This is a genomic window from Paenibacillus azoreducens (genome assembly GCF_021654775.1).
In the GTDB taxonomy this organism is placed as follows: domain Bacteria; phylum Bacillota; class Bacilli; order Paenibacillales; family Paenibacillaceae; genus Paenibacillus_AQ; species Paenibacillus_AQ azoreducens.
Map to the genome: position 1 here is coordinate 1,860,942 of NZ_AP025343.1, position 115,343 is coordinate 1,976,284.

Consider the following 115,343-nt stretch of genomic DNA (forward strand, 5'->3'; position numbering starts at 1 on the left):
GGCATCGGTTCAATATACGGTGTATCCGGATGGCCAAATCCGCGTAGAAGCTGAATACACAGGCGCTGACGGGCTTCCCGATCTGCCGGTTTTCGCTGTCAGCTTCAAGATGCCTGCGGGGTATGGCGAGCTGAAATGGTACGGGATGGGACCGGAAGAGAACTATATTGACCGCTGCCACGGGGCCAGACTCGGATGCTTTGAGACCCTGGCTGCCGACAGCGATTCGGATTATCTTGTGCCTCAGGAATCCGGTAACCGGACTGGAGTCAGAAGTTTGCGCGTGCTGGATGATTCGCAAGCGGGACTCCTTATTCAGGCGCCCGATGGCCAGCCGCTTGAATGCCGCGTGTCGCCATATACGGCATTCGAACTGGAACATGCGCGGCACCGGTATGAGCTGCCGCCGGTTCATTACACGGTCGTAACCGTTGCAGGACGGCAGATGGGCGTTGGCGGGGACGACAGCTGGGGAGCGCCTGTGCATGAAGAATACCGAATTCCGGCAGACCGGAATATGAAATTCGAGTTCTGGCTGAGAGCGGAAGGACTAAGCTGAATAAAGATGGAAATCCCCCGGCCGCTAACCGCTCGGGGGATTTGTTTGTTAAGATATAAGAAAGTATAAACTTCGGAGATCTCGCATCCTTATATCGCAAGAAAAATTACCGCTAAACGCGGTCTGTCTTCTATGAGAGTACGTCGATAGATGTTTTTCTTATAAGTTTTCAGCGGCCTATAGCCTCTATGAATCGCTAGAAAAACATCCGCTAAACGATGCCCCGCTTCTTGGATACATCGATAGACGTTTTCATATACAAAGTTTCTTAGTACGCCGCTGTTAGAGCGGCAGCATGATCCGTTCCCTGTTTTTGAAAACGGCCCATTCCCGGAAACCAATATCCAACAGATGCTTCCGGATGTCGGAAAAATGCTCGCCGACGCGTTCCGGCTCATGCGCATCAGAGCCAAATGTTACTTTGACGCCGTAATGAAGCGCCCGCTCCAGCAGCCAATGGTCCGGAACCCACAAGTCGTCGGAGGAGTTGATCTCCATCGCGATCCCGTGTTCGGCAATCGTCTTCAGCATATTTTCCGCCGTTTCCGGGTGCAGATCGGCATATCCGGGAAAATAACGGTTCAACGCATCCACGTGTCCCAAAATATCGTATAACCCGGCTGCGGCCGATTGCGCAACATGGTTGTAATAGCTGTTTTTTACCTCCAGCTTTGCTTCACGTGTCAGCTGGTCCCAATAGTCGCTGTCGTAAAGGCTGATCCCCGCGAACTCGTGAACAGACCCGATGATATAATCGAAAGGATAAGATTGTAAAATACCGCGGTACAAATCCAGACAATCCGGAATAAAATCCGCTTCCACCCCAAGCAGAACGTCGATTTGTCCGGCAAACTCCTGTTTTAGCGCAAGCACTTCGCGAATATATGCTGGAAAATCGCTTTTGGCCATGCAGGCACCGGGATCCGGATGGTCTTCCGGCTCCGCGAAAAATGGCGTATGGTCCGAAATGCCGATATATGCCAAGTTTTTATCCAAGGCAGCCGAAATGTAATCGCGAACCGAACCTTGCGCATGTCCGCATCGCTGATGATGTGTATGCAAGTCAAAGATCATGAGTATCCCTCCGCAGTTTTGTCTCCATTTTTATCTTGCCATCCACTATACCGCATGATAAGATCACTATCACCACATATAGCATCGTTTTTTTCTTTTTTCTACATATCTTCTCTTATATCTGATCAATTTTGTTTTGAGGGGGAAGGAAATGGAGACGGATTTTTATGAAGCTTCGATGTTTTACATCGACAGGGAACGAAAACTTCAGTCCAGCATGCCTGCGCATCACTACCATGACGGATATGAGATTTTTTATTTGGTTTCCGGCGATATTTGTTATTTTATCGATGGAAAAGCATATCAGGCAGTCAGCGGAGCGTTGTTTATCATCAACATGAACGAAATCCATAAGCTGGTGAATTCCAGCGGGGCTACCTTCGAGCGGGTGACGCTTGAATTCAAAAAAGAGTTTTTGGAGGATCTGTTTGCCGGCGGGCTGCCGGTTGATGTGATGTCGGGTTTCCGGCAGGGCAGGCCTTTTATCAAATTATCCGCTTTGGAACAGAGCTTTGCGGAAAGGTTATTCGAACAAATGATCCATGAATTCGTGAACAGGCCGGAAGGATACGAACCGAATCTCAAAACCTTGCTGTTTCAACTGCTTTTGTTCATCCACCGCAAAATGGGGGCCGCTCCGGCTGCGGAACAGACCGTAGTCAACTCGATCCATAAGAAAACATTTGAAATTGTGGATTATATCAATCGCCATTATGACCAGAAATTGACCATCGAGCGGATATCCCGGCGCTTTTATATCAGTCCCTCTTATTTTTGCAAAACGTTCCGAAAAAGCACCGGTTTCACTTTTACCGAATATGTAAACAACGTGCGCATCAAGGAGGCCAAAGTACAGCTGGCCGAAGGAAGTGATAAGGTGGCGGAAATTGCGGAGCGGGTCGGTTTCGAAAGCCTGACGCATTTCGGACGGATTTTTAAGGAATTCACCGGCTTGTCCCCTTTAAAATACAGGCAGCAATCGAATAAGCGATTTTAATTTTTTGAATTTTTGAAATTGAAAAGGGATCAGAAAGGATTGTCCTACAGACTGTCGTAATAAGAAGAGAATGCGATTAAACAAAAGGAGGTTTCGAGATGCTGAAAGGAATTTCCTCTCTTCTGTCGCCGGAACTGCTGAAAATCCTCTGCGAAATGGGGCACGGGGATGAGATTGTGTTTGCAGATGCGAATTTTCAATAAAAATATCTGCCCGTTCTGCAAAGAACGGGCTTTTTGGTAGCGATAATCTAAAATTAGTTTATTTAATAGTGACATGGTAAGTTTTAAGCCAGTTGTTGACTTGAGCGAGATAGGCGAATAATTGCGGGCCGGACATCAGCTGGCCAAACCAAGGCAGATTGGAGGACGCTTCGGGCGAGGCTGCGATCTCACGGATTTTTTCCTGGTTAATAAGCGGAAGGATCGGTGAAGCTGGATCATCCAATATATCAAACATTTGTTTTTTGACGGCGGCAAGAAAATCGGGATTATGCGTTTTGGGATACGGGCTTTTTTTGCGATACAGGACATCATCAGGCAATACGCCTTCCAAAGCCTTGCGCAAAATGCCTTTTTCTCGGCCCCCGGCCATTTTCATTTCCCAGGGGATATTCCATACATACTGTACGAGCCGGTGGTCACAATAAGGAACGCGGACCTCCAGGCCGACGCCCATGCTCATGCGGTCCTTGCGGTCAAGCAGCGTAGGCATGAAGCGGGTAATGTTCAAATACGACATGATGCGCATTTTCGCTTGTATTCCGTTTTCGCCGCGGAGTTTCGGCACCTCCCGCACAGCTTCGGCGTATCGGTCCTCAAGGTATTCAAGCGGCCGTACCCACTCGCGGATTTCAGGCGAAAGCAAACTTTCCCGCATCTCCGAGGCTACTGCCCAAGGGAACGTGCCCGAATTCAGCATCTCTTCCCGGTGAAACCATGGATAACCCCCGAAGATTTCGTCCGCGGCTTCCCCGGATACGGCTACGGTAGCGCCTTTTTTAATTTCCCGGCAAAAGAGGTAAAGGGAGCCGTCAACATCCGCCATACCCGGCAAGTCGCGTGTCAGGGTGGAGTTGCTCAACGACTCGATCAGCTCCGGAGTATCGAATTCGATGTAATGATGATTTGTCCCGAGCTCCTCGACCATTCGCTGAATCCAAGGAGCATCCGCTCCCGGCTGAAAAGCATGGGATTTGAAATGTTTGTCGTTGCCAACATAGTCGACCGAATAGGTATCCATCTTTCCCTGTCCGGTCCGGTTGTAATATTGCACGGCAAGCGCCGTCAGCGCGCTTGAATCCAGTCCCCCGGAAAGCAGCGTGCATACGGGAACATCGGAAACGAGCTGGCGCTCGAGCGTATCCTGAAGCAGCTCGCGCAAATGCGAGGCGGTCGCTTCTGTATCTTCCTCATGCTGATGGCTGTCAAGTTTCCAATACTGATAATGATTCAAACCTCTGCGGCTAAAGATCATGGCATAACCCGCGCGCAGTTCCTTCATGTCGCGGTAAACGCCTTGGCCCGGCGTGCGTGCCGGTCCGATGATAAAAATTTCCGCCAAACCTTCGGCGCCTACGGAGGGTTCGACTTTGGGGTGCTGAAGCAGTGCTTTTGGTTCGGAACCGAAGATCAGCATACCTCCGATCAAGCTGTAGAAAAATGGTTTTACGCCAAGCCTGTCACGGGCCATAAAGACCTGCTGGCGCACGCTGTCCCAAATGGCGAAAGCAAAAATGCCGTTGAATTTATCGACGCAGGCTGGCCCCCATTCGATGTAAGAGACCAAAAGAACTTCCGTATCGCAATTCGTCCGGAAGTGATGTCCTCTTTTCAGCAGCTCCCGCTTGAGTTCTGCCGCATTATACAATTCCCCGTTATATACTATGGTGTATAAGTCCTCATCATCGTATACAAGCATGGGCTGCGCCCCATTTTCCGGATCGATGACGCTGAGCCTGCGGTGGCCGAAGGCACAAGGGCCTGAAATCCATGTTCCGTATGCATCCGGGCCTCTTGGAGTCAAGGTTTCCGTCATTTTTACGAGCGTCTGCAGATGCTGCGTCAAATCGCCGTTCCACTCGACAAAACCGGTAATTCCGCACATGACGGTTCATCCTTTCTATTGTTGTTCGTCTCTTTGCTATCTTTTTGCTATTTTTTTGCATGATCAGGATTGCGGTTCAGGTTTAAATAATTTCGCTAGCTTTTTCCCGGTTTTTATTCCCGGGGCCCCCGAAATGTATTCGGTGTTGCTTCAAATTTTCACGGCACTCTTTGGGGTTGCACCAGTTCCCTATTTTGTCAAAGTGATACAGTTATATGCCGAAGAAAGGAATAAAATGTCTGTCCGCTTGCGTTAGGCCGAAGGAAACTTGTCACAAGCAGCGAGATGGTATCGGGCAAATGGAACTTTGCACCTTGTTTGAAATCGGGCTATAAATGTAGCCATTTATTGAGGGACATATCCACCCTTCGCGTTTCCCATACTATAATTCAGGGGGGTGAGCGAAAGTGGCGTTCACGTATAAAAAAACGAAAGGCAACAAGTATGCCCACCAGACTGAATTCGCCGAAGAGGTCCTGAGCAAGAACGACAGAAATTTGGCTGTTCCGCAAAGCCCGAGACGTTTTGGCAATAAGTAACCCCTAAAGTGAAAAACCTCCGAAACCGATCGGAGGTTTTTCATCCTTAATGCAGCTGAGATTCATTACATATAATGGAAGGAAGAGGTCACTCATATTCGCGCAAAACCTGAATTCCTTTTACGATATTGTAGATGAACGTCCCCAAATAAATAATGATGAACAGAATGATATAACCGAGCACCGACCCCGGATTATCTGCACCAAAAGTAAGAATGAGCAGCGGAACAGCCGAAGCGAAAGGCAAGATATGGGATATCAACGCTCGTCTTGAATGCATGATGACATACGAATCAGTGGAAGCGATCCAGACGATCAGGGGGAAAATAAACGGCGCGAAAAAAATGCTGAAATACGATAAGGATGACAGCAATTGACGCATTGCCAAAACTCCTTTAACATGGTTTGCTGTTATCATATTACCCCTTCAAACTAACGATGATTCATTTTTGAAAATTTCTCTTTGAATTTTCCCGAAAATGCGTTATAATAATTAACGCACCGTTTTTATACATATTAAGTCCCAGTAGCTCAGCTGGATAGAGCAACGGCCTTCTAAGCCGTCGGTCGGGGGTTCGAATCCCTCCTGGGACGTAAAGCAAGCCACTCATTGGAGTGGCTTTTTTTCATTAGAGGGATTCGAACCGGGTTCGTCGGAGCAAAGGCATCGTTAGGGTAACTTCGCAGTCAGCCCGAAGGGGTGTACCCCGACCTGGGACGTAGTCAAGCCACTCATTGGAGTGGCTTTTTTCATTAGAGGGATTCGAACCGGGTTCGTCGGAGCCTAGGCATCGTTAGGGTACCATCGCAGTCAGCCCGAAGGGGTGTATCCCGACCTGGGACGTGGTATTCACTCATTGGAGTGGCTTTTTCATTAGAGGGATTCGAACCGGGTTCGTCGGAGCATAGGCATCGTTAGGGTACCATCGCAGTCAGCCCGAAGGGGTGACTCCTGAGCAGGGACGCCAGGCCACCGGTATTTTTACGATTGGTCTTCGCATGCCTTGAGGTATATTTCTCCATATGCTAAGATAACAATAAGTAAGGAGCAGCCGGCCCAGGCTGCCCCTCGTACAAACATCTTGAGCGGGATTCCCCTCCGAGATCATGTATATGAACGCGAAGTAACCCACTTAGGCGCGAACCTTAGGAGTGGGTTACTTTCGTTTGTCGATGTAAGTCAGCAAAGCCAACAGGAACAACCCGAAGGTAAGAACCTCACCGAACGAAATGTTCATCGCACCACCCCCTTTCGGGAGGGTGCGCCCACTCAAGGTGTGTATGTACATTCCATATTATACCATGTTGCCTCTTGGATAAGAGGCTTTTTAATATAAATTTTCAATGTCGGTAAGCATTAAGTAAAATGAAAGTGGTAGATCAAATTCAGTGCGGAACGATAACATTTAAACAACGAATTCCTGAAATTGTAAGAAAGCCTCTGCAAAAACATATACTTTCTGAACAAGTGCTCCAATATACATTTTGCAAAAGGGCGAAGTTTGCTCTTACCACACTTTGGTTTATCTGGATTCAGCTAACGAAACTGGGTAGCGTTATTTCGAGGAAACCGAAGCCGATTTAGATTTAACGAAACTACAGAACGTTATTTGGACGAAATATGCCCGAATGAGCCTCATTTGAGCTGAATAGCGTTTCATAGTTTCGTTATAAATTTTAGAAGCTTATTTTTGTCCAAATAACGATTGTAGGTTTCGTTAGCTTATGGCAGGATTACATCCAAAGGGGATTCGAACACGGGTTAAGTCTGAGCATAGACATCGGTAGGACAAAATGGCAGTCAGCCCGAAGGGATGTACCAAGGCCTGGGACGTACCCCGCAAAGCTCCCAACGCGGTATACCGGGGGTCCATCACTATGGAAAAAACCGCTCATGTTAAGAAACTCTGACTACTATTGAAGTGCACCCCTTAGAATAGACATTGGAAAAACCCCTAGGTTGCATCCTAGGTGTTTTTTTCAATGTCCACTAAATGGGTCTTGACCAATAATGGACAGGGATTTTTTTTTCATGTGAGTTCATTCCATCAACCCTAATGCTTCGTAGATCTTTTCGGAAACAACTCCATTTCGCGGCAATTGCTGATCCCGCTGGAAATTCATCAGGGCACGGGTGGTAAGGGGTCCAAATTTACCGTTGGTTGCCCCCGTAAAATATCCGGCACTCTTCAGCCGGGATTGAATAAGCTGTACATCTGCTCCGACATCCCCTTCGGCGAGCCGCTTCGGATGGTGATTCAGATCCCCTAAAACATGACCGTAGATCGTAACTTTTGTCCCCAGAGGAATCATCTCGTATAAATCCATGACATCCCTGTTGAACATGCGTATACAGCCATGACTCTGGTGTTGGCCGATGGAATAGGGTCTGTTTGTTCCGTGAATTCCATAACTTCCCCAAGGCACGTTTAATCCGAGCCATCGTGGACCAAAGGAAGGCCCCCAATTTTTCCCCTTGTACGTGATGATGTATTCTCCAACGGGAGTTGGTGTGGATGGGTTGCCGACCGCAACGTGGTAGGTTTTGATTTTCTTCCCTTGTTTCCACACAACCAGTTTGTGTTGAACCGGATAAACATCAATAGAGTAAACCGATTCATAGTTAACGATGGGGAGCGATGGATCGGCATGGGCAGAAGTAAACGAGCCGGCGAAAAATAAAACCAGGATGGACATATTAACGTTTTTTAAGAAACGATGGAACGTTTTCCTAGTCATCATCATATTCAACCTTGTCTTGGATAACGGATTTAAAGGGGTTTAGTTATTATCTCCTAAGGAAATTTGAATATTCGGTTTCTCGCCGCTCCATTCCCAAATGCCGTTGCCTCAGCTTATCATCAATTTTATTTCCATGGGACAACGTATAGTTAAAAAGAAAAAAACTCTATCCTCAAGCCTGAGGATAGAGTTTTTCTAACTCCGTGCGATTCAAGTTCCAACAATCCGGTGAACCTTCGCGCTTGCATCGCCGCACTGTACGCTGGTAGCTGTGCACGGTGCAGGTAAAAAAAGGAATATCCGTTACCCACTATTATTTCGCATTCATACTGGACAACGATTTCAAAAACTTATAATAATGGCAAAATCTCATCCCAAACTGCATCAAGTATCGCCTGCATATTTTCTTCATGGCTGTTGATCGCAACTACTGCGTTTTTGCCAGGAATGACAACACAGAATTGGCCGAACATTCCATCAGCGCGATAGGCATCATGCTGACACATCCAGAACTGGCAGCCGTAACCTTGACTCCAATCCGGACCGCCTTCGTTGTCAATCTGTCTGCGGGTCGCAAACTCGATCCAGTCTGCTGGCACAAGCTGCTTGCCGTTCCACTTTCCCTTTTGCAGCAGCATTTGTCCGAAGCGGCTCAGCTCTTCATTGTTGATATAGAGTCCGGTACAGCCAAGTGTAACGCCAAGCGGGGAGGTATCCCAGCTTATATTCTGAATGTCTAGCGGCTCAAACAGGCGAGGCGTTAAATAATCTTTTACGGTTTGGCCTACCGCAGCTTGAACCAATGCGGAAATCATGAAAGTGTCGCCGCTGCTGTAAGTGAAAGTCTCTCCCTGGGGTCTATCCAAAGGCAGGGACATATAATATTTAACCCAATCCTTTTCCTGCAGACTGGCTCTTTCTTCGGCCCACAGCGGGGGCGAGTCATGGCCTGAGGACATGCGCAGCAGGTTGTAAAGCGTTAATTCCCCCGGATGAAGGGAGGGAGCTAGTGTCGGATCCTGTTCGGCATATTGGGGGAAGAAATCCTTTAACTTCGTATCGAGGGTCAGCTTTCCTTCCGCGATCGCCAATCCCACGGCCATGCAGGTGAAAGATTTGCTGACCGAATGCTGAAGACGGCGCTCATCCCGGTTTAAGTCCCATTGTGCGGCAGGGGTTCCGTTTTGCAGTATGCGGACGGAAAGAACGTTTAATTGTTGATGGTTCACGCTGTTCAAAAACCCGGTTAATGATACGGACATAACAGGCCTTCTTTCTCTTTGATTGAAACGTTTCCACAACATTCCATTAACCTTGAATTTATTATATTTTCATACCATTGTCAACCGAATGAAGTAAACGTTTTCCCCGTGTGTTACGGGTAATTAAAAGCTGTTTTTTCACCAAAAAAACATATAAACGCCGAACAGAAAACAAGTTTTAAAAAAGATAGTTGACATGATTTGGGGATGAGGATTATGATGTTATCGAAACGATTCGAAAAAATCGCTTTCAAACACAATCAAAACCAAACTTCACAATCTTTAATGAAAAATGTGGAAAAGCCGCAAAGCTGCACAATCATGCGGATATTCGGTGTTTTGGTGCTGATGTCCATGTTTCTTAGAGTCGTCGAAAATAAAATGAAACGTTTCGTTTCAATGCCGCATGTGGAAGGTATATATAAATACCGTTAGCGAGTGTCGGCGGAATTTGTATCGATGAAAGGGGTTACGCATGGCGCATTTAGCGATAGAAACAGGATCGCCTACTTTGCGAATGACAACAAGCATTCATGTCGTCTCTCCAGTGGATGCCGGGATTCCGGCAAGCAGCACGCTGTATTTATTGCATGGCGCGGGCGACAATGCGAGTACATGGCATCGTCTGACTACCGTTGAGCTCTACGCCGCCAAGTACGGATGCACGGTCATCATGCCGGAAGTGAATCGCAGTTATTACACGGACATGGAATACGGTCTCGATTATTTCCAGTATGTGACCCGGGAGCTTCCGGAAATCTGCGGGCGTATGCTCCGGTTGAACGACGACCCCGGCCGTACTTTTGTGGCCGGCCTTTCCATGGGGGGATACGGCGCTTTGAAATGCGCGCTGACTTATCCTGACCATTATGCTAAAGCCGTTTCATTGTCCGGTGTCACCGACATTCGAAAACGTCTCCGCGATCCGGGCATGGAGCCCGGGATGGTCAAGGAAATGCAGGCGGCATTTGGTCCGGAGCTTGCGGTTAAGCCGGATCAGGATTTGTACGCATTGGCCAGGAGACGAATCGAAGAGGGCGGCAAACTTCCTTCGGTGTTGTGCTGTTGCGGAACCGAGGATCCTTTTATCGGGATGAACCGCGAATTTGCCGATACCATGCAGCAAACCCCGTTTGAATTCAAGTATGTGGAGGGGCCGGGAACGCATGACTGGCTATTCTGGGAAAAACATCTGAAAACAGCCTTTGACTTTTTGTTCCACGAAAAGAATTAACGTAGAGTGAGGCGATGCAAATTGAAACCCGCAGCCTTAGGGCCTGACAAAAAATTAAGAGAACGTTCGGGTTCCGGATCCTGGTACAAGGAAATCTGGAAGCACCGGATGACCTACACGCTGCTGATACCCGGACTCATTTGGCTTATCCTGTTCGCCTACCTGCCGATGGGCGGATTATCGCTTGCGTTTAAGCATTACAAGGCCAACGAGGGAATTTGGGGCAGCCCTTGGGTAGGCTTTGAAAACTTCAAATATGTATTCCGCGATCCAACCTTTATGCAAGCCGTGTGGAGAACGTTATACATCAATATTATTAAACTCGTCATTACATTCCCGTTCCCAATCTTGCTGGCGCTGCTGCTGAATGAGCTGCGGATGCGGAAGATGAAAAAGCTGTATCAAACCGTGTTTACGTTTCCGCAGTTTTTATCCTGGATCATCGTTTCCGGGATTGTCATCAACGTTCTTTCCTATGACGGTCTGCTCAACAGCGCGCTGGCGATGCTTGGACTGCCGACGATTAACTTCCTGGGCTCGGAAAAAATGTTCCTGCCGATGCTCATAATTACCGATATTTGGAAATCGACGGGATGGGGCGCAATCATATTTTTGGCCGCGATCTCGGGCATTGACCAGGACCAATATGAATCGGCGCAGATCGACGGCGCTTCGCGGATGCAGCAGATTTTCAAAATCACGCTGCCGAACATTATCCCAACTGTAACCGTAATGTTCATCCTGAACGTGGGCGGTTTGATGTCAGCCGGTTTTGACCAGATCTTCAATTTGGCGAATGCGGCGACGCAAAATGTATCCCAAGTGCTCGATGTCTATATTTACCGGATTACATTCCAGTCTTCGACGGACTTCTCGTTCTCGACGGCTGTCAGCTTGTTCCGTTCGCTTGTGAATATGATCCTGCTGCTGGCTGCCGACAGAGTGGCCAAAATGATGGGCGGAGACGGTTTGTTCCGCTAGGAAAGGAGTGCAAACAGATGAGTGTCAAAGCTGTGAAACAGCATAAATACCGGGTCGGAAAAATGACTTTCCTGGATTATTTCCTGATGGCCGTGCTGGCGGTCTTAGCATTAATGATCATTATTCCATTTCTGAACGTTATTGCGATTTCGCTTTCCCCGCAAAAAGATTATGCGGACAATCCGATGATGCTGTTCCCGAGACATCCGACGCTGGATGCGTACAAAGCGCTTTTAAATGATGGAAGAATCGTGACGGGTTTTTTGAATACGCTCAAAATCCTTGTTGTAGGCCTTCCGCTCAGCTTGTTTTTGACGAGCACCATGGCTTACGCCCTGAGCCGGAATAAATTTCCGGGCAAGAAGGGTATCTTCTTCCTGGTCCTGTTCACGATGATTTTTAACGGCGGGATCGTACCGCTTTACCTGGTAATGAAGTCGCTGCATTTGACCGGCAGCCTGTGGTCCGTCATTCTGGTGGGCAGCTTCAGTGCTTTTAATATGATTCTGATGATGAATTACTTCCAGGGTTTGCCGGAATCTTTGATGGAATCCGCAAGGCTGGACGGGGCGGGAGAGTGGAAAATCCTCTTCTCCATCGTTCTCCCGCTGGCTGCGCCGATTATGGCTACCATTACGCTGTTCTACGGCGTCGGATTCTGGAATGGATGGTATGACGCCATGATCTTCCTCCGAAAGGCGGATATGCTGCCGTTGCAAAACGTTCTGCGAACGATCATTGTCGAATCGTCGACAAACGTATCGAATGCATCAAGCGTTGACGCATTGAACAAATCCGGTTTCTCTACGGGAATGAAAATGGCTTCGGTTTTCGTTTCGATGGTGCCGATCATGTGTTTCTTCCCGATGCTGCAAAAGCATTTCGCTAAAGGGGTGTTAACAGGGGCTATCAAGACCTGATTAATACAAATAGATTTTTAAAGGTAGTTGAACACGCATTTTAAAGGTAGTTCAAAAATCTATTCAAACATGGGGGATTAAACATGAAAACGAAGAAAAAGCTGTCATTCAAACCTCTTCTGGCTGTTGCATTGTCAGCGGTTATGCTGACGGCGACGGCATGTTCCAAGGAAGCGGCATCGGGCGGCAACGAAAAAGACCAGGACGGAGGCTACAAAGACAAGCTCAAAATTTCCGTAGCGCAAACTACAGAAGTAAAGGACGGCCAACTGGACAACGAGTTCCATAAGTACTGGATGGACAAATTCAATATCGAGTGGGACTACAACTATATTCAGTGGGACTCCTGGCCGGAAAAGCTTCGTCTGTGGATCAACTCCGGAGATCTTCCTGACGTGGCGAGCTGGAACTATGTGCATGGCGATTTCATGAATTACGTAGACCAAGGGCTGCTTTATAAATTCCCGGATGACTGGAAAGAGCGCTGGCCGAACATAGCTGCGGCCTATAAGCAGACAGGACTCGGCGACAAGCTGGAAGAGCTGACCGGCGGAACGTACATCCTGCCCAAACCTGTTTATTACGAAAATAAACCTGCAGATCCGCTAGTGAACCAAATCGGCGTTATCGCGCTGCGCAAAGACTGGGCGAAAGCGGTTGGATTTGAACTGAAAGATGAATACACAACAAGCGAATTGATGAAATACGCCGAACTTGTCAAAGAAAAAGATCCCGGCAAACTCGGTTCGAAGCTTGTTCCGATTTCCTATAATGCGGATGACGCCTTGACCAATATCATTATGGCTAACAGTGAGCATTCCCGCGTGGAATCTGCATTCTATAAAGGCGAAGACGGCAAATTCCATTGGGGTCCAGCCGATCCTGAGACGCTCACCGGTTTGAAACTGATGCAAAAAGCATACAAAGAAGGGCTTTTGAATCCTGAGTTCTATACCTGGAAAAACAGCGAAGGCAGCGACAACTTCAAAGTCAAGGGTGTTGCAGCTATTACAAGTCTTGGCGGCCTGGCATCGTACAGACAAGACATGGATAAAGCCATGAAGAAAAATCTTGGCGTAGATAGCGACGAACTCGTTCATACAGCGATCGTGCTTGGCGATGACGGTAAATACCGCAACCTGGAGCAGCCAAATTTCTGGTCGTCCCTGATCTTTTCGCCAAACATCAGCAAAGAGAAATTCGAACGCATCATGGACTTGATCGACTACTCCACAAGCAAAGAAGGACAACTGCTCGTGAACATGGGCTTTGAAGGCAAGGATTGGAAATACGACGACAATAAAGAACTGGTAAGCCTCCTTCCTGAAGGAACATCTCTGGAAGACAAATATCCGGCCCGTTTTGAAGGCCTGTACGTTCTCGGCGATGATTTCAGCATCATCAATCCTGCCATCAAAAAAGAATACCGCGATACAGCCGTAAAACATTACAAAAACAAAGCGAAATTCGGTTCCGAAGGCGGCAAGCTGGCAACGTATGACTGGGATGTGCAATTGTATGACTCCAAAGCGAAAAGCCAGGCATCTTTCGAATATCAAAACGAATATGCCAACCTGATTCTCCAAAGCGGGGATTTGGAAGCGAACTGGAAGAAATGGGTGGAAAGCAAGCAATCGCTCGTGAAACCGGTTCTGGACGAATTGAACAGCAAATTTGCCAAGTAAAGGTTTTGCAAAATCCTAAAGTAATGAATACCGATGCAAATGATCCCGTCCTGAAGCTTTTGCCTTCGGGCCGGCATTCCTGGAACCCGGTGTGCATCATGTAAAGCGCCGCCGGGTTTCATCTCTTCCGGGCCAGGTTGCGGGAACGATTCATTTTTAAAAGCGATCTTTTCCGTAACCTGCAAAGAAGAAGAAATACATGTCTTCTGAATGAGGAATGTGCATAAACATGGGGAACCGAAAGCTTCCATCTTGTCTTCCTGCAAGGGGATAACGGTTTTGTGCAGGTTCCTGAGAAAGGAGAAAGAATTGAAGAAGTCGGCATAGGCTTCGTTGATTCTATATAAATTGGATCTTTTCGGCAAAAGAGCCGTGAACAGCATCAATTAAAAATGAATTCATTACCTTAGCAGGTAGTTGGAGGGGACTTTATGGATATCCAGCAATTAAAAGGACTTATAGAACAAATGACGCTTGACGAAAAAATTGCCCAATTGCTGCAGCTTACCGCCCATTTTCATGAAGGGACAGACAATGAAGGCCAGGTTACGGGGCCGATGGAAGAAATGGGGATTACCGAATCTATGGTTCGGGCCAGCGGTTCCGTGCTTGGGCTCTCCGGAGCGCAGGCCGTCATCGATGTGCAAAACGCTTATTTGCAAAAAAACCGCCTGGGAATTCCGCTCATGTTTATGGCGGACGTGGTGCATGGATTCAAAACCATCTTCCCGATTCCGCTGGCAATCGGCTGCTCCTGGGATACGGACCTGGCCGAGAAGAGCGCGGAAATCGCCGCCAAAGAATCCGCCGTATCCGGCATTCATGTAACGTTCGCGCCGATGGTTGATCTGGTGCGCGATCCGCGTTGGGGACGGGTGATGGAGACGACGGGCGAAGACCCATATTTGAACAGCCTGTTCGCCAAAGCTTTTGTCCGCGGTTATCAGGGAGACCGGCTCAAGGAAAATCCGGACCGGCTAGCGGCTTGCGTGAAGCATTTTGCGGCGTACGGCGCCCCTGAAGGCGGCCGAGATTATAATACGGTCAACATGTCCGAACGCCAGCTGCGCGAATATTACTTGCCGGCTTACAAAGCGGCGCTGGATGAAGGCTGCGAAATGGTGATGACATCCTTCAACACGGTGGACGGCATACCGGCTACGGGCAACGAGAAGCTGATGCGCGGCATTCTCCGCGACGAATGGAATTTTGACGGTGTGCTTATTTCCGATTGGGCTTCAATCCGGGAAATGATCGCGCATGGCGCGGCGGAAGATGACCGCGAAGCGGCTTACCGGGCCATCCGGGCGGGCGTGGACATTGAAATGATGACTCCGTGTTATGTCCGCCATCTGCCGGAGCTGATCGAAAGCGGCCGGGTGGATGAAGCTTTGATCGATGAAGCTGTGCTGCGTATTTTACGTCTGAAAGATAAACTTGGACTTTTTGAAAATCCGCTGCGGGCAGCTGATCCTGACAGGGAACGCGAGGTCGTATTCTGCGCGGAACACCGCCAAGCTGCTTACGAACTTGCCGCCAAATCCAGCGTGCTGCTCAAAAATAACGGCGTGCTGCCGCTGCGAGCGGATGCGAACGTTGCCTTGATCGGACCGTTTGCGCAAAGCAATGACATTTTAGGGTGGTGGTCCTGCGTAGGTTCCAAGGAAGATGCGGCTTCACTCGGACTTTCACTGAAGGAACGTTTGGCCGAAGGGAAACTTCGTTCGGCCGAAGGCTGCGGAATCGACAGCATGACGCAGGAGCAGCTAAATGAGGCGCTGGAAACGGCGCAAAACGCGGATATCATTGTCCTCGCTTTGGGCGAAGAATCGGCGATGAGCGGCGAAGGCGGCTCCAGAACGAATATCCGTCTTCCAGAAGCCCAGCTTGAGCTGGTGAAACAGCTGAAAACCTTGGGTAGACCGCTGGCAGCCGTGATCTTCAACGGACGTCCGCTGGATCTTCATGGCATCTTCGAGGAAACGGACGCTGTGCTCGAAGCTTGGTTCCCAGGCAGCGAAGGCGGAGCAGCCATCGCGGATATCTTGGTTGGCCGCGTAAATCCATCCGCGCGATTGACCATGTCCTTCCCGCAGTCGGCAGGGCAGATTCCAGTATATTACAACCATTTCAACACGGGCCGTCCAATGGATCCGCAGAAGACGGAGGAGCGTTATGTTTCCAAATATATCGATAGTCCGAATGAACCGCTGCTTCCGTTTGGATTCGGCCTTTCTTATACCACCTTTGAATACAGCGATTTGAAGATTTCGGGCCATGAGATGAAGGCTGGCGAATCGCTGACGGTTCAGGTTAAGGTGACAAATACGGGAGAACGGGATGGCGTGGAAACCGTTCAGCTGTATATCCGCGATGTAGCGGCAGAAGTCGTGCGTCCGCTGCGCGAGCTCAAAGGTTTTGAGAAGCTGGCTCTTGCGCCGGGAGAAAGCGGCATTGCCTCCTTTACTTTGACGGAGGAGCAGCTCAGGTACCATCATTCCGATCTCAGCTTTACCAGCGACCCTGGCACGTTCCAAGTGTTCGTTGGATCAAACTGCCGGGATACGCTGTCGGGATCCTTTAAACTGATCTGATCCATGTAAGCCATACGAGGGATGACGCTGCCTTCTTTCGGTTCCGGCATCCCCACCATGCTGAAATCGTAGAGCTGCCTGGACTACAACCGATATTTGCGGCTTTTGCGCTGTGAACAGGATAGGAGGAATAAATATAGATATGACAGCCACAATTGCGAACTCAAAGCTCAACATCCAAGCTGGCGACCTGCGCTTTACCTTTTGGGAGAGCGGCGATTTGTTTCAGGCCGCGAGCGGACAGACCATGATCAATCAACTGATGACAAGCCCTGTAGAGGGATCTTTAAATAATATATACCTGCGGATTCATCGCGCGTCTGGGATTTCCTTTTACCCGCTGCTTGGAATTCATTCCAATAGCACAGTCAGTGCCGGCGGCAATCGTATGGTATGGGAAGGCAGCGAGGAAAGCGTGAATTATCGCGTCACTTTTGCATTGTCTAAGCAGGGCGTTTGGTTCTGGGATGTCGTAACTCGCGGCGAAGGCGTGATGATCGATGTCGTATACGGCCAGGACATAGGAAATGCCGATATCGGGGCCGTACGCAGCAATGAAGCTTATTTGTCGCAGTATATCGACCATTCCGTATTCGAAGATAAACATTACGGCTATGTGGTTTGCTCAAGACAAAATCAACCGCAAAGCAGCGGATTCCCATACATCCAGCAAGGTTCGCTTACCCGGGCTGCCGGTTATTCGACGGATGGTTTCCAATTTTTCGGGCTCTCTTATAAAGAAACAAATTTGCCATCCTGTTTAAGTCAAGCCAAACTGGCCAATGAAATTTACCAATACGAATTTGCGTATACGGCGCTGCAGTCGGAATTGGTTGCCTTGAATGGTGAAGCCCGGTTTGTATTTTATGGCCTCTTCAAAGCAAACCATGCAGATTCTGTACAAAAGCTGGAATTCAAGGAAGAGGTTGCGAAAGCGTGGGCGGAATATGAGGAAGAGCAAACCGTTCAGCTGCAAAAGCTGCCTCCGGTATGCCTTAAGGCTGCAATCGGCAAACCGCTTGAGATTCTCTCCATGAAGGAAGCGGAAATAAGCGAGCGTTTTCCTTCTCATAAAAGACATGAGGAAGAACGCCAGGATGGACAACTGCTGGCATTCTTTACCGACTCCTACGAGCACATCGTAAGTAAAGAAAAGGAGCTGCTGGTAGAACGTCCGCACGGGCATATTCTGATGAGCGGAAATAACGTGAAGCTCGGAGCGAAGGTCATCACGACCACTTCTTATATGTATGGCATTTTCAATTCACATCTTGTGGTGGGGAATACCAATTTCAATAAAATGATGAGCAATACGCGCAATGCGCTGAATGTGCCGAAAACGGCGGGACAGCGGATTTATGTTGAAGTAGATGGCGAGTACCGTATGCTGACCATGCCTTCCTTGTTTGAGATCGGCTTTAATTACGCGCGCTGGTATTACAAAACCGCAGACGATATGCTGATCATCACGAATTTTACGACCGTTGATACGCCAGAAGTCCGCCTGAACGTCCGTTCCGAGAGCGGCAAGGCATACCGGTTCCTGGTGACCAATCAAGTTACGATGAATGTTAATGAATATGAGACGAAAGTCCGGATGACAAATGATAACGGGATCATTACCTTTTACGGCGGTGAGGATGCAATCCGCAAGGAGGCCTATCCAAATCTGCAATACCGTATGTGGATTGACGGCGCTGACGTGGAGTATGGCGATGAGACGATGTTTGCTGAAGGCATTCAAGCCGGATGCGCATCGCTAGTAACGATGCAAATCGATTCGGCCCGGGAGTGGACGCTTACCGTTCAAGGATTGCTCTATGGAGAGGAACTTCAGGCATCAAGGAAGAATATAGAAGAAGAGATTGTAAAATACCGAGATTTCTACAAGCAGGTCATGAACGGTTTCCGCCTTAGCGGCGCGGATGGAGCGGAAGGGGAAGATTTCTTTAAAGTCAATGCCTTGGCTTGGTGGTATACGCATAACATGCTTGTCCACTACTCCGTACCGCATGGTCTCGAACAATACGGCGGAGCGGCTTGGGGGACGCGTGATGTATGCCAGGGGCCTGTCGAGTACTTTTTGGCGACGCAAAAATTCGCTCAAGTCCGTGACATCCTTCTGATGGTGTACACTCACCAATATGAAGATGATGGGAACTGGCCGCAGTGGTTCATGTTCGACCGTTATGCACAGGTCCAGCAGGAAGAAAGCCATGGCGATATCATTGTTTGGCCGCTGAAAGTGCTCAGTGATTATTTGACGGCTACCCAAGATTACAGTATTTTGAAAGAAAAGGTTCCTTATACCATCAAGGGAAGTTTCCGGTTTACGGAACAGACCTATACGGTTTTAGAGCATGTTAACAAAGAAATCGGTTATATTCGCAGTCATTTTCTGCATGATACTTATCTATCTTCTTATGGCGACGGGGATTGGGACGATACGCTCCAGCCAGCGAATGCGCAGCTGAAGAAGTATATGGTCAGCAGCTGGACGGTTGCTCTGACTTACCAGACCTTAACGCGGCTGTCCGCAGTGCTGCTTCCCGAAGAACCTGCTCTTGCGGCAGATCTTCAGGAGATGGCTTCCGGCATTAAGCGGGATTACAAACGCTACATGCTGCAAACGAATGTCATTCCTGGATTCCTCTATATGGAGGATCCGGCTGAGACGAAGCTGATGCTGCATCCGACGGATACCGAAACAGGCATTCAATACCGTTTGCTGCCGATGACGCGCGGGATGATCGCTGAGCTTCTTGACCCGGAATGCGCAAGATCGCATTATGAACTGATCAAGGAAAAGCTGTTTTTCCCGGACGGCGTGCGCCTGATGAACCTTCCAGCCCAATATGCGGGCGGAGTCAGCACGCATTTCAAACGGGCGGAGCAGGCTGCGAATTTTGGGCGCGAGGTCGGACTTCAATACGTGCACGCGCATATCCGGTTCATCGAAGCGATGGCCAAGCTGGGACATGCGGACGATGTATGGAACGGATTGAATGTGATTAACCCGGTCGGGATCCGGAATGTGGTTCCAAATGCGGAAATCCGCCAGAGCAATGCTTACTTTAGCAGCTCTGACGGCAAGTTTAATACACGTTATGAAGCGCAAACGGATTTTGATGAGCTTCGCAGCGGCAAGATTCAGGTCAAGGGCGGCTGGCGAATTTACTCCAGTGGACCAGGGATATACATGAACCAACTGATTTCGAATGCGCTCGGCATCCGCCAGGACCATGAAGGGCTTGTGGTAGATCCCGTACTGCCTGCATCTTTGGACGGAATGCATTTCGACTTCCAATATGACGGAGTCAATGTAACCTTCCGTTATCACATGACAGGCGCTCCTGTCAGCCGGATTGTCATGAATGGCAAGGATCTGGCTGCCGAAAGGTTGTCCAACCCGTATCGTAAAGGCGGACTGCGTGTGTCCAAACAGATTTTTGAAGCAGCAATGAACTTAAATAATAATATAATTGACATTTTTATGTAATTTTTAGGCGATCTTAACAGATCGCCATTTTCCATAGGGATTGCAAACTGCCATCATTCCACGATTCAATAAGGGGTTATGGTTGCAGAAAATATGCAGCAGCCCTTAGCAGCATGATATATAGAGATAGATAAGGAGCGAGGATAAATTGGTAAGTATTAAGGATATCGCTAAAAAAGCCGGGGTTTCCATTTCAACGGTATCTTATGCCCTTAATGGCAGCAATAAAGTGACGGATGAGACAAGTTCCAAAATACTGGCGATCGCCAGAGAGCTGAATTATGTGCCTAATGCGGCCGCAAGAACCTTAAAGAAAAGAGAATCGAAAATTTTGGGCGTGTTTCTGACGGATTTTAAAGGGGATGTATACGGTGAATTGCTGGACGGGATGAAGGAAGTCTGCAACTCCCAGGGATATGACCTGATCGTATGCAGCGGCAAACAATCCCACCGGATGCTTCCGGAGCGCATGATCGATGGCGCGGTCATCCTGGACCATACGTTTTCGAGCGAAGAATTGCTTAAATATGCGGAACGCAATCATAAAATCGTCGTTCTGGACCGCGAGATTGAACATCCGAACATCAATCAGGTATTGCTCGATAATAAAGCCGGAGCAACCTTGGCCACGGAATATTTGCTGGAGCAGGGACATCGAAAAGTGTACATCGTTACAGGCCCTGAAGATTCTTTTGACTCCATTCAGCGGATGAAAGCCGTGAAGATGATTGCGGACAGGCATGACGAAGTCGAATGGATTGAAATTCAAGGGGATTTCAAAAAAAGCGGCGGTGAAAAAGCAGCAGAGCAAATCATGCGGGAATATACGGATCCGGTTGCCGTTTTTTGTCTTAATGACGAGATGGCGATCGGACTATGCAACCGGCTTGCCGATACAGAGTTTAAGATCGGCGAGCAGATTCATTTGATCGGTTTTGACAATATCGAGCTGACCCGGTACATGCAGCCGCGGCTGGCGACGATTGATTATTCGAAACGCAAATGGGGGGCGCTCGCATCCGAGCAGCTCATTAAAATTATTTCCGGAGAAAAAGTGGAGCATGAACGTATTTACGTAACCCTAGTAAAGGGAGAGTCCGTTGGAAAAGGGCCAAAATGAAACATATTCCGCTTGAATCGATAAATGACCCGAAGAGAGACACCGCAGCTTGCGCGTCCTCACTTCGGGTCGTTTGCGTTTGAATAACTTCATAAGCGTACGATATTGCCTGCCCATCAATGAACTCGACGTCCCGCAAAAAAACTTGTACGCAGTAACATTGATAAAAATCCCAGTTTTTTTTGCTCTCAAATGTACAAGATATTACACGGGAGGTTGAGTAAATTGCACATTATGCACATTATGCACATTTTTCTTTGGCTGCTCATCATGTTAATAAGCGGATGCGAACGAAAAGCGGATCCTCCCAACCAATCACCGATAGAGATAAAACAATCTGTGCCAAAAACTCATTTAGAGATAAAACAAGCTGCCCCAAAAACTCATATGATCTCACGAGCCTGCCCAGATTCTATTCCTATCTTGATGTACCATTCCGTTGGCCGCAGTCAACCTGGAGCACTTTTTGTGCCTCCCATGGTATTTCGTAAACAAATGGAACATTTAAAGAACACAGGATATAATACCATAACGTTCAAGGATTTAATGAATTGGAAGGAAAATGGATCGATCCCGGATAAAGCGATTATGATTACTTTTGACGATGGATATTTGGATAATTTTACGGTTGCTTATCCCATTTTAAAAAAGCTTCAAATGAAAGCAACGATATTCGCCACGAGCGATTATATTGGTTCGCCCCATCACTTGAATTGGAGCCAAATAAAAGAAATGGAACAATCCGGGTTCATCGAAATCGGTGGGCATACCCGGCATCATGTAGAACTGACAAAAAGCAACCGTTTACAACTTGTGGACGAGGTTTGGGGGGCTAAACAGAGGTTGGAGAAGGAATTGGGACACCCCATCATTGCGTTTGCTTATCCATCCGGCAAATTCAATCCAAATGCAATACAGGTGGTTAAGGATGCCGGTTTCGAGTTTGCCGTCACGACGAAACCTGGTTACGCCGTAAAAGAACAAGGATTTTTAACCCTTCATCGCATACGAATACCCGGCGAACAGCCAATGGCTGCTTTTATTCGCAAATTCCCCTGATCCCTAATCAAACAGTTGTCTTTATAAAAAAAGTGATCAAAAAAACAATTTCAAATAAAACAAACGGGCTGTCCCCAAAGTAGGTTAGTAGTTTGCTGATCAGACAGCTCACTTGGAATTAGAAACGGTTGGGTAACCCAAAAGTGACGAGCAGAGCTAAGTTCTGCATCGACGCATTGAAAAGTCACACAACACTCTAACGGACACAGTTGACGCTAATGTAGGCAATTTCGACCATTGTGATTTCTAACGGACACAGCTGCAGTTATTTAGTGAAAAAACTCGCTTTTGATGGTGTTTATGAGCAGTTAAGCGCTGTGGTGTCCGTTACATTTTTAAAATAGCTGTTTTTAGCCATTTAACGGTCGTGGTGTCCGTTAGAATCGGAAGCGTAGGCGGAGGTCGCAGTTCATACCGTCCCAAAATGATCCTTTACGTTTACCCGCAAATGGTTTACTTTTGCCGTGGCATCGAAAAGCTGCTGTCAAGAAAACCTCCTAGGGCAACAGGTTGTTCCGTCGGTTCTCCTTGCGAGTGCTAGAGAAGGTCCACGCCGAGTTTGGGCTTGTGGCTTTGGCCCACAATCTACCGAAGGTGGCGGGCTTCCGCTCCACTGCTTTCCTGCAAAAGCGACAGAACAAAAAAAGTTGGACGGAAAACATGACGTTTTCCCGACCAACTTTTTAATTGGGGGACTTATTGGACAGCCCTATGCGAGTAGAAACCTTTGAGGCAGCTTCGCCCGCAAAGATTATGAGGAGGTGCTTAAAAGCATCAGGATAATGGATGACAGCGACAGGCAGGCGCTGATCAAATAAATGAACAATACGGCCTGCTTCGGACTGAGCCCCCATGAAAGCAAGCGGTAATGGATTTGGCTGCGGTCCGCTTTATAAACGGGTTGTCCATTCAGATAACGTTTGATGACGACGTAGATATTATCGAAGATCGGAACGCCAAGCGCCAAGACCGGAACCAGAATCGAAATGACGGTTACCTGCTTAAACGCGCCATCCAGCGCGATAATCCCCAACATAAATCCGATAAATGTCGCTCCGGCATCGCCCATGTAAATTTTGGCCGGAGGTTTGTTGTACTTTAAATAACCAAGCGCAACGCCAACCAGAATGATGGCCATGATCGCCGACTGGGTTTGCCCCTTGGCAATCGCCACGACAAACAGCGTAAGCGCCGAAATGCCGGCCACTCCGCCGGACAAGCCGTCAAGCCCATCCATGAAATTGATGACCGTGGTGACGCCGAAGATCCATAAAATAGTCAGGATGAACTGCAGCCAGTCGGGAAACACGACCATATGCCCGGCAAACGGGATGGTCACGCCGACAAAAGAGATACCGGAGAAATAAACAATCACGGCAGCGCCGACTTGAACGATCGTTTTCGGCAGAGCCGGAAAGTCTTTCCCGCGGGTTTTGTACCAGTCATCCACCATCCCGATTCCAAGAATCAGGAGCGAACCGGCAATAATTCCGGCCATTTCAAGATCCCAATGATTGCTCAGGATCAGATAAGGAATCATAAAGCCCAGGAAAATGGCGATGCTCGCCAGATGGGGAACAGGCTCTTTATGGATTTTCCGGCTGGTAGGTCTGTCGACGAAGTCGACCCGAATCGCCAGCTTGCGCAAAGGTGGGATGAGTGCTAGTACGATTACAAGCGATAAAATAAATCCAATTACATACACGATTTTCGGCCTCCATAATTTCAGATAACAATGGTATAAAACAATTAATGCCATTATTTGCCATTTTTCTCGGATAAGCTCTTTTTCTAACTAGGATAATACCTATTTTTACAAAAGACAACGGTAAATATTTAATGTTTCCATAACACACCTATCGAATGGTTTTAACAATTCTATATGAAAATGGACCTATATCCATTATGTGATTAGAAAAGGGTGAGCCATTTGAGAAACAATAAAATGTACCAAATGATCGCGGCAGCCGCACTTGTTACGGCAGCTTTGTCCACAGGGACCGCGGATGCGGCAGCGGCAAAGGAAACAGTTAAAAGCTCTGAAACCAAAGTCGCATCTTCCAAACTTGCCGTAACCAAAGAGCAGATTCTGATCAATGGCCAAAGCACTGCGGTGTCAATGATCCAAGCGGGAAGCGACAAGCTGATTGCCGCCGCAGAATTGGCTAAGAACTTCGGCACGGCAGTGACGTCTTCTAAAGGCGTAATCACGCTAAGCGGAGGAAAAAACAGTCACAGCATTCAGATCCAACCCGGTTCCAAAGCATTCAAGGTAGATGGAGAGGAGCGTTCCTTTACTACAGCTCCAGTTATGCAGGATGGCCGATTGTATGTCGAATTGAAGGCAGCTGTGGGAGCATTGGGCGGCGAAATCCTGAATGACGGACAATCCGTGCAAATTTTGACGAAAGAGAGAATCGCCGGAAGTTTTGATTCCGTCATTGTAGACGACAAAGGCCAAGTGATTGCCGTCAAAGATGACGCTGAACAAACGCAATTGCTTCGTCTTCATGCGGATTACAGTTCATCCTTATTATCTTCGGATAATAACGTGCCGAATATGGTAATTTCTCCAAGCGGAGATACAGCTGCTTACACGGATGAAACAGGTCAGCTTTATTTGATCGGTTTATTCGGAGGACAGCCTTACAAACTCGGTTCCGATACATCGGTTAAAATGGATCTGGTTTGGTCCGCAGACGGCAAAAAGATTTACTTCGTGCAAGGCGACAAACAGGAAAAAATCTCTTACATATCGATCGATACAGGCAAAATCACCGAGCTTGTGGCAGACAAAGTGGAAAACAAGTCTGAAGTCCGCATTTCGGCCGACGAGAAAAAAATCGCCTACATCGTCAATGTTACCGGCGTTGCGCAAAGCGACAAGGACAGCACGGAAGAATCGCTTAAAATCGATTACTCCGGTGCGGGCGAGCAGATCTATACCCTTGATCTTGGCGTAAAAGACGCCAAACCTGCGGCTTTGACAACTTCCGGCGACAATAAGCTGTATCCGGCTTTCCTGAGCGATGGCAGCGTCGCTTATCTGAGTGCCGATTCCAACGACAATGCCAAAGGCGCTATCAAAGCGGTTGGCGCTGACGGGAAAATCCGCGATGTGATCGCAGATGTGGATGTGACCTTAAGCGCGGCGGTTAACGGAAACGTGGTTGCTACCGGAATTGCCGCCGACGGCAGCAATAAAGTTTACAGTGTTGTGGCAGGCGCGAAAACCGAGCTTTACAGCACGAAATCCGATATTACGGATCTGGCTATTTCGGCAGACGGCAGCTATGTGGCCATTGTTGCAGACGGCAAAATCATCTTGATTCAAAACGGAAAAGCAATTGAAATTACCAAATAATAACGGGTTCAAAAATGAGAGGAGATTATTCAGATGAAAATATTTAAGAAAGTATCCCTTTTGGCTGCAGCTTCTTTGGTAGCCGTAACTACCTTGGTTGGTTCCGTATCCGCCGCATCCAATCTTTCCGGCAAAATCACGGTTAACGGATCCACAGCCCTGCTTCCATTGACGCTGCAAGCGGCGAAAGAATTCCAAAAACTCAACCCAAAGGTTAAAATCGCAGCTTCAGGCAAAGGTTCCGTTACCGGACCGCAGGCCGTGAAAAAAGGCATCGCCGATATCGGCGCATGCGACTGGGACGCCAGCGTGGACGTTCCCGGCTTCAAAGCTTTTGACGGACAGGTGGCAAACAAAGTTGCAGTCATTCCTTTCGCTACGATTGTCAATAAAAACGTCAAAGTAGGCAACCTGACGACTGAGCAGCTTAAAGGTATTTATTCCGGAAAAATCACCAACTGGAAAGAAGTAGGCGGCGACAATGCCGATATCGTGGTTATTACCCGTGCTTTCGGTTCCGGAACACGCGTTAACTACCAAGCTAAAGCGCTGGCAGGCGGCGACATCGTGAAAAAGGACAAAAACTATAAAGAAGTTGGATCCAGCGGCGATATGAAAACGGCTGTAGCAACGACGCCAAACGCCATTGGATACATCGACCTGGTATACGTAAACAGCGATGTAAAAGCAGTCAGCTTCAACGGCGTGGAGCCAACGACTGAAAATGTCATCAACGGATCATATAAAATTTGGGCGTATGGATACTACATGACCAAAGGTCAACCTACAGGGGCGACAAAAGCTTTCATCGATTATGTGCAAAGCCAAAAATTCCAACAAGGCTCCCTGAAAAAGCTGAAATTCATCCCGATTTCTGCAATGAAATAATTCATTAAAAACTCATCTGATTGTACTTTGATGATGTATACTACGGCCAGCCCTGAATGAATATGGGGCTGGCTGCTTTATAGGAGGAAAACCAGTGAGCACGTCCACCCGGCAATATGTTCCCGAAGATTCTTCATTATTGATGCAGCCGTCACGCAAAAATAGATTCAGCCGCTATATGCGCGCCCGATTGGCAAACCGATTGTCAGCGTATTATTTCCTGCTCAGCATTCTGGCATTGTGTTTTGTCCTGGGCCTGGTCATTTTTTTCATCGGAAAAACCGCGATGCTGACTTTTAAACATATCTCCTTGGCGGACTTTTTCCTTTCCTTTAACTGGACGCCGGAAGAGGATCATTACGGAGCGGCGGCGATAATCATCAACACTTTATCCTTAACGGCATTGACCTTGATCATGGCGGTTCCGATAGCTGTAGGTCTGGCCATATTGATCGCGGAAATTGCGCCGAAATGGATAAAAAACATGATGCGTCCGATTCTGGACCTTCTGGTGGGAGTGCCGTCCATCGTTTACGGATACCTTGGTTTGACCGTTTTGATTCCTTTTTTGCGCAGACTCAGCGGAGAGAACTTAGGCGACGGCCTGCTGGCTGCGGCGTTAGTGCTTGCGCTCATGGTGCTGCCGACCATTTGCCGGATCAGCGACGAAGCGATTTCCATGGTACCGAAGAAATACCGCGAAGCCGCATATGCGCTGGGGTCGACGCGCCTTCAGGTTATGCTGCGGGTCGTTATTCCTGCTGCGGGCCGGGGAATTATCGCAGCTATCATCATGGGTATGACGCGGGCGATCGGGGAAACGATGGCGGTGGTGATGGTCATCGGGAACACGGCCCAACTGGCAAAAACGCTGTTCACGCCGGCTTCCGTGCTTACAAGCAATATCGTCATGCAAATATCGAATGTGGAGTTTGACTCCACCTGGAATTATGCGCTGCATATGATGGCATTCCTGCTCTTGGCCATTTCGTTTATTTTGATCCTGTTCATCCGCTATCTCGGCCGCAAAGGGAGTGATAAAGCATGACTACTTTGTCGCGCAGCCGTAAAATGCAAAGATCGCTTGTTTATAACAAGCTGGCAACATGGGCCTTCTATACGCTGGGGGCGCTGGTGCTGCTTCTTATCTTTTGGCTTTTGTTCTCGATTCTCAGCAAAGGGCTTCCGGGTTTGTCGCTCGAATTTTTGACCAAAATTCCTGAGGACATGGATGCGGGCGGCGGGATTGGACCGGTTCTTTTCAATTCTTTTTACATTTTGTTTCTTTCTCTTGTCATTTCGATCCCGATCGGTCTGGGTGCGGGTATTTACATGGCGGAATATGCGCCTGAAAATAAGTTTACCGAGGTATTGCGCATCTGCGTGGAAAGCCTCTCTTCCGTGCCTTCCATCGTATTCGGCATGCTGGGTTTGGCTATTTTCGCGGAATATTTCCAAATCGGTTTGACGATTCTCGGCGGTGCTGTCAGCTTGGCTTTCCTCAACCTGCCGATGCTGGCCCGGGTGACGGAGGAAGCGGTTCGGGCGGTGCCGACGGACGTGAAAAACGCCTCTTACGCGCTTGGAATGACCAAGTTTCAATGTATCCGCACGGTGGTCCTGCCGATGGCGCTGCAGGGGATTATTACCGGCATCTGTCTTGTAGCGGGTCGGGCTTTCGGTGAATCGGCCGTTATTTTGCTGACCGCAGGTCTCAGCACGTCAGGGGAAATGTGGGATTTCAATCTGTTTTCGCCTGGCGAAACATTAGCCGTTCATCTCTGGTATGTTCAGTCGGAGGCGATCGTCGAAGATGCTGCACAGATTGCCGACAGATCGGCGGCGGTGCTGGTCGTGGTTGTTCTGCTCATTAATCTGCTGTTCCGGATCCCGCTGTGGATCAATAACCGCAAGTTGAAGCGTTAGCTGCCAAAACGAAGGAGCCATCCTATCCGGTCTGATTCGACCGGAGGAGGCTCCTTTTTTGAAGATTATAGAATTTATAAATTTTAAGCGGAGCTTAAGAAATCCTATAATCGCAAGAAAAACATCCGCTAAATGCGGTCTGTCTTCCTAGAAAGTACGTCGATAGACGTTTTTCTTACATTTTCCGGGGTCCCTGCAAAGTAATCGGAATAAGCTACGCCTTGATTCCATTCATCGCAATGCCTTCAATAAAATAACGCTGCAGGAATATAAACAAAATGATGATCGGCAGCGTCGCCATGACCGCACCGGCCATCAGCAGCGGATAGTCGGTGGAATGCTGGCCTTGAAACGTCGAAATGCCGATGGATAGCACCCGCATATCCTCAGAACTGGTCATGATGAGCGGCCACAGCAGTTCATTCCATGAGGCCAAGATAGTAAAAATGGCCAGGGAAACGAGCGCCGATTTGGACAGAGGCAGATAAATGTTCCAATAAATCCGGAAGTAGCTGCAGCCGTCTATTTTGGCCGCCTCCTCCAGATCTTTGGGCAGCGTCATAAAGAACTGCCGCAGCAGGAAGGTACCGAAGGCGCTAAAGATTCCGGGAATGATCAGCACGTAAAATGTATCCAGCCAGTCCAGCTCACGCATGATGACAAAGCTTGGAATCATGACCACCTGGGACGGAACCATGAGGACGGCCAGCATTGCGAGAAAAATGATGTTTTTGCCCGGGAACTTCAGACTAGCAAAGGAATAGGCGGCTAGCGAACAGAGCAGAAGCTGACCAGCCGTTCGGCTGACCGTAATGAGCAGTGTATTTCCGTAATATCTTGCAAAATCGATGGTTTCCAAAACCTTGGAATAGTTCTCGAAATGCCATTCCGCAGGGAAAAGCGCGGGCGGCACCTTCATGGAGTCGGCAAAAGATTTAAAGGATGTGGACAGCATCCATAGAAAGGGCATGATCATGAGCACGGCTCCTGCGATGAGCAAAATGTGAACCGCGATCCTGCTTGCTTTGTTGCTGGCGCTGCTTGTCATCGGGCGCGCCTCCTTCCTTTATTGATAATGGACCCAGCGCTTCTGGAAGTACATCTGAAAGGCCGTGATGACGAGGATGATGATAAACAGAATGAAAGCTTGGGCGGAAGCGTAACCCATATTAAAATACTTGAAGCCATCCTCCCAAATGTTGTAGACGACGGTCCGCGTCGAATCGAGCAGGGAGGACTGCTGGCCCATCATGATAAAGACAAGATCGAATACCTGAAAAGAGTTGATGAAAGACATAACAAGCACAAAAAACAGGCTGGGCGTAAGCAACGGCAGCGTAATCCGAAAAAAACGGTACAGCGTACCGGCGCCGTCCAATGAGGCTGCTTCATAGTAGCTGGCGGAAATGCCCTGCAGGCCGGAGAGAAGAATGACGGCGTTATATCCGATGCTGGTCCACACGCTGACGATTACGATCGAGAACAGAGCGAATTTCTCATCGAAGAGCCAGTTCGGCTGCGGCAGATGGAGAGTTCCAAGCACGAAATTAATTAGCCCGAACTCCGAGTTGTACAGCCACTTCCAGACCATTCCGACGGCAATGGGCATCGTGATCACCGGAATAAAATAAAGGGTTCTGTAGAGAACCATGCCTTTGATCTTCTGGTTCAACAGCACGGCTAATATGACGGCAAAAGCAATGGAAAGCGGTACTGTAGCTATAGTGTAGAGCAGCGTGTTCAACAGCGAGCGGGTGAACTTCCCGTCCGCTGCAAGCTGCGCAAAGTTGTCGATTCCGTTAAAGACGGGGGAGGACATGCCGTCCCAAGCCGTAAAGGACAGGAACAAGGAAGCGGCGGAGGGGACCATATAAAATATGGCAAGCCCGAGCACAACCGGGAGAATGAAAAGATATCCCCAGGCCGCTTCACGGATCGAAAGCTTGGAAGGATTGCGCCTTTGCTTTATCGGCGCTTGGGGCTGTTGTTTGGCGGAAGCCGTGGATGCGTTCACGGACAGCACCTTCCTTTCATTTCTGTTTGGTTAACTCTTTTGCCCTGAAAGGATAACCGGGTCATCCAAGGGATTAATGTTTGCCTTCGGTGGCGAGGATCCCGTTCATCTTCTCGGCAATCGTTTTTAAAGCGTCATCAAACGTTTTTTTGCCAAGGAAGGCATCCTGTATTTCCTTCGATTCGATATCCTGCCATTCCGCTGTTTTTTCGGATACCGGATAAGGGACCGCAAACTTCAAGCTGTCCACAAATACCTGCAGGTTTAAAGACGGAATGGATTTGAGCCAACCCTTTTCCGTTCCCTTATAGGCGGGAATGCTGAACCCGGAATCGGCAAGCAGCTGCTCGCCTTCTTTGCCTGACAGCACTTGAATCAGTTCCCATGCTTCCTTTTCATGTTTGGTTTTTCCGTTCATGGCCCAGCTGAGGCCGTGAACGATCGTTGCTTTTTGTTTTCCGGCCGGCAGCGGGGCTACGCCAAGTTTGTCGCCGAGAAGTTTATACAGCTCGGGAGCGCTGACGGAGATGGCCGGGAACATGGCGACTTTGCCGGATCCGAAAAGCTGCAGCGGTTTGGTCTCCAGCTGCTGTTGGGCGCTCGGGGAGATTCCTTTTTCCATCAGGCTTTGCTCCCATTTGAAGGCGGATAAAGTTTCAGGGGAATCGAAACCGGAGCTTTTTTTATCCTCTGAAATGATGTAGCCTCCAGCCTGATGAATGAGATCATAATAACCCGACTGGCTGTCAATCAATGCGGCGTAGCCGTAGACGCCATTCTCTTTATTCGTCAATTTGGCAGCATTTTCTTCAATGGAGTTCCATGTCCAGCTATCGTCCGGGTAGGGGATGCCGGCTTTGTCGAATAATTCTTTATTATAGTAAAGTCCTACGGCGTCGAGGAAATAGGGAAGGCCGTAAAGATGATCCTTGTAAGAGTAAAGGTTGATAAGCGCGTCCGTGTATACGGAAGCATCGAGCTTGCTTTCGTCAACGAGGGGTTGAAGATCCTTGATCCAACCGTTGGAGGCATATGCATAGAAGTTCGGACCGTTCATCCAAAAAACATCCGGGCCGCTGTTGCCGGCAAGGCTTGTCTTGAGCTTCGTCCAATAGTCGGCCCAAGGCGTGTAAGTCACTTTGACTTCGACATCCGGATGGTTTTGATTGTACAGCTGAATGGTTTTGGTGAGAGGTTCTTTCACGTTTTCATCCCATAAAGCGACATTTAACACCTTTTTGCCGCTCGACTCACCCGTGGAACCGCCGCAACCGGCCAAAACCGCCGCAAACAGGAATATGATCGTTAAGAGTCCACAAAAGCTTTTTCTCATCGATACCGCCTCCTCATTTTGGATATAGAACGGATTTAGTTTGAACCGCGATCTTGTATGCAAAATTACCCCCTTTCCTGACTTATCGGGCCATAGTTTTTCCAGTTATCAAAAAAAGTGGATTCAAGTAAATGAGCTTCTTCGCATTAACATCTTAGGAAGACTATGGCTTCTGTTGCGTAAGATTATAACGGTGTCATGCATCTTTTTCAAGTAAGCGTTTACAATTAATTTTTTAATTTAATTCTGTTTTCTTGAAATCAAGAAGAGAAGTGTATTTTCACCTGTACATATTTTTCTCGGTGGAATAAGTGTTGCGGAGTATGTGAGTCAGCCTATATTTTACGCAGTACATGGAATAAGATGGGATTTATAGACGTGTTTTGGTGAAGAAAGGAGAATGTTGTTGAAACGGATGAGGAAAGGCGATTTGAAGCTGGTTCAAGAGCTTAACCGTTCGTTAATATTAGATCAGATCCGCAGCAAAGGCCCGATTTCCAGAATCGATATCGCCAAAGAATGTCATATGAGCCCATCAACCGTCGCTGCGGCCGTTCAGGATTTGATAAAGGAAGGTTATGTTTCCGAGCTTGGCACAGGTGATTCCAGCGGCGGACGAAAGCCGATTTTGCTGCGGTTTGCGCCTGAGAACCATTTGATCGTCGCCGTTGATATCACAAATGAAGCGATTCTAATCGCGGAACTGAATCTGGAGGCCGAAGTAAAACGCAAGGTTAGCAGCCCGCTTGAAGGCCGGAAAGGGAATGAAGCCATCCGATTTATGATGGAAGAACTGGATGGATTCATGCAGACCTGCGAGCGCCTTGACCACTGCGCAGGCATTTCGGTTACTGTTCCAGGCGTAGTAAACGAAAAGGAAGGGACCGTATATTATAATTCAAGGCTTGGCCTTGACCATGTGCCGTTAAAAAAAATGATCGAAGACCGCTACGGGCTGCGGGCATGGGTTGAAAACGATGCAAACGCCGTTGTGCTGGCCGAGCGGAGGTTCGGTAGGTGCCGCGAATGTCCGGATTTGATTTATATTGTCGTCGGAGACGGAGTAGGCGCGGGTATTCTTGTCAATGACCATATTTTGCGCGGCACCCGCGGGGGCGCAGGCGAATTTGGCCATTTCAGCGTAACCGGAAGCGGCTTAAGATGCGGCTGCGGGAATGTGGGATGTCTTGAAAACGCCATTAGTTGGCCTGCGGTTTTTTCGAGAATAGTGGCAGGGATAGCTTTGGGAAGACCAACGGTATTCAATGAGCTGTGCGGGAAGGACTTCGCGGCGATTCAACCGTCTGTTTATAAAAAAGCGGTTCACCTTGGCGATGCACTCGCAAACGAGATAAATGAAGACATTGCCGAGCATTTAAGCACAGGTATCGTTAACTTGGTGAATCTGTTTAATCCCGGAACGATTATTCTTGGCGGCTGTCTGGCGCTTGATAATCCGGCGCTGCTTGAGCGGGTGCGGAATCATGTCGACAAACGCGGGCTGCGAGTATTAAAAGATGACATTCGAATCGAACAGACATCGCTTGATCCGGATGCCAATCTGATTGGCGGAGCTGCGGTTGTGCTTCAGGATATGTTCCGGTTTTCGCTGGTTGATGATTGAAAAATTCACCGAATCTACACCATACGGGTGTTGAATGATGTTGAACCACGGGGTACAATGGTTCACAAGGTTTTGTTAGTTGAATCCGGAAAGGTACTGATCGTTTATGTCATGGCTAAAAAATAAGATTCCTGAGCGGATGATGCGCTGGACCCCCCTTTTGCTGATGCTTGTTTTTCCTGTACTTGGCAGCCTTTATCAATTGGTGAATAAACCCAGAAGCCGGGTATATTCCTTAGTCACGCCCCTGGATGAGGCGACGCCTTTCATTAAATATTTTGCGCTTCCGTATGGGGTTTGGATTTTCTTCATTTATGTATGTATTGTTTATTTTTTCTTCCATGATCGGAGTTCGTATTACCAGTCTCTGCTGCTGTATACCGTGTGCGCACTGACATGTTATATCATTTATCTGGTATTTCAGACGACTGTGCCGCGGCCGGAAGTGGTCGGAAATGATCCGTTTTCAAAGTTGATGCAGTATATTTATAACCGTGACAAGCCGTTTAACTGTTTTCCGAGTATCCACTGTTTCTCGAGTTATATGGTGATGAGGTTGATTTGGAAGAGTCCGGCGCGGAATTGGGTAAACATCATTTTGATCAGCGGAATGTCGCTTTTGATCATTGCATCGACGTTGTTTGTCAAGCAGCATGTGATCATGGACGTGGTTGGCGCGATTGCACTTGTTGAGATTTATTACTTTATATTCTTCAAGCTTCTGACGAAATACCGCCATAAAATGGCTTCCGAGCGCCATCAGGAATTTCATGCATAATAAATATGAATCAGTATAATTTCTTCTGTAATTCTATATGGATTTATGAACTGCCCTAAGGGGCAGTTTTTTTTAGATATAAGACTTCCATGCCGCTTCGCGGCACCACTGATAGATGAAAATTTTGTCACTTCGGAGATCTCGCATCCTTATATCGCAAGAAAAATTACCGTCAAATGCGGTCTGTCTTCTATGAGAGTACGTCGATAGACGTTTTTCTTATTACACGCAAAGCCAGAAAGTTTATACATATTATTTTCAGAAAAATATACATTAATTTTTAAAAATATGTTAGAATGAACCAAACATCGGATGTTTGGAGGTATAAAAATGACATTACAGCCCCCGAAAAAACGAACGCTGGTTGAGCAGATCGTATCTCAATTGGAGCGTTTGATCGAAGAGGGCGTTTGGCCCGTTGGAGAGCGAATCCCTGCGGAGCCCGAGCTTGTAAAAGAGCTTGGCGTTAGCAGGAACACGGTCAGGGAAGCCATTCACGCTCTTATCCATGCAGGCATGCTGCGGACAAGGCAAGGTGACGGAACGTATGTGTGTTCTGCAAGCAGCCTGACGCCGGTGCTGGCGCGAAGGCTGGAGCGCTCTAAGTTGAGCGAAACGCTGGAGGTCCGGGCGGCTTTGGAACAGGAGGGAGCCCGTCTAGCTGCGTTGCGGCGAACGCCGGATGATATCGCACAGATTAAAGCGGCGTATGAGGACTGCCGCAAGGCGGAAGAAGAGGGGAATATCGCCTGCTACATCCGTTCGGATTATATATTTCACAAAGAGGTTATTGCAGCCGCACATAATTCTATTCTAAGCGATTTGTACGACTCCATAAGCGAAGCCGTAGAACAAGTGTTGACTTATGGAAGCGGCAGCTTGGATTTGATAAGGAAGCATTCGGTGCTGAACGGCCGGCTGGTTGCGGCGATCATTGCCCAGGATGGGGTCGAATCCATGGGGGTCGTTCGGACCTATATCGATGCTACGCATGAAATGCTGCTTGAGGATAGAGAAGGAGGAAATGAATTACATCATGAATAGCGTAACACAAGTAAAAAACGAGACAGACCAAACGCCTGTATCTACCGGATTAAAGGCAGTCATATTGCTGCTTGGCATTATTATGATTGCAACCACGCTGCGTTCCCCTATTACAGCGGTCGGGCCGCTTGTTGAAACGATCCGCAATGACACCGGAATGTCCCACACCCTGGCCGGGCTGCTGACGACATTTCCATTGCTCGCATTTGCTTTGATTTCGCCTCTGGCTCCCAAAATGGCCCGGAAGTGGGGGATGGAGAGAACTCTTTTTGCAGGAATAATTATCGTAACCACAGGAATCATATTGCGGTTTGTGCCATCCCTGGCAGCTTTGTTTGCCGGTACGATTCTTCTTGGTATTGGTATTGCCGTTGGCAACGTACTGCTGCCCAGTCTGATTAAACGGGATTTCCCGCTCCGGGTTGGCGTGATGACGGGAATTTATTCCGTATCGATGAACGTGTTTGCGGCGGTTGCTTCCGGTATCAGCATTCCGGTATCCAGACAGCTTAGTTCCGGATGGCGCGGTTCGCTATTGATGTGGGGCATTTTATCCCTTGCCGCGCTCATCGTCTGGCTGCCGCAACTGCGCTACCGCCACCAAGAAAGAAATGCCCGGATCTCGTCCCATGGCAGTGTATGGGGCTCCGGGCTGGCTTGGCAGGTGACCATTGTGATGGGACTGCAATCTTTTGTGTTTTATTCCATTGTCGCCTGGCTTCCCGAAATGTTGACCGAACGGGGAATGAACGCTTCCACGGCAGGGCTGATGCTTTCACTGATGCAGCTGTTCAGCGTGCCGGCTACATTTATCGTTCCGATTCTTGCAGCCCGGTTTAAAAATCAGCGCGGACTTGTTGTCGCCACGTTTTTGTGTTTTATCCTTGGTTTTGTCTTTTTGCTGGCCGGATCCAATGCCCTGGTTTCCGTTACCATGATTCTGATCGGCATTGGAACAGGTTCTGCTTTTGGAGTTGTGACCATGTTCTTTACGCTTCGCACGCGCCATACGCATCAGGCTGCTGAATTATCCGGCATGGCCCAATCCATCGGATATTTGCTGGCAGCTATCGGACCGTTCCTTATCGGTTTTGTCCATGATTTAACGGGCGGCTGGATTGCGGCGATTGGACTCCTGTTTTTAGTAGCTATCATCTATATGATGGCGGGATGGGGAGCTGGAAGCGACCGTTATATTGGAGAGGAACATGTTAAAACCTCCGTCAACTGACGGAGGTTTTTGGCCATATGGCTATTTTAAGATTATAGAATTTATAAATTTTCAGCGAAGCTGAACAATTCTATAATCGCAAGAAAAACTTCCGCTAAATGCGGTCTGTCTTCTTAGAAAGTACGTCGATAGACGTTTTTCTTATGTTCAATAATGGGAGCGGAATATTCGACCTCCGATTTAGACGGCTGCCTGATTTTAATGGGATATGCTTTTTGGTCGACTGAAGCACAACCGTTTTTTTTGACTTCATGCGTGTTCCGGATGTCGTCTTGTTCAAGGAAGCCGGGTTCTCCTTTCTCCGCTGCTTCACTTTAAGTCGTCTGCTTTGTCTAATGCCAATGCCCCCGGATTTACTTAGTGAGATTTTCCGGTTTTTTCGCTTTAGGAGAAGATATCGGCCTCGGGCACGGACCTTTCTTCTGGAGATTCTGCGTCTAACAGACCGAACGGACCGCGTTTTTTGAGCTGGCCGCAAAGCCGGCATTGGCTGAGCTGGATCTAAGGGATCAAATGACTGCGCTGGCCCCGGATGCTCTGCCCCCGCATGGTCTATATGCCCTGCATGTTCTACATGCCTCATTGGTTCCACTGTCTGCACCAATTGCGCCAGCTGCTCAGAAGGGATTCTCCAGGGAGTCAGGTTAAGGTGATCCTGATACAAGCCGAATCCGGGAGAAAGCGGATCCCAGCATTTGATATCGCCTGCAAAGTGCACGATTTTTTGATGAAAGTCCGGTTCTAAACCATTGATGTGGAAGGAGTTAAAACGCTGATCCAATGGAAGGAAGTTCCGGCCAAACACATGATTCAATACGTCCTGATCCGGCATGGTGGTATCGGGGTGGCTGCGCAAGAAGTTCACCATTTCCTCATACCAGTTCAATTTTTGGCGGATATTATTCAACCCGAATAAGATAACACCTGAATTAAAGTAACTCTCCGGATTCAGACCGAAAGCCGCGACGATATGGGCTACGCCCATGATGCCTTGATCATGGATTGCCCCCAAATAACAACCGCCCAGATCCGTCGCCCACAGCTCCGAAATGTCCATATTCACGATAACGTCGCAGTCCAAATAAATGACTTTATCAGTAGGTATCAGGGAAGGAATCAGCAGCCGGTACATGCTTCCCGATGTCCATCTATTCATCGAAATGGTACCTGCCAACGCTTCAGAAATTTCAGGGGGCAGGGTAACCGGATAAAAGTTGATAGTGTGATTAAAAGACGAAGAAAGCTGTACCAGCCTGAGCTTGTTCTCTTCGGTTAAAGTTTCATCATGAAGGATATGAACATTGATCTGGGAACCCGTGTTGCGAAAAACCGACGTGAGAACAGCAGCGGCGTGCTCCGCGTAACTTCCATCCCGATCGTTAAAAGCCAAAGCCAATTCGATCATTCGGTCAATCACTCTCCTTATCATTATGAATGGTGTATCTCGCAAGAGCTAATTCCGTTAACGCATGTAACTTTCTAGAAATTACTTAGGTTCACGAACGGTTATGGTTCGGAATTCGGGATATCCGTGTCTTTTTTCAGAAGCTTGGTGACTTCCTCTTGAAGGTTGTGCTTCAGTTTTCCGCGTTGTTCCGTCATCGCCAGAATCGCTTTAAGATAGCCAAGGGGATCGCCTACATCATGCCAGCGCCCGCTGATTTCGCAGGTGTACATCGCTTCCTTGACCACAAGCCGGTTCAAAGCGTCCGTAAGTTGAATTTCACCCCCGACGCCAGGCGGTTGATGCTCCAGAATATCAAAGATCGATGGAGTCAAAATATAACGGCCGACCATGGCCAGACGCGAAGGTGTTGTACCCACGGGGGGTTTTTCGACTAAACGTTCCACATATTCAAACGACTCAATTAACGGTTTGGAATCGACGATGCCATAGGTTGATACTTTGTCTTCGGCCACCGTTTGAACTCCCAGAATTGAAGTTCGGAACCTCTCGAATCCTTCGATAAGCTGTTTTAATGCTGGAGGTTCAGCCTCGAAGAAGGTATCTCCGAGCAACACGGCAAAAGGCTCTTCTCCTATAAATTTCCTACCAACGCTGATGGCGTGCCCAAGACCTTTGCGTTCGGATTGGCGGATGTAATGAATGTCTGCGAGTCCGGTAAATTCCCTTACCTTGCGAAGTTCCTCGAACTTCCCTTTTTGTTCCAGGAAGTATTCGAGTTCATGCGCCGAATCGAAATGATCCTCGATGACTTTCTTCCCTTTTCCAGTAACGACGAGAATCTCTTCGATTCCGGAAGCCGCAGCTTCTTCAATAATAAATTGAATGATCGGTTTATCAATAATCGGAAGCATCTCCTTGGGCATTGCTTTGGTAGCTGGAAGAAGCCGCGTTCCGTAACCTGCTGCCGGTATGATCGCTTTACGAATCTTCAAGTGGTCCTCCCCCTTATTAGTGCAGTCGTATATGCTGTCATCATATGCCGGAAGGCGTTATGAATAGTGGACATCTATCTAATTGCGTAAAAAATATATAGCTAACCTGTCCTTTCCGGCAGAACTGCGGGTTCATCACCCATGATCAGTACGGTTGGGGAAAAGAAGGATTGTCCATTCCCCAAGATTCTGATCCAATGAATTCTGTGAAGAAACCTTGGTATTGCTTTCGTACTGTGGGAGATCTATAACGAGTTTTACATGGAGATGCCGCTGAAACAACTGGTGATAAGCGAGAGCATAGAAAGGATATGGGGTGAAGAGTTAGGAGTGAAAAGTGAAGAGTGAAGAGTGAAGAGTGAAGAGTGAAGAGTGAAGAGTGAAGAGTGAAGAGTGAAGAGTGAAGAGGCGGAAAACGTTATCGGAAATGTCGGAGGAACGAGAAACAAATACATGATATGATGCGATTTGCATTGAAATAATGCGATTGAAGGCAGGAAAAGATGCAGAAGGAATCAATTTCATAATGAATAATATTACGGGTATTCGAACAGCGGCATTATGAAATGGTGGATTTAGCAAAATCCTACATTCCTTATCAATTCGACTATGTTGCAGGAGGCGGCACAAAAATGACTGGCTGTTCCATCCGAAAAGTTGCAAAAGTACACGCCTGTTGATTTACCAGCATCTGGGTTATGGCAATGCTAAATGGTGAGCCAAATAAACCACCCATTCGGGAGGCAAGGCCGCTAAGCTGATCAGTCGATCGAACTCTGCAAAAGATAATCGTGCACTTGGGTGAACCTGGCTATTTCCCTGCTCATACACGTACTGAAGCAGCACGTACACGATTAATGCGGTGTATAATTGTCCGTAAACGGCATTTGGTGTCTTCCCAAAAAGTTTGGGCACATTCAGATGCTGTTTAATCCATCGAAAAAACACCTCGATTTGCCAGCGTTGTCGGTAGATTTCTGCTATTTTCTCCGCCGAGGGACGGTGTAAGTTGGTCGCCAGGACAACCGGGTTGCCTTGGGGATCCTTTAGCTTTACGACCCGAAATCGATATCGGGTCAAAGACGCTTTTGTTCCGAGCTGACAGGTCAAATCTTGCTCAATTGTATGTTCGTAAGGGCGTTTTCGTTCACGATAAACCGGCTCATGCAGTACCGTATTGTTTCTCAACCGGATGACAAAATACTGCCGTTGCTCCTGCTCCATGTACGCATCAAACTGCTTATGCTTTCCATATGCACGATCCGCAACCAGAATGAAATTAGAGTCCGTTACCGCACTGCACAGGGTCGAATCGTGCTGTTTTCCCGTCGATTCCGTAACACGATGGAGTTCGCCGGTCTCAGTCAACAAAGACACGTGCAGCTTAATGCCACTCTTCTCTCCTTTTACCGATGGAGCCCAAGGCAGCCGATTGTGACCGGCAGAAATGGTCGTGGAATCCACCGCCAGCGGCTCTTTTGGAAGCCGAAGACGCCTGCGAGTGGAGCGATTGCATTTGCGAATCAGTAGATGAAGCAGTTGCTTAAAGACGCTGAACGGAACTTCTTTCGCTTTTTTGGAGATCGTGGAGTGATCCGCCGGACGCAATCCACAGGCGACCATTCGCTTTTCTCCGTCTCGATAGCCATCCCACTGCCCAAGCGCCGCTTCAGCAAGAAAGATAAAGAGCTCGTAAACTGTAAATTTCCTTGCTGTATCAACATAATTGGCTTGCTGTAACAAAGGTTGAAGCTCCTCGTTAGGAATAAGGGATTGAAGAATAGGGACTAACATTGTACGATGGTTCATGAGACCGTCTCACCTTCCGTAGGGTTTGTAGGGGTACAAACACTTTACAGAAATGAGCGGTCTTTTTCTACCATTTTTTTGATAATCAACAGGCGTACAAAAGTACATCTATTTTAGCGTTCCAGGCAATTACGGCTAGAAAGCTTGCAAAAGTGCATCTTTTCCCCAGCTTTTAGGCATAAACAGACGATTCATGGTCCAATGGATGTACTTTCACAACAATTTTGCATTTCACGCTATAACATGCCTGAAAAGGATGCACTTTCGCAACATTTTCCTGATCACATGATCAACTGTCTGAAAAAGCTTGCGTCCTGAATCAATTTTCATAATGGATTTATATCGGATTCTTGAAGCTAGGTATCTAATAATCTAATACTTATCGATCTATATCCAATCCATTTCATAAAGGATGTATGTCGAATGCTTGAACCTAATTGGATCAACCAGCGGTTGGCATTATGAAATGGATTAGAAGTACAGTTCCTCAAGCGAAGGCGGACCTTTCTGGAGGAGCCTGCAAATCAGCATCTTTCTTTGAGATTTTGTGTGCTTCATAAGGAAAACCTGCAAATGTGCAGGCACCCGTTTCTCGGAAGGGTCATAAGAGCTGCTCTACTTGCCTAGAATGTAAAAAAATAATTGTCAATGAAGAGTAGAAACGGACTACAGCAATTGTTAGGCCTGCTCGGAAGACGAACTGACAGTGGGAATGCCGCCCTTCAGCTTAAGCAGCGGGAAGAGAGCCACCACGCCCAGAAGGATAAATAGACCAGAAATCACAAACACGGAAACTAGCGAGAATGCATTTTTGATAACGCCTGAAAACATCATTGTAACAACCATGGAACCTGTGAAAAGCGGACTCAAAATCCCGTTGACCCGGCCGATAAACGATTCTTCCGTATTTTGCATCATCAGCGTATTGATTCCGATATTAATGGAAGGAAATGCAAGGCCGCTAATAAATTGAAAACCAAGCGTCATCCAATAGTTCGTTGACAGTCCCATGGCAATGATCGTCAAGCTAACAACAGCCATGCTAAACGTCAGAAGTCTCTGCGGCTGCAGCTTGCTGGAAAAGCTCATCGCCAGCACACCGCCGAAAATCATCGCTACGCCATTAGCGAGCGAGAACCATTGCAAATAATCTTCAGGCTTCCCGAGCCGTTCCGTAATAAGGAAGATGCCCAGCGGCTGAATCAGGCCAAAACCCAGTCCTACGGCAAAAAAGCCGGCTCCGAGTTTACGAAGTATCACACTGGAGCGAATATACCGGAATCCCTCCTTAATGTCCTCCAGCACTTGCGATGGTTCCTGATCCTTTTCATCCTGCCGATCCCGAGGAAGGAAGGTGAGCGATAAAGCGGACAAAAGAAAGGCGATGGCCATGATGCCAATGGCCGTTTCGATTCCATAACGTTGATATACGAACATGCCGACGACCGGACCGAAGATCATAAATACCGCGAACAAGGTTTGATATGCCGACATGCCCTTTTGCATTAAATGCCCAGGCACATGTTGTTTAAACAGCTTCAACCCGGCGGGTTGCGAGAATTGGGACAATATGGCCGACACAAACGTTGCGAAAAATACGACCTTCCACGAACCGAACATCATGGCGGCAAGAACCACAAGAACGGAAAGCGCGCTTAACAAATCACAGGTCACCATCGTTCTTTTGGGGCGCCAGCGGTCTGCAAACGTTCCCCCGATAAACGAAAACACGAAGATCGGGGCGTACTCTGCGACGGAGATCAACGAAACGGCAAATGCATCACCGTTCGTCATTTTTTTAACAAAAAGCAAAATAGCGATATTTCGTACCCAAATTCCGATTTGCAGAAACAATGTGGACATCAAAATGACTTGCACGAAGCGGTTGCTCAGCAGCGATGAAGCTTTTGCCTGTTTGTTGGCAGTCATGAATCTCTCCCTTTCATTTTTATTTCAGGATTTTGCAAAATTCGATTTCCAACCGCTTCCGGGTACAATATATAGTCAAACTAAACCGTTTCGCTCTATATATTGCTGATGAAAGTCGCTCCTTGGATTTTTGCAAAATTCTTATTTATAAACAAAATCAAAATTGCAAAATGGCGGACAGTTAATAAAATTACGGAACATTGTTATGTTCTAAAAATATGAATCTGCACCCTGGTCGGCTATAAAAGCTGATAATTATTCAGCCGGATCGCATATCGGTATCTATAGCAGTCCATTTTTGTTCAGTTATGTTCGGGTTTAAAATAAAGTTCAGCTTATGGAAGGTAAAACGCCTCTTAAATCGGCAAAATCGAGCCGCCATGGCCATTTCATTTATCCGCATTAAAAATGTAACATAACATTGTTACGTTGTAAAATAAAAAATGGGATATATACCCGTTTTTCTCATGCTTTGAGTAAGGTCGCTCGTGGATTTTAGTCATAAGTTGTTGACAGGAGTTAAGTAGTACAGGCTCCGAGAACTCTGCACCGAATCCCTCATAATGATCCTTATAAATGAAAAAAAGCCACTCCAATGAGTGGCTATCACGTCCCAGGTCTGGGTACACCCCTTCAGGCTGACTGCGATGTTACCCTAACGATGCCTATGCTCCGACGAACCCGGGTTCGAATCCCTCTAATGAAAAAAAGCCACTCCAATGAGTGGCTTGACTACGACCCAGGTCCGGGGTACACCCCTACGGGCTGACTGCGATGTTACCCTAACGATGCCTATGCTCCGACGAACCCGGGTTCGAATCCCTCTAATGAAAAAAAGCCACTCCAATGAGTGGCTTGCTTTACGTCCCAGGAGGGATTCGAACCCCCGACCGACGGCTTAGAAGGCCGTTGCTCTATCCAGCTGAGCTACTGGGACAAAATTTCACGCAAGAAATATAATATCATATGGGTGGATAATTGGCAATAAGAAATTAATATAATTAATAAAATCGTTTTTGGAAATAGATGAATGTAAGTTTTAGATTATATAATATATAAGTTTCAGCAGAGCTTATAGTATTCTATAATCCCTAGAAAAACATCCGCTAAACGCGGTCTGTCTTCCTTGAAAGTACGTCGATGGACGTTTTTCTCTTAATTGATATTCAGTTAGGCACCCATTTATGCAAGCCGGTTTTTTCAACTGCCATGCGGGTATGATATAATCAACAATTAATTGATCATACCGGACAGAAAGGAGGAATCCCCTATTAGCGAATCCACATTCCCCGGAAGAGACAACGTATTTCTCTTTCCAAAGACACTCGACTTCTATCAGATTCAGCTGACAGTTATGCTGGAAAACGAACGGTACGGGGAAGCAATGGATCTTCTGCGTTTTTTGCTCCAGTGTCAAGGTCAGGATCAGCGGCATTATGAAGAATGGCAAGCGCTTCTTGAATGGCTGGAAGCCGCATTTCCCGGGCATATTCCCGGCAAAACGGATGACGGCCAGGGAGAAGCTGAAGAAGAAGGACCGAGCGAGGATGAAATGAAGCGCCAGAATGTGCAGGCCAAGCTTGCCGAAGATCAGTTTTATGCGGACAAGCTGATGCACACGGCCATGCAGGAACCATTCAGCGAACAAAACATGCTGGCGCTCGAGCAGCTTTCTTACCTTGAAGGCCCCGAAATCGACGAAGCGCTGGTGCATTGGCTGCAAAATCATCCGCTGCATCCGCTGCTCCAATTCAGAGTTTTGCAGACGCTGCGCAAACGCGGAATGCAGGGGAGCATCGAACTGCTCCGCGAGCAGGAACGTGCTAGAATCGAAGTGGAAACGGTCCCGCTGGGCCCGGATGAGTTTCCGCCCCAGATCGGTTTGATTACGGAAAGGGTAGGCGGCCAGACAGAAGTTCAGGAACCGGCGCTTTATTATTTTGCGCAAGAGCTGTGGACGCAGTTTATTATGGCTATTTATGGAACCGAAGATTATTATTCCATCGTGGACGAAAATGATGAAACCGTCGATATTTGGGCGGCCGCGCTGCACCAGATCGTTTCCGAAAGCTTGACGGGAAGCCGCAGCGATGAGGAAATCCGGAGCATGTACGGCGTAACGGATACCATGCGTTTTCGCTTCGAGCAGGCGTACCGCACCATGAAACAGTTTGTGGCTGCAGGAGCAAATGTATAGAAAAAACAGGAAGCTCTTCCTAAAGACTTGCCAAAGGGATGCCCTTGAAAAAGGGTACAATCTTGTTTATACTATAGTGGTTATTCTGTGCGCGTTAAACTAATGACCATGTGAAATATTTTTGGAGGGGAAAGCATAAAATGAAAGCAACCTGGGAAAAAATAGAGAAGAACCTTGGTGTTCTTGAAGTTGAAGTAGAAGCGGAACGCGTATCCGCTGCGATTGACAAAGCCTTTAACAAAGTAGTTAAGAAAGCGTCCGTGCCTGGTTTCCGTAAAGGTAAAGTGCCGCGGCCGATCTTTGAAGCACGCTACGGAGTAGAAGCTTTGTACCAAGACGCCATCGATATTTTGCTTCCAGAGGTATATACAGAAGCCGTTAACGAAACGGATATCTTCCCTGTAGACCGTCCTGAAGTTGAAATCGATCAATTCGCAAAAGGACAAGCCTTCAAATTCAAAGCTAAAGTAACCGTTAAACCTGAAGTTACTCTTGGCGAATACAAAGGCGTAGAAGTACCTGCACAGAAAGTAGAAGTATCCGAAGAAGAATTGAACGAAGAACTGAAACGTCTTCAAGAGCGCCATGCCGAACTTAGCGTGATCGACGAAGGCGCAGCGCAAGAAGGCGACATCGCCGTAATCGACTTTGACGGTTATGTAGACGGCAATCCGTTCGAAGGCGGTCAAGCAGAACGCTATTCCCTCGAGCTTGGAAGCGGCACGTTCATTCCTGGATTTGAAGAACAAGTCGTTGGCATGGCAACAGGCGATTTCAAAGACGTTGAAGTGACGTTCCCTGAAACTTACCATGCGGAAGAGCTTGCCGGCAAACAAGCTGTGTTCAAAGTGAAAGTTCACGAAATCAAACGCAAACAGCTGCCTGAGCTGGACGACGAATTTGCCAAAGACGTAAGTGAATTTGAAACGCTGAACGAATATAAAGAAGATCTGAAAAAAGAACTTCTGGCTCGCAAGGAACAAGAAGCGAAAGGCAAAAAAGAAGCTTCAGTCGTAGACAAAGCTTCTGAAAATGCCGAAGTGGAAATTCCGCAAGCGATGATCGACGGCGAAATTCAAAACATGATGCGCGATTTCGACAACCGTCTGCGCAGCCAAGGCATGAACCTTGAAATGTTCCTGAGCTTCTCTGGCCAAACAACAGACGATTTGAAAGAGCAAATGAAGGACGATGCTGAAAAACGCGTCCGCAATAACCTCGTTCTCGAGCAAATCGCCAAAGAAGAAAACATCGAAGTAACGGAAGAAGACATCAATAAAGAACTCGAAACGATGGCTGAAGCTTACAAACGTACCGCTGACGAAATCCGCGGCATTTTGGCGGCTAACGGATCGCTGGATAGCCTGCGTGAAGAAATCTCGCTTCGCAAAACGGTTGAACTTCTCGTTGAAAACAGCAAGGAAGTTGAAGTTAGCGAGGAAGCTGCTGAAGAGAAAGCGGAATAAGAGGCAGATCATTGACAGCGGACATGATAAACGTTATGTCCTTATATGAACTATAAAGAGATAAGGCACGTATATTTCATTGCGTGCCTTATTTTTAACTGATATTATCCATTTTATTCATAAATAATGTATAAAATGGATAATATTCACTCTTACATACATAGTGAGAGCCTGAGGGCTTGCGTTAGGCTATATTTCAAGACCGGTTTCATACACTGTACTCAGGGGATGAAGCGAAAAAATGACATCATGCTTTGAACATGTTAGAATAATGCTGTAAGCCTGATGGATGCAAGCATTACATCTTTAAATGGAAAAGAGGTTGGACACATGAGTCTGATACCTATGGTTGTTGAGCAAACCAATCGGGGCGAGAGATCATATGACATTTACTCCAGATTGCTGAAGGATCGCATCATTTTTCTCAGCAATGCGATCGACGATGATGTTGCCAATCTCGTCATAGCACAGTTATTGTTCCTTGCAGCTGAAGATCCTGAGAAGGATATCCATTTGTATATCAATTCTCCTGGTGGTTCGGTTACAGCAGGGATGGGTATATACGATACGATGCAATACATTAAACCGGATGTATCCACCATCTGCGTTGGCATGGCGGCGAGCATGGGCTCACTCCTGCTGACTGCGGGTGCGCCAGGCAAACGTTATGCGCTAGCAAACAGCGAGGTGATGATTCATCAGCCGCTTGGCGGTGTTCAGGGGCAAGCTGCAGATATCCAGATTCATGCGAGCTGGATCATCAAAACAAGACAAAAGCTCAATCAAATATATGTGGAACGCACAGGTCAGCCCCTTGAAAAAATTGAACGCGACACTGATCGTGATTTTTTCATGAGCGCGGAGGAAGCGAAGGCATACGGCATCATTGACCAGGTTCTCACTTCACCGATTAAATCCTAAAGGGGTGTTTACATGTTTAAATTTAACGATGAAAAAGGGCAATTGAAATGCTCCTTTTGCGGGAAATCCCAGGAACAAGTGCGCAAGCTTGTTGCCGGTCCCGGAGTTTATATATGCGATGAATGCATCGAACTCTGCACGGAAATTGTAGAGGAAGAGCTTGGCCATGACGAAGAGCTGGATCTCAAGGATATTCCGAAACCGAAGGAAATCTGCGATATTCTCGATCAATACGTCATCGGTCAGGAGCAGGCGAAAAAATCGCTTTCCGTTGCTGTATACAACCATTACAAACGGATCAACACCGGCAGCAAGATTGAGGATGTTGAACTGCAAAAAAGTAACATTCTGCTGCTTGGACCTACTGGCTCAGGTAAAACGCTGCTTGCTCAGACGATGGCCAAAATTTTGAACGTGCCGTTTGCTATTGCCGATGCCACTTCTCTTACGGAAGCCGGTTATGTCGGTGAGGACGTTGAGAACATTTTGCTGAAGCTGATCCAGGCCGCAGATTACGACGTGGAGAAGGCAGAGCGCGGCATTATTTATATTGATGAAATTGATAAAGTAGCCCGTAAATCCGAGAACCCGTCGATTACGCGCGACGTTTCCGGGGAAGGCGTGCAGCAAGCCCTCCTGAAAATTCTTGAAGGAACGGTTGCTTCGGTTCCGCCACAAGGCGGGCGGAAACATCCGCATCAGGAATTCATCCAAATCGATACGACGAATATTCTGTTCATTTGCGGCGGCGCCTTTGACGGCCTCGAGCAAATGATCAAACGCCGGATCGGCAAGAAAGTCATCGGCTTTAATACGATGACCGAAAATCAGAAGGATCTCAAACCGGGCGAATACCTTGGACTCGTACTGCCGGAAGACCTGCTGAAATTCGGTCTCATTCCGGAATTCGTGGGACGTCTGCCGGTTATCTCCACTTTGGAGCCGCTGGATGAGAAGACGCTCGTACGCATCCTGTCCGAACCGAAAAATGCGTTGACCAAACAATATCAAAAAATGCTTGAGATGGATAACGTCACGCTCAAATTCGAGCCGGAAGCATTGGAAGCTATCGCTAGGGAAGCCATCAAACGCAATACCGGCGCCCGTGGTCTTCGTGCGATCATCGAAGGTATCATGCTGGATGTGATGTATGAAGTGCCTTCCCGCGACGATATTAAGGACTGCGTCATTACCGAGCAGGTTGTGAAGGAAAAAATCGTGCCGGAACTGCTCAGCAAGAAAGAGAATAAACAGGAAGAAAGCGCCTAAGCCATTTTGAGTTTTTGAGAAGGTAAGGTCCCGCTTTCGGAAATTCATTGCCGTTCTCCACTTCCTCCCCTTCGGCCGCTCGGCTTTGTAGGGGCGAGGGGTGGAGTCTTGGCGTTATGGGAGAGAAAAAAATCATGTTTTTGCGACAAGACACAAGACCTGTTAAAGTCGGCAATTTGACGATCGGCGGAAGCAATGAGGTCATTATCCAAAGCATGTGTACGACCAAAACCGCAGACGTGGAGGCGACGGTCGCCGAGATTCTCCGTTTGGAAGAAGCCGGTTGCCAGCTTGTCCGCGTAACGGTAAACAACAAGGAAGCTGCCGAAGCGATCAAGGAAATCAAAAAACGCATTCATATCCCGCTTGTGGCGGATATTCATTTTAATTACCAGCTCGCGCTTCAGGCGATTGAGAACGGCATAGACAAAGTTCGGATTAATCCCGGCAATATCGGCAGCCGCGAAAAAGTCGAAGCGGTCGTCAAAGCGTGCAAGGAACGCGGAATACCGATCCGGATTGGCGTAAACGCAGGTTCGTTGGAGAACCATCTGCTTGAGAAATACGGTTATCCAACGCCGGAAGCGATGGTGGAGAGCGCCCTGTTCCATATTAATATTCTGGAAGAACTCGACTTCCACGATATTATCGTGTCGCTCAAGGCATCGGATGTGCCAATGGCGATCGAAGCTTACCGGAAAGCGGCAGAGGTCATTCCTTATCCGCTTCATTTGGGGATCACCGAATCCGGAACCTTGTTTTCGGGAACGATCAAAAGTTCCGCCGGCATCGGTGCGCTTTTGTCAATGGGTATCGGCAGCACGGTTCGGATTTCGCTAAGTGCGGATCCGGTTGAAGAGATCAAAGTTGCCCGCGAGTTATTGAAATCCTTCGGCCTCATTTCGAACGCCGCAACTTTGGTATCCTGCCCGACTTGCGGACGGCTTGACATCGATTTGTTCAAAATCGCTAACGAAGTGGAAGAGTATATTTCGAAACTGAAAGTGCCGATTAAAGTATCGGTGCTGGGCTGTGCCGTCAACGGTCCGGGCGAAGCCCGCGAGGCGGATATCGGCATTGCCGGGGGACGCGGCGAAGGCCTGTTGTTCCGTTACGGGGAAATGATCCGCAAAGTGCCTGAAGCGGATATGGTCGACGAGTTGAAAAAAGAAATCGATGAGATTGTTAAAGTCTATGAAGAAACCGGTAAAATCCCGGGGCGCAAGCACTAATCATATCCACGTTTCCAAAGCTGCATTCCCTTCGTATGATGAAGGGGCGTGCAGCTTTTTTTAGCAGTATAGAATTTATAAGTTTTTTTGGGGGTCCCCGCAAAGTATTTGGAATAAGCATCGAAGCATAGGCTCCACTTTGTGGGGTTATTTTAAAATAGTGCCGACAAATCATGATTAATGCGTTTTACCCGTGTATGAAACGGCTATACTACCATGTATCAGGCCACCCGTAGGATCATGAACAACGAATGTAGGGGAAAAAGGCCATTCAAGAGAAACGGGAGGGTTTTCGAAATGAATTTAAGCATGGTTATGATGTTGGTTCAGTTTTTCTTTGCCGTCATCATCGGCATCTATTTTTGGAATTTGCTGCGTGGACAAAAAACAAACCGTACAGCCGTGGACCGTGAGTCCCGCAAGGAAATGGACAAACTACGGAAGTTGCGTTCCATTTCGCTCACGAAACCACTGGCAGAAAAAACAAGACCGCAGTCACTGCAGGATATCGTTGGCCAGAAGGATGGTCTGCGGGCATTAAAAGCAGCGCTATGCAGCAGCAACCCGCAGCATGTCATCATCTATGGGCCGCCCGGCGTCGGGAAAACAGCCGCAGCACGCGTCGTGATGGAGGAAGCCAAGCGGAATCCCGCTTCTCCTTTTAAAGCCGATGCCAAGTTTACTGAAATCGATGCGACGACAGCCCGCTTTGATGAACGCGGTATCGCCGATCCGCTCATCGGTTCGGTCCATGATCCGATTTACCAAGGAGCCGGTTCGATGGGAGTTGCAGGGATCCCGCAGCCGAAACCGGGCGCCGTTACGAAGGCCCACGGTGGGATTTTGTTTGTGGACGAAATTGGGGAATTGCATCCGATTCAGATGAATAAATTGTTAAAAGTACTTGAGGACCGTAAAGTTTTGCTGGAGAGCGCCTATTACAATTCGGAGGACAGCAATACGCCTGCTTATGTCCATGATATTTTCCAGAACGGGCTTCCGGCGGATTTTCGTCTGGTTGGCGCTACCACGCGTTCGCCGCATGAATTGCCGCCTGCCTTGCGTTCCCGCTGCATGGAGATCTATTTTCGGCCGTTACTGCCGGAGGAGATCGGCCGAATTGCTGAAGATGCCATTCAAAAAATCGGACTCAAGCCATGTCCGGAAGCTGTCGGGGTTGTGAAACAGTACGCGACAAATGGACGCGAAGCCGTTAACATTATTCAACTGGCCGCAGGACTGGCCCTGACGGAGAAAAGGGATTCCCTAGCCGCATCCGATGTGGAATGGGTGGCGAGCAGCAGTCAGCTTCAGCCGCGCCCCGACCGGAAAATACCGGATCGTCCGCAGGTAGGGCTCGTAAACGGTCTTGCGGTTTATGGGCCGAATATGGGAACATTGCTCGAAATTGAAGTGACGGCAGTACCTGTGGCCTCCGGACAGGGGAAATACAATATTACAGGTGTGGTGGAAGAAGAAGAAATCGGTGGGAACGCCCGGACGCTGCGCCGCAAAAGCATGGCCAAAGGATCGGTTGAAAATGTGCTGACCGTGCTTCGCTCCCTGGGAATGAATCCTGGTGATTACGATCTGCACATCAACTTCCCAGGTGGAACGCCTATTGATGGTCCTTCGGCCGGGATTGCGATGGCGACGGCGATTATGTCGGCAATAAAAGATTTGCCTGTAGACAATCATATCGCCATGACGGGAGAAATCAGCATTCACGGACGTGTAAAGCCAATCGGCGGCGTCATCGCCAAAGTCGAAGCGGCGTTCCAGGCTGGGGCAACCACGGTGATTATACCGAAGGAAAACTGGCAGACGTTATTTGAAGGACTGGATGGCTTGAAGGTCATACCGGTGGAATCTGTGCAAGAAGTGTTTCAGCATGTCTTCGGCACTGAGCTGAAACCGGCGGATACAGCCGTACAAGTTCAGGACGATCTCAACGATGTTTTGGAAAAAAGCGCCACGCCGGAAATTTTCCCGCAGGCCCCCAACGCTCCGTTCTTGCAAGCAAAGTCTGGACGGAACGGACAGATCAGCGATGCGGGTACATGCTAAAGGAGCTTAATTATTGGTGTTTTCTGTGAACATTTGCTAAAATAAAACCGGATGTTTATCACATGAGAACGGCTGGAGGTGCAAAAGCAATGGGGCTGAATAAAGCGAAAGGCCGCCGTTTTCCGTTATTGCCTTTGCGAGGCCTTCTAGTCTACCCGAGTATGGTATTGCATCTCGACGTAGGCCGGGAGAAATCGGTCAAGGCCTTGGAAAAAGCGATGGTGGAAGATAATTTAATTCTCCTTTGTTCTCAGTCTGAAGTGAACATAGAAGAACCAACGCATGATGATATTTTTCGCATTGGCACGGTTGCCAATGTAAGGCAAATGCTCAAGCTCCCGAACGGCACGATACGTGTCCTTGTGGAAGGAATGGAACGCGCCGAAGTTATACAGTATACCGACAACGAGGAATATTACGAGGTCCTCGCCCGGGAACTGCATGAAGAGGACAGCGACAACCCGGAAGTGGATGCGCTGATGCGCACGGTACTGAGCCAGTTTGAGCATTACATCAACTTATCCAAAAAGGTGACTCCGGAGACGCTGGCTGCCGTTTCCGATATCGAGGAGCCGGGCCGTCTGGCCGACGTGATCACAAGCCATCTGTCGCTTAAAATTAAGGACAAACAGGAGATTCTGGAGACTATCGATGTTGGCAAACGGCTCGAGAAGCTGCTGGACATCCTGAATAATGAGCGGGAAGTACTTGAGCTGGAACGCAAGATCAGCCAGCGCGTCAAGAAGCAGATGGAGAAGACGCAGAAGGAATATTATTTGCGCGAGCAAATGAAAGCGATCCAGAAAGAGCTGGGCGAGAAGGAAGGGCGCGCAGGGGAAGTTGAAGAACTGCGTGAGCAGATGGGCAAGCAGGAGCTTCCGGAAAAGGTGAAGGAAAAGGTCGAGAAGGAAATCGACCGTCTGGAAAAAATGCCCGGGAGCTCAGCTGAAGGCGGCGTGATCCGCAATTATGTGGATTGGCTGCTCGCGCTTCCTTGGAGCAAAAAAACCGAAGATGACCTGGATATTCATAAAGCCGAACAGGTGCTGAACGAGGATCATTACAGCTTGGACGAACCGAAGGAGCGGGTGCTCGAATATTTGGCCGTGCAGCAGCTGGTCAAAAAAATGAAGGGCCCTATTCTTTGTTTGGTAGGCCCTCCAGGTGTGGGCAAAACCTCGCTCGCGCGTTCCATTGCAAGATCCTTGGACCGGAAGTTCGTCCGCATTTCGCTGGGCGGGGTCCGGGATGAGGCTGAAATTCGCGGTCACCGCCGGACCTATGTCGGAGCGATGCCTGGACGGATTATCCAGGGCATGAAGACTGCGGGGGCTATAAATCCGGTATTCCTGCTCGACGAGATTGATAAAATGGCATCCGATTTCCGGGGCGATCCGGCCTCTGCTTTGCTGGAGGTGCTGGATCCGGAGCAAAACAATACGTTCAGCGACCATTTTATCGAAATCCCGTTTGACCTGTCTCAGGTGATGTTTATTACGACTGCCAACGCGATCCACAACATTCCGCGTCCTCTGCTCGACCGTATGGAAGTGCTGAATATTCCGGGCTACACGGAGCTGGAAAAGCTGCAAATCGCCAAGCGATATCTGCTTCCGAAGCAGAAGCGGGAGCACGGACTGCAGGAGGATCAGCTGAATATCGGCGACGAAGCATTGCTTAAAGTGGTGCGGGAATATACCCGCGAGTCGGGCGTCCGTAATCTGGAGCAGCAGGTAGCGTCGTTGTGCCGCAAAGCGGCGAAGCGGATCGTTTCCGGCGAGACTGGCATAATAACGATCGAGCCAGGGGACATCAAGGATTATCTCGGGGTTCCTAAGTTTCGGCATGGCGTGGCTGATCTGGAAGACCAGATTGGCGCCGTTACTGGTCTGGCCTGGACCGAAGTAGGCGGAGAAACGCTGATGATCGAGGTTACTGTCGTTCCGGGCACGGGCAAGCTGACGCTCACCGGTAAGCTAGGCGATGTAATGAAGGAGTCCGCGCAGGCCGCATTCAGTTATACGCGCAGCAAGGCGGCGGAGCTCGGCATCGATCCTGATTTCCATGAGAAAAACGACATCCATATTCATATTCCGGAGGGCGCCATTCCGAAAGACGGCCCATCGGCCGGAATTACGATCGCAACAGCTCTCATTTCGGCTCTTACCAAAAAGCATGTCTCCAAACATGTGGCAATGACCGGAGAAATCACGTTGCGGGGGCGCGTGCTGCCGATTGGCGGCCTGAAGGAAAAATCACTGGCGGCCCATCGTGCAGGCTACAAGAAAATATTGCTCCCCAAAGACAATGAGCGGGATTTGCGCGATATTCCCGACAGCGTCAAAAACGAAGTGGAGTTTGTTCCGGTTTCCCATATGGATCAAGTGCTGAGGCATGCGCTTGTGGAACAGACGGGAGTGCATTAGAGAGGAATCATTGACATGAAAGTTACCCAAGCTGAATTTGTAATCAGTGCCGTTGGTCCTGACCAATATCCTGTGGACGCCTTGCCGGAGATAGCTCTGGCAGGGCGTTCGAATGTGGGAAAATCCTCGCTGATCAACCGCATGATCAATCGTAAGAACTTGGCCAGAACCAGCTCGACGCCGGGCAAAACCCAGCATTTGAACTATTACCGCATTAATGAGGAATTGTATTTTGTTGATTTACCGGGTTACGGTTATGCCAAGGTATCCAAAAGCCAGCGTCAGGTCTGGGGCAAAATGATCGAAAAATATCTGATGGAGCGAGAAGAGCTTAAACTCGTACTGCTCGTTGTGGATCTCCGCCATCCCCCGACCAAAGATGACGAGCTGATGTACGATTGGCTTAAACATTACGACATACCTATTTGCGTGGTCGCTACCAAGGCTGACAAAATTCCGAAAAGCCGCTGGCAAAAGCATGCCAAGCAAATGAAGGAAGGCCTGCTGATGCGTAAAACGGATACTTTTGTGATGTTTTCTTCGGAAACCGGACTTGGCAAAGATGATTTATGGGCACAGATCGCATCCGAGGCCGGTCTGGGGCCGGCAGAGAACGTGAAACCAATCCCAAAAGAAACCGAAGAATAACCGGAAATACGGGAAGCAATTCCTCATATTTTCGATGTATCGCGTAGGGATTCAGACTTTATCCGGCAGGAAAGTGAGCATCCCGTAAAAAGTTTACGGAAAAATCCGGATTAATCCGATTTTTTATGAAATTTGAACAAAAATCATGGTTTCGTCTGCAAGCAAACGCTTTGAGATGTGCTGTATAATAATACTAAGGATGTTAGACACACCGCTTTTAGCAGTTGTTCAAAAAGTCCGCTTTTGATCACGAAGTGAATCAGGAAGCAAGATCGACATCGAATCTTGAATTCAGCCGGGCCTTCCGGTGCTCACGTACCTAAATGTACGCTCTGCTCCTCAGTCCCTAGCTTCATTCAACCTTCTCGGTGCTGAAAACCGACCTTTTTGAACACGCACTTTTAGCGGAAATTTTTCTTATGATTATGGAATGTTTGGCTTCTAATAATGTCCACGCTTCCTGATCAGAAAAAAGAATTGAGGAGATTTTTATGGCTCAGCGGTTAGCCACAGAGTATGTTAAAGCCACTTTACAAATGACGGAGCTTCAATTGAACCAGTTTATGCGTTCGGCTGAATGTTGTCACATGCACGTAATCGTGAAGGTGCTGGGCAGCGGAGGACAAGAAATTGTGCTGGAAGACGAAAGCGGTGAGGAGGTTCATTTCCCTCTGGAGCATAAGGATGGCCTGTACTTCTGTGAGTTGTCATGCCGCTTGGTGAACCCTCGACTGACGAATCTGGTGCGCAAGCTGTTTGTAGCCGCCAAAGGCGAAGGCATTGTCAATCGGATTTATAGTGGATTCACAATGATGTATTATTATGAAAACGGCTCTGTCCGTAAGATTACGGAAGTGACCCCGTCTCAAAGCAAGCTGGTATACGAATACAAACATACCGCAGGCGAACTGCAGCGGGTTTATCAGCTGAATGATGTGGAGCAGGAAATTTCCCTGCTTTATCAGGACATCAACTATTGGCTCGATGAACGGAACAAGGCGGAAACGAGCGAGCAAATCGCCCGCATTGACGAAAAGCTGCGGCAGGGCGCCGCAAAATGGTTTGCTTTGGAAGCTTGATTTTAATAAATGGTGATTTAACAAAATCTTTAAACAGTAATTTAAAGAACTCCTTCCGTGTGAAGGGGTTCTTTTTTGGAAGTACGCCCAGCATGGGCGTCATCTCTAGGGTGAAAGTCCTGAACGGGGGCTGGCGAGCGCCTACCGTTAGCCAAGGGCAAGGGTGTCTGTCGCGAGGCAGAATCTGAAGGAAGCCGGAGGCAAAAGCACGGGCCAAGGTACATGAACTGGATTCGAGGCAGGGATAGCCGGATGAGTTGCCTTCACACAACGAAATCCCAAGCCGCCAAAGGCTATTCCTGTAAACTCCAGTGGTCGCGGGCGGAAAGATGACGTTCTTATCTGGGGAGACCTGCGGGAGAAAAAAATGCGAAGTCACTTCGTAACCACAGTCGAAAGGCTGTGCTGAACCCGCAGGAGTCAGCAGAGGCCATAGTACGCGAGTACGGGACACCGGAAAACGGAAGGGCCGAACCGAAAGGAGAGAGGAAACCGATGCGTTCGAGTGAAAAGCGAAGACAGCCGAATATCCCGCAAGGGAGCTTCCAGCAGAGAGAAGCGGTGAAGCCGCAAGGGTATGTTGGAGCGCCGAGCTCTTCACCGGCACAAGTCGCCCCTTCCTCTCGCGAAGACCAAAACGACCTGCTGGAGAACATGCTCGAAGGAGATAACCTTCGGCTCGCTTACAAGCGGGTGGTCCAAAACGGAGGAGGTCCTGGTGTGGACGGTGTAACGGTAGCCGAGCTACAAGCTTACCTGAAAACTCACTGGGAAACGGTGAAAGCTGAACTTCTGGCGGGAACCTACCGGCCGGCGCCAGTCAAACGGGTGGAAATCCCCAAACCCGGAGGCGGCGTACGGCTGCTCGGTATCCCGACCGTAATGGACCGCTTCCTCCAGCAAGCGCTTCTACAAGTGATGAATCCGATGTTGGATGCTCACTTTTCGTGGTACAGCTACGGCTTTAGACCCGGAAAGCGGGCTCATGACGCAGTGAAGCAAGCGCAGCACTATATCCAAAGCGGCCGAAGATGGGTCGTAGATCTGGACCTGGAGAAGTTCTTTGACCAGGTGAATCATGATATGCTCATGGCCAAGGTGGCACGGAAGGTGAAGGACAAGCGAGTGTTGAAGCTGATCCGAGCTTACCTGAGTGCCGGAGCGATGGAAAACGGAGTTTGCCAAAAGACCGAGGAAGGAACGCCGCAAGGTGGTCCGCTCAGTCCACTCTTGGCCAACATCCTGCTGGACGATCTGGATCGAGAGCTTCACCGGAGAGGATTGCGGTTTGTCCGCTACGCGGACGACTGTAATATCTTCGTCGCGAGTAAACGAGCAGGAGAGCGTGTGATGGAGTCGGTGACACGCTATGTAGAAGGAAAGCTAAAACTGAAAGTGAATCGGAGAAGAGCGCGGTGGACCGGCCATGGAACCGTAAGTTTCTTGGCTTTAGTTTTCTGTCGAACAAGAAGGCTACGATTCGACTAGCCCCCAAGACGATACACCGATTGAAGGAGAAGATCCGGGAGCTCACAAGCCGCACCCGCCCGATAGCGATGGAAGAGAGGATTGCTCGTCTCAATCGCTATCTGATGGGTTGGCTGGGCTACTTTCGTCTGGCCTCAGCCCAGAAACACTACGAGAGATTGGACAAATGGATCCGAAGAAGATTGCGCATGTGCCTATGGAAACAATGGAAGCGAGTACGTACGCGTATCCGAGAACTCCGGGCCTTGGGCGTGCCAGACTGGGCCACTTTCATCATGGCCAACTCCCGCAGAGGAGCTTGGGAAATGTCCCGAAACATGAATAACGCCCTTCCGACATCCTATTGGGAAGCGAAAGGGCTGAAAAGTCTGCTTTCTCGTTATTTGGAACTTCGTTAACCTTTTGGAACCGCCGTATGCGGACCCGCATGTACGGTGGTGTGAGAGGACGGGGGTTCGTCACCCCCTCCTACTCGATTATTAAGAAAGTATTTTCTATCCGGAATGTTTGGAATATTTTTCGAGAAAAATAAAAGGGACGGGTTCTTAAAAAAAAGTATTGCAATTCGCCCGGATAGATGTTATTTTTAATCTCGTTGAAAAGAATATATTAGGAACCAGGATTCACTCAGGACATTGAATGTTGCGAGAGATTATTCCCTCGGGAAGTGAATGACGTAGGTCCTAGCGGATGAAATTTTCAAACATTTTATTCCTAGGAAGGGGGAAACCGGAAGATGGAATACTCAACTTTCGGAAGACACGTTGCTGTTGATACTTGGGGAGTCGACTTTGATATGCTGAACGACGCGGAATTTTTGCAAGCTCAAATGGTTGAAGCTGCAGAAGCATGCGGTGCAACAGTTATGTCTGTACAATCCAAGCAGTTTGAACCTCAAGGAGCGACAGTACTTGTTTTGCTGTCGGAAAGCCACCTCTCGATTCATACTTACCCCGAGAGAGGATTTGCAGCGATTGATTGCTACACCTGTGGCGAAACAGTCGATCCACAACTGGCAATTGATTACCTGGTATCCGTATTAAAGCCTGAAAAAACGTATGCCAAGAAGCTTGTACGCGGTTTGGGTGAATTGAAGGTGGAGACGCCTGAGATCAAACAGGTCGAGCTGATATAAAGGGCTCTCGGCACTTAAGTAGATGATAATGGATCATAACCATGGAGGTCTCCTCCATGGTTATTTGTTTTTACGACCCTCAATATACTTATAAGGTATGAACAAGCTTGTTGAAGGACCTTATAGGGGGGTGTTACCGATATGAAACGAAAAAAAACCAGAGACCTTTTGTTTATGGGCATGCTGATGCTTTTGCTTATGATTCTTGTCTACCAAGGATTTCGGATGATGCGGCCGCATACGGAGCGCGCCGATGCAGAGCAGATGCTGTACGAAGTATCGCTGTTTCAAATGCAGGTGCTGAGCACCTCGCTTATAGACGCCGCAAGCAGCGAGAATACAAGTGAACTGAACGCGCTGAAGCTGGCGGCTTATTCGGCCTCCTATACCCATGACAGGCTGGCGAAATCGCTTGGCAGAGGAAATCTGTACGCTTTTCCTGCTCTCGGCGGATTGGTGGATGCCATTCAGACTTGGCAGATTGGCGGGAACAGACCGTTAAGCGAAGGGGAAAAGGGGCTTCTTCATGAGTACAGCGAAATCTTTTCCGGTACGCTTGAACCTTACCGGCAGCTGCTTAGCGGAAGCGGTCAAGTGATTTCTTCGAAAAACGATGAGTTGGAAAAAGAAGGAAAGAAACTTGCCGCCTTGTTTAACATATCAAGATAAACTTCCGGGGTCCCCCGCGAAGTAATCGGAATAAGCTTCGAAGTCGACACTCCGTACTTATGCTTCGCAAAAGCGCCCCTATGTGAGAGGCGTCGGACTTCTTTCCGATACTCTCAGTACTTTTGCTTCGCAAAAGCGCCCTTCAGGCGTGGACTTCTTTCCGATACTCTCAGTACTTTTGCATCGCAAAAGCGCCCTTCAGGCGTCGGACTTCTTTCCGATACTTTTTATGGGGTTATTTTAAGGGCAAATAGACGTGAAGCTCGCCGTCCGTATAAAGCGCCGTAGTTTTTGGCAAGATAGTAAAATACTCCATTGAAACGGAGATCTGATCCTTCATTTTCATAAACAATTCATAAAATCATGCAGTGATGACAAACAATTGTGATATACTTAACATTGTCAAAATAGATAGATGCCAAAAAAGTAATCCTGTACTGGATCTTTTTTTTTGAAATGAACCGTAGGCAGGTGGACATGAAGATGCATATCGTCGTTGTCGGATTAAACTATCGCACAGCGCCTGTTGAAGTAAGAGAACGTTTTACGTTTGAACAGAGTGAGTTGTCGGAAGCGTTAAGCGAGCTTTTACAGACCAAAAGCGTGATGGAAGGCGTCATCGTTGCAACATGCAACCGCACGGAGATTTATGTCGTGGTGGATCGTTTGCATATGTGCGGATATTTTATCCGAAGTTTTATGGAACGCTGGTTTGACATTCCGCGCGAGGAATTTACCAAGCATTTATATATATATGAAGACGAACAAGCCATTTCCCATCTGTTCCGTGTTACTTGCGGACTGGATTCCATGGTGATTGGCGAAACGCAAATTTTGGGCCAGATCCGTACCGCATTCCTGCAAAGTCAACAGGAAAAAGCGACTGGCACATGGTTTAATATGTTGTTCAAGCAGGCGGTCACGCTGGGTAAACGGGCGCATTCCGAAACCTCGATCGGGGAAAGCGCCGTTTCCGTCAGTTATGCGGCCGTCGAACTTGGCAAGCGGATCTTCGGCGCGTTTGATGACAAGAAGGTGCTGATCCTCGGCGCTGGCAAAATGAGCGAGCTAACCGTGAAACATCTCTATGCGAACGGCGCGGAAGAAGTCATTGTGGCCAACCGTACTTTGGCCCGGGCGGAAGAACTCGCCAGCAAATTTAAAGGAACGCCCTGCACGATTGAGCAGGCGATGAAGCGTCTGCATGAAGTGGACATTCTGATCAGTTCGACGGGAGCCAAGGATTATGTTTTGAACAGTGCGCAGGTTAGCGAAAGCATGCTGAAACGCAAGTCCCGTCCGATGTTTCTGATCGATATCGCCGTTCCGCGGGATATTGATCCGAATATCGCCGAGCTGGACAATGTTTTCCTGTATGATATCGATGATCTGGAAGGGATTGTCGAGAGCAATTTGGAAATGCGCAGAGCCGAGGCGGCCAAAATCGAAGTGATGATCGCCGAAGCGATGGATGAGTTCCAGCAGTGGCTAAAGACGCTGGGGGTTCGTCCGGCGATCCGCGCGCTGCAGGAGAAATCATCGAGCATTCATGAAGAAACGCTGCAAAGCTTGTTCAACAAGCTGCCGGAGCTCGATGAACATCAGCGTAAAGTCATCCACCGCCTGACCAAAAGCATCGTCAATCAGATGATGCATGATCCGATCAACCGAATCAAGGAAATGACGGCAGGCAAAGATGGAAATGAGGCTCTCGAATATTTCACGCGAATTTTTGCTTTGGAAGAAGATTTGAAGGAAACCAGAGAAAACGGAAAAACTCCTGAAAAATCCAGTGCCGCCCAAAAAGAACTCAGCAAAGAAAAGCATGAAAACAAACCGTTTGCCATTAAAGGTTCGCTGACGCCAGCAGGCCTGTAATGGCTGTCAGGGGGAGTGGACATGCTTACTGGATTTTATGATGCCGGTATCTATATCTATGCCCTGAGCCTTCTGTTTTTTATCTCGGATTGCATTCGACGCAATCGGGGCGCGAAGCGGATGGGTACAGGGCTTCTTGCTGTTGTTGGCATGCTGCAGGCAGGGGCGCTCATTATTCGGGCTCTAGAAGAGAGCGCGCTTCCGATCTTTACGCCGTTTGATTTTTTGCTGCTGCTCTCGTTCAGCCTCGTAGTTGCCTCATTGATTATCCATTTGCTGCAGCGGGCGGAATTTGCAGTTCTGCTGCTTAGCATCATCGGCTTTTGCATTCAGGTGCTGAACCGGCTTCGGTTTTCGCCGGGAAATAATCCGCTTAAGCATTGGGAGACGGTCCACGGGCTGCTTGTACTGCATATTACGCTTGCCAACCTCAGCTTCGTTATTTTTACGGTTGCCACAGTATTTTCGGCAATGTATCTTTTCCTTCACCGAAAATTGAAAGGAAAGAAATGGACGAACACGATGCGGCGTCTGCCCAGCCTTGAAATGCTGGACAAATATGCGTATTCCCTGGCATTGATCGGTACGCCCTTGCTGACGGTATCCTTTATCGTGGCGGCATTGTCGGTTGTTGCGGAAGGCAGGCTGAATCTGCTGCTGGATATGAAGGTACTCGCGACGTTCGCGGGACTTTGTTTCTACTATTTTTACCTCTATAAGAAACGTTTGCATCAGCACACGGGGACGTTGATGGCCAAATGGATTTTGGTGGGATACGTTTTTATCATCATTATTTTCGCGCTGAATGCCTGGTCTGATTTTCACCGCTGGAACGGGGAGTGATGACGGATGCCTGGATATGTGCCTGTCATGCTGGATTGTGAAAATCGAAGCTGCATGGTTATCGGGGGAGGAAGGGTTGCCGAAAGGAAGATCGGGGAATTGCTTGTGGCTTCGGCGCTCGTGACTGTTATTAGTCCCGCGGTGACACCGGTTATCCGGCAGTACCATGAGCAGGGCAAACTTAATTGGATGCCTAAGATGTATACCTGTGGGGATCTGGAGGGCGCGTTTATGGTTCATGCCGCCACCGATGATTCCAAAGTGAACAGGGCCGTAGCGGATGAAGCACGGGCGAGGGGTATTCTTGCCAACGTGGCCGACCAGCCGGAGCTTGGCGATTTTATCCATCCCAGCGTCCTGCGGCGCGGCCGGCTTCTTATCGCCGTATCGGCTTCGGGAGCGGGACCGCTTGCGGCTAGGGCCATTCGCCGAAAGCTTGAAGATGATTACGGGGTGGAATATGAGGCTTACCTCGATGTTTTATATGAGATGCGGCAGGCGATCCGGGAACAGGTTGATGATCCCGAGTCCCGGCGGGTTTTGTTAAGCAAGGTTGCCGGTGAAGAGATGTTTGCCCTACTGAGGCAGGGCGGTTTCAAATCTTGGAGCCAGGAAGAAATCAAGCATTGGATCAAGAACAATCAGGAGGAAAAGAATGCGGACAATCGTAGTGGGCAGCAGACAAAGCGCGCTGGCATTGACACAGACGGGCCAGGTTATCGATGATCTGAAGAAGCTTTGCCAAGAGCATGGCTTTGAATTCGAATTTGAAGTGAAAAAAATTGTGACCAAGGGGGACCGCATTCTCGATGTGACGCTTTCCAAGGTGGGCGGCAAGGGATTGTTTGTGAAGGAAATCGAGCAGGCCATGCTGGCCGGGGAAATTGATATGGCGGTTCACAGCATGAAAGACATGCCTTCCATTCTGCCGGACGGTTTGACGAACGGAGCTGTGCCGCGCCGCGTGGACCCGCGCGACTGCCTGATTACGCTTGACGGAAAAGGCATTGATGATTTGCCGCAGGGGGCCAGGGTCGGAACAAGCAGTCTCCGCCGCTCAAGCCAGCTCAAAGCCTATCGTCCCGATCTGGAGCTTGAACCGGTTCGCGGCAACATCGATTCCCGTTTGAAGAAGCTTGAAACCGAAGGTTTCCAGGCGATTCTGCTGGCTGCAGCCGGGCTGTACCGGATGGGATGGGAGGACAGAATCACCTCTTATATCCCCGCAGACATTTGTTTGCCTGCGGTCGGACAAGGCGCGCTCGGCATTGAATGCCGCGAGGATGACGAAGAGCTGCTGAAGCTGCTGGCTTTGTACAATGACAAAGAATCCGAGATGGCTGTTGCTGCCGAGCGGAGATTCCTTGGGGTGCTGAACGGCGGCTGCCAAGTTCCGATCGGAGCTCATGCGATATTGGTCAAGGCGCCGGAAGAACATACCCTTGCCGGACAAAACGTTATACAATTGACGGGGATGGTCGGCTCTCCGGAAGGAGATGTCATCCTGAAAGAAACCTTGCTTGGATTGGATCCGGTGAAGCTTGGTGAAGAAGTGGCCGGCAAGCTCATTGAACGTGGAGCAGAGAAAATTCTCGAACAAGTCAAGGAAATAGATTAAGGGGATGAAGAGATGGCGGGAAAAGTATATCTGGTTGGTGCAGGCCCGGGTCATGCCAAGTTAATTACTGTGAAAGGCCTCGAGTGTCTGCAAAAAGCGGATGTGGTTGTCTACGATCGTCTTGCCGCTCCCCAGCTGCTTGGGGCAGTCAAGCCCGGAACCCGTAAAATCTATGTTGGTAAGCTGCCGGACCGCCATACGATGAAGCAGGAGGATATCAATCGGCTTCTCGTTGATCTGGCCATGGAAGGCAGCACTGTCGTCCGCCTTAAAGGCGGAGACCCGGTGATTTTCGGCCGCGTCGGCGAAGAAGCCGCGCTCCTGAAGAAACATGGCATTCCTTATGAGATCGTTCCAGGGGTTACGGCCGCGACCGCCGTACCCGCATATGCCGGCATCCCCGTGACCCACCGCGAAGCGGCTTCATCGGTGTCGATTATTACAGGCCATGAAAGCCCGGATAAGCTGGACCTTATGATCGATTGGGAGAAAGTTACAAATGCAACGGGGACGCTTGTTTTTATGATGGGCGTATCCAAAATTGGATACATCGCTAATCAATTGATGCGGTATGGACGAGCCGCCGATACTCCAGTCGCTTTGGTGCGGTGGGGAACCCGTGCCGAGCAGGAGACGCTGGCGGGAACATTGGCGGATATTGAGCAGCGCGTCATTGCCGCCGATTTCAAACCGCCGGCCGTCATTGTTGTCGGCGATGTGGTCCTTCAGCGGGAGCTGCTTAAGTGGGCAGAAGATCTTCCGCTATTTGGCAAGCGCATTTTGGTTACCCGCGCCAGGTCTCAGGCCGCCGAGCTTGTCAACCGGATTGATGAGCTGGGCGGCGAGGCCTATGAATTTCCGGTTATTGAAACGGTCTATCCGCAAGACCCCGATATGATTTTCCGGGTGCAGGAGGCTTTGTCTCGGCTCGATAGCTATGATTGGGTATTATTTACGAGCGTTAACGGCGTCGAATACTTTTACCGGCATTTGGCCGAACAAGGCCGGGATATCCGAAGCCTTGCTCAGGCCAAAATTGCGGCGGTCGGACCGGCTACGGCAGACGCGTTGAAGGAGCGGGGGATTCTGCCGGTTGAGCTTCCAGGGCGTTTTCAGGCGGAAGGGTTGATCGAAACCCTGGGCAGCCGGCTCATCCCCGGTCAGAAAGTGCTGCTTCCGCGGGGGAATCTCGCGCGTACCTGGCTTCCCGAAAAGCTCGCGGAGATGGGACTTGATGTGACCGCGGTTGATACTTACCAGACCGTGATAAGTCAGGACCAGGATCATGAACTGATTAAGCTTCTTGAGGAACAGGCCATTGACATGATCACCTTTACCAGTTCCTCGACAGTGACCCATCTGATCGAAAAGTTGAAACGGATGGGCGTGGAGGATCCTGTTCGGCTGCTCGGTTCGACCGAGGCGGCGTGTATCGGGGAAATTACGGCCAAGACCGCCCGGGAAGCGGGGCTGCGCGTCAGCGTTGAGGCCGGACAAGCGACCGTTGACGGGCTGCTGGATTCCCTGTGTGAATACATGAAAAATGGGCGTCAGCACATGAAATAAATATTTTGAAACTTCCGGATGATGCAAAATCCGGACAGAGCAAACAGGAGGTAAATTGATATGAGTTTTCCGATCGTAAGACATCGCCGTTTGCGTCAATCTACAGGCATGCGTAATTTGGTCCGTGAGACGGTTCTTAACGTTCATGATCTGATCATGCCGATTTTTGTAACCTATGGGGAGGGCGTGAAAAACGAAATTTCCTCTATGCCGGGAATTTACCATTTTTCGCTGGACACTTTGAAAGAAGAAGTGGATGAAATCGTAGCGCTCGGTATTCCGGCCGTTCTGCTGTTTGGGATTCCGGAAACGAAAGACAGCGTGGGAACTTCCGCTTTTGTGGAAGACGGGATCGTACAGGAGGCAACCCGCCTCATCAAGAAATGGTATCCGGATCTGCTTGTTGTAGCCGATACCTGCCTATGCGAATTTACGGATCACGGCCATTGCGGCATGGTCCATACCTTTGAAGTGGACGGGCATGTTCATGGCGATGTGATGAACGACGAATCGCTGGAGCTGCTGACAAAGACGGCCGTATCACAGGCCAAAGCCGGTGCGGATATTATCGCTCCGTCGAACATGATGGACGGGTTCGTACAAGCGATCCGCACGGGCCTCGACGAAGCGGGATTTGAACATGTGCCGATCATGTCCTATTCGGTTAAGTACGCTTCCGCATTCTACGGGCCTTTCCGCGAAGCCGCGGATTCGGCGCCGCAGTTCGGCGACCGCAAAACTTATCAGATGGATCCGGCCAATGCCCGTGAAGCGCTGCGCGAAGCCGAAACGGACGTTCTGGAAGGCGCGGATATGCTGATGGTCAAACCGGCCCTTGCCTATATGGACGTGATCCGCACCTTGAAGGATCAATTTGATCTGCCGCTGGTAGCCTATAATGTGAGCGGCGAATATTCCATGGTGAAAGCGGCTGCGCTTCAAGGATGGATCAATGAACAGGCGATCGTGCAGGAAATGCTGACAGGTATGAAACGCGCCGGAGCGGATATCATCATTACTTATTTTGCGAAAGACGCAGCCCGCTGGATGCAGGAGCGTTAAAATTATTGAAACGGGAGTGACGTTCATGAGCAGTATGTCTGGAATGCGTAAAGAAGAGGCTTCCCGCACCGCGTTTGAAGAAGCCAAGCATTATCTTCCCGGCGGGGTGAACAGCCCGGTACGGGCTTTTAAATCGGTTGGCCTGACGCCAATCTATGTGGACCATGCCAAAGGCTCGCAGATATATGATATCGACGGCAACAGCTTCATCGATTATGTTTGCTCTTGGGGTCCCCTCATTATGGGACATGCTCATCCCGAAGTCATTGCAGCCATTCAGGAAACCGCATCGAAAGGCACGAGCTTCGGAGCTCCGACTTTGATCGAAACCGAGATGGCCAAGCTGGTCTGCGAACGCGTGCCTTCGATCGACGTGGTACGGATGGTCAACTCGGGCACGGAGGCGACGATGAGCGCGATCCGTCTTGCGCGCGGATTTACGGGACGCGGCAAGATCGTGAAATTCGAAGGCTCGTACCACGGCCACGCGGACAGTCTGCTGATCAAAGCGGGTTCCGGCGTAGCGACGCTTGGCCTGCCCGACAGTCCTGGCGTACCGGAAAGCGTGGCAACGAATACCATTACCGTGCCTTACAACGATCTGGAATCGGTTAAAATGGCTTTTGAACGTTTCGGGGAAGAGATTGCCTGCGTTATCGTTGAGCCGATCGCCGGCAACATGGGGGTAGTGCCCCCGCTTCCGGGCTTCCTGCAAGGCCTGCGCGACATTACGACGCGTTACGGCAGCCTGCTGATCTTCGACGAAGTGATGACAGGTTTCCGCGTGAATATCCACTCTGCGCAAGGACTGTTTGGCGTCACACCTGACCTGACCTGTCTAGGTAAGGTGATCGGTGGGGGGCTTCCTGTCGGCGCTTATGGCGGCAAACGGGAAATCATGGAGCAAGTAGCTCCGTCCGGACCGATTTATCAAGCGGGAACGCTTAGCGGAAATCCGCTGGCCATGGTTGCCGGTTACACGACGCTTAAGCTGCTGACTCCAGCGGTTTACGACCAGCTTGAAGAACGTGCAGCGCGACTTGCTGCCGGATTCGAGAAAAATGCCAAGGAACTTGGAATTCCCATGACGTTGAACCGGGTCGGCTCCATGGTATGCCCGTTTTTCACCGAAGGTCCTGTCGTGAACTACGATACGGCCAAAGCAAGCGACTTGCAGCGTTTCATCAAATATTTTGCTAACCTGGTCGAAGAGGGCGTCAGCGTCGCTCCTTCCCAGTTCGAGGGCATGTTCGTATCGGCTGCGCACAGCATCCGGGATATCGATGCGACCATTGAAGCCAATTACAATGCCCTGAAAAAGCTGTGATGACCTGGACGCGCCGCGGACAGTGGCTAGAGTTGACCCCAGGGAAAGGTTTAACGGGCGCCAAAGACCGGGATCAGGCTGCGGCAGCATGGTTGCTCGATACATTAGGGATGCCGGATAAGCTGCTTAAACAGCTTCAGGCGAACAAAGGATTAGAATGGAAAGGGGACCGGCTGCGGCTGGCCCTCTTTCCCGTTCAGCCGGTCGGGATCGATCCGGTGTGGCGTGAACTGCCCGTATTGTTCGAAGATGATTTTTGCCTGGTGGTCCATAAGCCCTCCGGCATGAACATTCATCCCGATGGACGAAAAGGTGAAACGGAACCTACGCTCGATCATGTCGTTGCCGCGCATTATCAAATGCAGGGCGAGGACATCGCAGTTAGGCATATTCACAGACTGGACCAGTTTACGTCGGGGCCCGTTTTGTATGCCAAAAACGATTGGGCCCAGCTGAAACTGGATGAGGATATGCGACATAAACGCATTGCCCGAAGTTATGTGGCATTTGCGCAAGGCAGGGTGTCGTCCGAACTTAGGGTGATTGATCTGCCTATCGGCAAAGACCGCCATCACAAGCAGCGAAGACGTGTTTCGCCGACTGGGCAAACGGCGGTAACGCATGTGCGCGTTGACGAGGTATTTAAGCAAGCTACCTTGGTGCGTCTGGAGCTGGAGACGGGGCGTACGCATCAAATTCGCGTCCATCTCAGTCATTTGGGGCATCCGCTGTTGGGCGACGCGCTTTATGGCGGCAGTACGGCGTTGATTAACCGGCAGGCGCTGCATGGGGAGAAGCTTGCTTTTACCCACCCGTTTACCGGGGAACGGATCGAAATCACGGACCCTTGGCCAAACGATATGCAGCATCTTTATGCAAAGCTGAGCATGAGGCATTGAGCTTGAATATAGCATGAAAGCGAATAGTAACTTACAGAAGTCATAACAGACAACCGTATATAGCAAGAAAATTATTGGCGCAAACCGCCAGGGCAGGCGCAAAACTGGAATGCCCACCTATTTGGAGCATATAGATAAAATGAGTAACGCTTTTTGGGCTTATGACATTGAAGCGGCCCTCATGGTTAGAAATATGCCGAAAGGAGGACATGATCTGTGTTTGACCAGTCCTACGGTTTGCGTTTTGATATTTATGAACGGATTCATTTAACGGAAGAAGTGCCGGGAATCGCGGAATTGGAAGAAATTGAACTGCTGCCTCATATTCAGGTCATTAGTCAGGATGAGCAGGTCGCACTCCGCGGCCATTTGCTTTTAACCGGCCTGTATCAAGGCGACGGAGAGGATGACGGCTCGCAGCAATTGGAACATTTTATCCCTGTTGAAATTACCGTGCCGGCTAACCGGGTGTCTTCGCTGGACGATATTGCCGTTGAGATCGAAAATTTCGATGTGGATCTCTTATCCAAAAGAAGTCTGAATATTACGGGGGTCCTCTCGCTGCGCGGGATCGAAACCGGGGCAAATGATTCTTCCGCTGCATGGAATGCCGATGAATTTACGGTTGTACATGCGTCCGATGACCCGCCGGTGGCGTCCGTGCAGGCTTCTTTTGTGGAAGAAGAGGAGGAAAGCGCGGATGAGGCGGAGATCAGGGAAACATTTGATCAAGCCGAGTCGGACGGCGGTGAAACGGCGGCTATCGCGGCGGCAAGTTTCGCTAGTCCTGAATTTTATGAAACTCCCAGCATTTCCGAAATCGAGGCGCAGCCCGAACAAGCCTTTGAACCGCCTTCAGTGCAGCGGAACACGGATGAGCCGCCGCAGGCTGAAGAAGAATCCATACCTGCCGCGGTATATACGGACAAGGAATCCGAGGAACGCAGCGGGCATAAAAAAGAACCCGTCAGCGTTTGGCATTTTGAGCATGAAGAGGAAGCGGAACTGCTATATCCGGAGAAAACGGCCATTCAGGCTGAAGAGAAGTCGGAGAGTGAGATTCATCTAGCTTCCGTAGAGCAAGAACAACTCTCGGAACCGACGTTTCCGTTCAGCGCCTTCCAGCATGAATCGGTACCGCAGGAAGAAACTCAGGATGAGCGGGAAATGAGGGTTGCCCTCGGCAGCAAAAAGGAAAGGAAAGAAAGCGAGAAGGACGCCATTGGTTTTTCCTCGCTCCTCTCTTCAAGCCGCTCCCTGAAAGAACAGGAGCAGCAGGCGCTGCCGGAAGAGGCCCCGAAAGAGGAAGCTGAACGCGAATCGGCGGGAAATGACGATATTCAGTGGCAAAACCTGTTTCTTGGAAGCAATTCCGAAAAAAATCAATTCCGCAAGGTACGACTGTGCATCGTGCAGCGCGAGGAAACGCTTGAAACGATTGCGAGCCGCTATCAGATTACCGCCCGCGAGATACTGCTGTATAACCGTTTGGCGGAGCAGACTGTTGAGGAAGGACAGATCTTGTACATTCCGTAATACACTGATTGCAAGGAGAGCGCTGGTGCCAGTATCGGAACCGGCGCCCTTTTTTTGTGCCAATCGAAAAAAAGGTTTGGGGTCCCCGCAAAGTAATCGGAATAAGCTTCGAAGGCTGCACGTCACTTTGTGGGGTTGTTAAAAAGGTTTGTGGTCCCCGCAAAGTAATCGGAATGAGCTTCGAAGGCTATACGTCACTCAGCACTTTTGCTTCGCAAAAGCCCTCCTCTGCAAGAGGCGTCGTACTTCCTTCCGATACTCTTTGTGGAGTTATTTTGGCTGGTATCCCGGAACCACGGTTTAAGATTGGCGCATATGTTAATAATAAATTCCAAAGAGCGGCTAGGGCCGCGAAGCTTAAGCCCTATGTTGACTAAAGCCTTGAACCAAGTTATGATGTTTATATATTTTGTCAAGAACGATGATCGGGAATAGTAGGATGACATGCCCTTCAGAGAGTGGAATTGCTGCGCTGTGAGATTCCGCAGGATGCTGTTTCAACCGAAGTCGCCCGGGAGTTGTCTGCTTGATCCCGTTTTACGGCGGGTTAGAGCTGGCCGGCTGCAGCCGTTATCTGCATGAAGTGTCGCGTACAATTAAGGTCACTGCCCCAGAAGGGCAGCTTGCCGCTTGCTACCCAAGCGTATTTGCCCTGTTATAACGCGAAACAAAGGTGGTACCGCGAAAGAACAGCCTTTCGTCCTTTGAGGACGAAAGGCTTTTTTGTCTTTGACCAAGGTTTTTTGTCAAACCCTGAAAAAAGATGATTTTGTAATGGAGGAGTGCAAGTATGACGGAACAGGACAACAAATTAACGACGGAGATGCCAACGACATATGATCCGAAGGCGGCCGAAGAGAAATGGTACAAATACTGGATCGACGGCGAGTTTTTCAAGGCGGGACAGCGTAAGGACGCGGAGCCTTACACGATCGTTATCCCGCCGCCGAACGTAACGGGAATGCTGCACATCGGGCATGCGCTCGATTTTACGCTGCAGGATATCCTGATCCGCACCAAGCGGATGCAAGGGTACGATGCGTTATGGCTTCCGGGTTCGGACCATGCGGGCATCGCCACGCAAACGAAAGTGGAGCAGAAGCTTCGTGAAGAAGGGATCTCCCGCTATGACCTGGGCCGCGAGAAGTTCGTGGATAAGGTATGGGAGTGGAAGGAGAAATACGCGGAAACCATTCATGATCAATGGGCGAAAATGGGCTTTTCTCTCGATTATTCGCGAGAACGGTTTACGCTGGATGAAGGGCTGTCCAAGGCGGTGCGCGAAGTTTTTGTTAAGCTGCACCAAAAAGGGCTCATCTACCGCGGCAAACGTATTATCAACTGGGATCCGGCTGCCCGTACGGCGTTGTCCGATATCGAGGTTGAATACAAAGAAGTTCAAGGACATCTGTATCATCTCTCCTATCCGCTGAAGGATGGTAGCGGACATATCACGGTTGCGACCACACGTCCGGAAACGATGCTGGGCGATACCGCGGTTGCCGTTCACCCGAAAGACGAACGCTATAAAGATATGATCGGAAAAATGCTCGTGCTGCCGATTGTTGGGCGCGAAATTCCGATTATTGCCGACGAATACGTCGACAAAGAATTCGGAAGCGGGGCTGTGAAGATTACGCCTGCGCATGATCCGAACGACTTTGAGGTAGGACTGCGCCATGATCTCCCGCAAATTACCGTGATGGATGAGACCGGCACGATGAATGAGCATGCTGGCAAATACGAGGGGCTCGACCGCAGCGATTGCCGCAAGCAAATTGTTAAGGACCTGAAGGAGCAAGGCGTTCTGATTCGGATTGAAGACCATCTGCACCAGGTGGGACACAGCGAGCGCACAGGCGCAGTTGTAGAACCTTATCTGTCCACGCAGTGGTTCGTCAAAATGCAGCCGCTGGCTGAAGCAGCGATTGCCGCTCAGAAAGCGGGCAAAGGCGTCAACTTCGTGCCTGAACGCTTCGAAAAAACGTATTTGAATTGGATCGAAAACGTACGCGACTGGTGTATTTCCCGTCAGCTCTGGTGGGGACACCGCATTCCGGCATGGTATTGCGAATCCTGCGGGGAGATTCATGTTGCCCAAGATGAGGTAACGAAATGCTCCAAATGCGGTTCGGCCGAACTTCATCAGGACGAAGACGTGCTGGATACATGGTTCAGCTCCGGATTGTGGCCGTTCTCGACGCTTGGCTGGCCTGACCAAACCGAAGATTTGAAACGTTATTATCCGACGGATGTGCTTGTGACCGGATATGACATCATTTATTTCTGGGTTGCGCGGATGATTTTTACCGCTCTTGAGTTTACCGGGGAAATTCCATTCAAGGATGTTCTGATGCATGGCTTGGTACGCGATCCGGAAGGCAAAAAGATGTCGAAGTCGCTTGGCAACGGGGTCGATCCGCTCGATGTTATCGAGAAATACGGTGCGGACGCGATGCGCTATATGATTTCAACCAGCAGCACGCCCGGGCAGGATCTGCGTTTCCGCTGGGAGCGGGTAGAGCAGGCCCGGAATTTTGCTAACAAAATTTGGAATGCTTCGCGTTTTGCGCTCATGAATCTCGAAGGATTCGCATATGACGACATTGACATAAGCGGTGAACTGAGCACGGCTGACCGCTGGATTCTGCACCGACTGAACGAAACTTCCCGCGACATTACGCGTCTAATAGATGCCTATGAATTTGGGGAAACCGGTCGTTTGCTTTATAACTTCATCTGGGATGATCTTTGCGACTGGTATATCGAGTTTTCAAAACTGTCGCTGTACGGGGAAGACGAAGCGGCGAAGAAAACGACGAAATCGGTACTTGCTTATGTGCTTGACCGCACACTGCGCATGATCCATCCGTTTATGCCGTTTATCTCCGAGGAGATTTGGCAGCATCTTCCGCATCAGGGCGAGACGATCACGCTGGCCGCTTGGCCTACGTATGATCCGGCTCTTGAAAATGCCGACGCTGCGCGCGAAATGTCCTTGCTCATGGATATGATCCGCGCCGTACGCAACATTCGGGCCGAAGTGAACGTACCAATGAGCAAAAAGGTCGAACTTATGCTCAGCGCCGGGGATGATCAGGTACTGCAAATCGTGAACCGCAATGAAATTTACGTTCAGCGCTTCTGCAACACGTCGAGCTTTGTTGCTGGAGTTGCACTTGAGGCACCGGATAAAGCGATGACTGCGGTCGTAACCGGAGCCGAGCTTTATTTGCCGCTTGCGGGGCTGATCGATATCGACCAGGAAATTGCCCGTCTTGAAAAGGAGCTCGCGCACCTGACCAGCGAAGTGGAGCGCGTTGAGAAGAAACTCGGTAACCAAGGCTTCGTGTCCAAAGCGCCTGCGAAGGTCATCGAAGAAGAAAAAGCCAAGATGGCCGATTACTCCGAAAAACGGAGCAAGGTGATAGCGCGGATCGAAGAGCTGAAGGGCTGAAATTGAGCAGTTACGATTGACCGGGGAGCTTGCAATAAGGCGCGATCAAAAAAATAATAGACCATTCGATTTGCCTGAATCTTGCAATGACGAGTATTTTTCGTGCAAATCTGATTCACAATTTTTTTTGATCGCGCCTACCTGGACCAAATATATTCAGAAGGTGAATGGGAAATGGGAGATCAATTTGAAGCTTCTGCGCATCTGCACACCTATACGGAAGCTGCAGACTGGATTAACGGGCTGATTCCTTTCGGAATCCGCCCCGGCATGTCAAGAATTGAAAAAATGATGGAAATGCTGGGAAATCCACACCAGCGGCTGAAATTCATTCATGTGGCGGGGACGAACGGCAAAGGTTCGACCTGCGCGTTCCTGACACGGGTCCTGCTGCAAAACGGTTATACGGTGGGAACGTTCACTTCCCCCTACATCACCAAATTCACGAACCGGTTTCAATATAACGGCGAGGATATTCCCGAGGAGACCTTGCTTGCTCTTACGAACCGCCTTTACCCGATTGTGCAGGCTATTTCAGCGACCGAGCTCGGATCCCCGACGATGTTCGAAGTTTCGACGGCGCTCGCGATTCTTTATTTTGCTGAGGAATGCGTGCCGGATATTGTCGTATGGGAGACGGGGCTTGGGGGAAGGCTGGATGTAACCAATATTGTATATCCAGTGGTCTCGGTCATTACCAATGTAGGTATGGACCATACCGACATTCTTGGCGATACCGTAGAACAAATTGCTTTTGAGAAGGCGGGGATCATCAAACCAGGTGTGCCTGTGGTAAGCTGCGTTCAGCAGCCTGAAGCAGTTGAAGTTCTGCGGAAAAAAGCGGAGGAATGCCGTTCGACCCTGTATTTGGCAGGAGAAACATTCAATTATGAATATACGGGCGAGCAAGGTTCATATCAATCCTTCCATTTTACCGGACCCTTCCGTGAGTATGATATTGAGATCAGCATGAAAGGGGAGCATCAAATCGCCAATGCATCCGGGGCCCTGATGGCTCTGGAGGTTTTGCGCCAGTACATGGCTTTTGTCATGGAAGAAGAAGATATTTTGAAAGGATTCCGTGAAACGGCATGGGCCGGACGGATGGAGGAAATATCCGGTCCGCCGCGCATCGTGCTGGATGGAGCCCATAATCCGGAGGGCGCGGAATCCTTGCGGAAAAGCATTGAACGGCATTATCCGCATAAACACTTAAATTTGATGATGGGAATGCTGTCGAATAAGCATCATGAATCCTATTTGAAGCATATACTTCCTATAGTGGATACGCTTATCCTGACCGAGCCGGACTTCCGGAGAAAAATGGATGCCGCCGAGCTGCATGAAATTGCGGAGGGGCAGAAGCATTCCTACGGCAAACCAGGTTTGCAGATCATCGTAGAACCGGATTGGAAAAACGCACTAGAACTACTTAAGTCACGGACAGAAGCGGAGGATTTGGCGGTGGTATCCGGCACGCTGTATCTAATCTCGGATGTGCGGGCCGCTTTGCTGGGTCAAACCGATTCTGAAAAAGGTTGGTGAAAATCTGTTGAATTCTGAACATGTTCATTTTATCGGTATTGGTGGCTACGGGATGAGCGCCATTGCACGGGTTATGCTTGAAATGGGATACAAGGTCACAGGTTCGGATGTGGCTTCCCAGGAATTAACGGAAAAGTTGGCTGCCAAAGGCGCCAAAATTTATATCGGACATACGGCCGAACAGGTGCATGGAGCGGATTTGGTCGTGTACTCGACAGCTTTGTCCAAGGATAATGTGGAGCGGGTGGAAGCGGAACACCTTAACATTCCGATTCTGCACCGTTCACAGATGCTGGCAAGATTGTTGAACGAAAGAAAAGGCGTGGCCGTTGCCGGAGCGCACGGCAAAACGACGACGTCCTCCATGATCGCATTGGTCATGGAGGAATGCGGAGTTGACCCGACGTATATCATCGGCGGGGAGATTATGAATGTGGGCACGAATGCCAAGGCCGGCAAAGGCGAATTCGTCGTAGCCGAAGCCGATGAAAGCGATGGCTCGTTCTTGCAGTACCATCCTTGGATCGGCGTTGTGACCAATATCGAAGCCGATCACCTGGAAAATTACGACGGGGATTTTGGAAAACTGAAGAAAGCGTATGTTCAGTTTCTGAATCAGATCCGTGAGGATGGAACAGCAGTTGTATGTGCGGATGATGCCAATATCCGCTCGATCATTCCGGGCATTCACTGCCAGGTGGTCACATACGGCATTGAAGCCGATGCGGAATATACGGCCGATGAAATTGTTCTCGGCGACCGTCATGTCACCTTCACGATGAAGCATAATAATGTTCCCCTCGGAACTGTTGAGCTTCCTGTGCCGGGACGACATAATGTATCCAATGCGATGGCTACCATCATTTCATGCCTTAAAGCAGGCATTCCGTTTGAGCAAATCGCCAAAGCGATTTCCAAGTTTCATGGGGCCAAGCGCCGCTTTCAGGTGCTCGGCGAGAAGAACGATATTCTCATTATCGACGACTACGCCCATCATCCGACGGAGATCGAAGCAACGATTCAAGCAGCCAAAGCGACGGGCAAACGCATTGTTGCCGTATTCCAGCCGCAGCGGTATACCCGCACTTTCTTCTTGCTGGATGCCTTCAGCCGCGCGTTTGGCGAAGCGGATGAAGTAATCATCACGGATATCTATTCGCCGACAGGCGAGAAGCAGATCGAGGGCGTAAGTTCTTCCAAGCTGGTAGAGTTGATCGTTAAGAACAGCAACGCCAGCGCCAGATATCTTCCGACGAAGGAAGATGTGCTGAACGATCTGCAGCAAAAACTCGAGCCGGGTACTTTGGTGATTACGATGGGAGCCGGGGACATTTGGAAGGTCGGCTACCAACTGGCGAAGGAGCTATAGCCCCTGCAGGGGCACGGCTGCTTACATAGGATTGTTTCGCCTTAAAGGATAGGGCTGTTTCATTGTGGGGCTTGGCCGCATAATGAAACAGCCTTTTTGGTTTTTTTCAGGCGGCATAACTTTGGACAATCTGTCATATATACTCTGTAATGAGACATGGGTGAGGTGTATGGCCGTGAATAAAGCGAGAATGACTTTTCGTTTTAATGAGGATAGCGCCCGTCAGGTTGAAGTTGTGCAGGAGGAACATAAAACCGCTCCGATAATGTCCGATGAGGGAACAAGAGGATTTCAAAGGCTGGAGCATAAGGACAGCTGCTTAGATTCCCGCGGGGACCTTGCACGGGATGGGGGAAATGATGCCTGGAATCACCGGCATGAGATGCCAAGCGCGATACAGATCCGGTCAGAATCCTCGGATCCGGGCGCTGAGCCTTTGAACCAGGATGTTACATTAAACGAGATATTGCCCAAGCAGCAGACAGGCCGGATGGAAGAGGAAAACAGGCGGGAGGACGGGGAAGAGTACTGGCGGTACGACAACGGAGTCTCGGATCAGGGAGAGCCTTGGCGAAATATTGCGGATATGGTGTATCCGCAGCTTGGAGACGTGACCTACCGTCCGAGACGTCCCGTCTCACTGTGGAAGATCATTGGAACCGTCACTGGCGCCGTGGTGACGGGAGCGTTGTTCGGGCTGGTTTTGCTCTCCTTCTTCAAGGACGGCACAGGAGCTTCTTTGTTACCGGTAAAGCCCGGCGCGGAAAACCCGGCTGCGATCCAGAAGGCAACAGTCGACAAGGCGGCGCCTGTTGCCGTGCAAATCCAGGGACAGTCGTATTATGTGCTTCAATATGGCGTATTTAGCAGCAAAGAGCGGGTCGCTCAGGCTAAAAAGGAGCTCCAGCAGTACGGTATAGCCGCAGAAAGCGATCCGGATCAGGAAAACAGGGTGTATGCCGGCATCTCGCCTGACCGCGAGCAGGCCAAACTTCTCAGCAGCCAACTGAAGGCCGCCAGGGGAATGGATCTGTACGTCAGGGAAATTTCGTTGCCTGCGGCAAACGAATTGAAATTTGGCGGGGAAGCGAAGGTCGTTAACCAATATTTTGCTGTGAGCTCCGAGTTTGTTTCAACGCTTTGCAAACTTTCCGTCACGCTGCTTGGGCAGGAGAAACCGGCTGCTCTGACTTCGGATCAGACGGCAGCGGTCACCGATCTCCACAGCCGCTGGATGGAAGCGATAAAATCGCTTCAGACCGGGCTTGGGGCGGATGGGGAGAAGCTTGCCTTGCAGCTTGAGCAAACGATGAACAGCGCAATTTCCGCGGTAACGGAATACAATCGGAACGCATCCAAGGGACTGCTGTGGGAAGTTCAATCCAGTATGATGAAATATGTCATGCAGCAAAAAGAATTAATTAGTGTACTGGAAAAAGCATAGTATGCCAAACGCTTCCGGCAAGGAACTGGAAATAGTTCCCCATGCCGGATTTCTGTTTGTATTGATGTCCAAATAAACGTATAATAAATTGGGTGTCAAATTATGGCGAGGGAAGAGAAGGATGAAGAAGAACGTAGGAATACTGCTCTTATTTTTGCTGCTTGGCTGGCTGGCAGGAGCCTGGATCGCAAAGGCCCTGGAACCTGTTCAAGCCCTTTCTTTTCTGACCGCATCAACGATGATTAAGTGGTCACCACAAGCTAATTTGGACATTATCAGCTACAATATCACCATTCAAATGAAATTGAGCCTGCTTAGTTTGATCGGCGTCATTATCTCCGTGTGGCTGTATCGCAGGCTGTAACTAACAGAGAAGGAGATCCTTTCATTGAAATCAAACACTTCGCGCCGTATAGTACTTGCGTCGACCTCACCCAGAAGGCAGGAACTGATTGCTTCTCTACATATACCGTATGAGATTCATCCAAGTCATGTAGATGAACATACTCCTAAGGAGTGGTCTCCTGAACATATTGTAGAAGAGCTTTCGCTTCGCAAAGCGCAGGCTGTATATGCCGAGATTGCTGATCCAGGGGAGGATGCTGTCGTTGTCGGCAGCGATACCATCGTTGTCCTGGGGGATGAGGTACTTGGCAAACCTGCGGATGATGAAGACGCCTTTCGGATGCTGAAATCATTACAGGGCAGAACCCATCAGGTATACACGGGGATCGCCTGTATCGATGCGGCAAACGGACAAACGCAGGTTCGCCACCGCATGACCCTGGTCACGATGAAAGAACTATCGGATGCCCAGATTAAGGCTTATATCAAGAGCGGCGAGCCGAGCGACAAGGCAGGGGACTACGACACCACAATGCACCTTGGAGACATTGGTCAGTATCGTGTATTATCTCAGTCGCCAAGCGGACAGCCAGAGGTAATTGTGGGACATACTGTCAGTAAAGTAACGTTTAGACCTATGAGTGACGCGGAAATCGAAGCTTATGTAAAAACTGGTGAGCCACTCGATAAGGCAGGAAGTTACGGGGCACAGGGGTTGGGCGCTGTTTTTATTGAAAAAATTGAGGGTGATTTTTTCAGTATAATGGGGCTACCCTTAAACCTGTTGTACCAAATGCTCCTGAAATTTGGTATTAGTCCATTTCAAGAAAAATAGAGTTTTTCTAACGGAAGGTGCTAAAATTTTTAGCACCTTTTTCGTGGTATTCGACCTTATATACTTGGGTTTCATCTGAAGGACAAAATGTTAGCACATTTAAAAAGCTAAAGGAGAAATCCATAAGCTGTGTTTTATTTTGTAGAGAATTTGAAATTCGGATTTGGATACACTTGTACGATTTAAACAAGTACGCTAGAATACACAACAACTTTACAATACTTATATTTTATGGCGTGGGGGTTGGTCGACCACGAAATGCGACCTTATGTTGAAACTGAACTAACGCGTTTAAGAGAACATCAGAAGGACGGTGATTTCCAATGAAGCTCGAGCTAAAAGAAAAGTTGTTCACTCGCTTCCCTTGGTCGATACCAGACAAATCTGACACCATGAGTCCTTGGACACAATATACTTTTGAATGTGGGGACGGCTGGTATCAAATCCTCTGGGACATGTTCACTGAAATAGAAGAAGTCTATAAAAATAATGGAATCAAGATCAAACTAACTGTTGGGCAAATCAAACAAAAATTCGGAGAGTTGAGAGTTTATATTCACGATGCACTTCCCGAAGTCAATGAACTGATAGTTAAGTATCAAGAGATTTCGGTAAAGATATGCGAGGGATGTGGTATTGAGAGTAGCATTCAGCGGAGAGTGCATTACTGGACAACATTATGCGATGACTGTTACGATAAGCGGATTGAAGAAGCAAGAGTAGGATTAGGGTGAATGTCTAATATTATAGGTATTTTCGATGGCTTTTTACCATCCTTCGAAAGTGGGTAACGTTAATAAAGATCTGCAGAATGTATCGAGGAATTCGTAGGGTGACTCCCTTCTACATCACTGGCAAGGCTTCACACTAAGTGTGGGGCTTTGCTTTTTTTTTATTTAAGGTTTTTCTTTTCAAATCGACCTCATTCAAGCTAATGTATTAAAAACGATAACCGGACGTAATTTGGAGGAATGAGAATTGTGACAAATATTACGGGCTACTGGAGCCAAGGAGAAATCATTTATACACATATGGAGGAAGAGGGTATCGCTTTCTTTCCTAAAGGAACAGGATTATTAATTTGGTTCAACCCTTATGTAGAAATAATTGATACATTTCACTGGAGGCATCAGAATGAGAGAGTTTCACTTTTAGGCAAAAAGCAAATTACCTTTCGAGATGATGATCTTTCTGAGATCAAACCTTCTGATCTTAGTGTCGCTGACATTTTAATGAATATGGTCAAACGTAAGTCAATCAATAGCGGAACTGTAAAGGCACTTGAATTCCTAGAGCCAATAGGGTATTCATCTGAAAGTCGATTTGGTTTTATATGCAGGGATATATGGGGTATGGATCATTACAAAAGAAAGCAAGAAGTAATAATGAAATATGGTGAACTCCAGAAAAGTGAAAATTGAAATACACAATCAAGGCAGCTTAAATCCTCAAGCTGTCTTGATTTTTTTTGCACTTAACATACTGCGAGTGATTATTTCTTCAAAAAGAATTTTTAGGGACATGAAAATTCTCGATACTTCAACACCTGAAAGTCAACCAAAAACATATTAAGTAAGAACAATTTTTAAACAATGCAAACTAAAAGAACGGAGGGATACAGTTGAGTGAACCAGAATGGATCGAGGAGTATCTTATGGACATGGATGATGAAGATGCCGCCGCGCCTACCGAGATAAGCTTGAACGCTCTAGCGGCAATGGCACAGGACTTTGCAACTCTAACTGGACTTGATTCAAGTCAATTGCGACACCTTCTAATGGAAAGGGCATTACTGCCACTAGCCTTGAAGAAAGATTTGAACAACGATATAATCCTTTCTTTCAGCAATGAAGATGGCAAGTACAAAGCATTGGTATGTGAGCTATATCCGACTTTGGCTAAGTTAGTGGACAATGTAGATCATTCAAAGAATCGTCCATATTTACAGGAGCTTCTTACAGTTGCAATGTCATTAGTTGTTTGGAACGCAATCGAGAATAAAGTAAAGGCGAAGTCAATCGATACGAAGCAGTTTCAAGGAGTTACCCAACAAGTTTGTGACTCTACGGTTTATTTTGAAAACGAAGTCTTTCCGATCACCGACTTTGTAAGATCAGTTGCAGTAGAGCGCCGCTCCGTAGAGAAGGGTGATTTTGAAGTCATTTCAGATTTGCTTGGGGTATTGAAAGCCTTGAACACTGTCGGAACAGGAAACTCATCGGTTGTTTCTGAAATAGCCACTGAGCCAACACAGGATAAGCAAACCTATATCAAAGAGCTTGCGGCAAAAGGTTTCTTCCCAAAAGATAATAAGACGTCAGTAGCCGGGAAGACGGGTATTCATGACACTCTGATTGGCTTAATCAAGCTGTTCTATTCTGAGTCACCAGTAAGTAGTCTTGGCTTCAAGGATAAAGTGTACATGGTCAATCAATCCCTTTTGGAGTCCAAAGGAGTTAATCCAAAAGGAGTCGATATCTGGAACGCAGCAACGTACACTCTGGACGAAGATTTGATGTTCCGAGTATTCATCAAAGAAGACGATATTTCATTTACAGTTCTGATAAAGCTACCAGTAGGAGTCACCAATTTTGATTTCTCGAGAAAGTCCAGCGAATTGGACGCTATCCCGTTATTATTCAGCAACATGAATCCTTCAGCGGGAACCGTCTACTCCAGTTCCTTAATGAAACAACCGAGAGTCTGTAACTTAGGCTCAACGAGGAAAGTTACGGCAGCCTACGATTGTATCGAAATGGTTTTATCCAAGGACTTACTGGCATTCCGAAACGCAAATTGGTCTTTGCGGGATTACATTAGAGCTTGTCAGGGCGAACAGAACGCCTTTGCTTCATTCGATGATTTGTCTTTAGGTGAGAAGATCGTTGTCGGCGTCATGCCAGGAGCTTTGAAAGCCGAACGATTTGACTGTTCAGGAAAATACAATGTGAGCGGTATTGTAGGTGGAGGAGCCGGTTCAGGTAAGACCGCAATGTATGACAGCTTATTGGTGCAATCAGTTGCCTTACAGGGGGTTGAAGGTAACGGCGCTGTGGTTTTGATCGACCAAAAGGAAGAATGGGTTCCGATTTGGAGGAAGGTGTTTAACAGCTTAGGAGTACCGTTTTACGGTTTTGATGGAGAAGTCCTTAACTCTGCAGAATTGAAATGGGGCGACATCAAGCGAGGGGAAAGAGTAGTCGAGAATATTCCCTTTAAGGTCAATGCTTATATCGGGGGTATCCTTTTTGCCAGAGTGGTTTATCAAACGATTCAGGTTATTCTCAAGGAGACAGGCTGTTCTGACATTATCGAGTTTAATAAAGGCAATCACAATTACAAGGGAATCACAAGGCTTCCGCGCATCTTCTTTTTGGTCGATGAGCTGAATTCTCTTTATGCAAGCATCAAAGGTGATCCTGCAATTCCGCAGAGTGTTTACAAAGGATTGATTTTAGCAAGGTTGACCAGAACAAGCGGCTTCCACTGGTTATTAGGTGGTCAAGATCCGAGTAAGACGCTAATCGCCAGTGATGAGCGAAGCAACTATAACTACAATATCTTCGGCAAGATGGCAGACGAGCGCTATGAGTATTTCGGGGTCACTCAGAATCAAGCGGTTCAAGGCTATGAGAAGAAGCATGGTACCCTCGATAATCCGAGTCCAATCCTGAGCCAGGGGGTATTTTACGCGGGACCGAAAGGGAAAACGGATTTGGTTAAGAGTTTGTTTGTTTCGAAGGATGAACGTCTGGACGCAATCAGAGACTTAAATTCTTCACTTAGCGGCATGCAAGAATTGGACAAAATCGTAAGATTAGCTTTAGCTGAAGGTTATTTTGATGCATTTGAAGTTACATTAGGTAAGCCCAATAACATTGTGTATGTAACCCTTCGTAATTTAGGGGTTATCTCACAAAAGGAATTTGAATATTACACCGAACGTGTATTGAGCGGAAATAACAATGACACATCGGACGTACTTGATGATGCATTGAATGTGTATGAAGCCGATTTTGTTAAAAAGAGCCCAACCACGTCCAACGTAGTTGAGCAGAATCGCCCACTCGAGAAAACATATAGTAGGACGATTTTACCCGAAAGACGAGAAGAACCAGACAACGTCTTGCAATCGAAGAATGCTCGACGTGTAAATCTTAATCCCGTAGTCCATGACCCATACATCCCACCAAGAGAACAAAATGCTTTTTCAGCAACATATGATGCTCAGATTGATCCCGAGGTAAATCCATTTGAAGTATTCAAAGTTGAGAATCGGGAGAACCTCAATCCGATCTCATCTATGACGGCATTCAGAATGATGTCGGATATGCTTATGAAGCAGATTAAGCAAATGGTTGGAGATTTGAAAAGGATTGAAAGCTTTGAAGTCACTGGTAATGGTCTTATCATCAACGATGTTGCATTTAGACCGAGGTTCTCACAAGAAGTATTGAAATCTATGCCTTATGCAATAAGAGTTCAAGTTGAGAAGGGAAATGTCGTAGAGCTATTCCATTTCAAAAACATCTTTAGGTTCAAAAATTTAGTTTGTCTTCGAATTGATAATGCCCGGCTTGCAGAGGGTCGTGTGAGACGCGAAATTGGTTGGAGTCAGAGAAAGTCATGGTTCAAGCTATTCGATCGTTTCCGTTATCTCAGTGAGCTGTATATCGGTGGAGAGTTAATTGCAGATGAGGAGACGGCTAAGGAGTATGACAATCGTGGTCGCGGCGGATTCACGTTAACGGAAAAGTTGAGAAATGCATTCGGTCTTGGGGTAAATGTGGTTTCGTCCTCTCACATGGAACGTGTTTGGGATTCAAAGCCGGTAAGAGTCATGGGAAGTGCGGTAGGATGGACACTAGCCTTTAAAGGGGTAACGTTGGCAGCGAGTTTACTCGGTCCTTGGGGGATCGTTTTCGCAGGTCTTGCAGGTTATAAAGCCTATCAGGAACTAAGAAATCGCCAAGGACATAAACAAACTCAAGTACCAAAACACCTTCAAGGGAAAATGCCAATTCAACAACAAAGGCAAAGTCAGTGGCAATGGCAACAGCAACAGCAAACTCAGGACCCAAGATATCGCCAAGGGACAAAGCGAACTAGACGCTGACCTTGAACTGGCAGTATGACCTTGTCGAATAAAATTGACTTAGCTAATCGGTACATGAGCTTATGGATGATTGTTCAATTTATGCTATTGAAAATTCACTGAATTTCAGGACAAGTTCTCCAAGCAAATTTATAGTACATGTAAAGGAAAAACCAAACGTAAAGGAGGAACGACCAATGCCACCTTATGTAAATGAGGATACCAAGATCTACTCATCGACCGTATACACTAAGGGCAGCTCTAAACGGACTTTCAGTTTTGTCATCAAAGGTATGATAATAAGCGCAGCATTTCTTGCTGGTATAGCTTCAGGGGGGATTTCGGCTCTTGCAGCACCGACTCCCTCCATCCCTCCAACCATCGCCGCGCAACAAGTCCAAGTCAATTTCGAAGATGAGGCGACATTAATAGCCAATCTCAACATGGCGGTTAAAGCGATTAAGGAAGAGGGATGGACGATAGAGAGATTGACCAAGATCATGGATCAATTAACCTTGATTGAGGACAGGTTATTTGAAGGGAATATTTTCAAGGGCAAAGGGAAGTTGAGAAGCCCTCTGAAAACTGCTCTTGCCGAAACTGAAAAAGTGTTTACGGCTCATGGAGCTGATGGATTGTCTACCCTTCGCGAGAATGATGCTCCTGAAAGATTGTATCGAATGCAGGAAATGCTTGGAATGAAGTCCAACCGGAATAATGTTAATTTAGCGCCAGTTGGTCAAAAGAACGAGGTAAAGATCGCTTCAACAGTCAAGGACGAGGTAACAGTCTACATCGATGGTGTTAAGCAAAACTTCCCGCAGTCAGCAATCGTAAAGAATGGAAATACTCTTGTTCCCTTGAGAGGGGTATTTGAAGCGTTAAAAGCGGAAGTAAAATGGGATCAGCCAACTCAAACAGCTACAGCAACTAAAGGAAACACGACCATTAAACTCACGATTGGGCAATCAACAGCTTATGTTAATGGTAAAGCAGTACAACTGTCAGCTAAAGGTGAAGTCATTAATGGAGCGACAATGGTTCCACTTCGCTTTGTTAGCGAAGCCCTTGGGGGAGAAGTTAAATGGGACTCGAAAACAATGACAGCTTATATTGAAAGTGCAAAAGCATCTGATTCGGGTAAGCAACAGGCAGTTGACGGTATTTCTGTAAAGCACGGTAAACACACATACGCTAGTCGAAACCAGAGTGAGTACGATCAAGTAATGAAAATTGTTGAGAATGCGATAAAAGGTTATGACGAATCTGGTTTTGGAGGTGTATATCAGAAGTACTATTACGAATACCTCGATGGAGCTAGATGGTCAGGCGATAAATCGGATCGATCCGACCGAAATCGTGGCTTGTATGCTGCAGAGAATTCAATTGGCGATTTAATAAAGGCTGGAGTCAGTAAAGAAGAGATCGTAAAGGTCGACACAATAGCTTCGATAGCCTATGACTTATTACGAGGGGTACCAGACCCTAAAGATGGCTCTCCGAGATCCGCTTACGACGCCCTTGCACGTTCCCCTCGCATGACAGATTGCGATTCTGACAGTCAGGTGTTTTCAGCAGTATTTGACGCGATGGGCTATAACACGATGATTGGCTCCAGTCCAAATCATGCTCAGGTGTACGTTGAGATAGACGGTAATTGGTATTCAATCATATCTGGCTCGTTTTCTAACGCAGGAACTAGTACTGATATTTCAAAATTCCTGAAAGAAAACCCAGATAGGGGAATCCATACTCAGCCGACTTTCGGAGCTGTGATAAGCAGATAATAAGATCAGTATGAGGCGATGTCATCCACGACATCGTCTTTTTAATTTTGTGAAGATTTTTCAAGACCTAAGCCCAATTTCAAGAGTTGGCGGGACATCTAACTTATAGATACAAGCAAAAGACTGTCATCCAAAACAGTTGAGCAAAACAAGAACAGCAAAAGGGAGGAAATGAAGGATGAGAAGGATAGTTTCCAGCATGTTAGTCCTCGCCTTGCTTCTTTCGTTATTCGCGGCTTCAGCCTTTGCGAGTGAAGTTGAGCCTAACGAAGTTGTCCAGAGCGAAATTGGAACAGAAGGAGGAACACAGTCCGAAGCGGTCAATTCAGTCAATGAAGCCACCCTGACCGAAGAAGTGACCGATGATTTATCCAGTCAGTCCATTCAACCCAATGAGACCGCACAACCCGAAGAGACTATAACGAAAGTCTCTGCCGACAACACATCTCTAACAGTAACAGATGGTCTGCACGTTGTAGTTTATTACGATTCTGATCAAGGTACCTACATCCCCGAGTTCAATTTGGAATTATGGAATGTAGCCGAAGACAAATTGATTAGCAGCGCTGTAGGCAACAGCCAGAACTTCAGTAACGGCAAGTATAGCCTGATTTTCAATCACCCAGGCTACAAGCTTGGCGACCAGTTTGCTCTAATCCTAAGAAGTGCAGACGGTATCATCGAAGAGGTCAATTTCAATGGATACAGCTTGAAGGTAAACACCCACTTCAAATTCGGCATAGAGCCATTCGTTTATTATGAAGGGGTAAATGACGAGAAGGTTTTCCAATACCTGACCGCCACGAAGCTTAACCCCATCGAGGCTTCGCTTAAGACCAACGGGAAAAAGATTGGACTGCAGCTCCAATCCGAATCAGGTTCCCCTTTGAAGCAGTTACCAATCAACATCAAGCTTTTGGAGGGCAAAGGAACCTTAACCGCCAAGTCAGATGACAGTGGTATGGTATGGCTCGACAGCAACAAGCTAACTTGGAAATTCCTCGTTTCATCGGAAGGTAAGGTCGCCAAGGACGGTTCAAATGGCAAAGCCGAAATCGAGCTTCCTGCTACAGTTATAGCCAACACGCAGAAGAGCGTCCTGACTTTCCCGATCATATTTGAAAATCAGGTAACCAGCGGCACTATGAAGGTAAACTTCACGACCGATGCCAATACAGACCTGAGTAAAGCATGGTCAGAATTCGATATTGCTCTTTCCGATCCGAATGGGGTATCCAGTACTTTCTCTGCGAATCTGGACACTACGGAGATCGAAGGCATCGCAGACGGCAAATACAAGGCATCGATCACATCCAAGTATGCCGAGGTCAAGTTCAATTCCGATGCCCTTGTTACCCTGAGTGATGGTAAAGGGGGCATCGGGGGCATCGTTAAGCCGAAGCATCTCCTCGAAATTAGTAAGGACGGCAAATCATTCAACTTCTCTGTCATCAACGTTGAGAAGGTTGCGGACAAGCAATACAAAGGCACTAATCCAATCTCATTCGCGGTAACGCCGGGAGAATCGTTTATGATTAAGGATAACGATACAGGTAAAGTAGAGACAGTAGCCATCGACGCCAACTCCCCGATCACTAGAGTCGTTTTAGGCGCAGGAGTCGTATTTGGTGGTTCGGCAAGCACACCCCATACAGGTGATGACATTGTCTATTTAGTAATTGGTTTTATCCTGTCATTGAGTGTAGCGGCAGGATGCTTTGTTCTCTACAACAGAAAGCGTAAAAAATCGTCACCTAAGATTTCGGCATTGAGTATTATGCTGGCGGTCGCATTGGTAGCTCCGCTTTTTGCTCCTTCGGGGGTTCACGCAGCTTCTTCGGATGCAAACGTGGGAGGTACTCCACCTGCATCGGGCGGTGCTAATTCATCAACTGCGGCAGGTACGTTCCAAACCTCCGAGCGGATCGCCGTATTGCAGTTTGGTTTTATCCCGAACAAGGTAAAATCGGATGGTAAGGGGGTTCTGAATCCCGACTCGAAGAAGGCTGATCTCGAAGATCCGTTCAAGTTCAATTATGAAGACCTGTTGTTCTACATGGCTCCAAGCAAGACTTCGGACAACTTATTCCGTAAAGCTGGCTCAGGCTTAATCACCTTTGAGCGAGGAACTGGAGTATCGACTCTTTACGGAAACAACCCACTCTATCCAGCCAGCCCTAAAGGTCAGAGCCATGCCGAGTTGATGAAGCGTACTTTGGATTACGCCGACAAAGCCATAGCCAAATCGAGCAACATCAACTACTTCGAGCAAATCATTGCCGATACGCTGTACAATATCGCTCCGAGCGATTCGAACCGTACTCTTTCCGGTGAAGGTAACGTGAAGGTGATTGGTGATTCCTTGAAAGGGATGATCGAAGCCTACATTCTCCGTCACGGTAGCCAAGATGCAGGAGAGCAGTTCGATGCCCAAGTTATTGGCAGTCTGATGTTCTCGGGGTATCTGGACTTGATCAAGTCAAAAGGAATCTTGAAAGGCGAGGACTACATCACTTTCGAACAAATGATGCGTGACAAGTTCAACAAGAATGAACTGATCTTCTTCGCCCAAACAGTTATCGGTATCTCGGTCAAGGATAGTCGTAGTGCATATGATCGTGACTATGCCTTTATCTCGATGCACGATGCAACGGACTGGTATCTCTGGACAAGACAAAAGGCTCGTCCGACCGATTCCGTTCTGCAGGGGTTAACAGCAAATCGAGAATTTGAAGCTGTCTCGAAAGGTGGAGCTACCTCTGCCGAGCAAGGTTCCCAATCTCCATACAAGGAGAACGGCAACCTCCCGAATACGTTCAGAACATATGCCCGAGACTTCTACGCCAGAACGTTGAAGCCAGTAAGTTCGGCAATCCCGATGTCATCGGACGCTTCGGTCAATGGATTCGGCGGTTGGGGTTATCAACCTTGGGGTTACGGAGACGGAGAAGCTGCGAAAAAGCCTGCAATTACAGCTGAGTTGAACGTAACGTTAGTTGACAAAAACGGTAACCCGACAAAAGAATCATTCACGGTTCCAGTCAATGGATGGTCAGAAGAAAGCCAGAAGTATTTGGGTGATTTGAAGTCAGCAAGCGATGTATTCATCGCAGGGGGTATGTCTGTAGGGCATAACGGCAAGACCTACGACATTCTTCCAGACGAAAGAGCCAAATTTGAACTTATTGATATGAAGGACAAAGAAAATCTCAATAAGCGTCATCTTACGAAAGGAGCAACTGGAGAAGAAGGGACAATTTCCATTCCTACATCTGGTTCAGACCTTTGGGAAATTGAGCTTGGGTGGGATACTCCGCTTCCGATGGATCTGCATAAGTATTTAGGTGGAGATGACCCTGCGAACAGTTCTGTAACGGAGAACAAATATAACGGTTCAGATGCTTATTCAAATGCCAAGCTTACTTTGTTCGTGAAAGCTAATGAGGACTCAATTGAGCCAATCGCTTCGAACTACGATGTTCCTCAATGGAGACTTTCGAAGTATTGGGATAACATCTCAGATAAAGGCATCAACAAAGCGAAGTTCAATTTGTCTTTACCGATCAGCACGTTCACGAACCCTAAACTTAGTCCTTCTGGAAACACATTGTTCAGCTTAGTTGATCCAGACTTGAGTAATACACCTTGGGCATTAAGCCGAGCCAAACTGTTTAATGATACACCAACCAAAAACATCTCGGTATACAATCCTTCTGCATCGTTCAATCTAGCTGGCGATCTGTTAGCTGTTCGAGATAACAATTCGGTAGCGAATATCAAACTGGCTTCATGGTTGAACAATTTCAGTTTATTTGATGGAAGGATCGCTTCAGCAAGTACAGGCGCAGCTGAGAATAAGCCAGTTGTATCGAAGTCACATGATTTTAAATATGGGGTAAAAAGCCCTTATTCCTCCTATACGTACAGCGAGACGAGATACAATTGGGTTTCAACGCAGTATGGTGGTTATTATGTTCCATATACTTGGTCGGGGTCGGCAACACCGTCGTATCTGACGGCAGACTATGAAACAAGCATCCGCTTTAACCGTTACATTCCGAAAGATAGCTCGGCTCCAAAAGCGATTGCCGATGCTTCCGATTCAGCTAACGGTATGCTCTGGCAAGCCAAACAAGGCAAAGAAACCTTAAAAGTGAATCCAGAGGTTCTATACGCCTACGATGATGCGTCAGGAAACACAAGTGTTGCCTTCGCCGCGGGCGACAAGCTGAGAGAAATTCGTCCAGTGAGCTACAATCTGGCTCAATTCGTTAATGTTGGGGTCAAGCCAGAAGTAGTCGGCGCAAGTACGGCGACCGATGCAAATGCAAAAGCCCTAGCGAAGAATCTGAACGCTGGAGGTAAGCAGGTCATCTATAAGGGGTCAGCGATAACCACGAACTTTGAAGTGACGGGCGAATTGGAGTTGAAGACCTTTGCTCTCGACATCGGTTCTTCCGCACTTAAGAAAGCTTGGAATCCATCCTCGGCTTATAGTACGGATGCCATCAATGAAACATACTTGAGCGAGTATGCAACCAAGGATGAGGCTACTGGTAGGTGGCAAGTAACCTTCGATGCGAATGGTAAACTGGTCATCGACAATAAGGAGCATGGTGGTCAATCTGCCAAGCTGACAGCAACAGAGTCGAGTAAAGCTATCAAGGAACACACATTGGAAGTGCGCGGCGGCAAATTGGTTGGGGTTGATGGCAATCGAAACTTAGACAGCCTTCCGCAAGAATTGAAGGACGCTCTCACTCGGATGCATATTCTCGGTAACGATAACATCTTCAGTTCCTTCGAGAGCGGCAACGGTGATAAGCTTACTGAGCAAGCTGTTGCAACCCTCGGTAATGCAGTGAGGGGTTCGAATGATTTGAAAGTTGGTTCTGGATGGTATGCAGAAGATACGACTACCTTGGTCATTCGTGTCTATACAACAACCTTCGAATTGCCGAGCCATATGTATGTCGACAAAATACCGATGGAGATTCCAGGGCTTGAGGTGTCTGGCGACAAGAATCAATTCTTCAGCAAGGGCTTCACTGGGCATACGAAGCTGAGCTACAAAGTTGGTCATGTCGGCATGGTGTTCGACAGCTCCAAGGGCGACTTCGGCGGTAAACGGTCGACAGACTTCATAGTGGGTAACACTTCGATAATGGACACGTTCAGTACAGTTCAATAAAGCTCTACCTTAATGGGAGGTGTCGAGAAATTGGCACCTTCTTTATATTTGGGGTTCAATTCACCTTCGTTTCAAGTTATAGTAGATACATTTATTTTCCTACCATTCTTGAAATGAGGTGATGTTATGGCTAAATTATCCGAGTTGTCGTTGTATGCCAGATTCAAGTGGGCGGTTCCGGTTGTTCCCACGGTTAAAAAGGATGAGGGGTTCTTCAGTGATCCGAAGCCTTGGGATTTTGAGGAGCTAGTACTGGAGCTGATTGAACAGATGTTTGTTGAAATCGAGGAGTTCTTTTCTAAGAAGAACATGCCAGTAGAAGTGGCAATTTACGAAATCAGGGAAGTCTTCGACCGGCTCCATGTCGAGATGTACAGTCCACATCAGGAAGTCTATATGATCGTGGAGAAGTACAAGAAGCTATCTGAAAACCTATTTTAACTTAGTGGAAGGTGTCGTGAAAATCGGCACTTTCTTTTTATGGGACGATTATTTTATAAACGCTCGATTGTTTAGTTCGATTTTAATGGGGTTCCTGTAGAAGATTATTACTAATCGTTTCAAGCAGGATAAGGTTCCTTTGATTCCCCGCCATCCCTCCAACCTTTGAATGGGATTCGCACAACTATTATTTACAAGCATTTGTATGGAGTTGGGACGACAAGGGGCTTACATAACTTAACTTCAACACATGATTCAAGAGTCAACAGCTTCTAAGTGATTCAAAATAAATCACTTGGAGGTAAGCGGTATGAATGAGAAAGATTCGTCGGTTTCAAATGAGGTTCAGAGCATTGATGAAAAGATTGAAGAGTTCAAAGGGAGTGCCGCCAAGGAAGCGGATTTCATTTGGGGCGTAGATGTATTTTATGGGTGGCAGTCAGCATCCGGTCGTGAAAAGAATGTAGTAGAAGTCACCTGTAAGCTGGACGGTCAAAAGTTCTATTATCTACTCGAAGACCTGCGAGACATCAAGCAGACGGATCTGGTAATAAAAAGCCTTGGCTCAATTGCACTCATCAAGCGTAGCTACGTTAAGCACTTTGTCGATGTTGCTGACGGAATGATCATGGAAAAGAAGCAGAAATTGATGGACTGTATCGATGTGTATGTTCCATTTGACTTGGGGTCATTGAATGCCCTGCAGCATTATCGACTTGTTTATCGGCACTTTCAGGAAAACCAGGAGAAGTTCCCTTCAAAGATCAGCAACACCTTCAATTCGGAGGAACATGAAGGAGCAATCCTTGATGTAGAGTACCCTGTCGACAAAGAAGGCGTTCTGACAATTGCGTTTTTGCGCGAAGACTTTAGGAGTCTGTTCAGCGTAAAGAATGACAATGAGTACAATCAAATTCTTGATGCTCTGCACACTCTTGGGGTTCTGATTCCGAATTCAGGAAAAAAGAACAAGAAGAAATCCGAAGCTTTTACGTTCGAACGTGCTTTGGCAAAGGGGATTGCAGTGAAATACTTTACGATCCGAATTGACCCATCTTTATTCAAGGGGGAACTGGTGTAATGGCAACTAGACCAGATCCGCTCCCGCAGCTTGGTGGGAAATCGCAAATCATTGATAAAATGGTTGAGATATTCCGCTATTGTATAGAAGAGCATGGTTTGACAGGTGCAGCCGATTATTTCATGGGCGGTAATCGGCTTTTCCTTCACCTTGATTGTGACCAGATTAAGTTCAAACTGGCTAATGAAATTGATCGAGGGGTTGTCGCCTTTTTCAAATGTTTGCAAGACCCATATAAGACTGATCAACTAATCGATTCAATTTGGAAGCTGGCGGATTATGTCGACACTCAGGAGCGCTTCACAAAGGCTTGTGAAATAAGACTGGATGATCAAGCTGATGAAATTATCTCAGGCGCTTTGACTTATATTGTTGCTCTGCACAGCCGAGCTACAAATAGGCAAGATTTTTGCAAAGCGAACGTAGGAACAAGATTAACTCTTTCTGGGCTGGACAAGTTGGTCGGCTTGGATGAAGTCATTGGTGATGTTCAAATTTACTGTGGAGATTATAAAGAACAGTTCCATAAGTATAAGAATCGGGATGATCTATTAGTTTGGCTTGATCCTCCGTATCTGACTACGGAAGCTGTTGAGGGGAAGAGGGGTAATCGGAAGAAAACAAAAGCTACAAACGGTTATGTCCATCCGTTTACTAAAGAGGATCATGAATTAATGATCGACAACATAACGTCACTTGAATGTAAGAACAAGATTATTGTAAGTGGCTATAAAAATGATGCTTATAGGCGACTTGAGCAGAATGGGTTTTACAGGTATTTCGTTGGAACAGTTCACGTCCCGAGTTCAGGGATAGGTAAGATGATTGCCGAGTATATTTGGAGTAACGTCAAGATTCCAGATTGGGTTCTTGACTGGACACATAATGCCGAGTAGAAGGATTGAACTTCCTCCATCCCTCCAACCTGTTGAACTCGAAATATGCTGATTCTGTTGATTTATTTTGATTTGGCTTAATAATCCTCGAGAACGGCAATAACGACAGTCTTATACAGTAACGATTAGAAAAACACTCTCGACCAGGCAATTGCGCTGAGAGTGTTTTTCTTTATGCCTAAAGGAACAAATTGGTCGTAATTTTTGCAATTACGAGAGCTGCAACTGACAGCATGTTGTCGCAAACCCTTCTATAAACACACTTTTTTGAGCAGAACACCATTCGAACTATCTCGAGGTATGCCTTAAAACACACTACGCTCCTTATTTGACGCGGATTTCTTGCAATTCGTGTCGAAAGCTGTCAGTAAGAACGATGAAGAAGGGATTTCGAGGGGATTCCATGTTCGGTTGAAAGAGTCGATGAAATTTTGAGTTAAGCAACATCAGATCGATATTCTGTGATCCCGTTTTTCCGTAACTCCTGATTTTCTCCGAATGTAAACCTATTCCAGTATCGGTCGCCCTGCTCCCTTCAGCGGCGGCTTTTGCTCGGCGGTCAAAATCGGCTCGTATAGCCGCCGACTCCCTTGGCAGGTCTATTCCCCTAGTTTTGCCCTTTCGGTCGCTTACAGGGGCTTTCAGGGCGTCCTGCTCGGTTGTCGCCTTTTCGCTCTGTATGGGGTTCTCGTTTTTCCAGTCGTATCAAGGGTTTTCGGCTTTTTGGTTCTAAAAATTAACCCTAAAAAAGATCAAAAAACACTTGAATTAATCACTAAATGAAGCTATTATTGATACACGTTAAATAACTTAAATTTACTAAAAAAGTAAATTTAAGTAAAATAATCGGGAGGATGATAAAGATGTTTATAGCTTTGATGGTTTTGGGGATTGTTTTGTTTCTGCCATTTGTACTTCTGAATTTGGAACTTGTGAAGATTGGTTTTAATAGAGAAGTGCCGATTACTCATCGAAACATTGCCGGATATGCACTGATCATTGAAGCGGCAGTAATTGGGATCTTAGCCGTGCTTTTAATCTTGTAATTTGCAACAGTGAACTTGAAGTTTGTAAAAGAACAAGATGGAACGAGAGGAGCGAACTTCATGGCAGACAAAATTCCTATGCAATATGATGCTGATGCAGATCGGTGGTATGTGATTCTCAATGATAAGAAATGCTGGATGCATTGCGGTGAAGGCTTTGAGCTTTACATTTGTGGTGATCAAGTTCCATGTCGGCTTGAGCTAGACCATGATTGGTATGTAGTCATTCAAGGCATCAGCTTCAATTTAAGAAAAGGGACTAAGTACATGGTTAATGTATAAGAGAGGGGTAAAAATATGGCACGACTTGCCTATATCCGCTGTCAACGCAAGCAGGAAATCGAAGAATTTGAGCAGCAAGCTCAGGCAGATGAAGTATTTATTGATTTGGCTAACGAATTCGGTGTTACTTTGAACAATTCGCTTGAAGTAATGCTCGAAAAGTTAGTCAGTGGTGATGAGGTTGTTGTTCGAGGGTTGAGTGAACTGGCAGATACCGTAGCCGAAATACGTTCATTAATGGCGACTTTGCGTGATATAGGTACTGAACTACATCTTCTGAACTCAGTCAGTACAGGTGTCCTTTCGGATGAAGGACTTAAGATCCTCACGTTAATAGATACTTTCATAAAAGAAAAGGAACAAATTCGGGAAAAGAAGAAGCGAAAAGGCAGACCTGTGCAACCTTACCCTCCCAACTTCCTTGAAGTATATAAGGGATATCGGAATAAGGAATATAACAGGCTGGAAGCAGCAAAGAAGTTACAAATTAGTGTTAATACATTTCGAGATTTGATTATTGTTTTTGAATTTAGGTTTTAATTTGGAAAGGAGAGAGTTGGAGGTGATAACTTTTAGTGTGAATCCGACAGAAGAGCGGATTGGAGATGCTGGAGTAAGGGTTGTACCTAGGAAGAAACCTGTAGCCCATTACAGTCGCTTTGAAAGTTTAGGAATAAGCGAAGGTTTTGTTAAAACGGTTGATGGATATTTGGATCAGCCCATAAAAGTAGGCGCATTTGGATATGGTGTTGAGAGAAATACAAAAATGGCTATTAGCAGTAAGGAGGTTCCGATTCTGACTGTTGATGAATTTAAAGCCGGTCGTAAAGGCGGGGTTTCAGAAGCGATTCTTAAGGTAAAGAACTTTTCTGATAATGACAACTGGCTTGAATCGTTAGACACTGATTACGAAGTAATCAAAGCTGTATTTAATTTGGTTGAAATCGAGATCTATAACCATAAGAAGAAGTGGTTGCACTTAGTTATAGAAGTTGCTTTAAGAACAGGTAGATCAAAAGATATTGACTATCTTGGGAGGTTGATTGAAGAATTCAACGATTTCAGTAAACTGCCTCTAGTATCGCAAGATAAAGAGTGCTTCAAGTCGTCTACCAACCCAAGTATGATTCAAAAAGTCATCTTCTACTTAGAGGAACACAGTTTAAGGGATTTAGTGGGGTATATCATTACAAATAAAAAGGCAGCTGATGCTGTTGGATTGTCTTGACGCTAATTGGCTCATAATCTAGGAGGGCGATAATATGAAATCTCTAACTATCCCCAAAATAATTAAAGGTAGAGCAATTGTTGGAGATGTTGTCATTGGTTTAGAAGATTGGGAGATAGATAAACACTGGCGTAAATGGGAAGCGTTTGGAGATGAAGATTGCACCGATATTCAAATAAGGGATAATTACATTGATAAGCAAATTGCTCTTGCAAGTTTGCGGAAAAGAAAAAGGAAGCTTGTTGAAGGCGTTTATCATTCGACTTTTGAGGAGTACTCTTTCTTGGTTGATCGTAAGTCAGGGGGAGTGACACATTACAACAACAAGGAATGTTTTTATGAAGTGAAATGCGGAAAGATTTATCTGGTCAAGTATTCATCAGGTGAAACTAAGATGGTGTATGATGGTGTTAAACTAATCACAATTTCCGGGGACTGGTTGAGAAAAAATGACCAGCCAGCAAGTTCTAAAAACTTTGGTTCAATAAAGTACCAAAGAAATGCACTTAGAACCAAGGCTTTTTACTTGAAATCTCATCAGATAATCTCTGTAATGTTTTTCGGTCAAAAAGCTATAGATTTAGCAATAGATGGAGTGAGTGAAAGAACTCATGATATTAACCACAGAAATCTTAACCCTGATGATAACAGACCAGAAAATTTAGAGATAGTCACTTTGGATGAGAATACGGAGCACAAAACGATAATGAGGAGAGTTTTGAAAGAAAAGATTCTGGTTTATATGAATAGGAACAATTTGTAATAAGCGTAGTCTTAAGTTTATTGAGAAACTGGTGGTGTAGTTGAAATATGGTAAGAAATTGTTCATTAGCACATTAGTTTAGCGAGACTCGTGTTCAGAGATCTCGCTATTTTTATGCGCTCAGGGGTATTGACCGAACTTTATCGTAAATTCTGGACTTTAATGCATCACTGCGAAGGATTTATCGTGCTTCTAATTGAAACTTTGATTTTTAAGATTAGATTAAGAACGGGGTATTTGAAGTGAGTTCCTGAGAAAAAACTGAGTTAGTTTAGAAGAGCGAATCCACTTTTCATAAACAGTGAAGTTTGGTTATCCAACCGAACAGAAATTGAATAAATAAGCGAACGGGATTTAGAACAGCGAACAGAAATTTTATAAAAAGCGAAGTGGATTCAGAAGGAACGAACAGAAGCCTTATAAAGTGTCGAGGGAATATATACAGCCGAATACAATTTTATAATAGACAGGAGCAGTCTAAAAGATAGGTGAGAAACGGGTATGAAGTGATGGATGGATTTAATTTTGCTGTCACATCAAATACCAGTTCTAATATCTGTTTAGACTACTCGTTCCCTAGATTATGTTTATAATCGAGGATTTAGTTTGTTTCTATCTGATCGGTATATTAGGTAGGTCGAAATAAAATATCATTCTGAGTTATACCTTATCATTCTGGGAAATTATACCTACCAACCCCTCGGAACACTGTTGATTTCTCGCCAGTTCAAATTTTATCCCTCTACCCCTCTATGACTTTATTTGCTTTCATTTGAACCGTATACAGCAAGAAAAATAATCAGTTGAGAAAATTCCGTTTGCTCACGAGATGGGATCAAATTCAGGAGTTGAAAATGAAGCAAAATTACAGTACTTACAAGCTCACTTTCTCAAAACTGACTTAAATTCAGTTTGTGTGTTCAGTTAAGCTCTGATTTTCCTCTCAGGCTCTAGGGTTTTTCGTTACAAAAGAAAATCAGAGGACTTACGTCAGCCCCATATGCGGGTAAATTAAGTAAGTCGGTATGGAATTAACGAAAGAGGTTCTGATTATGTCGTTTCATGTCGAGTTAGTCGAGAGCCAGGCAACATCATCACATAAAGAAAGGAATTGATCGAATGGATCAGCCAAAGAAAATGTTGTGGTGGCAGATAACTGAAGCTGTTTCAACAATCCAGAAAAGACTAAAGTCAAAAGAATTGAATGATGCGGATAAGATGTTAGAGCATATGAAATTGGACACTATTAATCACATTGTTCTTTTATTAGGAGAACTTAGCAATCTAAGTGAGAAGTCAAAACTAAGGTACGAGATGTGGATAAACAAAAGCACAGGCAAAAATTCTTCAAAACAGGCAGCGAAGTACGGCATAACGACTGACTCATTACGATCCAAGATCATTTACTTTGATAACAAACTCAGAGCTTTGGTGGGTGATCAGACTATTGCTTCAATAGTATCCGCTACATCCGCAGAGCAGCTAGTAGCAATAATGAATCAATTTATACAAAATGCCAAGGAGAGAAAGGGTGTGTTTATGTGATCTTCCCGAAGAAGCTGGAGAATGCAATTATTACAGTTAAAAATAAACTGCCAGAGAGCGACCCCTTCTCAGATACAACGCAAATTCAACAAAGTAAATTGGATGCTCTGATGGAGATCGTGAACTTTGTAAAGCAGATGAATTACATTAAAAGACCAAGGGTAAAGGAGAAATTCTCCTTCTTCCTTCGATCCAAATATGATTATCAGGAAACAGCGACCCACTTCGGGACATCTCGTAATTCAATTGATGTTATGGTCTCACGGGTTTCGCGGCAGATAGAGTCACTTGTCGGTAAAGAGACCATCGACATGATACTTCAAGAAAAGGTATCGGAGGCGTTAAGAGTATTCAGGTCAGGGATATTAAACGAATCAGCAAAGGGGTTTTTCTTGCCGGAAGCTGCAAAGTATTTGCCCGAACCCAAGTATCGAATGTTCAATTCCCTAGAGGAGTGCAGTTCTGAGATTCGTTTTTTAAATGTTTTAACAGAACATGGAATGAAAAACATGATAGAGGGATGCGATCAAGAGAAATTGGCTCATATTCTCTATCTCATTTCGGATAATTCTAAGAAAATGATTGAAGGCGTAAGCGATGATAAAGTTCTTCAGTCGTATTTTGAGAATGGGCACCATAGTCGCGAGAAAGTAGCTATTGAACGCGAAGCTCTATTGAAGTTATTTAATGGAGAATTCAGTATGACGGACATTGGTGAACATATAAGTAATAAATATCAAGTCGAGAAAGCACTCGATGAGGTACGGAGACAACACATATTCCATGATGCCGGTTCAGGGCTTGAGTTGGCTTCCAAGGAGGGGTAAGCACATGTACTTAAAGGCTATTCCCCTATACAAATTACCTGCTGATACTTCTGTTCATTTCCTCAAAACCGATCTTGAGCAAATGACAATTGATGAAATGAGTGAGTTAGCGGCATCTCCATATCGAGATGAGAACTGGGTAAGGCTTGCATATTCTGTTTCAATAACAGCCTTTCGTCCATATATTGATGAGAACTTTGCAGAAATAGTGGAGAGGAGGTCAGCTGTCGATCAATTCTCTTATTCAGATAGCACGGTAATCAGTACGGTATCGGCTATAAACTGCTTATATTTCGACACTTCGTACCGTTCCCCAGGAACTTGCGATTGTTCGCGTGAATTCAAGTTCTTTTCAGGAGAACACTTTCTTGGAGGTATCGGGGTATATGCAATTTATCTATCCCCTGATAGCACTTCAAGAGACAAGCTACGATCAATTACCTCAATAGCAAGATACTGTCTCCAGAGTGGCAATCCCTTCAATCGCTTGCTCATAGCGGTCGTAAAGCCGGATAAATGGGAACTTGCTTTTGCTCAAGTGAAACTACTGCTTCCTCCAGTTGCAAAAACAAGATCCTGTAAAGTAACGACCACCTTGTTTTATAATCCAGTTGATTTTTTCCAAGCGATACTCAGCGGCGGAGAGGTAAAAGATACTTATCATGAGCAACACAGGTCAAGGTTTAGCTTCTAGTAAGCAGACTTAGCATAATTTCGGAGTTTTATATTCTTTGGTTTACATTTTATAACCTTTCTTCTGCCTTGTACCAAGAATATAGGTTCATTAAAGAGTAGATGATTCCCACGCAAATCACAATGAAGCGACATTCTTGTATTATGTTTATTTCTGGCGAGTATGTTTCAATGGAATGCAACCGAGTATACTCACTAACACACATTAATTGCCGTATCTTCAAGTGCATCTCACCCTTCAGGGTGAGATGCACTTATATATTTTCATTTTAGTCATTTCTTTCATGGATAAAAATGAATTTCAGTCTGAGAGTTCATGAATTTCAGGAGTGGATAGCTGATCAATTTTATAGTAAGTAGAACCCGAATGCCGAATAGCTACCCAATTCATCATTTAGGTTCACTTCATTGCCCATACGCACTTCCATATAACTGCACGAGGGTTTAGATCTAGGAGGTTAATGAAGGGATTGAAAATAATAAACTGAAGGGATGATCAGAGATGCAAAAGGTGATTGACTTGAAAAAAGGTTCTATGGGCAGCGTAGAGGATCGGAGAAAATCATGGTTGTGGTTAGAACTTGCGTTTGTGTTTAATGCTATTTTTAGTTTCATTACTCTAATGATCGTGAAGTCTGGTCATTATTCTGGCAATGGTTTTTTGGCTAATTGCTTTATTGCTGGACTAATCTTTGCTGCCTCTACAGTAGTGACATTTTTCTACTCTAAGATTAACAACAAATGGAGGTACTTCATACTTATCCAATGTTCGATCATCACTCTATACTTCTCCCTGTTCAAGATGCACCTAATTTTTAATTGATCAACAGATTGAATCCCCCTCGAACATAGAGGGGAATTTTTTTTTTGCCATTTGCAGATAGCATTCATTTCAAAAGTTATTACCAGATAAACCTTACAACAACTAAAATCCACAAATGACATGATCATACAGATCACGTTCCGATGTTCAAACACAAGGGGGTTGATACAGTGAAATTAAAGAGAAGAGTCTCATTTCTGATTATCTGTGTCGTATTCATCTGCTTAAGTTCTTCTGGAGTATTCGCCGCGGCAGATACAGATATAAAAACTATCGAGATTCCTTCAGGCGATAAGAAGCATATGCAAGACGTTTGGAGTAAATTAGGGGATGGGGGAAGTCATCTCAACCTTGAGTTTGAAGCTAACACAGGAGATCATCCTGATTCTCGGCTTCTGGTCTATGATGGTACGAGCGGAACGGTAAAATTCAACAATACCAATTTTCAGGATGCAATTGATAAATCAAGGAAAAGAGTGCTAAGGGAATTCGTTGAGGTGCTTCAGGGGTCGTCAGTCTCGGATCAAACGCAACAAGTATTATTGGGTTCAATATCTGCTTTGAACAACGAAGTTTCAATGGTGCTGATCCCTTTAGTTACGGAAAGTGCTTCAGCAGATATGTATACTGCAATGATATGGATCAATCCGATCTTGCCTTACGTTAGAGTAGTTTTCGGCATAGGGGCGATCTTACTTACAATTTATCTGATTGCAACATCGATTGCCGATTTGTTTTACATTGGACTACCTGTAGCAAGAGAGTCAATGGATTTGAAGGCAGATAATAAAGGGCGAAAGAAGCCATTTGGAATAAGTGATGATGCGATTTCCGCTGTTAGGGAAACAGAAGCTTCATTAAAATCATCAGGCAGTTATAAAAATGCGTACATGCTTTACTTTAAACGAAGGTTTTTGACTTACATTGTTCTTTCGCTCTGTCTGCTCTACCTGATCGGTGGAGAGCTTGGCGGACTTATTGCATGGCTCCTGAGTTTAGGAAGTGGAGTTGTATAAAACATTAATCCTCTCATTTCATGAGGGGATTTTTCTTTTGCTTAAGTATCAGTAATCCCGAAATCGTCGAGTTAAGAAGCCTCGAGTGGTTCATTTATCACCCCGCAACACATGAAACCTAGAAATACCTTTGTATGACGTTTGAGATTAACACAACTTCGACATCTGGTTTTGCAGAAGGATTACAAAAGTAGCACATAAATAAAACGATTTTCAGAAAAGGAGATGACGGGAATGAGGGGTATTGAGAGCGGTCAGGTCAATGGGTTCGTTATTGATCACGGTGAAGGTGTCGAAGCAGATATGCATTCAGATGAACTCAGTGACAAGGAGTATATAAAGATTCAGAAAAAGATGGTTCGTGCTGAAAAGTGGCTGAGCCGGTTAGAAAAAACAATTGCATGGTTAGATCGAGTTCGGCTATGGGCTGAGGAGCGAGCTTCAAAATCAAAACAGAATCTGAATTAAGATGATCGTTAAGGATGGAGGTGACAAGATTGCAAGCTAAGCAAATATTTCGTTATGTAGCGATGCTTATTGCTGTGATGATACTGATAACATCTACGCCGATCAATTCGGCTTCTGCAGTCGGTAGTCCTTCAACAGACTCCCCAAATGCTATGGCACGTTCGATGATTGACTTCTTCAGGAAAGACAGAACGGAGCTTGCTGTAGACAGGGTTTCTAGAGATGAATTGATGGTGTATGGGGTATTTCTTTCCAATTTCTTTATCCCAGGGAAGACCAAATTAAGTGATATGGTCGATGCTTCAACGGATAAGCAGGACACCATTCCAAGGATTGTGAGCAATAAGTTTTTTGGATCGCCTGATAATTATAAGCAGATCGTGGACGTCAATACGAAGTTATACAATGCGATCATGGAGGTATTCCAATCCTCAAAGTCATCCTTCGGTTTGTTTAAGTCCGTTCCTCAGGATGGGTCACTTCCAATGTCAGGAGAAGATTTTTATAACAAACTGGCAGGAGTAGACACGAATCGAAAAATATATGCGAAGAATGGTTCAGGCGACAATGTTGTAATGGACTTGAACGATAAAGCAACAAGAGCAGCTATTCAAGTACTGTTCTCTTATTCGCCAGAGTTGATTTTGGATAAGGAGAAAGGACTTAGGGCTTTAACCGCCATGTATATCGATGGATTAGGTAACATTTGGGGGGCTTACGATAATGTCGCAATAGAAGAGTATGTACTGGTTCTTCCTGCAGCATTAAATCCAGTAGTCTTTTCTAAAACTGCTAATGGGGGTAAGTTTCCGGTTGCAAACGTTTTTGTTATGGGCGGTATAGTTAAGATTACGGAAAACTTTTTAGACGGAAAACCCTTCATGACTCCGTACTATAACATTAAGGATTACTTTACGAACGGTTCTTCGGCAGGAAGCACAATGAACAGAAGTAATATGCTTAGTATCTTTGGTATTCAATCGCATTCCAGTATGACAAAGCTATCAGGGGGTTCAGCATTCCGAAGTCTGGGCGATTCAGACACTTTGATCATGAACAGTGATAAGGTCACCTCAAATCCGTATCAAGATGTTCAGAAGTATATTAACGAAACCGTATCTAACACTTTTTCAAGTAACAATTCGTTTATCTTTTTGACCATTGATGCAAGTAAATTCACCAATGGACAAAAATATTTTGTAGATGAAGAAGCACTCAACAGTGATCAGAAGGATACTTTGTCCAAATACTTATTCGGTGGCAGTGTTTTTTCATTGGATGAATTAGCTGACGATATGTACTATTTCAACGTACCAACTGGAGCCAGCGGCGGTGAAGGTGATTGGAAAACCGATGATGATGCTTTGATGATGAGGCAGAAGATGTTCGCCAAAGAAGTATCGGGTCAATATCAGTTTTATCAAGGCTCTTACTTCTCGTCACCTTTCAACGGCTTTCTTCACTATTACTATGATAGCAAGAGTTCAGGGAACGAACAGGATCAAGTAGATTTTTTAGTGAAATGGCTTCAAGATAACACGACCAATAAAACTATAAATTCAACTTCTGCTGAGTTTAAAGCGTTAAAGAGCTTTTTGGATTCGGGGAATTTTGGAACCGATGATCCTGATACAATTAACGCCGCGCTAAAGCTGTTGAAATTCGACAGTAATAATTTCGTATATAATTTGTTACCCTCATCGACACTCGTCGAGGATAATCTTATACGATCAAACTGGTACCAACCAAAACTTATATCTCCAACTAGCTTTGGTTTAACTGAATATGATTCTTTTCTGGGGTATATTTCAATTGCGATAAGAAAGAGTGCTTTCTTTAAACAATATAACGGATTTGATGATTATTCTTACTTTGAATTTAATGGTGCTGGTCTTTTTCAGTCAGGAAATGGCGGAAAAATCGTAGGTCATGATACTGTCAAAGGATCGAGTAAGAAGGTTGTTGGGACAAACGGACAAAATGCAATTTCTACTCTGTTCTATAATTCTATGGTGTATCGGGTATTTGGAATGAATAGTACCTTTACCCGACAATTAACGAGCAACATGTACGCTGGAACAGAAGTAGATGGCGTTCTAGGTAAATATACTACTCGGACTGCGATCATGAATGATGTCAATAACTACCCAGGTATCTATTGGGGTTACATGGTGCAACTACTCGGCATCGAAAAGAGTAAAGACAGTAAAACTGGTGAGGAAAAATGGGATAGCAAACGTTTCGAGAATGATTTATTGCCCACAATTATATTGAATACGATGGGTGGGGGATTAGACCTTGTTACGATCATCGGAGGATCGGGGGTTGTTGCTTCCGAAGAAAAAACCATGCAGGAAATGCAAACCGATATCGTTAAGAAGATTTATGGTCTTCTCTATGACGGTCCAAATCAGTACAGAGATAAGCTGATCAAATCTGCACAAGACAGCTGGATTATATCCACCCATAGAAGCATTACCGGTTCGTGGATCGGAAATATTTTAAGTGTAAGTGCAGGCGGAAACCAATCATATGCTTCGATTGTTGGTTACATCAATACGCCTAGTCTGACGGAGTTACCTATAACTTCTTGGTTACTGGACGATTACATGTCAATATACTTGTTGCTGATCTTATTTGTTGCGATGATTGTGATAATAATGGTCATAACACATGTGCGTTCAATTAGAGAAGGGGTATTAATCTTCATCGTAATGGCTTTCGTACTGATAATTCCTCAGTTCTTTATTTCAAGTGTAGTAAATTTATCAAATACTGCAGGAGATAAGCTGTATTCTGGGAGGTTTAATTATTGGGCAATTACTCAGCATCAGCAAGCACTGTCTTCTATGCGTTATGTAAAGCTTATGGATGATGAGAAAAACTATATTATTGCTCAAAACATGGAGTTTGCAAGGGAGGCATATTCCTCAGATGTTGGAGTTCGGGTTAAATGGATGTCGCCTAAGAAAGATGATGTTTTCGATGATATGTTTAACAAAGGGAAAATAACTCAAACGTTAAATGAAAATCTGAACATCTTTAGGTGGTTATTCAGCAGTTTTATTAACCAAGAAGAGTATGTTTTCAATGATCCACTGGTCACCTACTTATATAGACCATATAACGCTATAGCTACAGCAGCCAAAAATTCGTACTCCAAACTTACAGAAAAAGCAGTATCAAGAAATGAGTCTGCCAACAAATTATTAAACGCTAAAGAGTCATCCTTCGTTTTCCCTGAGTACAGATTTAAGTCTTTATTGGACGACAATAAGAAAGTTCAATATTCTGATCAACAAAATCAGTTAATAAAATCGAGTGCAACACTATCAGTCACCGATAATTCTGAAATGGAGGAGAGCTATAGGTATTGGGCTTTGAATAGTTCCAATGTTTCTAAAGCCATTTTCCGAAATGATATCAACTCTAATGCAGGATTACGTGCCGCGACAGATGAGCATTCCGAAGCCTTCCTGTTATCAACTGAAAGTCCGTTTTATTACTTCTATAATGCATTGAAGAGCAGATATTCAAGAGTTGATGGAGAGTTCAAATCAGCCTTACTTTCCAAAGAAGTATTCAGGGCTTCAAGTGATGATGACCTGAAGGTAAATAATTCAATGAGGGATTTCCTCGATCTTGAGGGGTTATTTACTTACGTGATTCCTTATTTGTATCAAGGTAATGACTATGTTTACAGGTGGACGGCTACGAACGGGAAGAGTGTCGATACCTTTAACTTCAAAAACGCAATAGAGCCTTCCGATCCTGCGATGAAGGCAAAATTTAACGAAGAAGCGAAACGTAAAGAAGACCTAAAAGCTGTTTGGAAGTTGTACTCACCTTGGGTTGACCAGATTTATTCTCTCGATGTAATGGGGAAACAAGTTCCAATTGCCAACAAAAAAGTATATGTTGCTGATACGGCTAACCCAGGTGCATATGATGATGCCGGAAGACCGATGATCTTTTCTGAGGCAGATATGTATGCGAAGGGGTATAATTACTCTCAGCTTACTGATGTAGAACGGAGAATCCAGTCCACACTGAAATCAACGTACAAGGATCTAATGTATTTGACGAACTATTACGATTTCGATAATGAGGTTCTTATTACAGCAGCAGCAATGATGGCGACCTTCAACTTTAATCGCGAGTTCTCGGAAAATAGGCTCCTCGGAGAAAGTAGTACGTTGTACCCGCAAAATTTTGAGCTAAAAAACTTTAATTACGATGCTTTCATGAGACTGATCTTAATGAATTCTACTGGAGAAGCGTTAATGGACGATCAAGACCTGTACGCACGGGTTCTTGAAAAGACGTCGATATTCTCAGGATTACTTTTGATTCTGTGTGATTTGATGGCTGTCATCGTTGTGCCAGTAGCGAAGTTATTCGTATTGCTGTTGCTTTTGTTCTTAACCATTGCGATTTGCTTATCAAGTGTGTTGGTTCCTCCAGAGAGACTGACAAGAACCATTAGTAAGAATTTGTTTATACCGTCTCTGATCTTCTTGGCAGCGAGTATTGGGTTTGCATTTGTGATCTCACTATTCATGGGTGAAGGGTTAACGGGATATGTTGGAGGAAGAACGCCATCACTCGGAGTTAGCGATCCTTCGATAGTCATGTTATTAATGGTGGCTGTTGACGTTTTGTACGTCTTTATCCTTTGGAAAATTGCGAAGTTACTCATCGCATCATTGAAGTCGCATGTGATTTCAACTGTTTTTGCAACTGTAGGGCTTGCAGTAGGTGCAATGACTGCATTTAAACAATATATGCATTCATCGATGAGCAGGACATTTGATGGAGCTCTAAGTCACGCTCTTGATACAAAAGGTGAAAATGCAGTTAATGGTGGACCGACGGGTGGTAATAAGCCTTCAGGGTTGAGATCGAGATTCGGAAAAGGAATTATGTATAACCACGATCAGCTTAACCTGAGCCATTCAGATGGTAATGAAAAGAGTAACCCTTCGATGAACGGCAGAGATGGGCAATCGAATAATGCCGTACTACCTAATGAGAAAGATCGTAAGTTTGAGAATTATATTGATGATCTGTCATCCCGAAGAGCAGGGAGTACTGATAGGAAAGACGATGGGATGCGAAAGCAAACTAAGAAAAGTGATTCTGTTGGTAAAGATATAAAGTCCGATCAAAGCCAGCAAAAGAAATCCGAGAAGTAGAGATTGGAACAGTCGGAAATTTTTCAATAGAAGAGTTTCCGACTTTTTTTTTGTTTGAGAAGTAGTAAAAACAGCCAGCTAAGGGACTTAAGGTGACTCTTTATTCTGGCTCTTGAAGGTAAAAGTTGATTTAAGTCGTTCATTTCGATGAAATGGTATATCTTGTCCTTTGTGCGCGGATGGGGTATATTGGAACTAATAAAATATTCTTTGGAAGCGGAAGCACCGCAGACAAGCCTATTAACGGGCGTAGTCTGCGGTTTTTTGCGTTCAATGACAATTGGAGGATGATTCTTATGAAATGTTGTACATTTTGTTCTAGCGAAGCTGAAGTACTGTTTAATCACCTTACTCATGATATTGGGTCGCTTTGCGTAGAGTGTTACATGAAACTACACGGATCATGCGGAGTTTGCCGCGGCAGCTTTCTACCTGAAAAAGTGATGCCTGATGTAGATAATCGGATTGAGATTAAATTTATTGGAACAGGAGAAAAGAACTTTATCGTTTGTAATCAATGTGATTTAGAAATTCGTCAGCATTTCCCGTTGATGTTCGTTTAAGGGCATTGGGGGCATGGGTCTAATCTATAGCTTACAAAGTGATCACCTTTCACTAAGGTGATCTTTATTTTTGATTTTAGATAAATTAGGCTCAACATTTTTTCGAAAAACCTATGAAAAGTGCGTCAAAAAGTAACTTCAAACCTGAGAAAAATTACATAACTAACCAGTTAATTGTGGTTGGTTAGGAGGCTCAGGGAGTGCATGTTGAATACACAAGTTTATCATTCGGTTTTGAATTAGAATTCACAGGGATAAAACGTTCAGTGGCAGCTCATGTTGTTGCGGACTTCTTCGACACAGGCAGACCAACACAAATTGGTGGATGGGGTCATGATACTTATGAAATAAAGGATCGATCCGGACGGATATGGAGAGTCGTTAAGGACGCATCAGTTCAAGCGGTTCGACAAGAGAACTCCGAAATAGTAATCGTATCGGATGATTATCAGTGTGAACTTGTATCCCCTGTTTTGGGGTATTCTGATATTCCTTTATTACAGAGATTAATTCGTGAATTGAAGGAAAGCGGCGCATTAGTAAACAAGAGTTGCGGATTACATGTACATGTAGGAGCTGAGAGATTCTCTCCAAATAACTTGAGAACTCTTTGTAATATTATCTACGCAAAACAATCTTTGCTGACCAAGGCATTGGATTGCAGACAGGATCGGCGCAGATACTGCTTGGATCTTTCAGATGAGTTTATAAAGAAGCTGAATAAAAAGAAGCCGAAGACGATGGGGGAGTTTGCAGAAGTTTGGTATCACGGATTCAATGCTTTACCCTTCCGTCGAAACGATCGATATAACGACTCCAGGTACCGGATACTGAATTTGCACCAGTTATTAAGCGGCAGATTAAAGACAGTAGAGTTCCGTTTATTCAATGGAACTTTGCATGCCGGCAAAGTGAAAGCAAGTATCCAGTTGAGTTTGCTCATCGCGGCTCAAGCCCTTAACCAAAAGAAAGCAACCAGTCGGGTAACAGTGCCTGACAACGGGAATGAGAAGTATTCATTTCGTGTATGGCTTCTCAGACTTGGTGGTATTGGTGATGAGTTCAAAACCATGCGTCATCACCTACTTAAGTACCTTGAAGGTAATTCTGCATGGAGGGAGCCGCCAACGAATGATGACGCTCGGGGCTTGTCAGATGTCGAAGCGCAGTAAGCCCCATTCGGGGTATTCTTGGGCGATCCTGACCGTTATTGAACACTGTACAACCAATCGTAATCCAAGGTAAACTTACCAACTAACTATTGATATTGGAGGTACCGAGTATGAAGCCTTATGTAGCTTACGGGAGCAATATGCACATTAAGCAAATGAAGATGCGTTGTCCTGATGCGTATATCATCGGGATTGGGTGTATTGAAGATCATGAGCTAGTGTTTAAACGCGTAGCCACCATCTCTAAACATATCGGACTATTTGTACCTGTTGTGTTGTGGATGATCTCCGAAAGGGATGAAATCGCTTTAGATCATTATGAAGGCGTTTCAGTTGGACTCTACAGAAAAGAGATCATTAAGATAAAGTTAGAATCGATTAGTGTAAAAAATGACGTGTTTAATGAAAGTGATCTTCCAATTGAACTAGGAGCGATGGTTTATATCATGAATGCCGAATCAAGACCAATATCGGCGCCTACTCGGATATACTATGAGACTATTCTTGAAGGCTACCAACAGAACAACATTGATGTTCGCCCCCTTTCTGTTGCAGCTATTAAAAGCGATTATAGGGACACGGATTATTATGAAGGTTATAGAACAGCTAGACGGAGGAGGTAAGTGTTTGAGCCTACAAATAGTAATGACTCATGGGGTTCGAGAGATTGGCTGTAGGGATTGGCAACTGGTTATTTCATTAATCATCAAGCACTTTTATGGCAAAGAAGAGTTTCTGTCTTTTAAGACTGTTGGGAAGAAAACGGTAGTTACGAATGGGAATGACGGTCATTTACTCACTATCGACAACAAGAAGTTATTTTCAGAAGTAGTTTGGGCAGTATACGGCGATGAGGGGAAGATGAAGTATTATACATTCATGCTTCCGCATGAGTATTAATCACGTAAGTAGCGAGAGTTTGAAAATTGTAGGATCGATGTGACTTATATACAACAGACTATTATTCTGGTTCTTTATATAATTAAGATGATGCCTTCTAAATGGAATGGAGTGGGAATAAGGGACAGATACACTGTTCCTTCTTTTAAAGTTTAACGAATCCTGTAGATCGGAGGTCAATATGAAAACGAAAAAGTTAACAGCAGTAATACTTGCATTCTCAATTATTTTAGGGGGTCAAGGAGCACTCGCGGCGCAGTCTGAAAAACCAGTTCAAATTGCTTCTGCGGACTTCGATTATTCCAAGGAAGCAAAGGAAGCTTTGGACTATATCAACAAAATTCGTAAAGATGCAGGACTCAGTGAAGTAAAGTTGAACCCGTACCTAACCAAAGCATCTGAAAACCATGTGAATTACCTCACTTCCAACAATACAACTGGGCATGATCAGGTAGAGGGTAAGAAGGGTTATACTGGTAAGGAGCCAAAGGATCGCGTATTGGTAGTAGGCGGGGACACAAAGTTGGCACAGGGGTTGTCTGAGGTGATCTCGTATAGTGGCACCACAACAAAGGCTTCGATTGATACTTTGATTGGTTCCGCTTACCACAGAGCTCCTTTCTTGAGTCCTTACACATCAGAAATCGGGGTTGGGTATGTGGGCAGTAAGTTTGTTATGGTTGCGAAGTCTAGCGGGTCGGATACAACTGCTGTATCTATGTACCCGTATAACGGACAAAAAGATGTACCGACCACATTTGTAGGTGCAGGTGAAAACCCTAACCCACTCAGTAAATTTGGTATCGAAAGATCGGGTTACGTCATCTCCTTTTATCCGCCACATGTACTAGACACTAAGACTATTGATGCAACTATTAAAGACGGTAAGGGTAACAATGTTCCCTTCTTCTCCGAGTGGTATTCGGGGTACTGGTTCTTCTATACTAAGCAACCGTTAAAAAATGGGGAAACCTACACAGTGTCTGTGAATTATAAACCTCTCTACGAGGAAGAGTACGAGGGCAAAACGCTCAACAAAACTTGGTCTTTCACAACTGCAACAAGTGGCTCGACTGGTGGCTCTAACGGCGGTGTAACCACCCCTCCAACTGGAGGCGGAGATGTTAACCCTCCACCGAGCGGTTCAACTTCTGCAATCACGGGTAACTTTAACAAGGACAATGTCGGTGTAACAATTAATGGCGATTTGGTAAGTTTGAATCCTCCTGCGAAGATCGTCAACGGAAGCACCTTCATCCCACTTCGTGGAGTTTTCAAGAAGCTCAACTCAGAAGTAAAGTGGAATAATGACAAGCAAGAAGTAACTATTGTTCGAGAAAGTATTACAGTTAAGCTGACAATTGGCAGTAAGACTGCGTATGTCAATGGCAAGGCGATTACACTTTCGACAGCACCGTTTATCAATAACTCATCAACCTATGTACCTTTAAGATTTGCTAGTGAAGCCATTGGTGCAGATGTAAAATGGGATCAATCAAATTATATTGCCATCATTAAATCTGAATAATTACTGATATTGGGGTCAGATGCATCAAGCATCTGGCTCTTTTCTTATTGTGAGCAGTGTTTCCCTATGCTAGGGGACACTGCATTTTTTTTATGCCGATTGAAGCCACGGATAATTAAGGGGAATTAGTTGCTAGAAAAATTTCAAAATGTTGTAGAGTTTGATTGATTTTCAGGATAGTCATCATGAGCAAATTTATAAGACCAAGAGAAAAAGAACAAGTAGAAGTAAGGAGATGAAGGATGTGGCAAACAGTAAACAGGAAAGAAAAAGGTTCATCTCAGTTCTCTTGGTGATCGCTCTGCTTATTGGGCTATTCCCAATGAGCGCTCTTGCTGACGATCCACCAAGCGACACCGACTACGGAAATGAAGTGAGCGTAACGGATGCTGTTTACGGCGAAACCAGTGTAACGAATGCAGTATGCGCTTCCGACCCGAGTCATTTCATTTACGAGTTAAATCCGGAATGGATGAATGAACCTTATGCCTATATCCGAGAGTATATCGGACCAGGCGGAGATGTGGTCATCCCCGAGACAATCGAAGGGCGACCCGTTTCAAGGATTTTTGGAGCAGCATTTCTGGGTAATCAAAGTATTACGAGCGTAGTTATACCTGAAAGTGTTGAGCGAGTCGAGGTTAACGCGTTTGCGTACAGCTATGGAATTAAAAGTATTGTATTTAAAAATCCTGATACGATAATTGGTGACAAGAATGGTTTGTCTGATTGGGACATTGTGATCCCATACCAAGCTACAATTATCGGTCATAACAATTCGACAGCAGAAAGCTTTGCTCGTAAACGAAACATCAATTTTTTGAGCATTGATGAGCCTTGGACTACTGAAATAGACTATGGATCACAAGATGCAATGTCTCGTTTCCATCGAGGTGAAGATGTTGTCGTGAGCGAACTGTTCCAAAGTAGTGAGTTGGCCAATTATTTCGCACATTGGATGGGCGAGCCTTGGGGACTATGGACAACACCAGTCTGGAACGGGACGATTAACGATACGCTCAATAAGCGTGACGTTGAGATGCGGATGCAAAGGTTCTATCAAAACAAAGGACACTTCTCATTCGGCTCCGATGATTTCAAGGGAATCACAAGCTTAGAGGGTCTGCAGCTATTCAAAGACAGTATCCTTAGCGACCCTAAGTTCTCGTACAATGCAGTATTTCAGTTTAGCGGCAATCAGCTTCGTGAAGTGAATGCCCTGAGCTTCCTGAACGGGGTAAATTATCTTGATCTGAGTAATAATCAGTTGGAGAACATTGACGGGCTAAGTGGTCTTGAAAGGTTAAGTCACTTGGATGTGTCCAATAACAATTTAACCAATCTTGATGGCTTGAGTAATTTGAGAAGGTTGATCGAGCCGCAGACAGCGGCGACAACGACCAGTGTTCTTGATTTCAGTCATAACCGGCTCTCCAACATCGAGGGGCTAAACAATGTAAGCATGCTTGATACACTAAATGCAAATAAGGTTGATTTCAGTTACAATTTCTTAACCAATAGTAACATTCCCACTTTATCGAAGCTGTTCAAACTTTTCGACCAAGTAGCAAAACCTCAGTTGCTGTTCGACTACAATTATATTTTTATTGACGACCAGGCAGCAGGTAAACAGTTCTACAACGATTGGTTAGAAATATCCGGTCTATCGAGGGGCGACAACCGAGCCAATACTCCGCAATACAATTATCGATTCGTTAAAGGTGCTGACACGTTAAGAGTCGAGCATCGTGTCAAAGGAACAGATGAATTGCTATCTTTTGAGGAATATTCGACAGCGGACAAGTCTTTGGACTTGAACGCTTCCATTACGTACAATGCCAAGAATTTTGAAGGTTATTCCCTCATTGGTGATTCAGGTAAGTATGTTTTAAACAAAGATCATATTTTCACTTCCAAAATCGGCACAGAGCGTCACTTAGTTAATTCAAGAAATGGGTTATCGATCTCCAATGTAGGACTGCCAGATAATATGACTAGTTCAATTACGGATGAAGGGATATTGACCACTACCGATACAGCGGGCGAATACAACATTGTTGGTAAAGGAACTACAGAGGTTAATATTCATAGCGAAGGGGTATCTCATGGCATTTATCCGCTCACTTTCGACACCTTTGGAAGCAAGGACAATGTCATCGTTTTCTATTACCAATCTTCTGCTTCATTAGCGAAGCATAAGTTAACAGTCGGTATGGAAGGGCAAGGTACAACCTTTCCTGCAACTGGCACTTACGAATACGATGACGGAGAATGGGTTTCCATCTCTGCTCGGAATACAGTACCAGGATATGAACTTGAAAAATGGGTGATTGATGGCGAGGATTACTTCGATGCCTTTGGTTATGGGGTAAGCTTGAAAATGGACAGCGACAAAACAGCAATAGCTCACTTCAAGCAAAACCAACCACAGCCTACACGGTATACGCTAACGGTTAATCAAGTTGGAATGGGAACAGTTACTCCGTTCGCAGCTGGCAGTGTTACGAATTTTCCCGAGTTTGAATCGGTCAGCCTGATGGCTAATCCCTCGCCTGGATATAAGTTCGAGAAATGGGTCGTGAATGGGCTAGAGTCAGACGATCAGGGTATTACCATGTATATGGATCGCAATGTTGTCGCGATAGCGCACTTCATCCCCATTGCATCACCACCAAAGGAATACAAACTGATCGTTGAAGTCGTAGGTGAAGGTACAGTCAATGTTGTAAATGAAGATACAAAAGATGTGTTCCAAGATGTCCGAGGCGCAGTAGGACAGTTTAAGGAAGGAACTGAAATATCCGTATCAATGAATCCTGTTAAGGGGCATAAATTCACTAAATGGATGGTGGATGGACAGGAAATTGTTAAAGAGTCGCTCTCGTTTAAGATGGATGAGGACAAGATCGTCCAAGCCTATTTCGAGCCAGTCGTTCCATCACCAGAACCGAAAGGTAGTATAACGGTTGAATTTGTTGATTGGGAAACGAACAGTAAGCTCAAAGAAGATGTAATTCTGTCGGATTTGCCGTTAGGTGATCATTCATATAGAGCTGATGCGTTTATCGGGGTATATAAGCTAATTGGAGATTCAGTCAGAAATGTTGTGCTAACAGCAGCCGAGCCATTCGGAAAGATGATCTTTCTTTATAAGAAGGAAGATGTCATCCCGACACCTGAACCAGAGCCGAAGCCAAATCCCGAGCCGACACCTAGCCCTGATCCAGAACCAAAACCAACGCCAGAACCGAAACCCGAACCGAAACCTGAGCCAACACCAGAGCCGAAGCCTGAACCAGAGCCGAAGCCAAATCCCGAGCCGACACCTAGCCCTGATCCAGAACCAAAACCAACGCCAAAACCAACGCCAGAACCGAAACCCGAACCGAAACCTGAGCCAACACCAGAGCCGAAGCCTGAACCAACGCCAAAGCCGACACCAGAGCTTAAGCCAGAGCCGAAACCTGAACCGACACCCAAGACGGAATTGCCAACGGTAGATCCACAACCGGAGCCTGAAACAAAATCGAATGATAAGGAGCGGGGGCTTGAACCAGAGAGAGGGGCAAGCCAAGTAACAAATGTGCCGGCTCCAGCAGTTGAGAAAGAAATGGATACTTTGCTCGTTGAAGCTGTAGATCATGAGAACGAAGAGCTTCTCCAAACTGAGGAAATCGATACCTTGCACTTAGGTTTGAATGAGGTCAAAGCCCCCATTATCGCTGGCTACTCTTTGATCGGATCGGATAAGCAAACGGTATTTATCAGCGA

83 protein-coding genes, 2 tRNA genes, 2 pseudogenes and 1 other annotated feature (2 of these 88 cut by a window edge) are annotated in these 115,343 nt (G+C 46.7%); of the genes and pseudogenes, 73 read left to right on the forward strand and 14 right to left on the reverse strand.

The features are described from left to right. Window positions 1-559 carry the end of a beta-galactosidase, LacZ type gene (gene lacZ / locus L6442_RS07960; protein ID WP_212977655.1) on the forward strand. The gene continues 2,528 nt to the left of window position 1, outside the view, so only the last 559 of its 3,087 coding nucleotides appear in the window; the start codon falls outside the window, past its left edge; its stop codon occupies window positions 557-559. A gap of 282 nt (window positions 560-841) precedes the next feature. On the opposite strand, the gene L6442_RS07965 is transcribed toward lacZ, so the two are convergent. Beyond that, window positions 842-1,633, reverse strand: coding sequence for a histidinol-phosphatase (locus L6442_RS07965; RefSeq protein WP_194235265.1), 792 nt, complete (start codon window positions 1,631-1,633; stop codon window positions 842-844). Window positions 1,634-1,784: 151 nt separating this feature from the next. Between L6442_RS07965 and L6442_RS07970 the strand changes: the two genes are divergently transcribed. Both L6442_RS07970 and L6442_RS07975 read left to right on the forward strand, forming a co-directional pair. Next, window positions 1,785-2,630 (forward strand): AraC family transcriptional regulator, encoded by an 846-nt coding sequence (locus tag L6442_RS07970; RefSeq protein ID WP_212977656.1) that lies wholly within the window; start codon window positions 1,785-1,787, stop codon window positions 2,628-2,630. 98 nt (window positions 2,631-2,728) lie between these two features. Continuing rightward, a pseudogene (locus L6442_RS07975) lies at window positions 2,729-2,827 on the forward strand (RbsD/FucU domain-containing protein); the annotation flags it as partial. 64 nt (window positions 2,828-2,891) lie between these two features. On the opposite strand, the gene asnB reads toward L6442_RS07975, so the two are convergent. Next, complete coding sequence (gene asnB / locus L6442_RS07980; RefSeq protein ID WP_212977657.1) at window positions 2,892-4,736, reverse strand: asparagine synthase (glutamine-hydrolyzing); 1,845 nt, start codon at window positions 4,734-4,736, stop codon at window positions 2,892-2,894. Between the two features lie 407 nt (window positions 4,737-5,143). On the opposite strand from asnB, the gene L6442_RS32815 reads away from it, so the two are divergent. Beyond that, window positions 5,144-5,275 (forward strand): hypothetical protein, encoded by a 132-nt coding sequence (locus tag L6442_RS32815; RefSeq protein ID WP_265589876.1) that lies wholly within the window; start codon window positions 5,144-5,146, stop codon window positions 5,273-5,275. A gap of 88 nt (window positions 5,276-5,363) precedes the next feature. Here L6442_RS32815 and L6442_RS07985 read toward each other — a convergent pair whose 3' ends face one another. Then, window positions 5,364-5,657 (reverse strand): magnetosome magnetite crystal formation protein family, encoded by a 294-nt coding sequence (locus L6442_RS07985; RefSeq protein ID WP_194235262.1) that lies wholly within the window; start codon window positions 5,655-5,657, stop codon window positions 5,364-5,366. A gap of 138 nt (window positions 5,658-5,795) precedes the next feature. Here L6442_RS07985 and L6442_RS07990 point away from each other — a divergent pair. Next, window positions 5,796-5,869: transfer RNA gene (locus tag L6442_RS07990), tRNA-Arg, on the forward strand. A gap of 1,446 nt (window positions 5,870-7,315) precedes the next feature. On the opposite strand, the gene L6442_RS07995 is transcribed toward L6442_RS07990, so the two are convergent. Both L6442_RS07995 and L6442_RS08000 read right to left on the reverse strand, forming a co-directional pair. Next, entirely contained in the window at window positions 7,316-7,972 is a 657-nt protein-coding gene (locus L6442_RS07995; RefSeq protein ID WP_237100370.1) for a L,D-transpeptidase family protein, read from the reverse strand. Between the two features lie 395 nt (window positions 7,973-8,367). Beyond that, entirely contained in the window at window positions 8,368-9,279 is a 912-nt protein-coding gene (locus L6442_RS08000) for a serine hydrolase domain-containing protein (protein WP_212977658.1), read from the reverse strand. A 475-nt stretch (window positions 9,280-9,754) separates the two neighbouring features. On the opposite strand from L6442_RS08000, the gene L6442_RS08005 reads away from it, so the two are divergent. The 8 genes from L6442_RS08005 (at window position 9,755) to L6442_RS08040 (ending at window position 22,371) form a co-directional block, all read left to right on the forward strand. Continuing rightward, window positions 9,755-10,513, forward strand: coding sequence for an alpha/beta hydrolase (locus L6442_RS08005; RefSeq protein ID WP_212977659.1), 759 nt, complete (start codon window positions 9,755-9,757; stop codon window positions 10,511-10,513). 21 nt (window positions 10,514-10,534) lie between these two features. After that, a complete protein-coding gene (locus L6442_RS08010; protein WP_194235304.1) occupies window positions 10,535-11,494 on the forward strand; it encodes an ABC transporter permease in 960 nt (319 codons plus the stop codon). A 17-nt stretch (window positions 11,495-11,511) separates the two neighbouring features. After that, window positions 11,512-12,414 carry a carbohydrate ABC transporter permease gene (locus L6442_RS08015; RefSeq protein WP_212977660.1) on the forward strand — a complete coding sequence of 301 codons (903 nt, stop codon included), beginning with the start codon at window positions 11,512-11,514 and terminating at the stop codon, window positions 12,412-12,414. 83 nt (window positions 12,415-12,497) lie between these two features. Then, complete coding sequence (locus L6442_RS08020) at window positions 12,498-14,099, forward strand: type 2 periplasmic-binding domain-containing protein (protein ID WP_194235302.1); 1,602 nt, start codon at window positions 12,498-12,500, stop codon at window positions 14,097-14,099. Window positions 14,100-14,530: 431 nt separating this feature from the next. Next, the gene (bglX, locus tag L6442_RS08025; RefSeq protein WP_212977661.1) at window positions 14,531-16,693 is read left to right on the forward strand and encodes a beta-glucosidase BglX; all 2,163 of its coding nucleotides are present in this window, start codon (window positions 14,531-14,533) and stop codon (window positions 16,691-16,693) included. Between the two features lie 142 nt (window positions 16,694-16,835). Further along, window positions 16,836-20,192, forward strand: coding sequence for a GH36-type glycosyl hydrolase domain-containing protein (locus tag L6442_RS08030; RefSeq protein ID WP_212977662.1), 3,357 nt, complete (start codon window positions 16,836-16,838; stop codon window positions 20,190-20,192). Window positions 20,193-20,340: 148 nt separating this feature from the next. Next, on the forward strand, window positions 20,341-21,312 hold the full coding sequence (locus tag L6442_RS08035) for a LacI family DNA-binding transcriptional regulator (protein ID WP_194235299.1): 972 nt from the start codon (window positions 20,341-20,343) through the stop codon (window positions 21,310-21,312). 234 nt (window positions 21,313-21,546) lie between these two features. Then, window positions 21,547-22,371: a polysaccharide deacetylase family protein gene (locus L6442_RS08040; protein WP_237100371.1), complete on the forward strand. Its 825-nt coding sequence runs from the start codon at window positions 21,547-21,549 to the stop codon at window positions 22,369-22,371. Window positions 22,372-23,122: 751 nt separating this feature from the next. Here L6442_RS08040 and L6442_RS08045 read toward each other — a convergent pair. Continuing rightward, a complete protein-coding gene (locus L6442_RS08045; protein WP_212977664.1) occupies window positions 23,123-24,130 on the reverse strand; it encodes an MraY family glycosyltransferase in 1,008 nt (335 codons plus the stop codon). A 171-nt stretch (window positions 24,131-24,301) separates the two neighbouring features. Here L6442_RS08045 and L6442_RS08050 point away from each other — a divergent pair, with 171 nt between their 5' ends. From L6442_RS08050 to pstA, 4 genes are all read left to right on the forward strand, one after another. Further along, complete coding sequence (locus L6442_RS08050; RefSeq protein WP_212977665.1) at window positions 24,302-25,735, forward strand: stalk domain-containing protein; 1,434 nt, start codon at window positions 24,302-24,304, stop codon at window positions 25,733-25,735. A gap of 33 nt (window positions 25,736-25,768) precedes the next feature. Further along, window positions 25,769-26,623 carry a phosphate ABC transporter substrate-binding protein gene (locus L6442_RS08055; protein WP_212977666.1) on the forward strand — a complete coding sequence of 285 codons (855 nt, stop codon included), beginning with the start codon at window positions 25,769-25,771 and terminating at the stop codon, window positions 26,621-26,623. Between the two features lie 142 nt (window positions 26,624-26,765). Next, window positions 26,766-27,671, forward strand: a complete 906-nt coding sequence (gene pstC / locus L6442_RS08060) for a phosphate ABC transporter permease subunit PstC (protein WP_212977698.1) — start codon at window positions 26,766-26,768, stop codon at window positions 27,669-27,671. After that, window positions 27,668-28,549, forward strand: a complete 882-nt coding sequence (pstA, locus tag L6442_RS08065; RefSeq protein ID WP_212977667.1) for a phosphate ABC transporter permease PstA — start codon at window positions 27,668-27,670, stop codon at window positions 28,547-28,549. Before pstC ends, pstA begins: the two co-directional genes overlap by 4 nt. Window positions 28,550-28,763: 214 nt before the next feature. Here the strand turns inward: pstA and L6442_RS08070 are convergent, their stop codons facing one another. From L6442_RS08070 to L6442_RS08080, 3 genes are all read right to left on the reverse strand, one after another. After that, window positions 28,764-29,597 (reverse strand): carbohydrate ABC transporter permease, encoded by an 834-nt coding sequence (locus L6442_RS08070; protein ID WP_212977668.1) that lies wholly within the window; start codon window positions 29,595-29,597, stop codon window positions 28,764-28,766. An 18-nt stretch (window positions 29,598-29,615) separates the two neighbouring features. Next, window positions 29,616-30,518, reverse strand: a complete 903-nt coding sequence (locus tag L6442_RS08075; RefSeq protein ID WP_194235308.1) for a carbohydrate ABC transporter permease — start codon at window positions 30,516-30,518, stop codon at window positions 29,616-29,618. 118 nt (window positions 30,519-30,636) lie between these two features. After that, window positions 30,637-31,896 carry an ABC transporter substrate-binding protein gene (locus tag L6442_RS08080; RefSeq protein WP_212977669.1) on the reverse strand — a complete coding sequence of 420 codons (1,260 nt, stop codon included), beginning with the start codon at window positions 31,894-31,896 and terminating at the stop codon, window positions 30,637-30,639. Between the two features lie 415 nt (window positions 31,897-32,311). Here L6442_RS08080 and L6442_RS08085 point away from each other — a divergent pair, with 415 nt between their 5' ends. The 4 genes from L6442_RS08085 (at window position 32,312) to L6442_RS08100 (ending at window position 36,573) form a co-directional block, all read left to right on the forward strand. Further along, window positions 32,312-33,520, forward strand: a complete 1,209-nt coding sequence (locus tag L6442_RS08085; RefSeq protein WP_237100372.1) for an ROK family transcriptional regulator — start codon at window positions 32,312-32,314, stop codon at window positions 33,518-33,520. Window positions 33,521-33,626: 106 nt separating this feature from the next. Then, window positions 33,627-34,298 (forward strand): phosphatase PAP2 family protein, encoded by a 672-nt coding sequence (locus tag L6442_RS08090; protein WP_212977671.1) that lies wholly within the window; start codon window positions 33,627-33,629, stop codon window positions 34,296-34,298. Between the two features lie 330 nt (window positions 34,299-34,628). After that, a complete protein-coding gene (locus tag L6442_RS08095) occupies window positions 34,629-35,342 on the forward strand; it encodes a FadR/GntR family transcriptional regulator (protein ID WP_212977672.1) in 714 nt (237 codons plus the stop codon). Then, window positions 35,335-36,573 (forward strand): CynX/NimT family MFS transporter, encoded by a 1,239-nt coding sequence (locus tag L6442_RS08100; protein ID WP_212977673.1) that lies wholly within the window; start codon window positions 35,335-35,337, stop codon window positions 36,571-36,573. Before L6442_RS08095 ends, L6442_RS08100 begins: the two co-directional genes overlap by 8 nt. Window positions 36,574-36,667: 94 nt before the next feature. Here the strand turns inward: L6442_RS08100 and L6442_RS08105 are convergent, their stop codons facing one another. The 5 genes from L6442_RS08105 to L6442_RS08125 form a co-directional block, all read right to left on the reverse strand. Beyond that, window positions 36,668-37,978, reverse strand: a complete 1,311-nt coding sequence (locus tag L6442_RS08105; protein ID WP_212977674.1) for a glycosyltransferase family 8 protein — start codon at window positions 37,976-37,978, stop codon at window positions 36,668-36,670. 101 nt (window positions 37,979-38,079) lie between these two features. Then, window positions 38,080-38,973, reverse strand: coding sequence for a UTP--glucose-1-phosphate uridylyltransferase GalU (galU, locus tag L6442_RS08110; RefSeq protein ID WP_212977675.1), 894 nt, complete (start codon window positions 38,971-38,973; stop codon window positions 38,080-38,082). 696 nt (window positions 38,974-39,669) lie between these two features. Beyond that, a complete protein-coding gene (locus L6442_RS08115; protein ID WP_212981630.1) occupies window positions 39,670-40,782 on the reverse strand; it encodes an IS4 family transposase in 1,113 nt (370 codons plus the stop codon). A 678-nt stretch (window positions 40,783-41,460) separates the two neighbouring features. Continuing rightward, on the reverse strand, window positions 41,461-42,711 hold the full coding sequence (locus L6442_RS08120; RefSeq protein ID WP_212981586.1) for an MFS transporter: 1,251 nt from the start codon (window positions 42,709-42,711) through the stop codon (window positions 41,461-41,463). Between the two features lie 863 nt (window positions 42,712-43,574). Continuing rightward, a tRNA-Arg gene (locus L6442_RS08125) sits at window positions 43,575-43,648 on the reverse strand. 417 nt (window positions 43,649-44,065) lie between these two features. On the opposite strand from L6442_RS08125, the gene L6442_RS08130 reads away from it, so the two are divergent. The 52 genes and pseudogenes from L6442_RS08130 to L6442_RS08385 all read left to right on the forward strand — a co-directional run. After that, a complete protein-coding gene (locus tag L6442_RS08130; protein ID WP_237100266.1) occupies window positions 44,066-44,908 on the forward strand; it encodes a hypothetical protein in 843 nt (280 codons plus the stop codon). A gap of 140 nt (window positions 44,909-45,048) precedes the next feature. Continuing rightward, the gene (gene tig / locus L6442_RS08135) at window positions 45,049-46,374 is read left to right on the forward strand and encodes a trigger factor (protein ID WP_212981585.1); all 1,326 of its coding nucleotides are present in this window, start codon (window positions 45,049-45,051) and stop codon (window positions 46,372-46,374) included. Window positions 46,375-46,704: 330 nt separating this feature from the next. Beyond that, window positions 46,705-47,295, forward strand: a complete 591-nt coding sequence (clpP, locus tag L6442_RS08140) for an ATP-dependent Clp endopeptidase proteolytic subunit ClpP (protein ID WP_194235375.1) — start codon at window positions 46,705-46,707, stop codon at window positions 47,293-47,295. A gap of 12 nt (window positions 47,296-47,307) precedes the next feature. Further along, a complete protein-coding gene (gene clpX, locus L6442_RS08145; protein ID WP_194235374.1) occupies window positions 47,308-48,564 on the forward strand; it encodes an ATP-dependent protease ATP-binding subunit ClpX in 1,257 nt (418 codons plus the stop codon). Between the two features lie 134 nt (window positions 48,565-48,698). Further along, window positions 48,699-49,796 (forward strand): flavodoxin-dependent (E)-4-hydroxy-3-methylbut-2-enyl-diphosphate synthase, encoded by a 1,098-nt coding sequence (ispG, locus tag L6442_RS08150; RefSeq protein WP_194235373.1) that lies wholly within the window; start codon window positions 48,699-48,701, stop codon window positions 49,794-49,796. A 297-nt stretch (window positions 49,797-50,093) separates the two neighbouring features. Continuing rightward, entirely contained in the window at window positions 50,094-51,863 is a 1,770-nt protein-coding gene (gene lonB / locus L6442_RS08155) for an ATP-dependent protease LonB (protein ID WP_194235372.1), read from the forward strand. 89 nt (window positions 51,864-51,952) lie between these two features. Then, window positions 51,953-54,289, forward strand: a complete 2,337-nt coding sequence (gene lon / locus L6442_RS08160) for an endopeptidase La (RefSeq protein WP_212981587.1) — start codon at window positions 51,953-51,955, stop codon at window positions 54,287-54,289. A gap of 15 nt (window positions 54,290-54,304) precedes the next feature. Continuing rightward, window positions 54,305-54,937, forward strand: coding sequence for a ribosome biogenesis GTP-binding protein YihA/YsxC (gene yihA / locus L6442_RS08165; RefSeq protein WP_212981584.1), 633 nt, complete (start codon window positions 54,305-54,307; stop codon window positions 54,935-54,937). 491 nt (window positions 54,938-55,428) lie between these two features. Beyond that, window positions 55,429-56,016, forward strand: a complete 588-nt coding sequence (locus L6442_RS08170; RefSeq protein ID WP_212981583.1) for a carbohydrate kinase family protein — start codon at window positions 55,429-55,431, stop codon at window positions 56,014-56,016. A gap of 495 nt (window positions 56,017-56,511) precedes the next feature. Then, window positions 56,512-57,902: pseudogene (gene ltrA / locus L6442_RS08175) on the forward strand (group II intron reverse transcriptase/maturase). 338 nt (window positions 57,903-58,240) lie between these two features. Continuing rightward, window positions 58,241-58,639, forward strand: a complete 399-nt coding sequence (speD, locus tag L6442_RS08180) for an adenosylmethionine decarboxylase (protein WP_194235368.1) — start codon at window positions 58,241-58,243, stop codon at window positions 58,637-58,639. Between the two features lie 141 nt (window positions 58,640-58,780). Further along, on the forward strand, window positions 58,781-59,308 hold the full coding sequence (locus L6442_RS08185; protein WP_212980082.1) for a hypothetical protein: 528 nt from the start codon (window positions 58,781-58,783) through the stop codon (window positions 59,306-59,308). Between the two features lie 483 nt (window positions 59,309-59,791). After that, window positions 59,792-61,186, forward strand: coding sequence for a glutamyl-tRNA reductase (gene hemA / locus L6442_RS08190; protein ID WP_194235366.1), 1,395 nt, complete (start codon window positions 59,792-59,794; stop codon window positions 61,184-61,186). A 21-nt stretch (window positions 61,187-61,207) separates the two neighbouring features. Then, window positions 61,208-62,029 carry a cytochrome c biogenesis protein CcsA gene (gene ccsA, locus L6442_RS08195; protein ID WP_194235365.1) on the forward strand — a complete coding sequence of 274 codons (822 nt, stop codon included), beginning with the start codon at window positions 61,208-61,210 and terminating at the stop codon, window positions 62,027-62,029. 6 nt (window positions 62,030-62,035) lie between these two features. After that, window positions 62,036-62,755: a precorrin-2 dehydrogenase/sirohydrochlorin ferrochelatase family protein gene (locus L6442_RS08200; RefSeq protein WP_212980081.1), complete on the forward strand. Its 720-nt coding sequence runs from the start codon at window positions 62,036-62,038 to the stop codon at window positions 62,753-62,755. Next, the gene (gene hemC / locus L6442_RS08205) at window positions 62,685-63,647 is read left to right on the forward strand and encodes a hydroxymethylbilane synthase (protein WP_212980080.1); all 963 of its coding nucleotides are present in this window, start codon (window positions 62,685-62,687) and stop codon (window positions 63,645-63,647) included. Before L6442_RS08200 ends, hemC begins: the two co-directional genes overlap by 71 nt. A 12-nt stretch (window positions 63,648-63,659) precedes the next feature. Further along, window positions 63,660-65,213, forward strand: coding sequence for a uroporphyrinogen-III C-methyltransferase (gene cobA / locus L6442_RS08210; RefSeq protein WP_212980079.1), 1,554 nt, complete (start codon window positions 63,660-63,662; stop codon window positions 65,211-65,213). Window positions 65,214-65,273: 60 nt separating this feature from the next. Beyond that, window positions 65,274-66,275 (forward strand): porphobilinogen synthase, encoded by a 1,002-nt coding sequence (gene hemB / locus L6442_RS08215; protein WP_194235361.1) that lies wholly within the window; start codon window positions 65,274-65,276, stop codon window positions 66,273-66,275. A gap of 25 nt (window positions 66,276-66,300) precedes the next feature. Then, window positions 66,301-67,602 (forward strand): glutamate-1-semialdehyde 2,1-aminomutase, encoded by a 1,302-nt coding sequence (hemL, locus tag L6442_RS08220; RefSeq protein WP_237100267.1) that lies wholly within the window; start codon window positions 66,301-66,303, stop codon window positions 67,600-67,602. Then, a complete protein-coding gene (locus L6442_RS08225; RefSeq protein ID WP_212980078.1) occupies window positions 67,602-68,501 on the forward strand; it encodes an RluA family pseudouridine synthase in 900 nt (299 codons plus the stop codon). Before hemL ends, L6442_RS08225 begins: the two co-directional genes overlap by 1 nt. A gap of 216 nt (window positions 68,502-68,717) precedes the next feature. Beyond that, entirely contained in the window at window positions 68,718-70,037 is a 1,320-nt protein-coding gene (locus tag L6442_RS08230) for a LysM peptidoglycan-binding domain-containing protein (protein WP_212980077.1), read from the forward strand. A gap of 412 nt (window positions 70,038-70,449) precedes the next feature. Beyond that, window positions 70,450-70,745 (forward strand) — a binding site (T-box leader). Window positions 70,746-70,827: 82 nt separating this feature from the next. Beyond that, a complete protein-coding gene (locus L6442_RS08235) occupies window positions 70,828-73,494 on the forward strand; it encodes a valine--tRNA ligase (protein WP_212980076.1) in 2,667 nt (888 codons plus the stop codon). Between the two features lie 174 nt (window positions 73,495-73,668). Continuing rightward, window positions 73,669-75,039 (forward strand): bifunctional folylpolyglutamate synthase/dihydrofolate synthase, encoded by a 1,371-nt coding sequence (locus tag L6442_RS08240; protein WP_212980075.1) that lies wholly within the window; start codon window positions 73,669-73,671, stop codon window positions 75,037-75,039. Between the two features lie 4 nt (window positions 75,040-75,043). Beyond that, the gene (gene murC, locus L6442_RS08245) at window positions 75,044-76,408 is read left to right on the forward strand and encodes a UDP-N-acetylmuramate--L-alanine ligase (protein ID WP_212980084.1); all 1,365 of its coding nucleotides are present in this window, start codon (window positions 75,044-75,046) and stop codon (window positions 76,406-76,408) included. Window positions 76,409-76,583: 175 nt separating this feature from the next. Then, window positions 76,584-77,852, forward strand: coding sequence for an SPOR domain-containing protein (locus L6442_RS08250; protein WP_212980074.1), 1,269 nt, complete (start codon window positions 76,584-76,586; stop codon window positions 77,850-77,852). Window positions 77,853-77,973: 121 nt separating this feature from the next. Next, window positions 77,974-78,216: a DUF4321 domain-containing protein gene (locus L6442_RS08255; RefSeq protein ID WP_194235224.1), complete on the forward strand. Its 243-nt coding sequence runs from the start codon at window positions 77,974-77,976 to the stop codon at window positions 78,214-78,216. Window positions 78,217-78,240: 24 nt separating this feature from the next. Next, complete coding sequence (locus L6442_RS08260) at window positions 78,241-79,032, forward strand: Maf family protein (RefSeq protein ID WP_212980073.1); 792 nt, start codon at window positions 78,241-78,243, stop codon at window positions 79,030-79,032. 323 nt (window positions 79,033-79,355) lie between these two features. Then, on the forward strand, window positions 79,356-79,766 hold the full coding sequence (locus tag L6442_RS08265) for a hypothetical protein (protein ID WP_120463246.1): 411 nt from the start codon (window positions 79,356-79,358) through the stop codon (window positions 79,764-79,766). A 246-nt stretch (window positions 79,767-80,012) separates the two neighbouring features. Then, on the forward strand, window positions 80,013-80,453 hold the full coding sequence (locus tag L6442_RS08270) for a hypothetical protein (RefSeq protein ID WP_210088652.1): 441 nt from the start codon (window positions 80,013-80,015) through the stop codon (window positions 80,451-80,453). Between the two features lie 200 nt (window positions 80,454-80,653). Continuing rightward, window positions 80,654-84,148 carry a hypothetical protein gene (locus tag L6442_RS08275; protein WP_210088651.1) on the forward strand — a complete coding sequence of 1,165 codons (3,495 nt, stop codon included), beginning with the start codon at window positions 80,654-80,656 and terminating at the stop codon, window positions 84,146-84,148. Window positions 84,149-84,324: 176 nt separating this feature from the next. After that, window positions 84,325-85,914 carry a stalk domain-containing protein gene (locus L6442_RS08280; protein ID WP_237100268.1) on the forward strand — a complete coding sequence of 530 codons (1,590 nt, stop codon included), beginning with the start codon at window positions 84,325-84,327 and terminating at the stop codon, window positions 85,912-85,914. A 178-nt stretch (window positions 85,915-86,092) separates the two neighbouring features. After that, window positions 86,093-91,105, forward strand: coding sequence for a hypothetical protein (locus L6442_RS08285; protein ID WP_212980071.1), 5,013 nt, complete (start codon window positions 86,093-86,095; stop codon window positions 91,103-91,105). Window positions 91,106-91,231: 126 nt separating this feature from the next. Next, on the forward strand, window positions 91,232-91,546 hold the full coding sequence (locus L6442_RS08290) for a hypothetical protein (protein ID WP_210088648.1): 315 nt from the start codon (window positions 91,232-91,234) through the stop codon (window positions 91,544-91,546). A 310-nt stretch (window positions 91,547-91,856) separates the two neighbouring features. Then, complete coding sequence (locus tag L6442_RS08295; RefSeq protein WP_212980070.1) at window positions 91,857-92,627, forward strand: hypothetical protein; 771 nt, start codon at window positions 91,857-91,859, stop codon at window positions 92,625-92,627. After that, window positions 92,627-93,523, forward strand: coding sequence for a DNA adenine methylase (locus L6442_RS08300; protein WP_212980069.1), 897 nt, complete (start codon window positions 92,627-92,629; stop codon window positions 93,521-93,523). The genes L6442_RS08295 and L6442_RS08300 overlap by 1 nt, the downstream gene beginning before the upstream one ends. Before the next feature lie 863 nt (window positions 93,524-94,386). After that, on the forward strand, window positions 94,387-94,569 hold the full coding sequence (locus L6442_RS08305) for a hypothetical protein (RefSeq protein ID WP_212980068.1): 183 nt from the start codon (window positions 94,387-94,389) through the stop codon (window positions 94,567-94,569). Window positions 94,570-94,629: 60 nt separating this feature from the next. Next, window positions 94,630-94,851 (forward strand): DUF5348 domain-containing protein, encoded by a 222-nt coding sequence (locus tag L6442_RS08310; RefSeq protein WP_120463237.1) that lies wholly within the window; start codon window positions 94,630-94,632, stop codon window positions 94,849-94,851. A gap of 15 nt (window positions 94,852-94,866) precedes the next feature. Beyond that, on the forward strand, window positions 94,867-95,391 hold the full coding sequence (locus L6442_RS08315) for a recombinase family protein (protein WP_210088646.1): 525 nt from the start codon (window positions 94,867-94,869) through the stop codon (window positions 95,389-95,391). A 37-nt stretch (window positions 95,392-95,428) separates the two neighbouring features. Beyond that, window positions 95,429-96,079 carry a hypothetical protein gene (locus L6442_RS08320; RefSeq protein ID WP_210088645.1) on the forward strand — a complete coding sequence of 217 codons (651 nt, stop codon included), beginning with the start codon at window positions 95,429-95,431 and terminating at the stop codon, window positions 96,077-96,079. A 34-nt stretch (window positions 96,080-96,113) separates the two neighbouring features. Beyond that, complete coding sequence (locus tag L6442_RS08325; protein WP_212980067.1) at window positions 96,114-96,842, forward strand: HNH endonuclease family protein; 729 nt, start codon at window positions 96,114-96,116, stop codon at window positions 96,840-96,842. 1,119 nt (window positions 96,843-97,961) lie between these two features. After that, complete coding sequence (locus L6442_RS08330) at window positions 97,962-98,387, forward strand: hypothetical protein (protein WP_212980066.1); 426 nt, start codon at window positions 97,962-97,964, stop codon at window positions 98,385-98,387. Then, window positions 98,384-99,214, forward strand: a complete 831-nt coding sequence (locus tag L6442_RS08335; RefSeq protein WP_212980065.1) for a hypothetical protein — start codon at window positions 98,384-98,386, stop codon at window positions 99,212-99,214. The genes L6442_RS08330 and L6442_RS08335 overlap by 4 nt, the downstream gene beginning before the upstream one ends. A gap of 4 nt (window positions 99,215-99,218) precedes the next feature. Next, complete coding sequence (locus L6442_RS08340) at window positions 99,219-99,908, forward strand: hypothetical protein (protein ID WP_212980064.1); 690 nt, start codon at window positions 99,219-99,221, stop codon at window positions 99,906-99,908. 992 nt (window positions 99,909-100,900) lie between these two features. Further along, window positions 100,901-101,746, forward strand: coding sequence for a hypothetical protein (locus L6442_RS08345; protein ID WP_212980063.1), 846 nt, complete (start codon window positions 100,901-100,903; stop codon window positions 101,744-101,746). A gap of 234 nt (window positions 101,747-101,980) precedes the next feature. Next, the gene (locus tag L6442_RS08350; protein WP_212980062.1) at window positions 101,981-102,214 is read left to right on the forward strand and encodes a hypothetical protein; all 234 of its coding nucleotides are present in this window, start codon (window positions 101,981-101,983) and stop codon (window positions 102,212-102,214) included. Window positions 102,215-102,243: 29 nt separating this feature from the next. After that, window positions 102,244-107,409, forward strand: a complete 5,166-nt coding sequence (locus tag L6442_RS08355) for a hypothetical protein (protein ID WP_212980061.1) — start codon at window positions 102,244-102,246, stop codon at window positions 107,407-107,409. 296 nt (window positions 107,410-107,705) lie between these two features. Continuing rightward, window positions 107,706-107,972 carry a hypothetical protein gene (locus L6442_RS08360; RefSeq protein ID WP_212980060.1) on the forward strand — a complete coding sequence of 89 codons (267 nt, stop codon included), beginning with the start codon at window positions 107,706-107,708 and terminating at the stop codon, window positions 107,970-107,972. 200 nt (window positions 107,973-108,172) lie between these two features. Then, the gene (locus L6442_RS08365; protein ID WP_127505906.1) at window positions 108,173-109,144 is read left to right on the forward strand and encodes an amidoligase family protein; all 972 of its coding nucleotides are present in this window, start codon (window positions 108,173-108,175) and stop codon (window positions 109,142-109,144) included. Window positions 109,145-109,254: 110 nt separating this feature from the next. Continuing rightward, a complete protein-coding gene (locus L6442_RS08370; RefSeq protein WP_120463223.1) occupies window positions 109,255-109,767 on the forward strand; it encodes a gamma-glutamylcyclotransferase family protein in 513 nt (170 codons plus the stop codon). Window positions 109,768-109,771: 4 nt separating this feature from the next. Then, the gene (locus L6442_RS08375; RefSeq protein WP_120463222.1) at window positions 109,772-110,044 is read left to right on the forward strand and encodes a hypothetical protein; all 273 of its coding nucleotides are present in this window, start codon (window positions 109,772-109,774) and stop codon (window positions 110,042-110,044) included. Window positions 110,045-110,225: 181 nt separating this feature from the next. Beyond that, window positions 110,226-111,572 (forward strand): stalk domain-containing protein, encoded by a 1,347-nt coding sequence (locus L6442_RS08380; RefSeq protein WP_210088638.1) that lies wholly within the window; start codon window positions 110,226-110,228, stop codon window positions 111,570-111,572. A 244-nt stretch (window positions 111,573-111,816) separates the two neighbouring features. After that, on the forward strand, window positions 111,817-115,343 hold the 5' portion of the coding sequence (locus L6442_RS08385; protein WP_212980059.1) for an InlB B-repeat-containing protein. 727 nt of this gene lie beyond the right edge of the window; only the first 3,527 of its 4,254 coding nucleotides appear in the window; it begins with the start codon at window positions 111,817-111,819; its stop codon lies beyond the right edge, outside the window.

Excerpts from the sequence above, each read along its gene's own strand:
- L6442_RS07995 (WP_237100370.1), bottom strand. The coding sequence starts at position 7,972 with ATGTCCATCCTGGTTTTATTTTTCGCCGGCTCGTTTACTTCTGCCCAT.
- pstC (WP_212977698.1), top strand. The coding sequence starts at position 26,766 with ATGCAGCCGTCACGCAAAAATAGATTCAGCCGCTATATGCGCGCCCGA.
- clpP (WP_194235375.1), top strand. The coding sequence starts at position 46,705 with ATGAGTCTGATACCTATGGTTGTTGAGCAAACCAATCGGGGCGAGAGA.
- L6442_RS08170 (WP_212981583.1), top strand. The coding sequence starts at position 55,429 with ATGGCTCAGCGGTTAGCCACAGAGTATGTTAAAGCCACTTTACAAATG.
- L6442_RS08310 (WP_120463237.1), top strand. The coding sequence starts at position 94,630 with ATGGCAGACAAAATTCCTATGCAATATGATGCTGATGCAGATCGGTGG.
- asnB (WP_212977657.1), bottom strand. The coding sequence starts at position 4,736 with ATGTGCGGAATTACCGGTTTTGTCGAGTGGAACGGCGATTTGACGCAG.
- L6442_RS08315 (WP_210088646.1), top strand. The coding sequence starts at position 94,867 with ATGGCACGACTTGCCTATATCCGCTGTCAACGCAAGCAGGAAATCGAA.
- L6442_RS07985 (WP_194235262.1), bottom strand. The coding sequence starts at position 5,657 with ATGCGTCAATTGCTGTCATCCTTATCGTATTTCAGCATTTTTTTCGCG.
- L6442_RS08255 (WP_194235224.1), top strand. The coding sequence starts at position 77,974 with ATGAAGAAGAACGTAGGAATACTGCTCTTATTTTTGCTGCTTGGCTGG.
- L6442_RS08085 (WP_237100372.1), top strand. The coding sequence starts at position 32,312 with ATGAGGAAAGGCGATTTGAAGCTGGTTCAAGAGCTTAACCGTTCGTTA.
- L6442_RS07970 (WP_212977656.1), top strand. The coding sequence starts at position 1,785 with ATGGAGACGGATTTTTATGAAGCTTCGATGTTTTACATCGACAGGGAA.
- L6442_RS08305 (WP_212980068.1), top strand. The coding sequence starts at position 94,387 with ATGTTTATAGCTTTGATGGTTTTGGGGATTGTTTTGTTTCTGCCATTT.
- L6442_RS08100 (WP_212977673.1), top strand. The coding sequence starts at position 35,335 with ATGAATAGCGTAACACAAGTAAAAAACGAGACAGACCAAACGCCTGTA.
- hemC (WP_212980080.1), top strand. The coding sequence starts at position 62,685 with ATGCGGACAATCGTAGTGGGCAGCAGACAAAGCGCGCTGGCATTGACA.
- L6442_RS08290 (WP_210088648.1), top strand. The coding sequence starts at position 91,232 with ATGGCTAAATTATCCGAGTTGTCGTTGTATGCCAGATTCAAGTGGGCG.
- L6442_RS08280 (WP_237100268.1), top strand. The coding sequence starts at position 84,325 with ATGCCACCTTATGTAAATGAGGATACCAAGATCTACTCATCGACCGTA.
- L6442_RS08115 (WP_212981630.1), bottom strand. The coding sequence starts at position 40,782 with ATGAACCATCGTACAATGTTAGTCCCTATTCTTCAATCCCTTATTCCT.
- lonB (WP_194235372.1), top strand. The coding sequence starts at position 50,094 with ATGAATTTAAGCATGGTTATGATGTTGGTTCAGTTTTTCTTTGCCGTC.
- L6442_RS08240 (WP_212980075.1), top strand. The coding sequence starts at position 73,669 with ATGGGAGATCAATTTGAAGCTTCTGCGCATCTGCACACCTATACGGAA.
- L6442_RS08200 (WP_212980081.1), top strand. The coding sequence starts at position 62,036 with ATGCCTGGATATGTGCCTGTCATGCTGGATTGTGAAAATCGAAGCTGC.
- L6442_RS08015 (WP_212977660.1), top strand. The coding sequence starts at position 11,512 with ATGAGTGTCAAAGCTGTGAAACAGCATAAATACCGGGTCGGAAAAATG.
- hemA (WP_194235366.1), top strand. The coding sequence starts at position 59,792 with ATGCATATCGTCGTTGTCGGATTAAACTATCGCACAGCGCCTGTTGAA.
- ccsA (WP_194235365.1), top strand. The coding sequence starts at position 61,208 with ATGCTTACTGGATTTTATGATGCCGGTATCTATATCTATGCCCTGAGC.
- tig (WP_212981585.1), top strand. The coding sequence starts at position 45,049 with ATGAAAGCAACCTGGGAAAAAATAGAGAAGAACCTTGGTGTTCTTGAA.
- speD (WP_194235368.1), top strand. The coding sequence starts at position 58,241 with ATGGAATACTCAACTTTCGGAAGACACGTTGCTGTTGATACTTGGGGA.
- L6442_RS08380 (WP_210088638.1), top strand. The coding sequence starts at position 110,226 with ATGAAAACGAAAAAGTTAACAGCAGTAATACTTGCATTCTCAATTATT.
- L6442_RS08325 (WP_212980067.1), top strand. The coding sequence starts at position 96,114 with ATGAAATCTCTAACTATCCCCAAAATAATTAAAGGTAGAGCAATTGTT.
- L6442_RS08130 (WP_237100266.1), top strand. The coding sequence starts at position 44,066 with ATGCTGGAAAACGAACGGTACGGGGAAGCAATGGATCTTCTGCGTTTT.
- cobA (WP_212980079.1), top strand. The coding sequence starts at position 63,660 with ATGGCGGGAAAAGTATATCTGGTTGGTGCAGGCCCGGGTCATGCCAAG.
- hemB (WP_194235361.1), top strand. The coding sequence starts at position 65,274 with ATGAGTTTTCCGATCGTAAGACATCGCCGTTTGCGTCAATCTACAGGC.
- L6442_RS08070 (WP_212977668.1), bottom strand. The coding sequence starts at position 29,597 with ATGACAAGCAGCGCCAGCAACAAAGCAAGCAGGATCGCGGTTCACATT.
- L6442_RS08360 (WP_212980060.1), top strand. The coding sequence starts at position 107,706 with ATGAAATGTTGTACATTTTGTTCTAGCGAAGCTGAAGTACTGTTTAAT.
- L6442_RS08030 (WP_212977662.1), top strand. The coding sequence starts at position 16,836 with ATGACAGCCACAATTGCGAACTCAAAGCTCAACATCCAAGCTGGCGAC.
- L6442_RS08095 (WP_212977672.1), top strand. The coding sequence starts at position 34,629 with ATGACATTACAGCCCCCGAAAAAACGAACGCTGGTTGAGCAGATCGTA.
- bglX (WP_212977661.1), top strand. The coding sequence starts at position 14,531 with ATGGATATCCAGCAATTAAAAGGACTTATAGAACAAATGACGCTTGAC.
- L6442_RS08005 (WP_212977659.1), top strand. The coding sequence starts at position 9,755 with ATGGCGCATTTAGCGATAGAAACAGGATCGCCTACTTTGCGAATGACA.
- clpX (WP_194235374.1), top strand. The coding sequence starts at position 47,308 with ATGTTTAAATTTAACGATGAAAAAGGGCAATTGAAATGCTCCTTTTGC.
- ispG (WP_194235373.1), top strand. The coding sequence starts at position 48,699 with ATGTTTTTGCGACAAGACACAAGACCTGTTAAAGTCGGCAATTTGACG.
- L6442_RS08185 (WP_212980082.1), top strand. The coding sequence starts at position 58,781 with ATGAAACGAAAAAAAACCAGAGACCTTTTGTTTATGGGCATGCTGATG.
- L6442_RS08285 (WP_212980071.1), top strand. The coding sequence starts at position 86,093 with ATGAGAAGGATAGTTTCCAGCATGTTAGTCCTCGCCTTGCTTCTTTCG.
- L6442_RS07965 (WP_194235265.1), bottom strand. The coding sequence starts at position 1,633 with ATGATCTTTGACTTGCATACACATCATCAGCGATGCGGACATGCGCAA.
- L6442_RS08045 (WP_212977664.1), bottom strand. The coding sequence starts at position 24,130 with ATGGCATTAATTGTTTTATACCATTGTTATCTGAAATTATGGAGGCCG.
- L6442_RS08080 (WP_212977669.1), bottom strand. The coding sequence starts at position 31,896 with ATGAGAAAAAGCTTTTGTGGACTCTTAACGATCATATTCCTGTTTGCG.
- L6442_RS08370 (WP_120463223.1), top strand. The coding sequence starts at position 109,255 with ATGAAGCCTTATGTAGCTTACGGGAGCAATATGCACATTAAGCAAATG.
- L6442_RS08340 (WP_212980064.1), top strand. The coding sequence starts at position 99,219 with ATGTACTTAAAGGCTATTCCCCTATACAAATTACCTGCTGATACTTCT.
- L6442_RS08090 (WP_212977671.1), top strand. The coding sequence starts at position 33,627 with ATGTCATGGCTAAAAAATAAGATTCCTGAGCGGATGATGCGCTGGACC.
- hemL (WP_237100267.1), top strand. The coding sequence starts at position 66,301 with ATGAGCAGTATGTCTGGAATGCGTAAAGAAGAGGCTTCCCGCACCGCG.
- L6442_RS08120 (WP_212981586.1), bottom strand. The coding sequence starts at position 42,711 with ATGACTGCCAACAAACAGGCAAAAGCTTCATCGCTGCTGAGCAACCGC.
- lon (WP_212981587.1), top strand. The coding sequence starts at position 51,953 with ATGGGGCTGAATAAAGCGAAAGGCCGCCGTTTTCCGTTATTGCCTTTG.
- L6442_RS08300 (WP_212980069.1), top strand. The coding sequence starts at position 92,627 with ATGGCAACTAGACCAGATCCGCTCCCGCAGCTTGGTGGGAAATCGCAA.
- yihA (WP_212981584.1), top strand. The coding sequence starts at position 54,305 with ATGAAAGTTACCCAAGCTGAATTTGTAATCAGTGCCGTTGGTCCTGAC.
- L6442_RS08020 (WP_194235302.1), top strand. The coding sequence starts at position 12,498 with ATGAAAACGAAGAAAAAGCTGTCATTCAAACCTCTTCTGGCTGTTGCA.
- L6442_RS08105 (WP_212977674.1), bottom strand. The coding sequence starts at position 37,978 with ATGATCGAATTGGCTTTGGCTTTTAACGATCGGGATGGAAGTTACGCG.
- L6442_RS08295 (WP_212980070.1), top strand. The coding sequence starts at position 91,857 with ATGAATGAGAAAGATTCGTCGGTTTCAAATGAGGTTCAGAGCATTGAT.
- L6442_RS08040 (WP_237100371.1), top strand. The coding sequence starts at position 21,547 with ATGCACATTATGCACATTTTTCTTTGGCTGCTCATCATGTTAATAAGC.
- L6442_RS08235 (WP_212980076.1), top strand. The coding sequence starts at position 70,828 with ATGACGGAACAGGACAACAAATTAACGACGGAGATGCCAACGACATAT.
- pstA (WP_212977667.1), top strand. The coding sequence starts at position 27,668 with ATGACTACTTTGTCGCGCAGCCGTAAAATGCAAAGATCGCTTGTTTAT.
- L6442_RS08265 (WP_120463246.1), top strand. The coding sequence starts at position 79,356 with ATGAAGCTCGAGCTAAAAGAAAAGTTGTTCACTCGCTTCCCTTGGTCG.
- L6442_RS08330 (WP_212980066.1), top strand. The coding sequence starts at position 97,962 with ATGGATCAGCCAAAGAAAATGTTGTGGTGGCAGATAACTGAAGCTGTT.
- L6442_RS08350 (WP_212980062.1), top strand. The coding sequence starts at position 101,981 with ATGAGGGGTATTGAGAGCGGTCAGGTCAATGGGTTCGTTATTGATCAC.
- L6442_RS08225 (WP_212980078.1), top strand. The coding sequence starts at position 67,602 with ATGACCTGGACGCGCCGCGGACAGTGGCTAGAGTTGACCCCAGGGAAA.
- L6442_RS08055 (WP_212977666.1), top strand. The coding sequence starts at position 25,769 with ATGAAAATATTTAAGAAAGTATCCCTTTTGGCTGCAGCTTCTTTGGTA.
- L6442_RS08000 (WP_212977658.1), bottom strand. The coding sequence starts at position 9,279 with ATGTCCGTATCATTAACCGGGTTTTTGAACAGCGTGAACCATCAACAA.